Source organism: Paraburkholderia sp. MPAMCS5, assembly GCF_036016995.1.
Lineage (GTDB): Bacteria > Pseudomonadota > Gammaproteobacteria > Burkholderiales > Burkholderiaceae > Paraburkholderia.
The window spans coordinates 735037-850379 of sequence record NZ_JAYXBK010000001.1; the positions used below are offsets into that span (position 1 = coordinate 735037).

At 63.6% G+C, this 115343-nt stretch carries 102 protein-coding genes and 1 pseudogene (1 of these 103 running past the window's edge); 55 read left to right on the forward strand and 48 right to left on the reverse strand.

The annotated features are described in order from the left end of the window. Positions 1–37: 37 nt before the first annotated feature. The 9 genes from VOM14_RS03435 (at position 38) to VOM14_RS03475 (ending at position 9760) form a co-directional block, all read left to right on the forward strand. Positions 38–340 carry a DUF4148 domain-containing protein gene (locus VOM14_RS03435; protein WP_327627256.1) on the forward strand — a complete coding sequence of 101 codons (303 nt, stop codon included), beginning with the start codon at positions 38–40 and terminating at the stop codon, positions 338–340. A 434-nt stretch (positions 341–774) separates the two neighbouring features. Beyond that, positions 775–1746, forward strand: a complete 972-nt coding sequence (locus VOM14_RS03440) for an ABC transporter substrate-binding protein (RefSeq protein ID WP_327627257.1) — start codon at positions 775–777, stop codon at positions 1744–1746. A 46-nt stretch (positions 1747–1792) separates the two neighbouring features. After that, positions 1793–2818 (forward strand): amidohydrolase family protein, encoded by a 1026-nt coding sequence (locus VOM14_RS03445; RefSeq protein WP_327627258.1) that lies wholly within the window; start codon positions 1793–1795, stop codon positions 2816–2818. A 21-nt stretch (positions 2819–2839) separates the two neighbouring features. After that, the gene (locus VOM14_RS03450) at positions 2840–3688 is read left to right on the forward strand and encodes an amidohydrolase family protein (protein ID WP_327627430.1); all 849 of its coding nucleotides are present in this window, start codon (positions 2840–2842) and stop codon (positions 3686–3688) included. 66 nt (positions 3689–3754) lie between these two features. After that, the gene (locus VOM14_RS03455; RefSeq protein ID WP_327627259.1) at positions 3755–4612 is read left to right on the forward strand and encodes an HpcH/HpaI aldolase family protein; all 858 of its coding nucleotides are present in this window, start codon (positions 3755–3757) and stop codon (positions 4610–4612) included. Beyond that, on the forward strand, positions 4612–6162 hold the full coding sequence (locus VOM14_RS03460) for an acetolactate synthase large subunit (RefSeq protein WP_327627260.1): 1551 nt from the start codon (positions 4612–4614) through the stop codon (positions 6160–6162). Before VOM14_RS03455 ends, VOM14_RS03460 begins: the two co-directional genes overlap by 1 nt. 37 nt (positions 6163–6199) lie before the next feature. After that, positions 6200–7093, forward strand: coding sequence for a phosphate ABC transporter substrate-binding protein (locus VOM14_RS03465; protein ID WP_327627261.1), 894 nt, complete (start codon positions 6200–6202; stop codon positions 7091–7093). 51 nt (positions 7094–7144) lie between these two features. After that, positions 7145–8467 carry an MFS transporter gene (locus VOM14_RS03470; RefSeq protein WP_327627262.1) on the forward strand — a complete coding sequence of 441 codons (1323 nt, stop codon included), beginning with the start codon at positions 7145–7147 and terminating at the stop codon, positions 8465–8467. Between the two features lie 57 nt (positions 8468–8524). After that, positions 8525–9760 (forward strand): MFS transporter, encoded by a 1236-nt coding sequence (locus VOM14_RS03475; RefSeq protein ID WP_327627264.1) that lies wholly within the window; start codon positions 8525–8527, stop codon positions 9758–9760. A gap of 45 nt (positions 9761–9805) precedes the next feature. Here VOM14_RS03475 and VOM14_RS03480 read toward each other — a convergent pair whose 3' ends face one another. After that, positions 9806–10156, reverse strand: a complete 351-nt coding sequence (locus tag VOM14_RS03480) for a hypothetical protein (protein WP_327627266.1) — start codon at positions 10154–10156, stop codon at positions 9806–9808. 25 nt (positions 10157–10181) lie between these two features. Here VOM14_RS03480 and VOM14_RS03485 point away from each other — a divergent pair, with 25 nt between their 5' ends. From VOM14_RS03485 to VOM14_RS03495, 3 genes are all read left to right on the forward strand, one after another. Next, positions 10182–11792, forward strand: a complete 1611-nt coding sequence (locus VOM14_RS03485; protein WP_327627267.1) for an aldehyde dehydrogenase (NADP(+)) — start codon at positions 10182–10184, stop codon at positions 11790–11792. Between the two features lie 166 nt (positions 11793–11958). Beyond that, on the forward strand, positions 11959–12228 hold the full coding sequence (locus VOM14_RS03490) for a DUF4148 domain-containing protein (protein WP_327627268.1): 270 nt from the start codon (positions 11959–11961) through the stop codon (positions 12226–12228). A gap of 177 nt (positions 12229–12405) precedes the next feature. Then, a complete protein-coding gene (locus VOM14_RS03495) occupies positions 12406–13938 on the forward strand; it encodes a methyl-accepting chemotaxis protein (RefSeq protein ID WP_327627269.1) in 1533 nt (510 codons plus the stop codon). Positions 13939–13942: 4 nt separating this feature from the next. Here the strand turns inward: VOM14_RS03495 and VOM14_RS03500 are convergent, their stop codons facing one another. Next, a complete protein-coding gene (locus tag VOM14_RS03500; protein ID WP_327627270.1) occupies positions 13943–15196 on the reverse strand; it encodes a serine hydrolase domain-containing protein in 1254 nt (417 codons plus the stop codon). Between the two features lie 431 nt (positions 15197–15627). Here VOM14_RS03500 and VOM14_RS03505 point away from each other — a divergent pair, with 431 nt between their 5' ends. Then, positions 15628–18015 carry a glucose/quinate/shikimate family membrane-bound PQQ-dependent dehydrogenase gene (locus VOM14_RS03505; protein ID WP_327627271.1) on the forward strand — a complete coding sequence of 796 codons (2388 nt, stop codon included), beginning with the start codon at positions 15628–15630 and terminating at the stop codon, positions 18013–18015. 57 nt (positions 18016–18072) lie between these two features. Then, complete coding sequence (locus tag VOM14_RS03510; protein WP_327627272.1) at positions 18073–19464, forward strand: DUF2252 domain-containing protein; 1392 nt, start codon at positions 18073–18075, stop codon at positions 19462–19464. Between the two features lie 66 nt (positions 19465–19530). Here the strand turns inward: VOM14_RS03510 and VOM14_RS03515 are convergent, their stop codons facing one another. From VOM14_RS03515 to VOM14_RS03525, 3 genes are all read right to left on the reverse strand, one after another. Next, positions 19531–20589: a serine hydrolase domain-containing protein gene (locus VOM14_RS03515; RefSeq protein ID WP_327627432.1), complete on the reverse strand. Its 1059-nt coding sequence runs from the start codon at positions 20587–20589 to the stop codon at positions 19531–19533. 108 nt (positions 20590–20697) lie between these two features. Further along, positions 20698–21990: an MFS transporter gene (locus VOM14_RS03520; RefSeq protein ID WP_327627273.1), complete on the reverse strand. Its 1293-nt coding sequence runs from the start codon at positions 21988–21990 to the stop codon at positions 20698–20700. Beyond that, positions 21987–23420, reverse strand: a complete 1434-nt coding sequence (locus tag VOM14_RS03525) for a M20 family metallopeptidase (RefSeq protein ID WP_327627434.1) — start codon at positions 23418–23420, stop codon at positions 21987–21989. The genes VOM14_RS03520 and VOM14_RS03525 overlap by 4 nt, the downstream gene beginning before the upstream one ends. A 141-nt stretch (positions 23421–23561) precedes the next feature. On the opposite strand from VOM14_RS03525, the gene VOM14_RS03530 reads away from it, so the two are divergent. Continuing rightward, positions 23562–24467: a LysR family transcriptional regulator gene (locus tag VOM14_RS03530; protein WP_327627274.1), complete on the forward strand. Its 906-nt coding sequence runs from the start codon at positions 23562–23564 to the stop codon at positions 24465–24467. On the opposite strand, the gene VOM14_RS03535 is transcribed toward VOM14_RS03530, so the two are convergent. Continuing rightward, positions 24464–25351: an SDR family oxidoreductase gene (locus tag VOM14_RS03535; protein WP_327627275.1), complete on the reverse strand. Its 888-nt coding sequence runs from the start codon at positions 25349–25351 to the stop codon at positions 24464–24466. The genes VOM14_RS03530 and VOM14_RS03535 overlap by 4 nt on opposite strands. A 96-nt stretch (positions 25352–25447) precedes the next feature. On the opposite strand from VOM14_RS03535, the gene VOM14_RS03540 reads away from it, so the two are divergent. Further along, on the forward strand, positions 25448–26284 hold the full coding sequence (locus tag VOM14_RS03540; protein WP_327627276.1) for a helix-turn-helix transcriptional regulator: 837 nt from the start codon (positions 25448–25450) through the stop codon (positions 26282–26284). 26 nt (positions 26285–26310) lie between these two features. Then, positions 26311–26769 (forward strand): YaiI/YqxD family protein, encoded by a 459-nt coding sequence (locus VOM14_RS03545; protein ID WP_327627436.1) that lies wholly within the window; start codon positions 26311–26313, stop codon positions 26767–26769. 51 nt (positions 26770–26820) lie between these two features. Here VOM14_RS03545 and VOM14_RS03550 read toward each other — a convergent pair whose 3' ends face one another. Together VOM14_RS03550 and VOM14_RS03555 are read right to left on the reverse strand one after the other, a co-directional pair. Beyond that, entirely contained in the window at positions 26821–27795 is a 975-nt protein-coding gene (locus VOM14_RS03550) for a 2-hydroxyacid dehydrogenase (protein WP_327627277.1), read from the reverse strand. Between the two features lie 79 nt (positions 27796–27874). Then, positions 27875–29230, reverse strand: coding sequence for an MFS transporter (locus VOM14_RS03555; RefSeq protein ID WP_327627278.1), 1356 nt, complete (start codon positions 29228–29230; stop codon positions 27875–27877). A 121-nt stretch (positions 29231–29351) separates the two neighbouring features. On the opposite strand from VOM14_RS03555, the gene VOM14_RS03560 reads away from it, so the two are divergent. Then, positions 29352–30533, forward strand: coding sequence for a citrate synthase family protein (locus VOM14_RS03560; protein ID WP_327627279.1), 1182 nt, complete (start codon positions 29352–29354; stop codon positions 30531–30533). Between the two features lie 93 nt (positions 30534–30626). On the opposite strand, the gene VOM14_RS03565 is transcribed toward VOM14_RS03560, so the two are convergent. Both VOM14_RS03565 and VOM14_RS03570 read right to left on the reverse strand, forming a co-directional pair. Further along, entirely contained in the window at positions 30627–31598 is a 972-nt protein-coding gene (locus VOM14_RS03565) for a dipeptidase (protein WP_327627280.1), read from the reverse strand. Positions 31599–31644: 46 nt separating this feature from the next. Further along, positions 31645–33009, reverse strand: a complete 1365-nt coding sequence (locus tag VOM14_RS03570) for an MFS transporter (protein ID WP_327627281.1) — start codon at positions 33007–33009, stop codon at positions 31645–31647. A gap of 195 nt (positions 33010–33204) precedes the next feature. Between VOM14_RS03570 and VOM14_RS03575 the strand changes: the two genes are divergently transcribed. Next, on the forward strand, positions 33205–33768 hold the full coding sequence (locus VOM14_RS03575; RefSeq protein ID WP_327627282.1) for a PAS and helix-turn-helix domain-containing protein: 564 nt from the start codon (positions 33205–33207) through the stop codon (positions 33766–33768). A 22-nt stretch (positions 33769–33790) separates the two neighbouring features. Here the strand turns inward: VOM14_RS03575 and VOM14_RS03580 are convergent, their stop codons facing one another. The 8 genes from VOM14_RS03580 to VOM14_RS03615 all read right to left on the reverse strand — a co-directional run bounded on the left by VOM14_RS03580 (position 33791) and on the right by VOM14_RS03615 (position 43667). Then, on the reverse strand, positions 33791–34471 hold the full coding sequence (locus VOM14_RS03580) for an SDR family NAD(P)-dependent oxidoreductase (protein ID WP_327627283.1): 681 nt from the start codon (positions 34469–34471) through the stop codon (positions 33791–33793). Between the two features lie 35 nt (positions 34472–34506). Continuing rightward, positions 34507–35298: a DeoR/GlpR family DNA-binding transcription regulator gene (locus VOM14_RS03585; protein ID WP_327627284.1), complete on the reverse strand. Its 792-nt coding sequence runs from the start codon at positions 35296–35298 to the stop codon at positions 34507–34509. A 137-nt stretch (positions 35299–35435) separates the two neighbouring features. Then, positions 35436–36602 (reverse strand): sialidase family protein, encoded by a 1167-nt coding sequence (locus VOM14_RS03590; protein WP_442955516.1) that lies wholly within the window; start codon positions 36600–36602, stop codon positions 35436–35438. Positions 36603–36688: 86 nt separating this feature from the next. Next, positions 36689–38113, reverse strand: a complete 1425-nt coding sequence (locus tag VOM14_RS03595) for a sodium:solute symporter family protein (RefSeq protein WP_327627286.1) — start codon at positions 38111–38113, stop codon at positions 36689–36691. A 59-nt stretch (positions 38114–38172) separates the two neighbouring features. Continuing rightward, positions 38173–40509 carry a 4-hydroxythreonine-4-phosphate dehydrogenase PdxA gene (gene pdxA, locus VOM14_RS03600; protein ID WP_327627287.1) on the reverse strand — a complete coding sequence of 779 codons (2337 nt, stop codon included), beginning with the start codon at positions 40507–40509 and terminating at the stop codon, positions 38173–38175. Beyond that, complete coding sequence (locus tag VOM14_RS03605) at positions 40506–41675, reverse strand: iron-containing alcohol dehydrogenase (RefSeq protein ID WP_327627289.1); 1170 nt, start codon at positions 41673–41675, stop codon at positions 40506–40508. Before VOM14_RS03605 ends, pdxA begins: the two co-directional genes overlap by 4 nt. 41 nt (positions 41676–41716) lie before the next feature. Then, positions 41717–42604, reverse strand: a complete 888-nt coding sequence (gene dapA, locus VOM14_RS03610) for a 4-hydroxy-tetrahydrodipicolinate synthase (protein WP_327627290.1) — start codon at positions 42602–42604, stop codon at positions 41717–41719. Positions 42605–42845: 241 nt separating this feature from the next. Beyond that, on the reverse strand, positions 42846–43667 hold the full coding sequence (locus VOM14_RS03615; RefSeq protein WP_327627291.1) for a gamma-glutamylcyclotransferase family protein: 822 nt from the start codon (positions 43665–43667) through the stop codon (positions 42846–42848). A 214-nt stretch (positions 43668–43881) separates the two neighbouring features. On the opposite strand from VOM14_RS03615, the gene VOM14_RS03620 reads away from it, so the two are divergent. From VOM14_RS03620 to VOM14_RS03630, 3 genes are all read left to right on the forward strand, one after another. Next, positions 43882–45153 (forward strand): MFS transporter, encoded by a 1272-nt coding sequence (locus VOM14_RS03620; protein ID WP_327627292.1) that lies wholly within the window; start codon positions 43882–43884, stop codon positions 45151–45153. 287 nt (positions 45154–45440) lie between these two features. Next, positions 45441–45731, forward strand: a complete 291-nt coding sequence (locus VOM14_RS03625; protein WP_327627437.1) for a hypothetical protein — start codon at positions 45441–45443, stop codon at positions 45729–45731. A gap of 192 nt (positions 45732–45923) precedes the next feature. Continuing rightward, the gene (locus VOM14_RS03630; protein WP_327627293.1) at positions 45924–46469 is read left to right on the forward strand and encodes an SRPBCC family protein; all 546 of its coding nucleotides are present in this window, start codon (positions 45924–45926) and stop codon (positions 46467–46469) included. A gap of 24 nt (positions 46470–46493) precedes the next feature. On the opposite strand, the gene VOM14_RS03635 is transcribed toward VOM14_RS03630, so the two are convergent. Further along, on the reverse strand, positions 46494–47546 hold the full coding sequence (locus VOM14_RS03635; protein WP_327627294.1) for a LacI family DNA-binding transcriptional regulator: 1053 nt from the start codon (positions 47544–47546) through the stop codon (positions 46494–46496). Positions 47547–47751: 205 nt separating this feature from the next. On the opposite strand from VOM14_RS03635, the gene VOM14_RS03640 reads away from it, so the two are divergent. The 3 genes from VOM14_RS03640 (at position 47752) to hpaI (ending at position 51471) form a co-directional block, all read left to right on the forward strand. Further along, positions 47752–49302: a UxaA family hydrolase gene (locus tag VOM14_RS03640; protein WP_327627295.1), complete on the forward strand. Its 1551-nt coding sequence runs from the start codon at positions 47752–47754 to the stop codon at positions 49300–49302. 68 nt (positions 49303–49370) lie between these two features. After that, positions 49371–50702 (forward strand): MFS transporter, encoded by a 1332-nt coding sequence (locus VOM14_RS03645; RefSeq protein ID WP_327627296.1) that lies wholly within the window; start codon positions 49371–49373, stop codon positions 50700–50702. Next, positions 50689–51471, forward strand: a complete 783-nt coding sequence (gene hpaI, locus VOM14_RS03650; RefSeq protein WP_327627438.1) for a 4-hydroxy-2-oxoheptanedioate aldolase — start codon at positions 50689–50691, stop codon at positions 51469–51471. Before VOM14_RS03645 ends, hpaI begins: the two co-directional genes overlap by 14 nt. A 47-nt stretch (positions 51472–51518) precedes the next feature. Here the strand turns inward: hpaI and VOM14_RS03655 are convergent, their stop codons facing one another. The 5 genes from VOM14_RS03655 to VOM14_RS03675 all read right to left on the reverse strand — a co-directional run bounded on the left by VOM14_RS03655 (position 51519) and on the right by VOM14_RS03675 (position 56425). Then, on the reverse strand, positions 51519–52448 hold the full coding sequence (locus VOM14_RS03655) for a flagellar brake protein (protein ID WP_327627297.1): 930 nt from the start codon (positions 52446–52448) through the stop codon (positions 51519–51521). A gap of 134 nt (positions 52449–52582) precedes the next feature. Beyond that, a complete protein-coding gene (locus tag VOM14_RS03660; protein ID WP_327627440.1) occupies positions 52583–53344 on the reverse strand; it encodes a CDP-diacylglycerol diphosphatase in 762 nt (253 codons plus the stop codon). Positions 53345–53457: 113 nt separating this feature from the next. After that, complete coding sequence (gene iaaH, locus VOM14_RS03665) at positions 53458–54912, reverse strand: indoleacetamide hydrolase (RefSeq protein WP_327627298.1); 1455 nt, start codon at positions 54910–54912, stop codon at positions 53458–53460. A gap of 308 nt (positions 54913–55220) precedes the next feature. Then, on the reverse strand, positions 55221–55436 hold the full coding sequence (locus VOM14_RS03670; RefSeq protein WP_327627299.1) for a transcriptional regulator: 216 nt from the start codon (positions 55434–55436) through the stop codon (positions 55221–55223). A 326-nt stretch (positions 55437–55762) separates the two neighbouring features. Then, positions 55763–56425, reverse strand: a complete 663-nt coding sequence (locus VOM14_RS03675) for an NADPH-dependent FMN reductase (protein WP_327627300.1) — start codon at positions 56423–56425, stop codon at positions 55763–55765. A gap of 414 nt (positions 56426–56839) precedes the next feature. Between VOM14_RS03675 and VOM14_RS03680 the strand changes: the two genes are divergently transcribed. Together VOM14_RS03680 and VOM14_RS03685 are read left to right on the forward strand one after the other, a co-directional pair. After that, the gene (locus VOM14_RS03680) at positions 56840–57538 is read left to right on the forward strand and encodes a J domain-containing protein (protein WP_327627301.1); all 699 of its coding nucleotides are present in this window, start codon (positions 56840–56842) and stop codon (positions 57536–57538) included. A gap of 254 nt (positions 57539–57792) precedes the next feature. Continuing rightward, a complete protein-coding gene (locus VOM14_RS03685) occupies positions 57793–58245 on the forward strand; it encodes an arsenate-mycothiol transferase ArsC (RefSeq protein ID WP_327627303.1) in 453 nt (150 codons plus the stop codon). Between the two features lie 30 nt (positions 58246–58275). On the opposite strand, the gene VOM14_RS03690 is transcribed toward VOM14_RS03685, so the two are convergent. Then, positions 58276–58602 carry an H-NS histone family protein gene (locus tag VOM14_RS03690; RefSeq protein ID WP_327627304.1) on the reverse strand — a complete coding sequence of 109 codons (327 nt, stop codon included), beginning with the start codon at positions 58600–58602 and terminating at the stop codon, positions 58276–58278. Positions 58603–59220: 618 nt separating this feature from the next. Here VOM14_RS03690 and VOM14_RS03695 point away from each other — a divergent pair. Beyond that, positions 59221–59529, forward strand: a complete 309-nt coding sequence (locus tag VOM14_RS03695) for a hypothetical protein (RefSeq protein WP_327627305.1) — start codon at positions 59221–59223, stop codon at positions 59527–59529. A gap of 55 nt (positions 59530–59584) precedes the next feature. Here the strand turns inward: VOM14_RS03695 and VOM14_RS03700 are convergent, their stop codons facing one another. Continuing rightward, positions 59585–59857 carry a hypothetical protein gene (locus VOM14_RS03700; protein WP_327627307.1) on the reverse strand — a complete coding sequence of 91 codons (273 nt, stop codon included), beginning with the start codon at positions 59855–59857 and terminating at the stop codon, positions 59585–59587. 101 nt (positions 59858–59958) lie between these two features. Next, the gene (locus tag VOM14_RS03705) at positions 59959–60675 is read right to left on the reverse strand and encodes a transposase (protein WP_327627308.1); all 717 of its coding nucleotides are present in this window, start codon (positions 60673–60675) and stop codon (positions 59959–59961) included. Positions 60676–61035: 360 nt separating this feature from the next. On the opposite strand from VOM14_RS03705, the gene VOM14_RS03710 reads away from it, so the two are divergent. Beyond that, positions 61036–62163: an alanine--glyoxylate aminotransferase family protein gene (locus VOM14_RS03710; RefSeq protein WP_327627442.1), complete on the forward strand. Its 1128-nt coding sequence runs from the start codon at positions 61036–61038 to the stop codon at positions 62161–62163. Between the two features lie 610 nt (positions 62164–62773). Here the strand turns inward: VOM14_RS03710 and VOM14_RS03715 are convergent. Beyond that, entirely contained in the window at positions 62774–64183 is a 1410-nt protein-coding gene (locus VOM14_RS03715) for a flavin monoamine oxidase family protein (protein ID WP_327627309.1), read from the reverse strand. A 527-nt stretch (positions 64184–64710) separates the two neighbouring features. Between VOM14_RS03715 and VOM14_RS03720 the strand changes: the two genes are divergently transcribed. After that, positions 64711–66780, forward strand: coding sequence for a PGDYG domain-containing protein (locus VOM14_RS03720; RefSeq protein ID WP_327627310.1), 2070 nt, complete (start codon positions 64711–64713; stop codon positions 66778–66780). Between the two features lie 27 nt (positions 66781–66807). Next, the gene (locus VOM14_RS03725) at positions 66808–69567 is read left to right on the forward strand and encodes an NB-ARC domain-containing protein (protein WP_327627311.1); all 2760 of its coding nucleotides are present in this window, start codon (positions 66808–66810) and stop codon (positions 69565–69567) included. Between the two features lie 84 nt (positions 69568–69651). On the opposite strand, the gene VOM14_RS03730 is transcribed toward VOM14_RS03725, so the two are convergent. Beyond that, on the reverse strand, positions 69652–70137 hold the full coding sequence (locus VOM14_RS03730; RefSeq protein WP_327627312.1) for a universal stress protein: 486 nt from the start codon (positions 70135–70137) through the stop codon (positions 69652–69654). 510 nt (positions 70138–70647) lie between these two features. Between VOM14_RS03730 and VOM14_RS03735 the strand changes: the two genes are divergently transcribed. From VOM14_RS03735 to VOM14_RS03755, 5 genes are all read left to right on the forward strand, one after another. Beyond that, the gene (locus VOM14_RS03735) at positions 70648–71007 is read left to right on the forward strand and encodes a hypothetical protein (RefSeq protein ID WP_327627314.1); all 360 of its coding nucleotides are present in this window, start codon (positions 70648–70650) and stop codon (positions 71005–71007) included. A gap of 253 nt (positions 71008–71260) precedes the next feature. Continuing rightward, positions 71261–72013 carry an SDR family NAD(P)-dependent oxidoreductase gene (locus tag VOM14_RS03740; protein ID WP_327627315.1) on the forward strand — a complete coding sequence of 251 codons (753 nt, stop codon included), beginning with the start codon at positions 71261–71263 and terminating at the stop codon, positions 72011–72013. Positions 72014–72147: 134 nt separating this feature from the next. After that, positions 72148–73476: an MFS transporter gene (locus VOM14_RS03745; RefSeq protein WP_327627316.1), complete on the forward strand. Its 1329-nt coding sequence runs from the start codon at positions 72148–72150 to the stop codon at positions 73474–73476. Between the two features lie 48 nt (positions 73477–73524). Continuing rightward, positions 73525–74703: an L-rhamnonate dehydratase gene (rhmD, locus tag VOM14_RS03750; RefSeq protein ID WP_327627317.1), complete on the forward strand. Its 1179-nt coding sequence runs from the start codon at positions 73525–73527 to the stop codon at positions 74701–74703. A gap of 39 nt (positions 74704–74742) precedes the next feature. After that, complete coding sequence (locus VOM14_RS03755) at positions 74743–75525, forward strand: SDR family NAD(P)-dependent oxidoreductase (protein WP_327627318.1); 783 nt, start codon at positions 74743–74745, stop codon at positions 75523–75525. 15 nt (positions 75526–75540) lie between these two features. On the opposite strand, the gene VOM14_RS03760 is transcribed toward VOM14_RS03755, so the two are convergent. Then, positions 75541–76536, reverse strand: coding sequence for a LysR family transcriptional regulator (locus VOM14_RS03760; RefSeq protein ID WP_327627320.1), 996 nt, complete (start codon positions 76534–76536; stop codon positions 75541–75543). 160 nt (positions 76537–76696) lie between these two features. Between VOM14_RS03760 and VOM14_RS03765 the strand changes: the two genes are divergently transcribed. The 6 genes from VOM14_RS03765 to rhaS all read left to right on the forward strand — a co-directional run bounded on the left by VOM14_RS03765 (position 76697) and on the right by rhaS (position 82700). Then, positions 76697–77020 carry an L-rhamnose mutarotase gene (locus VOM14_RS03765; protein ID WP_327627321.1) on the forward strand — a complete coding sequence of 108 codons (324 nt, stop codon included), beginning with the start codon at positions 76697–76699 and terminating at the stop codon, positions 77018–77020. A gap of 40 nt (positions 77021–77060) precedes the next feature. Continuing rightward, on the forward strand, positions 77061–77954 hold the full coding sequence (locus VOM14_RS03770) for an amidohydrolase family protein (RefSeq protein ID WP_327627322.1): 894 nt from the start codon (positions 77061–77063) through the stop codon (positions 77952–77954). Between the two features lie 81 nt (positions 77955–78035). Beyond that, positions 78036–79565 (forward strand): sugar ABC transporter ATP-binding protein, encoded by a 1530-nt coding sequence (locus VOM14_RS03775; RefSeq protein ID WP_327627324.1) that lies wholly within the window; start codon positions 78036–78038, stop codon positions 79563–79565. Beyond that, on the forward strand, positions 79562–80629 hold the full coding sequence (locus tag VOM14_RS03780) for an ABC transporter permease (RefSeq protein ID WP_327627326.1): 1068 nt from the start codon (positions 79562–79564) through the stop codon (positions 80627–80629). The genes VOM14_RS03775 and VOM14_RS03780 overlap by 4 nt, the downstream gene beginning before the upstream one ends. Then, on the forward strand, positions 80622–81638 hold the full coding sequence (locus VOM14_RS03785; protein ID WP_327627327.1) for an ABC transporter permease: 1017 nt from the start codon (positions 80622–80624) through the stop codon (positions 81636–81638). The genes VOM14_RS03780 and VOM14_RS03785 overlap by 8 nt, the downstream gene beginning before the upstream one ends. A gap of 54 nt (positions 81639–81692) precedes the next feature. Further along, positions 81693–82700 (forward strand): rhamnose ABC transporter substrate-binding protein, encoded by a 1008-nt coding sequence (rhaS, locus tag VOM14_RS03790; RefSeq protein WP_327627328.1) that lies wholly within the window; start codon positions 81693–81695, stop codon positions 82698–82700. A gap of 51 nt (positions 82701–82751) precedes the next feature. On the opposite strand, the gene VOM14_RS03795 is transcribed toward rhaS, so the two are convergent. The 5 genes from VOM14_RS03795 to VOM14_RS03815 form a co-directional block, all read right to left on the reverse strand. Next, complete coding sequence (locus VOM14_RS03795) at positions 82752–83918, reverse strand: CmpA/NrtA family ABC transporter substrate-binding protein (RefSeq protein WP_327627329.1); 1167 nt, start codon at positions 83916–83918, stop codon at positions 82752–82754. Positions 83919–83927: 9 nt separating this feature from the next. Next, positions 83928–84503 carry an ANTAR domain-containing response regulator gene (locus VOM14_RS03800; protein WP_327627330.1) on the reverse strand — a complete coding sequence of 192 codons (576 nt, stop codon included), beginning with the start codon at positions 84501–84503 and terminating at the stop codon, positions 83928–83930. Positions 84504–84879: 376 nt separating this feature from the next. Beyond that, the gene (gene infA / locus VOM14_RS03805; RefSeq protein WP_327627331.1) at positions 84880–85155 is read right to left on the reverse strand and encodes a translation initiation factor IF-1; all 276 of its coding nucleotides are present in this window, start codon (positions 85153–85155) and stop codon (positions 84880–84882) included. Between the two features lie 151 nt (positions 85156–85306). Next, positions 85307–85588 (reverse strand): hypothetical protein, encoded by a 282-nt coding sequence (locus VOM14_RS03810; RefSeq protein WP_327627332.1) that lies wholly within the window; start codon positions 85586–85588, stop codon positions 85307–85309. A 502-nt stretch (positions 85589–86090) separates the two neighbouring features. Further along, complete coding sequence (locus VOM14_RS03815) at positions 86091–86309, reverse strand: hypothetical protein (protein ID WP_327627333.1); 219 nt, start codon at positions 86307–86309, stop codon at positions 86091–86093. A 202-nt stretch (positions 86310–86511) separates the two neighbouring features. On the opposite strand from VOM14_RS03815, the gene VOM14_RS03820 reads away from it, so the two are divergent. Then, on the forward strand, positions 86512–87156 hold the full coding sequence (locus VOM14_RS03820; RefSeq protein WP_327627335.1) for a helix-turn-helix transcriptional regulator: 645 nt from the start codon (positions 86512–86514) through the stop codon (positions 87154–87156). A 39-nt stretch (positions 87157–87195) separates the two neighbouring features. After that, on the forward strand, positions 87196–87399 hold the full coding sequence (locus VOM14_RS03825) for a DUF1653 domain-containing protein (RefSeq protein ID WP_327627337.1): 204 nt from the start codon (positions 87196–87198) through the stop codon (positions 87397–87399). 83 nt (positions 87400–87482) lie between these two features. On the opposite strand, the gene VOM14_RS03830 is transcribed toward VOM14_RS03825, so the two are convergent. Next, positions 87483–87791, reverse strand: a complete 309-nt coding sequence (locus tag VOM14_RS03830; RefSeq protein WP_327627338.1) for a 2Fe-2S iron-sulfur cluster-binding protein — start codon at positions 87789–87791, stop codon at positions 87483–87485. Between the two features lie 46 nt (positions 87792–87837). Continuing rightward, positions 87838–89835 carry a sigma-54-dependent Fis family transcriptional regulator gene (locus tag VOM14_RS03835; RefSeq protein WP_327627339.1) on the reverse strand — a complete coding sequence of 666 codons (1998 nt, stop codon included), beginning with the start codon at positions 89833–89835 and terminating at the stop codon, positions 87838–87840. 385 nt (positions 89836–90220) lie between these two features. Here VOM14_RS03835 and VOM14_RS03840 point away from each other — a divergent pair, with 385 nt between their 5' ends. Then, positions 90221–90511, forward strand: coding sequence for a DUF1488 domain-containing protein (locus VOM14_RS03840; RefSeq protein WP_327627340.1), 291 nt, complete (start codon positions 90221–90223; stop codon positions 90509–90511). Positions 90512–90539: 28 nt separating this feature from the next. Here the strand turns inward: VOM14_RS03840 and VOM14_RS03845 are convergent, their stop codons facing one another. The 5 genes from VOM14_RS03845 to VOM14_RS03865 form a co-directional block, all read right to left on the reverse strand. Beyond that, a complete protein-coding gene (locus VOM14_RS03845) occupies positions 90540–91841 on the reverse strand; it encodes an NCS2 family permease (protein WP_327627341.1) in 1302 nt (433 codons plus the stop codon). Between the two features lie 281 nt (positions 91842–92122). Beyond that, entirely contained in the window at positions 92123–92383 is a 261-nt protein-coding gene (locus VOM14_RS03850) for a DUF4148 domain-containing protein (protein ID WP_327627342.1), read from the reverse strand. 132 nt (positions 92384–92515) lie between these two features. After that, positions 92516–93289: a slipin family protein gene (locus VOM14_RS03855; protein ID WP_327627343.1), complete on the reverse strand. Its 774-nt coding sequence runs from the start codon at positions 93287–93289 to the stop codon at positions 92516–92518. Next, positions 93286–94959 (reverse strand): NfeD family protein, encoded by a 1674-nt coding sequence (locus VOM14_RS03860; RefSeq protein ID WP_327627344.1) that lies wholly within the window; start codon positions 94957–94959, stop codon positions 93286–93288. The genes VOM14_RS03855 and VOM14_RS03860 overlap by 4 nt, the downstream gene beginning before the upstream one ends. Positions 94960–95042: 83 nt before the next feature. After that, positions 95043–96083, reverse strand: coding sequence for an AraC family transcriptional regulator (locus VOM14_RS03865; protein ID WP_327627346.1), 1041 nt, complete (start codon positions 96081–96083; stop codon positions 95043–95045). A gap of 211 nt (positions 96084–96294) precedes the next feature. Between VOM14_RS03865 and VOM14_RS03870 the strand changes: the two genes are divergently transcribed. From VOM14_RS03870 to VOM14_RS03895, 6 genes and pseudogenes are all read left to right on the forward strand, one after another. Then, positions 96295–97428 (forward strand): acyl-CoA dehydrogenase, encoded by a 1134-nt coding sequence (locus tag VOM14_RS03870; RefSeq protein WP_327627348.1) that lies wholly within the window; start codon positions 96295–96297, stop codon positions 97426–97428. A gap of 132 nt (positions 97429–97560) precedes the next feature. Next, positions 97561–99276, forward strand: coding sequence for an AMP-binding protein (locus VOM14_RS03875; RefSeq protein WP_327627349.1), 1716 nt, complete (start codon positions 97561–97563; stop codon positions 99274–99276). Positions 99277–99354: 78 nt separating this feature from the next. Further along, positions 99355–100893 (forward strand): annotated as a pseudogene (locus tag VOM14_RS03880) (CoA-acylating methylmalonate-semialdehyde dehydrogenase); the annotation flags it as partial. A gap of 31 nt (positions 100894–100924) precedes the next feature. Continuing rightward, a complete protein-coding gene (gene mmsB / locus VOM14_RS03885) occupies positions 100925–101842 on the forward strand; it encodes a 3-hydroxyisobutyrate dehydrogenase (RefSeq protein WP_327627350.1) in 918 nt (305 codons plus the stop codon). Further along, complete coding sequence (locus tag VOM14_RS03890) at positions 101839–102648, forward strand: enoyl-CoA hydratase (RefSeq protein ID WP_327627351.1); 810 nt, start codon at positions 101839–101841, stop codon at positions 102646–102648. The genes mmsB and VOM14_RS03890 overlap by 4 nt, the downstream gene beginning before the upstream one ends. Further along, positions 102645–103787 carry an enoyl-CoA hydratase/isomerase family protein gene (locus VOM14_RS03895; protein WP_327627352.1) on the forward strand — a complete coding sequence of 381 codons (1143 nt, stop codon included), beginning with the start codon at positions 102645–102647 and terminating at the stop codon, positions 103785–103787. The genes VOM14_RS03890 and VOM14_RS03895 overlap by 4 nt, the downstream gene beginning before the upstream one ends. Positions 103788–103848: 61 nt before the next feature. On the opposite strand, the gene VOM14_RS03900 is transcribed toward VOM14_RS03895, so the two are convergent. Beyond that, complete coding sequence (locus VOM14_RS03900) at positions 103849–104238, reverse strand: hypothetical protein (protein WP_327627444.1); 390 nt, start codon at positions 104236–104238, stop codon at positions 103849–103851. 345 nt (positions 104239–104583) lie between these two features. Here VOM14_RS03900 and VOM14_RS03905 point away from each other — a divergent pair, with 345 nt between their 5' ends. Then, the gene (locus VOM14_RS03905; protein WP_327627353.1) at positions 104584–106860 is read left to right on the forward strand and encodes a multicopper oxidase family protein; all 2277 of its coding nucleotides are present in this window, start codon (positions 104584–104586) and stop codon (positions 106858–106860) included. Positions 106861–106985: 125 nt separating this feature from the next. On the opposite strand, the gene VOM14_RS03910 is transcribed toward VOM14_RS03905, so the two are convergent. Both VOM14_RS03910 and VOM14_RS03915 read right to left on the reverse strand, forming a co-directional pair. After that, positions 106986–107810, reverse strand: a complete 825-nt coding sequence (locus VOM14_RS03910) for a siderophore-interacting protein (RefSeq protein WP_327627354.1) — start codon at positions 107808–107810, stop codon at positions 106986–106988. Positions 107811–107880: 70 nt separating this feature from the next. Next, a complete protein-coding gene (locus VOM14_RS03915; RefSeq protein ID WP_327627355.1) occupies positions 107881–108684 on the reverse strand; it encodes a PadR family transcriptional regulator in 804 nt (267 codons plus the stop codon). A 363-nt stretch (positions 108685–109047) separates the two neighbouring features. Here VOM14_RS03915 and VOM14_RS03920 point away from each other — a divergent pair, with 363 nt between their 5' ends. Continuing rightward, positions 109048–110502, forward strand: coding sequence for an FG-GAP repeat domain-containing protein (locus VOM14_RS03920; protein WP_327627356.1), 1455 nt, complete (start codon positions 109048–109050; stop codon positions 110500–110502). Between the two features lie 125 nt (positions 110503–110627). Here the strand turns inward: VOM14_RS03920 and VOM14_RS03925 are convergent, their stop codons facing one another. Beyond that, positions 110628–111257 carry a hypothetical protein gene (locus VOM14_RS03925; RefSeq protein ID WP_327627446.1) on the reverse strand — a complete coding sequence of 210 codons (630 nt, stop codon included), beginning with the start codon at positions 111255–111257 and terminating at the stop codon, positions 110628–110630. A gap of 708 nt (positions 111258–111965) precedes the next feature. After that, the gene (locus tag VOM14_RS03930) at positions 111966–112907 is read right to left on the reverse strand and encodes an NAD-dependent epimerase/dehydratase family protein (protein WP_327627357.1); all 942 of its coding nucleotides are present in this window, start codon (positions 112905–112907) and stop codon (positions 111966–111968) included. Between the two features lie 213 nt (positions 112908–113120). On the opposite strand from VOM14_RS03930, the gene VOM14_RS03935 reads away from it, so the two are divergent. After that, positions 113121–114017, forward strand: a complete 897-nt coding sequence (locus VOM14_RS03935; protein WP_327627358.1) for a LysR family transcriptional regulator — start codon at positions 113121–113123, stop codon at positions 114015–114017. Between the two features lie 94 nt (positions 114018–114111). Here the strand turns inward: VOM14_RS03935 and VOM14_RS03940 are convergent, their stop codons facing one another. After that, positions 114112–114270: a hypothetical protein gene (locus VOM14_RS03940; protein WP_327627359.1), complete on the reverse strand. Its 159-nt coding sequence runs from the start codon at positions 114268–114270 to the stop codon at positions 114112–114114. A gap of 337 nt (positions 114271–114607) precedes the next feature. Between VOM14_RS03940 and VOM14_RS03945 the strand changes: the two genes are divergently transcribed. Then, positions 114608–115343 carry the 5' portion of an MFS transporter gene (locus tag VOM14_RS03945; protein WP_327627360.1) on the forward strand. It continues 452 nt past the right edge of the window, so only the first 736 of its 1188 coding nucleotides appear in the window; its start codon is at positions 114608–114610; its stop codon lies beyond the right edge, outside the window.

Below are 115343 nucleotides of genomic sequence, written 5' to 3' on the forward strand. Positions count from 1 at the left end.
CATCGTGATGTTCCCGGTTTTCTCGAAAGTGGAGACCATGATGAAGATCATTCTTGCGTGGCTGGCGCTTCCTGCATTACTGGCGGCTTGCGCCGCGCCGCCCGCCGACACCGTGTCGAGCACACGCGTCATGCCCCGTCATATCACCCCTCACGAGTGTCAGGATCTTGCCGCGCTCCGGCAGGGTGCCGCACCTACACACGCGCTTTTGACGAGCGAAGTGTCGGTGCTGCTGACGGCCGGATACAACGAGGTGACGGACGCGGACATCTATCCCGGTGCACTGCACCACGCGCAGCGACGCGTCAACTACTGGTACAGCAAAGACTGCACGATGTGAGGCCGGATTGACTTTGTCGCGAGCGGCGCGTGGCCGTTTTGCGGTTAGCTATCGGCTCAACATCGCCGTGCACTCAAGCGCCGCAGCGCCCGCATTTCTCCGACAACGCCGCCCTCGAAACGGCCGCCAGGCGCCTTCCGGTCATCGACGGCGACCCTTCATTCTTCAATAATCTGCAACAGCAAACCGCATGGCAACCGCGTCGCGCAAGGCCTCGCGCCCCGGTCCGCGCGCCTCGGCGTGCGCTTGTCCGGCCACGCCTTTACCAAACGGTTAACGCTCGCGCGGCTTAATTCAATAGACTGAAAACGGGCGCCGAAACATCATTCGGTCAACGAGATCGCCCTGATGAGCCTTTGCAACGTGCCCGCAACCGGCATGAAGCAGCGGTCAGAGGCAGGCTGATCCGATTGTCCAAGTCAAAGGAGACTAAGTTGACCCAGAAAGTCCATCTCAAGCTCGCGATTGCCGAGCATCCGCATACCGCTGCGATCCGCGACGGTTCCATTCCCATCGAAGGCGTGGATGCCGAGTTCATCACCGTCCACCCGCAAATCGGCGCGTTTCGCCGCATGGTCCGCGACGTCGAGTTCGACGTTTGCGAGCTGGCGCCGACGACCTACATCATCGCCCGGGCCTATGGCGCGCCGTTCGTCGCGCTGCCTATTTTCGTGGTGCGGCGCTTCCACCATTCGGGGTTGCTGGTGCGCCCGGACGCGGGTATCAGGACGCCCAAGGATCTGGAAGGCAAGAAGGTCGGCGTGCGCGCCTATTCGGTGACGACCGGCGCCTGGACGCGTCAGGTGCTGATGGACGAATTCGGACTGGATTCGTCGAAGGTAACCTGGGTCGTCGACGACGAGGAACACGTCACGCAACTGAAGCTGCCGCCGAATGTGATTCACGCGCCCGCCGGCACTTCGCTGGCGGAAATGATGGAGAAGGGCGAACTGGTGGCGGGCTTTCACGGCAACGCCGGCATTGGCCGCACGGGCGACCCGACGGGCGGCTGGAAGGAAGTGGAGGCCGACTATCCCGACCTCTTCCCGAATGCGGAAGAACTGGAGGCCGAGTATTACGCGCGCACCGGCGTCTACCCGATGCACGGCACGATCGTCGTGAAGGACTCAGTGCTGGCCGAGCATCCGTGGGTGGCAAAGTCCATCTACGACGCGTTCGACAAAGCCAAGAAGGACTGGCTCGCGAAGCTCGACGCGGGTCAACTCACCGACAAGAAGAACAAAAAGTATCTGGAGCTGCGCAAGATCGTCGGTCACGATCCGCTGCCCTATGGCATCGAGGAAAACCGCAAGACGATCGAGGCGCTCGAAGCCACCGCGTTCAAGCAGGGCCTGACGCCGCGGCGCATGTCGATGAGCGAGCTGTTCGTCGATCCCCGCGCGTGACGTCCGCATCGCACTGTGCCTTGAACTCCAGACGGAACACACACACATGATCATCGATTGCCACGGTCATTTCACGACCGTCCCCGCCTCCTTTCGCGACTGGCGCGCAAAGCAGATCGACTCGGCCAACGATCCGGCCAATGCGCCGCCGCTCTCGGGCGCGCGCGTCAGCGACGACGAAATCCGCGAAGGCGTGGGCAACGGCCAGTTGCGCCTGCAAAAGGAGCGCGGCGGCGACCTCACGCTGTTCTCGCCGATCGCGGGCCTGATGAGCCACCACCTCGGCAACGAACGCACGAGCCTCGAATGGGCCGAGGTGTCGAACAACCTCGTGCGCCGCGTTTGCGATCTGTACCCGGAGAACTTCGTGCCCGTGTGCCAGTTGCCGCAGTCGCCGCTCGCGCCGCCGAAGAACTCGGTTGCCGAACTGCGCCGCTGCGTCGAGGAGATGGGCTTCATCGGCTGCAATCTGAATCCCGACCCGAGCGGCGGCTACTGGACCGGTAAGCCGATGACGGACCGCGAGTGGTATCCGCTCTACGAGGCGCTGTGCGATCTGGACGTGCCCGCGATGATCCACGTCGCCGCTTCGTGCAACCCGTGCCACCACGGCACCGGCGCGCATTATCTGAACGCCGACACGTCGGTCTTCATGCAACTGCTGCAAGGCGATCTGTTCAAGGACTTCCCGACGCTGCGCCTCGTGATTCCGCACGGCGGCGGCGCGGTGCCTTACCACTGGGGCCGCTATCGCGGCATGTCGCTGGAGATGGCGAAGCGACCGCTCGAAGGGCTGTTGAACAACGTCTTCTTCGACACCTGCGTGTATCACCACCCAGGCGTGGAACTGCTGACCAAGGTCGTGCCGACGAGCAACGTGCTGTTCGGATCGGAAATGATCGGCGCGGTGCGCGGCCGCGATCCGGACACCGGCGAGTACTTCGACGACACGAAGCGCTACGTCGACGCCTGCTCGGCTTTGAGCGACGCCGACCGGCACGCGATCTTCGAAGGCAATGCACGCCGCGTCTATCCGCGTCTGGACGCGCACCTCAAATCCAAGGGACTGTAACGGAGCGATAGCTGGACGGACATCATGAACATCATCGACATTCATCCCCACATCATTTCGGACGATGAGACGCGCTACCCGCCCGCGCCGCTCTTCGGCAAGCGCTCGGAGTGGTCGCAGGAGCGGCCCAACACCGTCGAGGCGCTGATCGAGGCCATGGACGAAGCCGGCGTGGCGAAGGCCGCCGTCGTGCACTCGTCGACAACTTACGGCTTCGACAACAGCTACGTCGTGGACGGCTGCAACCAGTACAAGGACCGGCTCGCGGCCGTGGGCTCCGTGGATATGCTGGCCGACGACGTGCAGGCGGTGATCGTAAGCTGGGCCGCGCGCGGCCTTGCCGGCCTGCGCATCTTTACCGGCGGCTCGACCAAAGACTTCGACCCGAGCGAACTCGATAACCCGAAGTCGTTCAGGGCATGGGAGATGCTCGCCGAACTGAAGTTGCCGATGTGCATCCAGACCGGACCGGTCGGCTTGCCTCAGGTGCGCATGCTGGCCGAGAAGTTTCCGGGCGTGAACATCATCCTCGATCACCTCGGGCGTCCCGACGTGCTCGACGGCCCGCCGTATGCGAACGCAGCGAGCCTGTTCGCGCTGGCCGACCTGCCCAACATTTATCTGAAGCTCACGCCACGCATTTTCGGCGACGTGAAGAAGGACAAGGCGAGCGCGGAGACCTTCTTCCCGCGCGTCGTCGAGGCTTTCGGCGCAGAGCGCCTCGCGTGGGGCTCGAACTTTCCGACCTCGCCGGGCACGCTCAAGGAGATTCTCGCGAACGCTGAAGAAGGGCTCGCCTGTCTCAGCGAGAAAGACCGCGGCTGGATCTTCAGCAAGACCGCGCAGAAGCTGTATCCGGACCTGAGCTAACCGACCATTGCCCAACGCGCTCCGGCGGCATGAAGTGACGCCGCCGGGCGAGACAGAGAGATCAACATGTCCACTATCCGCCTGAACAGCATCATTCGCGCGTTCGAATCGGGCAAGACCGCACACGCGGCCTTCTCCAAACTCGACAAGCAGACCGCCATCGAGATGAGCGATTCGCCGTATGACGGCATCGTCTTCGAGATGGAGCACAACCCGTATGACGTGAGCGCGCTCGGCGATGCGCTGCAGTACATGCTGAGCCGCAAGCAGATCGTCGAGTCCGCGTCGGTGGCGACGAAGGTCACGCCGATTGCGCGCATCCCGGCTAACGGCGTCGAGATGAATCAGAGCTTTGCCAAGCAGGTGCTCGATCGCGGCGCGTACGGCGTGATCTGGCCGCACGTCGCGACCGTCGAGCAGGCCTACAACGCAGTCGCATCCTGTCGTTATGCGCGGCCCAAGAGCGCGCCGCTGTACGAGCCGAAGGGCGTGCGCGGCGACGGTCCCGCCAATGCCGCGCGCTACTGGGGCCTTTCGATGCAGGAGTATTACGAAAAGGCCGACGTATGGCCGCTCGCGCCGCAGGGCGAGATTCTTGTCGGGCTGATGTGCGAGAGCACGCAGGCGATCGGCAACCTCAACGACATGCTTGCCAACGTGCCGGGCATCGGCTTCATCCTGATCGGCGAGGGCGACCTCAGCCAGGAGTTGGGCCTGCCGCGCCAGTACGAGCATCCCGAAGTTGTCGATGCAATGCGCCAGATCGTCGAGACCTGCAAGAAGCACAACGTCGTGGTCGGCCATCCGCACGTCACGGCCAAGAACCATCGACGCCTGAGCGAAGAGGGCTACCGCTTCCTGATGTCGGCGCCGCAGCGCACCTACGGCGTGGTCGGTCTCGCACGCGACATGGCAGGCTATTGATGAACGGCGCCGAAAGTCTCGTCGCGACCCTGGTCGGCCAGGACGTCGATATCTGTTTCGCCAACCCCGGCACGTCGGAGATGCATTTCCTCGCCGCGCTCGGCGACAACCCGAAGATGCGCAGCGTGCTGTGCCTGTTCGAGGGCGTGGCCACGGGGGCCGCGGACGGCTGGTACCGGATGAAGGACAAGCCGGCATCGACGCTGCTTCACCTCGGGCCGGGACTCGCGAACGGCCTCGCGAATATCCACAACGCGAAGCGCGCGTCGTCGGGCATGGTGAACGTCGTCGGCGAGCATTCGGTGTCGCACCTCAGGTATGACCCGCCGCTCACCTCGGACATCGAAGGCCTCGCGCGGCCGCTCAGTCACTGGGTGCGCCGCGCGGAATCGGCGGACACCGTGGCCTGGGACACTGCTCAGGCCGTGGCGAAAGCCAGCGAACATCCGGGGCAGATCGCCACCCTGATCCTGCCTGGCGACACCTCGTGGCAGCAAACGGGCGCGGCGGCCGCGCTGCCGCCGCCTGTCGTGGCGCGTCGCAAGACGCCGAGCGCCGCGCGCGTCGAACACATCGCGCAGGTGCTGCGCTCGGGCGAGCCGACGCTGGTCATTCTGGCCAACAAGGCGACGCGCGGCGCGGCGCTCGAAAAGGCCGGCCGCGTGGCCGCCGCCACTGGAGCACGGCTGGGATCGCAGTTTTTCAGCGCACGCATCGAGCGCGGCGCGGGCCGCGTGCCGATCGCGCGCATTCCCTACGCGGTCCCGCAGGCCATGGCGTTTCTCAAGGACTACAAGCACATCGTCACAGTCGAGACCACCGAGCCCGTGGCGTTCTTCGCCTATCCCGACAAGCCCAGTCTGCTCAAGGCCGAGGGCACGCTGGTCCATGCGTTCGTCGAAGCCGACGAGGACAGCGAACTCGCCTTCGACATGCTGCTGCAAGCGCTCGGCGCCGCCGGCACAGCGCCTGTCGTGCAGCCGCGCATCGAGACGCCCGCGCCGACGGGCGCGCTCAATCCCACCAGCATCGCGCACGCGCTGGCGGCCGCTTTGCCGGAGCACTGCATCGTCGTCGACGAATCGCTTACCACTGGCCGCGAATCCATGAGTCTGACCATGGGCGCGCGGCCGCACGACCTCATCAACAACATGGGCGGCTCGATTGGTTATTCGACGCCCGTGGCCACGGGCGCGGCGCTCGCCTGCCCGGAGCGGCGCGTGTTCTGCATGGTCGGCGACGGCAGCGCGATGTACACGATCCAGTCGCTGTGGACCCAGGCGCGCGAAGGCCTGAATGTCACGACGATCGTCTTCGCCAACAACAGCTACGCGATTCTCAAGGCCGAGTACGCGAACATGGGCGCGGGCACGCCGGGCGAACGCGCGCTTTCGATGATCGACATCGACAAGCCGCGCATCGACTGGCTGGCGATGGCAACGAGCATGGGCGTGCCGGGCGTCGCCGTGGAGACGGCGGAGGCGTTTCACGAGGCGCTGGTCAATTCGACACGCGAGCCGGGCCCGTGCCTCATCGAGGTCCGGCTGTAATTTGATTCTCAAGATACAAGCATCAGGAGAGACATTTATGACAACGACGCTGACCGGCGTGCCGACGCTGCGCACCAATCTCGCCGAATACGCCGTGACGAAGGCGATGCGCGACAATCGCGTGAGTTCCGATCTCGTGAACCTGGACTTCTGCGGGCCGACTCCGGCGCATAACGGTTTCAAGGCGATGGTCCGCGAAAGCAGATTCGACGCGGGCGAACTCGCGATCGTCACGTTCTTGCAGGCCAAGGCGTACGGCAAGCCCTACGTGCTGCTGCCGACGCCGATTTCCGGGCGCTTCCAGCATCACTGCGCCGGGTACAACATCGACTTCGGGCACCTCGATCCGAAGGACATCGAAGGCAGGAAAGTCGGCGTGCGCACCTATACGCAAACCACGGCGCTGTGGATTCGCGGCATCTTGCGCCACGAATATGGCGTTGACCTCGACAAGGTCACGTGGATGACACTCGGCGACGGACACCTCGCCGAGTACAGCGATCCGTCGAATTGCGAGCGGCTGCCGGCAGGCGCGTCGATTCCCGAAATGATGCTCAAGGGCGAGCTGGCCGCCGCGCTGCTCGGCGAAGACATGCCGAAAGACGAGCGCGTGCGCACGCTGGTTCCGGATGCGCATGCCGCGGCGAAAGACTGGTTCACGCGCTCGGGCGTCGTCCCGATCAATCACATGTTCGTGGTGCACGAGAACGTGTCGAAGCAACGGCCGGACGTGGTGCGCGAGCTATACCGTATGATCGTCGAGAGCCGCTCGCTCGCCGAAGGCGTGCCGGCCATCTTCCCGCCGATCGGGCTCGAGGCGAACCGCAAGGGGCTGCAACTGGCGGTTGACTGGGCACTCGATCAGAAGATCATTCCGCGCCGCCTGTCCGTGGATGAACTGTTCGACGATGTAACGGGCAGCCTCGGCTGAGCGATGAAAGCCGGGGCGCATAAAAGCAGATAAAGCATCGGGGACGAACAGGTGGAGATCACTCGACAGACAGCGCCGCGGCCCGAAAATCGCTGGGCCATTCTCGTGCTGCTCGCGTTCGGTCTGATGATCTCCTTCGTCGACCGGACGAGTATGTCCACTGCGCTCGCGGATCGCCACTTCGTGCAGGAATTCGCGTTGACGCACGTCGAGCGCGGCTGGCTCGGCTCCGCGATGTTCTGGTCATACGGGCTGCTGCAAATGCCCATGGGCTGGCTGTTGGACCGCTATGGCGTGAAGTGGCCGTACTCCATCTGCTTCCTGCTGTGGTGTCTCGCGGCGGCGGCGACCGGTCTCGTGACCACGCTGTCCGCGCTGATCCTCGTACGGCTTCTGATCGGCGTCGCTGAAGCGGTGGTGGTGCCTGCCACCTACCGGTATCTCGCCGATCACTTCGACGAAACCCGCAAGGGTACGGCGCTCGGCATTTATTCGATCGGCGGCAAGATGGGACCGGCGCTCGGCGCGCCGATCGCCGCGTGGCTGATCGCCGCCGGTTCGTGGAAAACCATGTTCATCATCACGGGTCTCGCGGGACTCGTCTGGTTGCTGCCGTGGCAACTGCTGCTCAACAACGACTTTCCTTCGCGGGCCGAGCTTGCGGTGGCGAAGCGCCGCGCGGCCTCGGTGCCGCTCGGCAATCTGTTGTCGAGTCCGGTTGTATGGGGCGGATTGATCACCAACTTTTGCTACAGCTATTTCGCGTTCTACTGCATGACGTGGATGCCCGCCTATCTGGTCGAGCAACGGGGTCTTACGCTGCGGCAGTCAGGGCTCTACACGTTCTTCAGCTTCGCCGGCATCGCGATCGTGGCCGCGTTCGCCGGATGGGCGGCGGACCGGCTGATCGCGCGTGGCCATGATGCAGTCGTGGTGCGCAAATCGTCCATCGTGGCCGGGTTTATCGGCGGCACGACGGTTCTGATCGGCGCCTTTACACGGTCGCCGCAAATGGCGTTGTTCTGGAATGTCGTGTCGCTTTCCCTTTTGGGCCTCGTCACCGCGAACAATCTGGCGCTGGTGAAACTCACGCTGATTCCCAGGCAGGCGGTGGGTTTGAATACCGGTTTGCAGCAAGTCGCGACCAGTCTCGCGGGCGGCGTATCGGCGAGTCTCTCGGGTTGGCTGCTTCACGTGGGACACAGCTACATGCTGCCCATGGCGGCCATTTTCGTATTCCTGTTGCTTGGCGCGTCAAGCACCGTGGTGTTGCTGCGGCGCAAGTGGGCGCCGAAGATCAACGAAAGCGGCGCCGAGGGGCAGTACAACCACGATGCGGCGCCGCAGACCCATGCCGGCAAGCATTTTCAATAATCACTCGCATCCCTCGCGTCACTCCCGTGTTCGCGACGTGGAAGGCAGGCAGTCGTCATGACGCAGGTGAACGAGACGTCGTCAACGGCACCCGAGGCGCCCTTGCTGCGGCATTCGTCGCTGACGCGCTTTCTGATTGCTCGCGCGGGTTCCATCACGGCGCAGCAGATGCTCATGCTCGCGCTCAGCTGGCACATGTACGACCTGACGTCGAGCGCGTGGTATCTCGGCCTCGTCGGACTGTTCCAGTTCATGCCAGGGCTCGCGACGACCTTCGTCGCCGGTCATTGCGCCGATCGCATGCATCGCGGCCAGATCGTCGCCGTCTGTCTCGCGGCGCAGGCCGTCACGGCCGCGTTGCTTGCCGCAGCGACCGTCACGCATGTCGTGACGCGCGACTTGCTGCTCGGGCTTTCGCTCGTGTTGGGCGCGATCCGGCCGTTTCAGATGTCGGGGCAACAGGCGCTCTTGCCGATGCTCGTTCCGCAGCGTTTGCTCGCACGGTCGATGGCGCTCAGCACCGTGGTTCAACAGGTGTGCGTGACCGCCGGGCCGGCGTTGGGCGGCTTGCTGTTCGCGACGGGCGTCAACGCGCTTTACCTGACCTGCGCCGCGATATTCTGCGTGAGCGCCGTGATGTATGCGCTGATCCGCTACGACTACGTGGCGCCGCCGCGCGAGCCGGTCACGGCCGCGACGGTACTCGCCGGCTTGCGCTTCGTGGGAAGCAATCCGCTGCTGCTCGGCGGCATCTCGCTCGACCTGTTCGCCGTGCTGTTCGGCGGCGCGACTGCGCTGCTGCCGGTCTACGCGAAGGAGATTCTGCATGTCGGGCCGCAAGGGCTCGGCTTGCTGCGCTCCGCGCCTGCCGCCGGTGCGTTGTGTGTCGGGCTCATGCTGTCCCGCCGTGCGATCGGCAGCGGCGTCGGCAAGAAACTGTTCGTTGCGGTTGCCATCTATGGCATCTCGATTGCCGCGTTCGGGCTGTCCCGATCGTTTCCGCTGTCGCTATTGCTGCTCGCGATCTCCGGCGCCGCGGACACCATCAGCGTGATCGTGCGGCAGACGCTTATTCAGCTGGAAACGCCGGATCGCATGCGCGGACGGGTCGCCGCCGTGAACACGCTTTTCATCGGCGCGAGTAATCAGTTGGGTGAATTCGAATCCGGGGTGACAGCCACGGCATTTGGCGCGATGGGCTCGGTTGTGCTGGGCGGATGCGCGACGATCCTCGTCAGCCTCGCATGGAGCCGGCTGTTCAAGCCGCTGGCCCGACGCGACACGTTGCATTGACAGAGCAACGCATTAACGTTCCGGTTAAGTCTCCGGCGCCTAACTTCAATGGACGGTGCACGCGCTGCGTTCGATCATGGCCATCCCTTCTCGGCTTCCCTCGATTGAAGCGAGAAAGGTGTGGCGATTCGAAGTACGGAGATGCATATGAGTGGGCATTGTCATTCGCTGCGCGTCCTGATCACTGACTGGTTTGGAAGCGGCGAACATTTCAGGGTCACGCGAGCCGATCGCTCGAGAAGTATGCCGTGGCGCGTCGTGCAGGTCGAAGTGGCGCGTTCGTCCGGAACGTTCGCTATTGCGTTCTTTCGACACGGCGATGGTTCGTGGTGCGTCTATCCGCCGCCAGTCGTTCAGCCAACCATGAACTGGCCGGGAAACAAACTGGCCGGTCATTCATAACTCGTTGCAGGAATCCAGCATGACTATCAATGGCGAAATGCTCATCGGCTTTTGTGAAGTCCGAGGCAACCAGGGAGCGCAGCGGGCGTTCAATCCCGCGATGCACTCGGAAATCGCGGAGCCGGTATTCGGCATGGGCGGTGCCGGGGAAGTCGAGCGCGCGGCTTCGCTCGCGTCCACGGCGTTCGACGTTTATCGCAACGTCCCGCTTGCCAGGCGCGCGGCTTTTCTCGATGCCATCGCGGACAATATTCTGGACCTCGGCGACGAACTCATCGAGCGCGCGCATGCGGAGACGGGATTGCCCGTGCCGCGTCTGCAAGGAGAACGTGCGCGCACGGTCGGGCAGTTGCGTCTTTTCGCCAAAGTCGTGCGGGACGGACACTTGCTCGGTTCCACTATCGATCACGCGCAGCCCGAGCGTCAGCCTTTGCCCCGCGCGGATCTTCGTCTTGCCAAAGTGCCCGTGGGGCCCGTCGCCGTATTCGGTGCGAGCAATTTCCCGCTCGCGTTCTCGGTTGCGGGTGGCGACACGGCATCGGCGCTCGCGGCGGGCGCGCCTGTCATCGTGAAGGCGCACAGCGCGCATCTGGGGACGTCGAAGCTGGTTGGGTGTGCCATCCAGAAGGCTGTCAAGGAGCAGGGCTTGCCGGAGGGCACGTTCTCGCTGTTGTTCGGCGCGGGCCGCACGCTCGGCGAAGCGCTCGTCTCACATCCGGCCATCAAGGCGGTCGGCTTCACGGGGTCGCGGCAGGGCGGCATCGCACTGATGCGAATCGCCAATGCGCGCCCCGAGCCGATTCCGGTGTATGCCGAGATGAGCAGCATCAATCCGGTCTTCCTGTTTCCCGGCGCGCTCGCGAACAGGGCCGATGCCATCGCTCGGGCGTTTGCCGATTCGCTGACGATGGGCGCAGGTCAGTTCTGCACGAACCCCGGTCTCGTGATTGCCATCGACGGTCCGGACCTCGACCGGTTCGTCGAGGCGACCGCGGATGCGCTGGCTTCGAAAGACGCGCAAACGATGTTGACACCGGGCATCTTCGACGCCTATTGCACCGGGACGAGAAAGCTTGGCGCGATCGAGGGCGTGACGAAAGTGGCGGAGGGCGAGCCGGCAGGCGAGCGCCCCAATGCCGCGCGCGCGGCGCTGTTTGTGGCCGACGCGGCGCGGTTCTTCGCCTCGCGAGAACTCGAGTCGGAGATGTTCGGGCCGGCCTCTGTCGTGATTCGAGCCCGCGATGTCGATGAACTGATTCGGATTGCAGAGCATATCGAAGGGCAGCTCACCGTTACACTTCAGATCGATGCGGCCGATTTCTGCGACGCACAGCGCCTTCTGCCCGTTCTCGAACGCAAGGCTGGCCGCGTGCTCGCGAACAGCTTCCCGACGGGTGTCGAGGTATGTCATGCGATGGTTCACGGCGGGCCATTCCCATCGACTTCGAACTCGATGTTCACCTCGGTGGGCGCGACGGCGATCCAGCGTTTCCTTCGTCCGGTCTGCTATCAGGATCTGCCTGATGCCTTGCTTCCGGATGCGCTGAAGGACGCGAATCCATTGGGCGTGTGGCGTTTTGTCGACGGCGCGGTGGTTGAACCCGCGCACTCGGCCACGCGATTCCTTTGATAGCTTGACGCTCCGTGCAGCTAACGCCCGGCCACTCGCGGCTTAACCGAACACTCAAGCCCTCGGCGGCTTAATTCAATAGTTTAAGTATTTACCCTAGTGTCAAATACTAACTTCGTTGCCGCGGAAAATTGGCGGCTCTCTCGATGTTAGAAAGGGAAGAAAAATGAACTTGTTGATCAAAGCCGTGTTCGTCACCACCGTCGTCCTGGTTCCGGCACTCGCATTCGCCCAGTCGAACGGCCCTCTCACGCGCGCGCAAGTTCGCGCGCAACTCGTGCAGCTCGAACGGGCCGGCTACAACCCGATCGCGGATTGCGCGGGGAATTGCCCGGACAGCCTGCGGCGTGCTCAGGCCGTCGTAGACCTGCAACAGGCCAACGCAAATGCCGCATACGGTCCGGCTTTGAATGGCACGGTGCAATCCGGCAAATGAGTCAGTTGCATTCCGGTCGTTGTTCTCATGCAGTCCGAAGTGGTGGCGCCCTTGCTTAACCATTTGCTCACACGCAAGGCAGTTTTTCTCAATGAGCTGGCCACGACTCACTGGCAAAATCTGGACTTTTGCAGCGGAGATGACCCGCAGTAGACGGGGCACTTCATAAGGTGACGCATGAAACTGGTACATCAAATTCCCTTTGCGCTGGGCGTCGCATTGCTGGTTGCGTCGGGCGCGGGCCTGTTCGGCGTGTTCCAGATGAACGACGCCGCGAACGCTTACGAGAAGCTGATCGAAGTCGACGACGCACAAGCACGCGCGATCGACGACGCCCTCGTTGCGTTCAAGAACCAGGTGCAGAACGGCAAGGACATTCTGGTGCGTGGCAGGGACCCGCAACTGTTCGCCAAATATTGGCGCGCGTACCAGAAGTTCGAGAAAGTGGCACAGTCCACCACGGAAAAGCTCGCGGGCGAATTGCCGCCCGGTGAATCCCGCGCGAAAATCGAGCAGTTCAATCTGCTTCACCAGGCGATGGGCGAGTCGTTTCGAAAGGGTCTTAAGCAGTTCGAAGCGTCGGGTTTCGATGTCGTCGCCGGAGACCGCGCGACCGATGGCATTGACCGCGACTCCGCGATTGTTCTGCGCGAATCGGGCAGCGCGCTTGTCGCGCACACGGCCGCTGCCATTGCGCTTGCCAAGGTCAAGCAGCGGCGCGCGGTCATCGCGAGCATCGGCGTCATGACGATCATTCTGGTTGCGGGCCTCGCGGTGGCTCTGAGCTTTTCGCGCGCGATCACCCGCAAGCTCGGCGGCGAACCGGACGATGCCCGCGAGGCCGCGCGCCTGATCGCGCAGGGCAATCTCGACGTCGATCTGCATTTGCGGCCTGGCGACTCCGACAGCCTGATGGCCGCCATGAAGGACATGGCGGTGTCGCTCGCGCGGATCGTCAAAGACGTGCGCGCGAGCAGTCACGCTATCGCGACGGGGGCCGCGCAGATTGCGTCCGGCAACGGGTACTTGAGCGAGCGAACGGAGGAGCAGGCGAGCGTGCTCCAGCAAACGGCATCGTCGATGGAGCAGCTCAGCGCCACCGTGAAGCAGAACGCCGCGCATGCGTGCGAAGCGAGCGAACTGGCGATCGGCGCGTCGTCGATTGCGGCACAGGGCGGCAGCGTCGTGGGCGCGGTCGTCGAGACCATGAAGGATATCAACGGCAGCTCACGAAAGATTGGCGAGATCATCGGCATCATCGACGACATCGCCGCGCAGACCAACATACTCGCGCTGAACGCGGCGGTCGAAGCCGCGCGCGCCGGCGAGCAGGGCCGGGGATTCGCTGTCGTCGCGACCGAGGTGCGCTCGCTTGCGAAACGCAGCGCGCAGGCGGCCCACGAAATTCGCGGGTTGATTACCGCAAGCGTGGAGCGCGTCGATCGGGGCAGCGTGCTCGTCGACGAGGCGGGCGCGACGATGACGCAGGTCGTGGGCGCGATTGAGCGCCTGAGCATTCTCGTCGCGGAAATCAGCAATGCCAGTGCCGAGCAGAGCACGGGTGTCGGGCAAGTCGGCGAGGCGGTTAATCAGATGGATCAAACCACTCAGCAAAATGCGGCGCTCGTGGAAGAGAGCGCCGCCGCAGCCGAAAGCCTGAAGCAGCAGGCGGCGAACCTCGTCGAGTGCGTCGCGCAGTTCAGGATTTGAGGAGCTAAGGCCGTCCCTCGCTCGGCACTTCCGATGCCTTGCTGAGTTCTCTCATCAGAATTCGCGCGATGCCATTCGCGGGCGCGGTGCCGTCGGGCGCCGCGGCCGTCGTCGCCCAGGTGACGATCGTCGTTTTCGTCGCGGGATCGTAGCCCATGAACGTGTTGAATCCGGGTATCTCGCCGGTGTGTCCGTAAAACGTGCCGAATTCCGCCAGACCGAGGCAGTAGCTCGCGGCCATCGGGTCCGACGGATTGACCGACCTGCAACTCGCGAGCCGTTGCGCCTGAAGATCGGCATTCAGATAGCCGCCGCCCACCATCCGCTGGACATACGCGGCGAGTTCCTTGACGGTCGAAATGCCCGAGCCGGCGGTCCAGGCCCACGACGTGTTGACGGACGTTACGTCGGTGGGTTGCAGCGTCCCGTTCTTCGCGGCTGCCTGACGTTCGGGCGAGAGCGCGTCGCTATCGGTCGTCTCGGCATTGGTGCCCCACTGATAGCCATGCGGCGCCGGCGCGATCAGCGATGTATCGCCCTGCGGCGGAAGAAACGTATCGGTCAAACCTGCTGGGGTGAAGAGACGCGCCTTCATGGCGTCCGCGGCGCTCATGCCGGTGACCTGCTCGATGACGAGCCCCAGCAACACCGTGTTCGTATTCGAGTAGCGAAAGTCGGCGCCAGGCGCGAAATACACAGGCTGGCTAAACGCGATGTCGAAAAGTTCTCCAGTGGTCCACACTTTGTTCGGCGCGGCGTCGAGCGTCTGATTGAACGCGAGGCTGGTCGAGTAGTTGTAGAGGCCGCTGCGCATCGTCAGCAATTGCTCGATCGTGATGTTCCCGCCGTTAGGCACATTTGCAACGTACTTGCTGACGGGGTCGGCGAGCGCGAGCTTGCCTTCCTGCACGAGTTGCAGAATCACCGTGCCAGTCCAGGTCTTCGTCACGCTGCCGACGCGAAAGTGCGCGTTCGTCGGCAGGGGTGTGTTCGTGCCTCTCACTGCCGTTCCGAACGATTCGAGCCAGTCGCCCTTGGGCGATTGCACATACACGACAGCGCCTGGCGTCATGGTGTCCGCGAGGAATGCGTTGATCTGGGGGCGCGCCTCAGTGGCGAATGCCGGCTCGCTCGATGACACCGAGTCGCCGCTGCCGCAACCGGCCAAGCTCGCGCCGATACCGACGATCAGTGCAAGGGCCGACGTCCGGCGACAGAAAACGTGTGCAATGTGCATGACAAAGCGAGAAGTTGCCATGTGCGTGTCCCTCCCTGATCGTGAGGCCAACGTGTCGATGGTCAATCGGGAGGCGGGTACGGCATGGCGGGAACCGGGCCTCACCGGCGTGCTCGCGTTGAGCGGGCAACGTCAGAAGATTCCGCTGTACCGAGGTTGTCGGCACTCTCGTCTCTCGATCCTCTTTGCAACCGTGCCGATCAACTATAGGACGTGGAACGCGCGTCCGGCGGCCGATTTACGTCAGCGGAAAGCGACAGGCGCCTTGTCTGCTGGCGATGGTCAGGCCGAGGTGATAGCCAGGCGCGGTACTTTAAACATGCTCTTTTTCCTTGGTTTCGTCCGAGCTTATACATAACCTACCGGAAGGCGAAATCTTTGGGGGAACCCCGATCGCCTGCACGACGCGGCTTGGGCGCGCCTTGCCTGTCGCACTGCACGGAGGAGATGTCATGAGCCGGAATGCGAGAAACCTGCCAATCGCGATGTGGATAACCGTGCTATTCGCCGGGCTGTCCGGCGTCTATTTGCTGGCTGGCGGCGTGTGGCTGCTCGCTATCGGCGGATCGCTCTATTACGTGATCGCGGGCGTGCTTCTGCTGGTCACGGCGGCGCTTGCTTACCGTCGCAATACGCTGTCGCTCGTGCTGTATGCATTGCTGCTGGCAGGCACGCTCGCGTGGGCATTCGCTGAGTCCGGTCCTGACTTCTGGGCGCTCGCTCCACGCACCGACGTGCTGGTGCTCTTCGGCATCTGGTTGCTCGTGCTGTGCGCTTTGCGCTTCTATGGCGCGGCCTCGCGCGGGCCGGCAATCTTGCTGCTGGCCGTCATCATCGTCACCGGCGGGGCGTATGGGTACGCTGTACTGAACGATCCGCAACAGCTCGACGGCGTGGTGCAGGCCTCGGCCGCGACGGCCGCCTCGGCAGCCGGGCCGCATGCGGGCGACTGGGCCGCTTATGGGCGCGACCAGGCCGGTACGCGCTATTCGCCTTTATCGCAGATCAACCAGGACAACGTAAAAGGGCTTCAGGTCGCGTGGACCTTTCAGACCGGTGACAAGAAAGGCCCAAACGACCCGGTCGAGATCACGAATGAAGTGACGCCGCTCAAAGTCGGCGACATGCTGTATCTCTGCTCGCCGCATCAGATTCTTTTCGCACTGGACGCGGCCACGGGCAAGGAAAGATGGCGATTCGATCCGAAGCTCAAGCCCGACCCGAGCTTCCAGCACGTCACCTGCCGGGGCGTGTCCTATTACGAATCGAGCAATGCGGCGGCCGCTCCCGCAAGCGATACGGAAGGCACGGCGTGTGCCCGGCGCGTGATTCTGCCGGTCAACAACGGTCATCTCTACGAGGTCGATGCGGCAAGCGGGAAGCCGTGCGCCGCGTTCGCCAACGGCGGCGATCTCGATCTGCAGCATCTTCAGCCGGTGACCACGCCGGGACAATATGAGCCGACGTCGCCACCTGTCGTGACGAATCACGTGATCGTCGTGGCCGGCGCGGTCACGGACAACTACTCGACTCATGAACCGTCCGGCGTGATCCGGGGCTTCGATGTCGAAACGGGCAAGCTGCTTTGGGTATTCGATTCGGGTGCAGCCGACCCGAACGCCATTCCGGACGATCAGCATTCCTTCACGCAGAATTCGCCGAACTCATGGGCGCCGGCGGCTTACGATCCGCAGCTCGACCTGGTCTATCTGCCGATGGGCGTGAAGACGCCGGACATCTGGGGCGGCGACCGGACGCCGCTCTACGAGCGCTATGCCACCGGCTTGCTGGCGCTCAATGCTTCGACGGGCAAGCTGGCCTGGTTTCATCAAACGGTTCATCACGATCTCTGGGACATGGACGTGCCCGCGCAGCCAACGCTTGTCGATATCGCGGACGCTAACGGCAGTACGACGCCGGTCGTCCTCGTGCCGACCAAGACAGGGGATATCGTCGTGCTCGACCGCCGCAACGGGACGCCGGTCGTGCCGGACGATGAACGGCCGGTGCCGCAGGGCGCGGCCAGGGGCGACCACGTGTCGCCCACGCAACCTTTCTCGCAGCTGACGTTCCGCCCGAGCAAACTCCTGACCGACGCGGACATGTGGGGCGCGACAATGTACGATCAGCTCGCCTGTCGCATCCTGTTTCACCGGCTGCGTTACGAGGGGACCTTCACGCCGCCGTCCGAACAGGGGACACTGGTGTTTCCAGGCAATCTCGGCATGTTCGAATGGGGCGGCCTCGCCGTCGATCCGGGCAGGCAGATTGCCATTGCCAATCCCATCGCGCTGCCGTTTGTCTCCAGGCTGATACCGCGTGGTCCTGGCAATCCGATGGAACCGCCGCAGGCAGGGCAGAGCGGAACCGGAACCGAGGTCGGAGTGCAGCCGCAATATGGCGTGCCTTTCGGCGTGACGCTCAATCCGTTCATGTCGCCGATCGGCCTTCCGTGCAAGCAACCGGCGTGGGGCTACGTCGCCGCGCTCGATCTGAAAACACGGGCGGTCGTATGGAAAAAGCGCATTGGCACGACGAGAGACAGCAGCCCGGTGCCGTTGCCTCTGAAGATGGGCATGCCGATGCTCGGCGGCCCGATGGTCACCGCCGGTCACGTGTTTTTCATCGGCGCCACGGCGGACAACTATATTCGCGCGCTGAGCACGGATACGGGCAAGGAACTGTGGAGCGCGCGCTTGCCCGCGGGCGGACAGGCGACGCCGATGACCTATGAAGCGAACGGCCGGCAAATGGTGGTCATCGCCGCGGGCGGACATGGTTCGTTCGGCACCACGCTGGGCGACTATGTGATTGCCTATGCGTTGCCCAAAGGCGATTGACGCGAGGCAAAGCGCCGGGAGCAACACGACATGGACATACCTATCGACTCACGAACAATGACGACACAAAAGGATCCCTCCAACCTGTTTGCGGGCCGCGGCTCGCTCGCCTCGCGAATCCAGCTCGGCAAGGAAGCGCGCAGAAAGGTGTCCCGAGGCCAGCTTGCGATCTGCAAGATAGACAAGCGCGACCCGATGTCACTGCTCGAAGCATCCAATGTGGGCCGCGTGCCGGAGCTGATACCCATTCGTTTCGGGCGCATGCTGGCCGATCCGTTCTCCTTCTATCGCGGTGCCGCGCCGCTGATGGCCTTCGATCTGTCCACGCTCCCGCGCACGGATGTCATCGTGCAACTTGGCGGTGACGCGCATCTGGCCAATTTCGGGCTGTTCGCGAGCCCCGAGCGGCGGGTTCTGTTCGGGCCCAACGATTTCGACGAAACGCTGCCGGGACCGTTCGACTGGGATCTGCGCAGACTCGCCGCGTCATTCGTGATCGCCGCGCGCGAGCGCGGCTTTGCGGCGAGCGACCAGGGGAACATCGTTCTTCGGCTGTGCGAAACATTCCGCCAGCGCATCGCGGAGTTCAGTGCAATGGACACGCTCGACGTCTGGTACTACCAGTTCAAGTCGGCCAGCATGCTGGCCATTGCGGATTCGGCCGAGGAGCGGAAAAAAGAGCTGGCAGTTATCGACAAGGCACGCTTGCAGTCGTCGCGATCCGTGGCGAGCCATGCGACGGAACTGGTCAACGGCAAGCTGCGTATCCGCGAATTGCCGCCGCTCGTGTATCACATCCCGCTTCAGAACAAACGCGAGCGCAAGCAGTACGACGACATGATCCGGCGTTTTTTCGCGGACTACAGACTGACGCTGCCCGACGACCGGCGTGCGCTGTTCGACCGTTATGAACTGGTCGATGTCGCGATCCGGGTTGTCGGCATTGGTTCGGTGGGAACACGTTGCTATGAAGCGCTATTCATCGCCGACGGAGAGTGCCCGCTGTTCCTGCAACTGAAAGAGGCGCGCGCTTCCGTGCTGGAGGGCTACCTTCCCGTCAGCGAATATCCCAACCATGGCCAGCGCGTGGTGAATGGCCAGCGTCTGTTGCAGTCGGCGAGCGACATCTTTCTGGGCTGGTCCAAGATGCATCACACGGGCAACGACTTCTATGTGCGGCAGTTGCGCGACATGAAAGGCGCATTCGACTTCACCACGTTCGACGTCGCGGATCTCGCCGAGTATGCGGTGTCGTGCGGCACGGCGCTGGCGCAATCGATGGCGAAAGCGGGCGACCCCGCGCTGATCGGCGGATACGTGGGCAAGTCGGCCGCGTTCGACGAGGCCATCATACGGTTTGCGCTTGCCTACGCGGAGCAGAACGAGGCGGACTGGACCGTGCTCAAGGCAGCCGTCAAATCCGGGCGCGTTCAGGCGACGCGGGAGTAGGGATCGGTTAGCGCCGGTTTATCCGCGATGCGCCCGTCCAGCTCGCGGCGTTCGGCGCGCGTCTTTTCACGCGGCGTGAAGCGCATCCACGGCATGCAGAATGCGCCCGAAAAGCTCGTCAGCGGCCGCGGGGTTCAACCAGCGGACCACGACGGTCATCCGGCGCTCGGGCTCGATCCATGTAAATGAACTGCCCGCGCCGACGCCGAAATAGCTCGACGCCGGCACGCTCGGGAAAATCTTGCGGTCCGTGTTCAGCCAGATCAGGTAGCCATAGAACCGCGCGATCTCACACGGCGTGCGCATCCGGGCGATCCACTCGCGCGAGAGAATTTGCCGGCCCGCCACGGCGCCTTCGTCAAGCAGCATCTGCGCCACTTTCAGCTGATCGTTCGCGCTCACCGACATGCCGCCGCCCCAGTGCGTGCCGCCCGGCACGGATTGCATGCGCCGCCCGTCTATCTCGACCCATGCATGGTCGTAGCCGACCCATTGCCAATTCTCGCTGGCGCCGGCCGGTCGCATGATGGCTTCGCGGAACACCTCGGGCAACGGCTGCCTGAACAGATGCAGCAGCGCGAGCGACAACTGGTTGATCCGCACATCGTTGTATTCCCAGTAGCTGCCGGGGCGTTGTAACGGACGCGGATCGCCCTTCCTGCCATCCGGCGGCGCGGCGAAATTGACGGCGCGATAGTGGTCCGCCTGATCGGACAGACCGAAATACGTTCCTTGCCACTCGCTCGTTTGCTGAAGCAGTTGCGCCCACGTGACGGCGGCGTTGCGCGCATCGTCGAAACCGATGCCGGGCACGCGCACGCGCACCGGCTCGTCCACATCCGGCAGCAAGCCGCGGTCATGCGCGACTCCGGCGAGCAGCGCGAGATACATCTTAGCGACGCTGAAAGTGAGGTCGGCCCGGTCGGGCTCGCCCCATGCGGCGAGTACGCGGCCATCGACGGCGATCGTGCCCGACGCCGGGCCGCGGTCATGCACGGGACCGAGCAGGCGGTTCCACGGCGGCGGATCGTTCACATGCACGCCCCACGCGCCATCGACGTGGCGATCCCACAGCGACTCGTGATCCACGGCGAACTGCACGGCTTGTTGCAAATCGTCTTGCATGCTGGATGTCCCGACCTTCAACGGATTCAACGGATTCAACGGATTCAACGGATTCAACGGATTCAACGGATTCAACGGATTCAACGGATTCAACGAACTGGGCGCGGCCTAGCTCACGTCCAGGCGCGCGCGCGCCCACACCAGCGTGCCAAGACTGACGATGGCCGCGAGCATCAGATAAAGCCCAGGCGCCAGGTTATTGCCGGTCGCCGCGATCAACGCCGCCACGGCGAGCGGCGTGAAGCCGCCGAACACGGTCGTGCCGATGTTGTAGCCGAGCGCCATGCCGGTCGTGCGCGTGCGGGTCGGGAACAGCTCCGACATCAACGCGGGGATCGGCGCGAAGTAGGTGGCCTTCAGCAGCGCGACCCAGATCACGGCGGCGAGCAGAGTCGCGAGCGACGGGTGCGCATTCATCAGCACGAACGCGGGATAGACTGTGAGGAAGAACAGCACGCCCGCGCCCAGCATGATGCGCGTGCGGCCCACCTTGTCGGACCAGTGACCGACCATCGGCGTGAGCACCATCATGATGAACCCGGCCATCAAGGTCGCGACGAAGCCGGCCCACGGCGCGAGACCCAGTTGCCGCGACGCATACGTCGGCATGTACAGCAGCATGTAGTTGGCCGTCGTGGTCAGCACGAGCGAGCCGATCGACACGAGCACGCGCGACTTTTGCGTCGCCAGCACCTCGCGCACCGGCGACGCGGCTTTTTCCGTGCGCTCGAACTCAGGCGTTTCGTCGATGCGGCTGCGGATATACAGGCCGACCGGACCGATCAGCATGCCGAACAGAAACGGAATGCGCCATCCCCAATCGGTCAGTTGAGGCTGGGTCAGCGCGCCGGTCAGCACGGCCCCGAACGCGGATGCAAGCAGCGTGCTGGCGCCCTGGCTCGAGAACTGCCAGCTCGCCATGAAGCCTTTGCGCTGCGGCGCGTGCTCGATCAGAAACGCGGTCGAACTGCCGAATTCGCCGCCGGCGGAAAAGCCTTGCAACAGCCGCGACGCGAAAATGCCGATCGGCGCGAGCAGACCGATCGACGCATACGGCGGCATTAGCGCGACCATGCCGGTGCCGAGCGTCATCAATCCGATCGAGAGCGTCAACGACGCCTTGCGGCCCCTGCGGTCGCTGAACGAGCCGAGCACCAGCGCGCCGAGCGGCCGCGCCAGATACGACAACGCGAAGGTGCCGAGCGTCAGCAGCAGCGACATCGTGCGGTCGTGGACTGGAAAGAACAGACGCGACAGCACCGTGGCGAAGTAGCCGTAGACGACCAGGTCGTAAAACTCGAGTGCGTTGCCGATCGAGGTCGCGATGATCAGACGCGACAGGCGCGGATGCGTCGCGCGAGTATCAATCGCGTGAGCCGTGGTGACGGAGTCGATGCTCATGTGGATGTCCTTTTGCCGGCGGTTCGTGGAAGTCGCGCTGCACTGCTGGGCGCATCGGCGTTCTGCTCGCCGAGGTCCCAGAAAAGTCCTGCCATGATGCCGAGCCCGTCGCGAATGACCGGGCCGAGCAGGTGCTCGTTCGGCGCATGTTGCGAGCAGCCCGGGTACGAATGCGGAACCCATAGCGTGGGCATGCCGAGCACGTCGGCGAACGCGTCGTTCGGCAAGGTGCCCCCGAGGTTCGGCAGCAGCACGGGCTCGACGCCCGTGGTTTGCCGCAAGGAGCGCAACGCCCACTGCACCCACGGATCGAGCGGATCGACACGCGTGGCCGGCATGCCGCGTTCCACGTCGATGTCCACCATCTCGAAGCCGTGCTCGTCGAGATGCCGGCGCACGATCGCTTCGAGGTTCTCCCAATCCGTGCCGACCACGAAGCGGATCTGCATGTGCGCGAACGCATGCGGCGGAATCGCGTTGACCGGCTTCTCGGGATTGCCCGTGCGAAACGCGAGCACTTCCAGGTTGTTCCAGCCGAACACGCGTTCTGTCGGCGTGAGGCCAGGCTCGCCGTAGTCGGCATCCACGTCGGGTTCGCCCGGATTGCCGCCGACGACGATATCGGCCAGCGCGCGGCGCACCGCGTCGGGCACGGGCGGCGGGCGCAAACCTTCGACGAGAATGCGGCCGTTCGCGTCGACCATCGACGCAATCGCATTGGCCAGCACGACGGCGGGATTGCGCAGCAAGCCGCCCCAGTTGCCGGAATGATGGCCGCCGTCGCGCAGCCTCACGTCGAGGCGGAAATTCACGAGACCGCGTGAGCCGAGAAAAACAGTGGGACGTCGCGCGGCGAGGCGCGGGCCGTCCGAGGCGATCAGCACATCGGCGGCGAGTTCGTCGCGCAACTGGGCGCACACCGCATGAAGGCCGGGCGAGCCGACTTCCTCGCCGGTTTCGAAGAGCAGCTTCAGATTGAAGCCGAGCTTGCCGCCGCGCGCGTCCAGCACCGCTTTCAGCGCCGCCAGGTTGATGCTGTGCTGGCCTTTATTGTCCGCGGTGCCGCGTCCGAACCAGCGCTCGCCCTCGACGGTGACGCGCCACGGCGCGAGTCCCGCGCGCCACTGGGCGTCGTAGCCGCGCACCACGTCGCCGTGGCCGTACGTGAGCACGGTCGGCAGCGCGTCGCCCTCATGCCGGTGGGCGACGAGGAATGGACCCGCGCCCGCCGGGTTGTCCACGATGCGGCACGTGAAGCCCCATTCGCTCAGCGTCGGCGTGATTTCATCGGTGAGATAGGCGCGCAGGTCCGCGCCGCTGCCGGCTTCCTGGCTTTCCGTGCGAAGCCCGACGCGGCGCTGGAGATCTTCGAGAAAGCGGCCGGAGTCGTACTGGTCCGTCGCATACTGGATGGCGGTGTCGCGAGTCAACATGGTCCCCCGGATAGCGCGCCGCGGCGCGAGCGGTTAATGACGAAGCCTGTGCGCAATCCTGACGTGGACGATATTTGTGGACAATTACAATATTGCGCACATATCGTTGCCGAAACGGCAAAGGACAGCCCGACGGACATGGATAACACCGCACTGCGTTATTTTCTGGAAGTGGCCCGCAGCGGGTCGCTGAGCCAGGCATCCACGCGCTTGTATGTGGCGGTGTCGGCGCTCAGCAGGCAGATCGCGAAACTCGAGGAAGAAGTGGGCGCGGCGCTGTTCGAAAGGCGTCCGCGCGGCATGGTGCTAAGCGATGCCGGGCGTCTGCTCGCCGAACATGCGCAGCGCAGTTTGCTGGACGCCGAGCGCGTCACCGAGGAAATTCGCGGCTTGACCAACGGCGGCCGCGCGACGATTCGGGTGGCGAGTTCCGAAGGCGTGGCGGCGCATTTCTTGCCGCAGGTGTTCACGCGTTTCCAGAAGAGTCATCCGGCCGCGCATTATCAGCTCGACGTGTCGGCGCCCTCTGTGGCAACGCAGCGCGTGCGCGAGGGCACGTCCGACATCGCCGTGTGTTTCAGTATCGCGCCGGAGAAGGACATCAACGTGCTGTATTCGCAGCGCGCGCCGATCTTCGCGCTGGTCAGGCGCGGCCACCCGCTGTGCGAGTGCGAGTCCGTATCGCTCGCCGATCTGCTGCCGTGGCCGTTCGCGATCAACAACACGGGCGTGACGATACGGCAGCTATTCGACATTGCGTGCAGTCTGGAAGGCCTGGTGTTCGATCCCGTGTTCGTGAGCAACTATCATCCGGCGCTACAGAACTTCGTGCGGCAAACCGATGCGGTCACGCTGACAGGACTCCTGACCGTGCGCGGCCGCCTCGACGCGGACGGCCTCGCCGCGTTGCCGATCCGCAATCCCGCGCTGCATCAGCGCACCTTGCAGATCCAGACGATGGCGGGCCGAACGCTGCCCACCGCGGTGCAGGTGTTCCTGGAACTGTTGACGGGCGCGATCGACGATCCGGGTCTGCTCGACTAGACGTAACGCGCTTCGTCGAGATCGGCGAGCAGCGTCGGACCCGTCGGCTTCCAGCCGAGCCGTGCCTGCGTCAACGCGCTGGAAGCCGGCATGTCGAGGCCGGCGAACATCGCCATCCATCCGAAATGCGCGGCCGCTTCTTCCGGCGCGATCGACACGGCTTGCAGATTCAAACCGCGTCCCAGCGACTCGGCGATCGCGCGGCTGCTGACGCCCTCTTCGCCGACAGCGTGATAGCGGGCGCCCGGTTCGCGCTTTTCTATCGCGAGCCGATACAGACGCACGACATCGGAAAGATGACCGGCGGGCCAGCGATTCAGTCCGTCGCCCACATAGGCCGCCACGCCTTTCTCCCGCGCGATGGCGACGAGCGGCGACATCAGGCCCTGCCTGAAGGGATTGTGAACTTGCGGCAGCCGCATCACCGACACATTGATCCCGGCCTCGAGCAGCGCATGGCCGGCCAGTTCCGAGCCGATACGCGGATTAGGATGGCGGGTGTTGAAGACGTCCTCGCTCGCCGGTTCGCCGTGCTCGCCGCTGCCCATGCCGGTCCCCGACGTAATGAGGAGCGGACGATCCGAGCCGCTGAGCGCGGAGCCGAGCGCGGCGATGGCGCGCTTGTCCTTTTCGCAGTTCTCGACGAAGTTCGAGAAGTCGTGATCGAAGGCCGCGTGGATCACGGCATCCGCTTTCGCGGCGCCGTCGCGCAAGCTCGCGGTGTCCTCCAGAGTGCCGCGATGCACGTCGGCGCCCGCGTCGGCCAGCGCCTGAGCGCCGGCGTCCGAACGCGTCATGCCGATCACGCGATGGCCTGCCGCGATAAGCTCGGGAACGAGCGCCGAGCCGATAAAACCCGTCGCGCCCGTCAGAAAGATACGCATGTGAACTCTCCTTGTTGGTCACGCGTTCACTATCCGATCATTTCTTATCCCGTTAAAGTAGTGATCTCATCCTGGTAAAACGACTAACAGGTTCTCATGTCCGTCAATTCGGCCCGATCGCTCGGCGATTTTCTGCGCAGCCGCCGCGCGCGTCTCGATCCCGCGAGCTTCGGATTTTCCGGACGCAGACGAACGCCTGGACTGCGCAGGGAAGAGGTCGCGCAGCGCGCGCATATCAGTCCGACCTGGTACACCTGGCTCGAACAGGGACGAGGCGGCGCGCCGTCGCCGGACGTGCTGGAGCGCATCTCCGGCGCCCTGATGCTGACGGATACGGAGCGCGAGCACCTCTTCATGCTGGGTCTGGGAAGGCCGCCGGAAGTGCGCTACAAGTCGGTGGACGCGGTCAATCCACGGTTGCAGCGTCTGCTCGATTCGCTGGAGACGAGCCCGGCCATCATCAAGACCGCCACGTGGGATGTCGTGGCCTGGAATCGTGCCGCCGCCGTCGTGCTGACCGACTATGCCGCGCTTGCGCCCGGTCAGCGCAACATCCTGCAATTCCTGTTTCGCGATCCCGCCGTCCACGCGCGGCAGCACGACTGGGATAGCGTCGCGCGTTTCGTGGTGGGCGCGTTCAGAGCGGATGTGGCGCGCGCGGGGCTGGCGTCGGAAGTGGGCGCGCTGGTGGATGAATTGATCGGCGTCAGCCCCGAGTTCGAATCGTTATGGCGCGACAACGAAGTGCTCGGTCACGGCGACGCAGGCGGCGTAAAGCGCCTGATGCATCCCGAACTGGGACCGGTCGAGCTGGAATATTCGGCATTTTCCGTCGATGGCCGCCCGGACCTCGGCATGATCGTCTACACGCCGCTCGACGGCGAGATGGCCGGGCGCATCAAACTGCTCGCCTCGCGAGGCCAATCAACATGACTGCTTCCTCTATCGACAATACGCCAATGCAAGTGCTGGTTGACGCGGACGCCTGCCCGGTGGTCGTCAAGGAAATCCTGTTTCGGGCCGCGCGGCGCGTCGAAGTATGCGTCACGCTGGTCGCGAATCAGTATTTGCGAACGCCGCCTTCCCGCTTTATCAAGGCGCTGCAAGTGCCGGCCGGCTTTGACGCCGCCGATGACCGCATCGTCGAACTGGTCCGGGACGGCGACCTCGTGATTACCGCGGACATCCCGCTTGCCGCCGCCGCCCTCGACAAGGGCGCGCATGTGCTCGATCCGCGCGGCACCTGGTTTAGCCGCGACAACATCCGCGAGCGTCTGACGATGCGCGACGTGATGGACCAGTTGCGCAGTTCGGGTATCGAGACGGGCGGTCCGGCGCCTTACTCGGCCAGCGACAGCAAGGTGTTCGCGGGTCAATTGGACCGCTTCCTTGCGCGTCGCCGCACCGCGCCGCGTTGAGTTGCATTGAGTTGCATTGAGTTCAGTCGCGCCGCGCGGCAGCGCGGCGCTTCACGCAACGTCAACCGCATGGGCCGCGTGAGCGGCTTCACCGCGAGGGCTCGCAACCGCAAAATGCCGCGCCAGCGTATCGACAACGTTTTCCGCCATGCGGCGGCGCGTCTCCTGCGTCCCCGAACCGAGGTGCGGCGTGAGCACGACCCTGCGATCCGCGATGAGCGCTTCAGGCACCTGTGGCTCATGCTCGAACACATCGAGCGCCGCGCCCGCGATCCGGTTCGCGGCTAGTGCCGCGATCAGCGCGGTCTCGTCCACCACCGGACCGCGCGCGATATTCACGACGAAGCCGTCCGGCCCCAGCGCATCCAGAACTGTCGCGTCGATGAGATGACGCGTCGCCGGCGTCAGCGGGCAGGTCAGAATCAGCATATCGCAGGCCCGCGCGAGTTCGGCGACGTTCTCGAAGTACGGCATGTCCACGGCCTTGCGGTTCGGCCCGAAATACGCGAGGCCGCAGCCAAACGCCTTCAGCCGATGCGCGATCGCCGAGCCGATCGTCCCCAGGCCGACGATGCCCACCTTCATGCTGGAAATCGAGCGCGCGAGCGGGTAGTGCTTCTCGCGCACCCAGCGTCCGGCGCGCACGAACGCGTCCGCGTTGATCAAGTCCCGCGTGAGCGTGAGCGCCAGTCCGAGCGCCGCGTTGGCCACATCGTCGGCGAGAATGTGCGAGGTGTTGGCGAGGGCAATGCGCCGCGCCTTCACCGCTTCGACGTCCACGTTGTCGAGCCCCGCGCTATAGCTCGAAATGATGTCGAGGTTCGGCACCGCGTCGAGAAACGCGGCGTCGATCCGGGTCTTACGCAACGCGATGCCGCGCACTTCGTGGCCGCGCCGTTTCAGGAAATCGGCGTGATCGGCGGGATGCTTTGGAAGATCGAGCACCGTGAAGAGCGCATGGAGTTCCGCGTTGGCCCACTCGGGCAATTCGGCGGCGTTGAGAATGATCGGCTTGGCAGTCGCCATGTGAAGAGAGTGATGTCGATGAAGGAAAACGCCCAACCACGCGCTGAGCCGCTGGCCGGGCCTGAAGCAATGCGCCGGGTCAATTCACCTTGACGCGTTCGATCTTGCCCATGACGAACAGGTAGACGAGCGCCGCAACCAGGCAATGCGCGGCCACGAAATACAGGCCGACGGTATAGCCGCCGGTCGCCTGAACGATGTAGCCGAAGACGATCGGCGTGACGATGCCGCCGATGTTGCCCACGCAATTGAACACCGCGCCCGCGAGACCCACGGCTTCGCGCGGCGCCGTGTCGCTGACGACCGCCCACGTGCCCGCGCCCGCCGCCGCGCCCTTGCCGAAAAACGCGAGTGTCATCAGCAGCACGATCAGCACGTTGCTCTCGGTGAAGGCCGAGAACACGAGGCAGCAACCCACCGTCATGCCGACGATATAAGGCGTCTTGCGCGCCCACGAGACGCTCCAGCCGCGCCGGATCAGCGCGTCGGAAATCGCGCCTCCGGCAATGCCGCCCAGAAAGCCCGCGACGGCGGGAACCATGGTCGCGAAGCCCGCTTGCATCACGTTCATGCCGCGCGCCTGCACGAGATAGATCGGAAACCACGTGATGAAGAAATAGCTCAGCGCGATCGTGCAGTACTGGCCGATGTACGCGCACCACAGCATGCGGTTCGTCAGGAGCGTGCGCGCGACGGACCACGTCATGGTCGGGCGCGACTGCAATTCGTGTTTCGCGTCGATGTCGACCATCGCGCCGCCGCCGACGATGTGGTCCAGTTCGGCTGCCGACATGCGCGGATGCTTGCGCGGCTCATGCATGACGACGGCCCACAGTCCCGCCGACGCGATCCCGATCAGCCCGAGCGCGAAGAAGGGCGCGGGCCAGCCATACTTCGCGGTGAGCCAGCCCGCGAACGGCGAGAAGATCGCCACCGCGAAATACGATGCCGATGCAAACAGTGAGGTGGCGAGCCCGCGCTCTTCCTTCGGGAACCACATGACCGCGACGCGGCCGTTGGCGGGAAAACTCGGCGCTTCGATGAGCCCGAGCGCGAAGCGCAGCGCGAACAGCAGTCCGAGCGCGATCGACAAATCCGAGGTCACGTTGCCGACAAAGCCGACCAGCATCGTCGCGATGGACCACAGGATCAGCGTCGCGCCATACATCGCCTTGGTGCCGAGCCGGTCGAGCAGCAGGCCGCCGGGAATCTGGCCGGCCACATACGCCCAGCTGAAGGCGGACAGCACATAGCCGAGCTGCACGTGATTCAGGCCGAATTCCTTCGAGATGCCGGGGCCCGCGATCGACAGGATCGCGCGGTCGGCGTACGCGACGGTGGCGAGCAGCAGAATCACGGCAAGCACGCCGTAGCGCGTGCGGGTCATTCGTTCCGATGCGGTCGATATATACTGGGTCGTTCTTTCCGAAGCCATTCGATGTCTCCTCCTGGGTGTCCCTGAAGCGGCGTTGCGCCGGGCGCATGGCCCGGTCTTGTGAGGCCGCCTTACCTTTGTGTGGTTGCATTAAACCGATGCCATTGCAGGGCCGTCAATCTTGATCGACTCAATCAACGTCAAAAGCTGGATGACCCAGGAAGAGGCCTGCGAGGCGCTCGGCGTGCGCAAGCAGACCTTGTACGCGTATGTGAGCCGGGGGCAGATCGAAGTGCGCGGCGACCCCGAGCATGTGAATCGCAACCTGTATCGCGGCTCCGACATCGCCGAGCTGATGAAAAGGCGCAGTCTCGGCCGCGCGCGAAAGAACATCGCGGCAAGCACGATGGCTTGGGGCGTGCCGATCTTCAATACGCGCATCTCGACCATCGCGCGGGGGCGGCTCTTCTATCGCGGCAAGGATGCGGTGCAGTTCGCCGCCACGGCCACGCTCGAAAACGCCGCGCAACTACTCTGGGAATTCGCGCGCGAGCCGCGCTTTCCGAGCGTCGCGCCCATGACGCTGGGCGACTCCGTCAGGGCGCGCGTGTTTGCGGCGATGGGTGTGGCGGCCGCCGGATGCGGCATCGGCGAGACGCTTTCATTCGACGCGTTGTGCGACGAAGGCGCGGCGCTGATCGGCCGGCTGGCCAGCCATCTGGTCGCTCTGCCCGCGAACGACGATCCGCTGCACGCGCGCATCGCCGCGGCCTGGGGCGTGGAAGATCACGCGGACCTGCTGCGCCGCGTGCTCGTCATGCTCGCCGATCAGGAACTCAGCAGCTCCGCGTTCGCGGCGCGCGTCACGGCGTCCACGGGCGCGTCGCTCGGAGCGAGCGTGCTGGCTGGACTCGCCGCTTTTTCCGGGCCGATGCACGGCAATGCGATCGTGCGCGTGCGCGAATTGCTCGATGAAACGAGGCAGGCAGGAACGGAAGCCGGCGTGCGTCAATGGATGTCGCGTCACGAGAGCTTGCCCGGCTTCGGGCACGAGTTGTATCCGCAGGGCGATCCGCGCGCGGCGGACCTGCTTTCCCGGTTCGAGCCGCCCGAGGGTGTGCGAAGTCTGATCGAATGCGTGGAGCGCGTGGCCGCTAAGAAGCCGACCATCGACGTGGCGCTCGTCGCGCTCGAGAGGCGCTGCGCGCTGCCCGAGGGCGCAGCGTTTGCGCTCTTCTGCATCGCGCGCAGCGTGGGCTGGATCGCGCATTCGATCGAGCAGAAGACGAGCGGTAGTCTGCTCAGACCGCGCGCGCATTATGTCGGCCCGGCGATTGCCGATGAAGACGAAGCAGTGGATTAAAGCAGTGGATTAAAGCAGTGGATTAAAGCAGAGGATTAAAGCGGCAGCGCGCCGCGCCTGCCGCATCCAGGCGCGCCTCCTGATCGCAATGCGTCAGACGTTCCAGACTTCGCCGAACACGCGCAGCCAGTTCTCGCCCATGACCTTCCGGATGCGGCTTTCGCTCCAGCCCGCACGTTCCATTGCCGCAGTGAGATTGGGAAACTCGCCGATGGTTCGGATGCCTTCCGGATTCACGACCTTGCCGAAATCCGTGAGACGGCGATAGCGGCCTTTGTCGTGTGTGATCCAGTCGAAGAACTCGGTCGAATAGCCTTGCGTGTAGTCGGTGCCGATGCCCACGCAGTCTTCCCCGATGACATCGATCACGTATTCGATCGCTTCGAGATAGTCTTCGACGGTTGCATCCGGACCGCGCTTCAGAAACGGCGAGAACATCGTCACGCCGACGAAACCGTTGGCCTCTGCGATCTCCCTGAGTTGATCGTCCGTCTTGTTGCGCGGATGTTCCTTCAAGCCGGACGGACAGCAGTGCGAATACGTGACGGGCTTCTTCGAGCACGCGATCGCATCCGAAGACGTCTTCGCGCCGACGTGCGACAGGTCCACCAGCATGCCGACGCGATTCATCTCCTGAATGACTTCGCGCCCGTAGCCGGACAGGCCGCCGTCCGGCTCATAACTGCCCGTGCCCACGAGATTCTGCGTGTTGTAGCACAGCTGAACGACGTTCACGCCGAGTTCCTTGAACACTTCGATATAGCCGAGGTTGTCCTCGAACGCGTACGAATTCTGGAAGCCGAGAATGATGCCGGTCTTGTTCTCGCTTTTCGCGCGCAGGATGTCGCCGGGTGTGCGCACGAGCGTGAGAATCTCGCTGTATTCGCGGATCTGGCTTTTCATCTCCGCGATATTGTCGATGGTTTTCTGGAAGCCTTCCCACACCGACACGGTGCAGTTCACGGCGCTCAGGCCGCCTTTGCGCATGTCCTCGAACACGGAGCGCTCGAACTTCGAGATGTTGAGGCCGTCGACGATGATGCTGTCGCGATGCAGGTTCGTCATGGTGAGTCTCCGCTTGATGGCGTCGTAATGTGTGTGGGCCCTGGTTTCAGGATGCCGCGCTATTCATGCGAGCCTTGCGGCCGGCAAGCTGCGCCGATTCGTCGTGACCGCCTTTCACTTCCTCCAGCGAAACCGATGAGCTCTCGCGCAACAGCAGTCCGCCGATCATCGCGAGGATCGCGATGGCGATCAGATAGAACGCTGGCGCGAGCGTGTTGCCGGTCGACGAAATCAGCCATGTCGCGACGAGCGGCGCCGTGCCGCCGAACACCGTGTAGGCGAGGTTGTAGGTGATGGCCGAAGCCGTATAGCGAGTCCTCGTCGCAAACGCTTCGGAGAGAAGCGGCGCCGTGACCACGCCCGACAGCACCGCGCCGATGGCCAGCATCGCGACGCCGAGCAGCGACTTGCCCAGTTCGCCGGAGCCGCCCAGGGCAAACGACGGATAGACCGACAGCATCAGAAACACACAGGTGACGAACACGGTCACGCGGCGGCCGACCAGATCGGAGAACCATCCGGCGAGAGGGCACAGTGCGGCGGCAAAAACCAGCGCGAGCACCGTCACGAGCAGCGAGGTTTCGCGCGGCAAATGGCCCGCAACCTGCAAATAGGTCGCGAAATAGGTGGTGAACGTATAGAACGACAGCGCCGTCACGGAGATGAACGCGCCCAGCTTCAGAATATTGCCGGACTGCGAACGAAGCGTATCCATGAGCGGCGCATGCGCGACTTCCTTGCGTCCTTCGAGCGCCGCGAACGCCGGCGTTTCCTGCAGGCTCAATCGCAGGTATACCCCGACGAGGCCCACGGGCGCGGCGACCAGAAACGGAATGCGCCATCCCCAGTTGACCATGACATCCGACGACAAGGTGGCTTCGAGCGCGTATGCCACGGTCGCCGCACAGGCGAAAGAGGTGAACGTGGACACCGGAACGAAGCTGCCGAAAAACGCGCGACGCCGCCTCGGAGCGTGTTCCATCACATACGCGCAGGCGCCCGCATACTCGCCGCCTGCGGAAAAACCCTGAATACACCGGACAATGGTGAGCAGAAGCGGGGCCCAATAGCCGACGCGCGCATACGTCGGCAGGAGGCCGATGAGCGTGGTTGCGCCGGCCATCAGCAGAATGGTGAAGGCGAGGGTTCGCTTGCGCCCGATGCGGTCGCCGACCACGCCGAAAAACAGGCCGCCCAGCGGCCGGAACGCAAACGCAACCGCGAATACCGCGAAGGTTTTCAGCAGCCCGATAGTCGGATCGCCGCTCGGAAAGAACTCGCGCGTGATGATCGTCGCGAGAAATCCGTACGCCGCGAAATCGAACCATTCGACGAAGTTACCAATCGATGCAGCGGCGATTACGCGTTTGAGCGTGCCTGCATCGACCTCATGCGTTACCTGGGCAGTCATGAGCATCTCCCGGACATTCAGGTTCACCAACGAACGCTCGCGGTATGCGGAGCAGTTCAATAGAATGTAGGTGCTTCAATTACCTAGGTCGATAGGTACCAAATACCTAGGTAATCGCCGGGTATAAGGCTCATGCACGCGACGTGCCCAGCCGAAACCGTTCCTTAAACCGCCCCTCAATACGCGAATGAGCGAATGAGCGAACTATCCAGTCGCCTTGATTACGAGGAAGTGTTTCTGCGGCTTCCCACGGCGGTGATCGTCGCGCGCGAGCGGGTCATGGTGGCGTGCAACGACCGGGCGCTCGACCTTTTTCGCGCTGAGCGCGCCGATCTGATCGGTCAGTCGTTCGAGGTGCTTTACCCGGCGCGGCAGGATTTCGTGAGCACGGGGCACCGGGTCGGTCCGCTTATCGCGCGCCGGGCCACGTTCAGCGACGACCGCATCATGCGGCGCGCCGACGGCAGTCATTTCTGGGTCACGGTGCGCGGCTTCGCCTTCAATCCGAAGCGCCCCTACGAGCTGGCGATGTGGACGTTCACCGATGTATCGCAGCCGGAAAAACAGGCCAACATCGCGAGCGCGCTGACCGAACGCGAGCGCGACATCGCGGCGCTCGTCGTGCATGGCATGACGAGCAAGGAAATCGGCAAGGAACTGGCAATCAGCCCGCGCACAGTCGACATTCACCGCGCGAGCCTGCTTCGCAAATATGGCGTGAGATCCACGGCGGATCTGATCAAGAAGCTGCTTGCCTAGCGCAAAGGCCGTGCGTGAATGTTCAGCCGAGCGAACTGCCGCCGCACACCATGATCTGCTGACCGGTGATCGCGCCGGCGTCCTCGCCGACCAGAAACGCGACGAGCGACGCGACTTCGTCGACCTTCACATATCGGCCGATAGGCGGCATGACGGGCGCGCTGGAACTGCGCTGCGGATCGCGCAGCATCGGCGTTTCCGTGGCGGCCGGCGAGACCACATTCACGGTGATGCCGCGCGGCGCGAGTTCGATGGCCCACGAGCGCGCCATCGCCACCATCGCGGCTTTCGCTGCCGCGTACTGGCTGCGGCCCGCGGCGCCCGCCGACACGCGGCTGCCGATCAGCACGATGCGCCCGCCGCCGGGCATCGAAGGCACGAGCGCATCGGCGAGCGCGGCCGCCGCCGCGACGTGAAGCCGCCACATGGCCTCGCCGCTCGCGAGATCGAGTTCGCCGACGCGCGCCGTCTTCATGAAACCGGCCGCATGAACGAGACCGTCGATGGGTCCGAGTTCACGCGCGAGCACCGCAATCGCGTCGATGTCCGCGAGATCCGCCTGAACGTGCCGAAAGCGCTCGTCTGCAATATCCGGCGCGCTGCGGCTCAGTCCGATGATTTCATAACCTTCTTCGAGCAACCGGCCGGCAACGGCGCGGCCAATGCCTGAACTCGCGCCTGTCACCACTATTCGCTTTGCCATGTTCGTTCCACTTGCCGCTTGCATGAAGCCGGCGTTCAGTTCCTGATCTCGCCAGCCAGCGGCACCGATTCGATGGTGACGCCGCCGAGGGTCTGGAACGCCTGCCATCCCGCATCGGCGGAATTGGCGTTCGTGATGAGCGTCCAGGGCTTTTCGATCGGCGCCCAGTGCTGCTGGCTGTCGCGTTCGAGTTTGTCCGACGTGGCGAGCACGTAGATGGCCGCCGCCTGGCGCATCAGGCATTCCTTCAGATACGCCTGGTCCGCCGTCGCTTCGCACAGTCCGCGGCCCGCCACCACACCATCTGCGCCGAGAAATGCCTTGTCGACGGTAATGCGCGTGAGCGCCAGCAGCGCAATCGCGCCGAGCGTGCTCATGCTCGACTCGCGCACGTCGCCGCCGATCAGCGTCAGATGCACTTTGCTCGTGGCGAGAATCTGCACGGCGAGCAGGTTGTTGGTCACCACCTGAATGTCCGCGCCGTCCTCGCGATTCGCGAGCACGCGCGCGAGCGCCGCTGTCGTCGTGCCGCTGTCGAGAAAGATGGTGTCGCCCGCTGAGACGTGCGCGGCGGCCGCGAGACCGATCGCGTCTTTCTCCGCCTGGAAGCTATGGCTGCGCTGTTCGAGCGGCTCCTCCGGCGCATGCGTGCTGACCGACGCCGCGCCGCCATAGGTGCGCAGGATCAGGCGGTCGTCGGCGAGCGCGCGCAGATCGCGGCGCACCGTTGCTTCCGACATGCCGAAGTGTTCGCAGAGTTCGGCGACTTCCGTCATTCCTGACAGGACTGCCTTGAGCATGGCGTCCCGGCGGCGGGCTACTTTCATGTGGTGGTGAGTATCGGGTTCAAGGCGCCGCCTGCATGGACGGCGGGCGGCGGCGCGGACGGTCCGGCGCGAGGGTAGTTTATCCATTTCCCGATAGCGCCGTCGCGGCTATGCGCCGGCGCGTGCGCGAAACACGTTCACGCCGCCGCGCGCTGGCCGGCCGACGCCCAGTCTTCCGACACGCTCACATATTTGATGCGCTGGCGGAAGTACGTATAGGCGATGTGCAGGCGTCCGTCCTCGGATTGCACGATGGACGGATACGAAAACTCGCGGTTCAGCTTGTCCGTGGAGTTGTTCGTCATGCAGTAGCCGTCGCCGGTTTCGAGGTTGCGCACGATCGGCCACGAGCGGCCGCCGTCCATGGAAATGGCGAGCGTCATCGGCGCGCGCGGGGCGCCCCAGAATGCCGTGCCGCGCGCGGATGCGGCTTGCGTCGCGAGCGTGCCGCTGTCTTCCGAATCTTCGATGTCGTCATAGAGCGACGCCCGGCGGCCCGTGCTCTGCGCGGCGCTGCTGTTGTTGAACACGAGCCCGAGATGACCGTTGGCGAGCGTGACGAACTGAATCGACGAATTGTTGTTCGGCAGATCGAGCGGCTCGGGTTCGCTCCACGTGAGGCCGTCCGCGGAACGGCTTGCATGAATGTGATCGGCCCAGCGGCTGCGAAAGAGCGCGACGAGCGAGCCGTCGTGCAGCGGCTGGATGTTCATGTGCACGCAGCCGATGCTGCCCGGCACCTCGTGCGCGGTCCAGGTCGCGCCGTGGTCGGTGGAGCGCATGACGACGCTGACGTCGTCGTTGCCTGACCATCGCTCGCCGGGCGCGACGCGGCACATGAACACAGGGCACAGCCATGCGCCGTCGCGCGCGAGCACAACCGGTTGCCGCACGAAAGTGCCCGGCGTGTCGAACAGCGTGTCGATCGGCCCCCACGTGTGGCCGTTGTCGTCGGACACGCGGCGGCGCACGATCGACGTGTTCTGATGCCCGGACAATTGCGCCGTATAGATCAGCCAGAGCTTGCCGTCGGGCGTGGCGAAGAGCACCGGGTTCTGCTCTGAGCGCGACGCGTCCTCGGAAAGACGCACCGGCTGGGTCCACGTCGAACTGCCTTTGGCGAGCCGCGACAGATAGATCGAGATGTCCGGCACGCCTTCCTGCGTGCCGCCGAACCACGCGCACAGCAGGTCGCCGTTCGCGAGCGCGATCAGGTTCGCCGCGTGATTCTGCACCGTCGCGGCGGGCAGATACGCGTCGATGCGCGCGTCGTCGCCATGAGCGTGGTGCAGTTGGCCCGGCATCGTCGAGGCCTCGTCGGGCATGATGGAATGGCTGGTCATGATGAAATCCTGATACGTTGAATCATGGTAACGATAGGGCGCGCGGTTCACGAATCCGTGTGCGCGATGCGTCCGTGTTCGACCTGCGAGCCGTTGCCGCTGGCCGGATGAAACAGCAGCTTGTCGATGAACATGACCACGGCGGGCGTCAGCAGCGCGATATACATGTTGTCGATACCGAACGGATTGCCGAGCAGATACCAGATCGTCGTGGCGACGGTGGCGAGCACGAGCGCCCAGATCGCGCCGCGATTGCTGTTGAAGAAGGGCAGATAGATGCCCATCAACGCGACCACCGTCACGGTCAGACGCAGTGCGCGGGTGAAGAACGACAGCGCGAGAATCTGCGGCACGAACAGCACGAAGATGAGCGGCAGGAAGCCGACCACGAAGGAAATCATGCGCGTGGCGCGCAGCTCGCGTTCCGGCGAAGGACGAAAGCGCGGCACATAGAAATCCTTGACGATCAGCGACGCAATCGCGAGCGCGACCGTGCTCACGCTGACGAAGATCGACGCGACGAGCGACACCGTCACCACGCCCGAGAGCAGCGGGTGCATGTGCTGAAGGAAAATCGGCAGCGCATAGAGGCTCTTGATGTTCGGGAACAGAAACTTCGCCGCGACGCCGAGAAAGCCCAATGCGATGGCGATCGGCACGCACAGCGCGCCTGCGATCAGCGTGGCGTTGCGTGCCTCGTTGGCCGACTTCGCGCCGGAAATCGCCTGAATGATGAACTGCGTCGAGAAGATCGCGCCCGCCGTGCCGAGGATCCACGCGCCGATCGTGCCGCCGCCGAGCGCGCCTTTCCACGTGAAGTATTGCGTCGGCATCTGTTGCATCATCGGCGCGACGCCGCCTGACATGGACCACGCGACCCACACGAGAATGCCGATGCCGAGCAGCTTGACGGCGCTGTGCAGAATCGTCACGTAAGCCACGCTTTTCAGGCCGCCCCACGCGAAGTAGATCGTGCTGACGATCGCGGTGATGAACGCGGCTGTCGGCAGATTGATGCGCATGACCGTCGAGATCGCGGCCGCGCCGCTCACGTAGTTGCCCACGTTCACGATAAAGAGCGCGTAGATCATGATCGCCGACACGACGAGCTTCGCGGTCTTGCCGTACTTCTGCGCGATGAAGCCCGAGATCGTATATTCGCCCGAGCGATAGAGCCGCCGCGCCATGAACAGGCCGAAAAGCACGAAGCCGATCGACGCCGAAATGACCGACCACGAAGCCGCGATGCCGACATTGAAGGCTTCCTGCGACGTGCCGATGGTGGACTTCGCGCCGATGTACTCGGACATCAGCAGAATGGCGATGACCACGGCGGGCGTCGAGCGGCCCGCCACCATGAACTGCTCGGTGGTCTTGCTGCGCAGCCGGATGCTGATCCAGGCCGTGACCACGATATACACGACGACCATCGCAATGATGATGGCCGTGTCCCATGCGGTGAAGTGATTCATTCCTGTCTCCGATTGTTGTACGCCGCGGACCCGCGCGCTGCGCGCGGCCGCAAATGACGTCAGGCGGTTTGCACCGCGCGGCGCGTGGCCAGGTCTTGTGCCTGTTTCAGCGCTTCCAGCATGCTGCGTTCGTCCGCAATGCCCTTGCCGGCGATGTCGAATGCCGTGCCGTGATCGACCGAGGTGCGAATCACCGGCAAGCCGACCGTCACGTTCACGCCGGCTTCGAGTCCCATCACCTTGACGGGGCCGTGGCCCTGATCGTGATACATGGCCACGACCACGTCGAAGTCGCCGCGTCCCGCGCGGAAGAAGAGCGTGTCGGCGGGAAGCGGTCCTTCGACATCCCAGCCGCGTTCGCGCAGCACGGCGACGGCGGGCACGATCTTCTCTTCTTCCTCGCCGTAGCCGAACAGGCCGTTTTCGCCGGCGTGCGGATTGATCCCGCACACGCCGATGCGCGGCTCGTCGATGCCCGCGCGCACCAGGGTTTCGTGCGCGCGTTCGATCGTGCGCTGCACGAGTCCCGGTTCGATCCGGCGAATCGCGTCGAGAAGACCGATATGCGTCGTGACGTGAATCACCCGCAGCTTCGGTGCGACGAGCATCATCGACACTTCGGGGATGCCGGTCAGATGCGCGAGCATTTCCGTGTGTCCGGGGAAGATATGGCCGCCCGCGTGCAGCGCTTCCTTGTTCAGCGGCGCGGTGCAGATGGCGTCGAGTTCGCCGGCCGAGGTCAGTTGAACCGTGCGCGCGATGTACTGATACGCGGCGTCGCCGGCAACAGCCGAGAGCTTGCCGTAGGGCAGATCGGCCGGGATCAGTTCGAGATCGATGCAGTCCACTTCGCCGTACTGAAAGCGCGCGTCGGCGGGCGACGCGATCGGGCGCACGCTCAACGTGACGCCGGCGCGCCGGCCTGCATCGATCAGGCGCTTCGAGTCGCCGATCACGAGCGGACGGCAGCCGTCGTACACGGACTCATGCGCAAGACTTTTCATGATGATTTCCGGGCCCACGCCGGCGGCATCGCCCATCGTGATGCCGATTACGGGACGATATGTCATAGCTTCCTCTTCGCTGGGTTGACGCGGAGCTTGCGCGACCGCTTGCTGCATGACGGCGAGCCGTTGCCATGCGCGATACAGTGTGTCGGGCTGGCCGAAGCCGCCCGCCTTGGTGACGACGGGCAACGTGCGGCCCGCATGCGCGGCGGTGAGCAGGGGCACGCCGCTTTCGATCTCTTCAATAACTTTCAACGCCGTGACGTTCATCGCCGACAGCAACGCGCGCGCCGTTTCGCCGCCCGTTGCGATGAGCGCGCCCGCGTGAGCGGCGGCGGGTGCGAGCCGGTCGGCGAACTGCCGCGCGAGCAGCGCGCCGTCGCCGGCCTGCACGCGCTGCGTCTGACTCAACGCGACGATCATATGACGGCCGCGCATCAGCGAGTTCGTCACGCGCGTGGTCAGCATCAGCGTGGCGGGGCTCACGGGGTCGAGCAGGTCGGCGGCGTCCACGTCGAAAAGATCGAGTGAATCGCCTGCTTCATCGCGCAACCGCGCGATCTGGCGATGCGACACGCTCGACATGCTGCCGACCACGGCCATCACGCCGCGCGGATGAGCCGTGCCGCCGTGCGGCGCGAAGGCCGATGCTGCTGTTGCCGCCGATGCCGCGTGCCCGGCTTCGCGAGCGGCGAGCACCCGGATCAGCGGCGCGGCGAGTCCGGCGGAGCCGACCCAGAACACGCCGTCGAGCGTCGCGGATGCCGCCGCGATGCACGCGAGGTCTGCATCGGTTTCGCTGTCGCACACCACGGCTTGCCATTGGGCCGCCTGGCAGGCGGCAAGGCGCGCGTGCAGCGACGGCACGCCTTCGCGCACCGCGTCCAGGCCGACGGTCGCGACGCGCAGACCGGCGGCGCCGAGCATCGCCTGCAAGTCGGCCTTGCCCGCGATGCCTTCGTTGCGCCACACCTCGGATTCCTCGACCGGCTTGCCGAAGATGAATTGCCGCGCGCCGATTGTCGTGCGTCCCGCCTGGGCAAACGCGGGCGCGACAATAGCCATGCCCGCGACGCCCGCGAGCGCCGCGACTTCCACCGCCACGTTGCCGCGCAGCGTGGAGTCGATTTTCTTGTAGACGCGCCGGCCCGGCGCATGCGCGCGCCATGCCGCCTCGTTCGCTCGCGCGGCGTCGGCGGGCGCATGACGGCGCGTGTCGGTGTCGATGGCGAGGACGTCGACTTGCGCGGCATCCGCGGCCCGCGCGAGGTCGAGACTCACGACGCTTTGCAGGCCATGGCGGGTGCAGGTCACGGCGCAGTCGGCGGTACCCGACAGATCGTCGCCAATGATCAGCAACCGCGCGTTCGCGATGGATGGCGAGTTCATGGCAGCAGACGGCGATAGATCGCCTTGATGTCGTCGAGACTCAGCGGCTTCGGATTATTGCCGAGCAGCCGCTTCACTTTCGACGCCGCCACGGCGAGCGCGTCCAGATGTTCTTCCGCCACGCCGAATTTGCGCAGGTCTTGCGGAATCGCGAGCGCGGCGGTCCATTCACGAAGACGCGCGACCAGTTTGTTCGCGGCGGCTTCGTCGCTGTCGTCGTGCCGCGCGAGATCGAGCGCGTGCGCGACGTTGGCAAGACGGCCGACGATCGCGTCGAGATTGAACTCCATCACGTGCGGCAGCAGCATCGAGTTCGCGACGCCGTGCGTGATGTTGAACATGCCGCCGAGCGGATAGGCGAGCGCATGCACGGCGGCGGTGCCGGCCGCCGTCAGCGCGAGGCCGCCGTACATCGAGCCGAGCAGCATGGCTTCGCGCGCCTTCAACGAATGGCCGTTTTCGTAGGCTTCGATCAGGTTCGCGCCGATCAGCCGCATCGACTCCATCGCGTACATGTCGCTGACCGGATTGGCCTTGGTCGAGATGTATGACTCCAGCGCGTGAATGAACGCGTCCATGCCGGTTGCCGCGGTGATCGGTTTCGGCAGATCGAGCGTCAGGGTGGCGTCGAGAATCACGAGTTGCGGCAGCAGATGGCGGCTCACGATGCCCACTTTGAGTTCTTCGTCGGGCAACGTGACGATTGCGTTCGGCGTGACTTCCGAGCCCGTGCCGGAGGTGGTGGGCACCAGAATCAGCGGCACGCCCGGCGACGCGATCAGGTCGATGCCGAGCCAGTCGCGCAGCGGCTGATGATTCGTCAGGCGCACGGCAAAGAGCTTCGCCGCGTCGAGCACGCTGCCGCCGCCAATCGATAGCACCGCGTCGGGCGCGAACGGCGCGATCTGTTCGCGATAGACCGTCTCCACGTTTTCGATAGTCGGCTCCGGCTGCACATCGCGCACCGTCAATACCTCGATATCCTTCTTCGCCAGGGTCTCGACGACGCGCGCCGCCACGCCGTTTTCTTCCATCGCCGGCTGGGTGATGAAGGCGATGCGGCGAATCGGCCGGTCGAGCAGCGCGAGTTTTTCCGGCAACTGATCGAGGCTGTTCGGCCCATGCACGATGTGGTTGACGGTCTGGAAATGGAAAACGGAAGTCATGTCGTGAGTCCTGATGCTGTCGGTTCGGTCGTGCGGTCGGTTCAGCCGACGCGCGGGTAGTTCGCGAGCGCTTTCACAAGACGCTCGCGCGCGGCGTCGTCGAGCGGTTGCGCGGGCGCGCGAGCCGGGCCGGCGGGCATGCCGAGCAGCGTCGCGGCGGTCTTCAGCACGACCGGCATCGTGCCGAGCGCGAACGCGTCGCGCAGCGCGCGCAGCGATTCCTGCGCGCGGCGGGCAGCCGCGATGTCGCCGGCCTGGAAGTTGTTCCAGATCGACATCACGACACCCGGCACGGCGTTGGTCGTGGCCGCCACCGCGCCGTCGCCGCCGGCGATGAGCGTCCAGAGAATCATCGAGTCGGTGCCGGTGAACACGGCAAAATCGTCGCGGCGCAAGTTGATCAGTTGCAGCAGGCGGTCGAAATCGCCGCCGCTGTCCTTGATGCCGCGAATGTTCGGAATCTCCGCGAGACGCCGCACGGTGTCCACGTTCAGCGTGATGCCGGCCTTGGCCGGAATCGTGTAGAGCATGACGGGCAGCGACGTGCCCTTCGCGATGCGCTCGTAATGCGTGAAGAGTTCCTGCTGCGTCGCGCCGTTGAAGTACGGCGTGATGACCGAAACGGCGTCCACGCCCGCGTCCTGCATCTTGTGATTCAGCGCGATCACGTCGCGCGTGGCGTAGGCGCCCGTGCCGGCGATCACCGGGACGCGCCCGCGAGCCTGATCGACCGCGATGCGCGCGATGCGCAATTTTTCGTCCTCGGACAACGCGATGAATTCGCCGTTCGTGCCGAGCACGAAGAGGCCGTGCACGCCCGCATCGATCAGACGATCGACGAGCGTGCGCAGACCTGCTTCGTCGACTTCTTCGTCGGCGGTCATCGGGGTGATCAGGGCGGGAACGATTCCCTTGAATGTGATGGACATGCCGGAACTCAGTTGTTGGGGTTGCGCGTGAACGAATCGATCATTTGACTCGATTCGCCGGGATCGCGGCTCACATCAATGTGATCGATGTAGTCATTCTAAGCGATGATTTTGATCGATCCAAGCAAGTGTTAACCCTGTTTTTGATCGAGTCGATCGTTCTGCAGGGCGCTTGTTTGCGTCTGCGGATTGGGAAAAGCCCCGTGGCGGCCGGCTCAAGGCTGGAGCCGAAAGCGCGCGGCTAGCGGCCGTGCGCCTCGCGAAGACACACATCGCCCCGGCGTTTGGCGATGGCGGCGATGGCCGCGCTCGCTGCGGCGTAGTCCTCGGAGAACGCGCGCCGCGCGTAGCAGGGCGCCGATGCCGCGAGCAGTGCATCGACCTGCGCGTACTGCTTGTCGAATACCCACGGCCGGCGGGGCAGCGTGCGGTCGTTGAGCCAGTACGGACTCCAGTCGCGCGTGGTCTCGATGATCTCGCGGGCGAATTCCGGTCCGTATTCGAGCCCGCCTTCGATCACGACGTCGATATACGACTCGACGAGCGGATAGCGGGCGTCCGGCGGCGGCAACCCTTCGCCCGGCGCTTTCCCTTCGGCCTTCGGCACATAGACCCAGACCGTTCCCTGCGACGGCAGCGGTTGCCATGACACGGGCTCGATCAGCGCGCGCGGCACCTCGACGCGCACATAGCTCTTCTCGCGCGCGTCGAACGCGGACATGTCGTTGCCGGCCACGGGATAGATCACACCGTTGATGGTCATCGGCGACTCGCCCTCGAAGGGACGCCGCAGCCCGAGCGCGGTGAACCCCGAGTGCGCGCGGTCGCTCCAGCTGCGCACATAGCCGAACGCCGCCGCGACGCGCACCGGAATGGCCGCGACTGGTTTGCCGGCCGTGCCATTACGCGATGGCGTGTTGATGAGCGAACCGTAGCCGAAGATGAACTGCGTCGGCTGATCGGGAAGACGCGTGCCCCAGAAGTCGGCGGTCTGCGCGGGCGCGGCGTGGCCAACGAGCGCCAGTGTCATCAGGAGAATGCGAATTTTTGCCGTCGCTGACATCGTGGGGCTACCTCCAGTGTGAATGCCGCAGATGATCGCCTCTGGCGCACCGGACGGCAACTGCGCGAGGGCGTCCGGGCGGTCGATCGCGGCGCATCCGTCCGATGTGTCCCCGGGCACGTCTCATGCGATGCGGGCATACGCACTCATTCTTTTGCGCGACTTGCCAACGGACGCCTGATCGGTAGAAGTCCATTGAACGCGCCCGTCAACAATGGAAAAACATAATACGAAGCCCACCGCCCCCTTGCTGGCAGTCAGCTTTTTCGCAGCGGACGTGCAGGCAGGCGCCGGGCCGTTTCTCGGCATCTATCTGCAACAGCACGGCTGGAGCGCGGGCATGATCGGCACCGTGCTGACGCTGGGCGCCATCGTCAGCGTGCTCGTCACGGCGCCGGCCGGCGCACTGGTCGATGCCATTTCCCAACGGCGCGCGGTGGTTGTCGGCGCCAGCGCGTTGACGGTCGCCGCCGCGTTCGTCATCTGGCTCTCGCGCGGCTTCTGGCCGATCGCGTTGTCGCAGATTGCGACGGCGGTGGCGGGTTCCGTCATGGGCACCGCGCTCACGGGACTGACGCTCGGCATGACCGGCCAGAAGAATTTCGACCGGCTCTATGGCCGAACCCAGGTGGCGAACCATGCCGGAAACATCGTGGCGGCGGCGTTGTCCGGCGCGGTCGGCTGGTGGCTCGGGATCGTCTGGGTTTTCATGCTGGGGGCGGCATTCGGCGTCGCGTGTATCGTCTCCGTGCTGCTGATTCCCGCGCGTGCGGTGCACCGGAACTACGCGCGCGGCCTCGCGCACGAGGACGACAAGGACAGATCGCAGGTGCGCGCGGACAGCCGGCGCGTGCTGCTGCGCAGCCGTCCGCTGCTGCTGCTTGCGATCGTGCTCGCGGCCTTCAGCCTCGGCAATTCCGTGATGCTGCCGCTTTACAGCATGGCAGAAGCGGCGGCTCATCACGGCAGTGCAAGCCAGATCACGGCGGCCAACATCATTATTTCCCAGATCGTGATGCTGATCGCGGCTGTCTATGCCAGCCGCCTGATTCGCCGCTGGGGTTTCTGGTGGGTCATTCTCGTGACGCTGGTGACGCTGCCGCTGCGCGCAGTGACGGCGGCGTGGCTGACGGCGACGTGGGGAATCGTGCCCGTGCAGATCTTCGACGGTCTCGGCTCGGGGCTGCAAAGCGTTGCGATCCCGGCGATGGTCGTGCATCTGTTGCATGGCAGCGGGCGCGTGAATCTCGGGCAGGGCGCGGTCAAAAGCGTGGAAGCGGCGGGCGGTTGCCTGAGCCCCTTGCTTGGCGGATGGCTCGCCAGCCGCTTCGGCTACCCGATCGCCTTCATGGCGCTCGGCAGCCTCGCGTTTATCTCGCTGGCGGTGTGGATCGCGCAAGGCGCGACCATCAGGCGAGCTTGCGATACCCGCCGCGACGAGTTGGACAAAATGACGGACATCGACGCGTCGGCGCTGTTTTCGTAGGCTTTGCCGCATTCTGTCGCGAAGGAAACGCAGGCGAGGCAATGGCGGCCCCGGCGCGGGTTGCAGGATGCCCGCCCGTTGGTTAGTCCATTGTTGAGTCCGTTGGTTATCCGAACTGTCGTGATCGACGCGAACCCGGCACGTCTGCGCTGTCATTTGTCGCATTTGGACCCTACGTCCGATTTTCCGCGACGCCACGGCAACTACACTAGGTAAGGGCGCGGCTACCCGATGCGCACCCTGTGCGCGGCTCGTCCCGTTGGTCCATCAACATGGAGGATCAAATTATGCAAACTGTTATAAGGACGTATTCCGGAAAGGGCGCAAAAGAGCTATTCGACGTGCTGGAAAAACGAGCGAGCGACGTCGGAGAAATGCTGCGCTCGATCAAGGGCCTGGTCAGCTATACGCTCGCGCGCAGCGGCGATGGCGGGTTCTCCGTGACGGTCTGCGAGGACAAGGCCGGCATTGACGAAAGCGTGCAGAAGGCGAAGGAGTGGATCGCGAAAAACGCTGGAAACACGGGCGCGGGCGCGCCGCAAATATCGGCGGGATCAGTCCTCGTTCATGTGAAGTAAGTTCGCCTTGCTGCCGGCCGTTCGTGGGTGCGGCGGGCGGAACAACGAGAACCACGCCGCTCGCCGTCTGGCCGAGTTCGCGAGGCAAACCGGCGTTGCCGGTCATGGGCGGCGTCCGCCTGTTGCGGACGCGCTGCGCTAAAAAGCAATGCATTTGTGAGGCAACGAGGCGCATGAGGTGCACGAGGCGCTATGAAAACGCGTACACGGTTGGTCGTTGCTGTAGCGGCGCTGCTGATCGCGATTGCGGTGCTCGTCGTCCCGTTGCCGCCGCGCATCCGCCTCGACACCCACATTCTTACCGTTGCGTTGATCCAGCGTCCTCCCACAGCGGTCTTCGACTATGTGACCACGCCCGCGCACTGGCCGGCCTGGCATCCGTCATCGCTCGCGGTGAGCGGCGCGGTGGATCATTCGCTCGATACAGGCGAGCAGGTGACAGAGGAGTTCAGCGTAGCGGGCAGGCGAGGCCGGGTCGTGTGGACAGTCGCCGCGCGCGAGCGTCCGGACAAGTGGGCGATTGCGGGCGACATCGACGGCAGAGCGGCCGGCACGGTCACGTATTCGCTGACATCGACCGTGAACGGAACCCGCTTCCAACGCGAATTCACCTATCGCGCGCCTTCGCTGTGGTTTGCGATCCTGAACTGGGCCGTGCTGCGCGCGCGAATTCAATCGGAGTCCGATACAGCTGTGTTGCGCCTCAAGTCGCGAATGGAAGCGTCACCGCAGCCCTGACAATCCTGCCGGCATGCAAAGCCTTCAGGCCGACCCGCGCTCGATCAACGTGAACCCCACGTCGACCTTCGCCCGCTTGCTCGCGCCAGTCTCGATCTTTTCAATCAGCATCGACGCCGCGAGCTTGCCGATCTTCGTGCCGTCGATGCGGATCGTCGTGAGCGGCGGGTCCATATCGGCGGCGAAATTCTGATCGCCATAGCCGATCACCTTGAGTTGCCCGGGCACCTCCAGCTTGCGCGCATGCGCCTCCATGATCACGCCTAGCGCCATGATGTCGGCGCCGCAGAAAATCGCGTCGATATCCGGATGTTCGTCGAGCAGCTTCGCCAGCGCGCGTCGGCCGTCGCCAAGATGCGCCGGCGACGCCACCGCGGCCAACGGAATCTCGCGCTCGCCGCCGAATGCGCGCCTGAACGCGTCCGCGCGCAGCATCGCGCGCCGGTCGCCCGGCGTGACGATGGCCGGACGGCGCGCGCCGCGCTCTTGCAAATAGCGCGCGGCCGTTTCGCCCACGCGCGGATGGGAGAAGCCGATCAGCATGTCGAGCGGCGAACGCGTGATGTCCCACGTTTCCACCACGGGAATGGCGGCGGCGCGCAGCTTCTGGCGCGACGCCTCCGAATGGATCACGCCCGTGAGCACGATGCCCGCCGGACGCCGGCCAACGATCGCGTCGAGCAGCGCTTCTTCGTGCGATTCGTCGTAGCCGCTCTGGCCGAGCAGCAATTGATAGTCTGCCGCCGCAAGCTCGGCGGTGAGGGCGGCGACGGTTTCCTGGAACACGCTGCCCGCCATCGCCGGGATCAGCGCGACGACGAGCCGGCTGCGATTGGACGCGAGCGAGCCCGCAATCAGGTCCGGCGTGTAGCCGGTCTGCCGCACAGCTTCGCGCACGCGTTCGAGCGTCTCGGCGGAAACGAGTTCGGGACTGTTCAGCGCACGCGATACCGTGACCTTCGTGACGCCGGTCAGCCGCGCCAGATCGCTGAGCGTGACCCGGCCGGTGCTTCTGCGGGCGCGCCGCGAGGCGGTCTCGGCGGCAGCCGGGGCGAATTCTGTCGAGATCTTGGTCACAGGCGCGCGCGCTCCCTGGCAGCAAAAAGATGTTGGCGATTATCCCAAAACTGTACTAGCATGGCAGCAATGTTACCGGTTACATTAACCGGTAACGCATTACGATGAAAAAAGACTGCGCGATCCCCGGCGCAGCCAGCCACAAGTTGCACGAGACCGGAGCAGGAAGCAAAGCCCTCGCTGCGGCCGACACGGAGACAGGCGAATGCACCAGCAGTCCAGCAAGAACGGTGACGGGCCGTTGATCCGGCTCAATCACCACGACAACGTCCTGATCGCGCGCGAGGCGCTCGGCATTGGGCAGCAGGTGTCCATCGACGGCGAAGCGGTGCGCATGCGCGCGCAGGTCGCGGCGGGTCACAAGGTCGCGGCGCGGCGCATTCCGGCGGGCGTTCCGATCCGCAAATACGACACGGTGATCGGCGTGGCGGCGCGCGACATCGAGGCGGGCGAACATGTGCACACGCACAACATCGAGCTGATCGAGTTCGATCGCGATCCGGGCTTCGGCCTCGACGTCAAACCGGTGGACTATGTCGAGGCGGCAAAGCGCGCGACGTTTCTCGGCATCGTGCGGCCCGATGGCCGCGTCGCCACGCGCAACTTCATCGGTATCCTTGCGTCCGTCAACTGCTCGGCCACGGTGATCCGCCATATCGCCGACTGGTTCACGCCGGAGCGGCTGCGCGAGTATCCGAATGTCGACGGCGTCGTCGCGTTTGCGCAGACGAGCGGTTGCGGCATGTCGTCTCCGAGCGAGCACTTCGACGTCCTGCGGCGCACGCTCGCTGGCTACGCGCGGCACCCGAATCTCGCGGGCGTGCTGATCGTCGGTCTTGGTTGCGAGCGCAATCAGGTCGGCGATCTGCTCGACTCGCAAGGACTCAGAACCGGCAAAGCCATGCGCGCGCTCGTGATGCAGGACACAGGCGGCACGCGCGCGACGATCGAGGCGGGCATCGAGGCTGTCCGGCAGATGCTGCCCGCCGCGAACGACGTGACGCGCACGCCGGTGCCGGTCAGCCATCTGAAGATCGGCCTCGAATGCGGCGGCTCCGACGGCTTTTCCGGCATCACCGCGAACCCGGCGCTCGGCGCCGCGATGGATCTGCTCGTGCGCCACGGCGGCACCGCGATTCTGAGTGAGACGCCGGAGATTCACGGCGTCGAGTACATGCTCACGCGTCGCGCCGTCACGCCCGAAGTCGGCCGGAAATTGCTCGACCGGCTCGCGTGGTGGGAGCGTTATACGCGCGGCCAGAACGGCCAGTTCAACGGCGTGGTGGGGCCGGGCAATCAGCAGGGCGGTCTCGCGAACATCTTCGAAAAGTCGCTGGGTTCCGCGATGAAAGGCGGCACCACGCCGCTGCAAGCCGTGTACGAATACGCCGAGCCGATCGACCGGGCGGGCTTTGTTTTCATGGACTCGCCGGGCTATGACCCGGTCGCGGTCACGGGCCAGATTGCGAGCGGCGCGAATCTCATCTGCTTCACGACGGGGCGCGGCTCGATGTTCGGCTCCAAGCCCGCGCCGACGCTCAAGCTCGCGAGCAATACGCCGATGTTTGCGCGGCTCGAGGAAGACATGGACATCAACTGCGGTCGCGTGCTCGACGGCGAACGCTCGATCGAGGAGATGGGCGAGGACATCTTCGATCTCATTGTGCGCGCGGCGTCGGGCCAGCGCACGAAGAGCGAACTGCTGGGTCTCGGCGACAACGAATTCGTGCCCTGGCACATGGGCATCGTGAGTTGAGCACGCGAGGCACGAGGCAAGCGCGACGCGTTGCGATTGAATCAAAATAAACGAAAAGGAGACGACAGATGCTGGAGGCTACACAGCGGCAGAGCCGCTCGACAATGCGCTGGTGGGTCGCGGGCCTGATGTGGGCCGCCATCGCGATCAACTATATCGACCGCACGGTGCTGTCGGCCGCTGCGCCGCGCATTCAGTCGGAGTTTCATCTCGATGCGATCCAGATGGGCATTGTGTTGTCCGCGTTCTTCTGGTCGTATGCGCTGTTGCAATTGCCCGCGGGTCTGCTCGCCGATCGCTTCGGCCAGAAAAAGGTGCTCGGTCTCGCGGTGCTGTGGTGGTCGCTCGCGACGGCGTTGACCGGCATGGCCAGCGGCTTGCGCTCGCTCGTCGGTTTGCGGATCGCGCTGGGCGTGGGCGAGGCGGGCGCCTATCCGAGCAATGCCGGCATCGCGACGCGCTGGTTCCCGCGCCGCGAACGCGCGACGGTGGCGGGCATCTTCGACAGCGGCTCGAAGCTCGGCGGCGCGATTGCGTTGCCGCTCATCGCTTGGATGCTGGCCGCCTTCGACTGGAAGATGACCTTCGCGCTCACGGGCGCGCTCGGCCTCGTGTGGTTCGTCGCATGGCAGTTGAGCTTTACGGATTCGCCTGTCGATCATCCGCGTGTCAACGCCGCCGAGCTTGCGCATATCGAAAGCGACAAGGTGGCGGCGAGCGCGGCGCCCGCGCGTCCGCAATGGCGGCGGCTCTTTGCGCATCGGAACATCTGGGCGATGTGCATCGGCTTCTTCATGATCAACTACAACTCGTACTTCTTCATCACGTGGCTGCCCACTTATCTGATGAAGGAGCGCGGCCTCAGCGTGTTGCAGATGGGGTGGGTGGCCTCGCTGCCGCTGCTCCTGTCCATCGCCGTGGAGATTTTCGCGGGCTGGGCATCCGATCGCGTCTTCGCGAGCGGCAAGCTTTCGCTCACGGCCACGCGCAAGCTCTTTCTCGTGATCGGGCTCGTGATGGCGTCGAGCATCGGGCTCGCAGCATTCGCTCATTCGGCGTGGCTGGCCGTGCTGCTGCTTTGCATCGCGAAGTCGGGCACCACGGTCGCGGCTTCGCAAGTGTGGGCGCTGCCGGGCGATGTCGCGCCGTCCAATGCGGTGTCGATGGTCGCCGGCCTGCAGAACACGGTGTCGAACCTGGGCGGCGTGATCGGTCCGATCGTCACGGGCGCGATTGTCGGCGCGACCGGTTCGTTCGTGCCCGCGCTGGTGTTCTCGTCGGTGCTGATCGGCATCGCGATCGTCAACTATCTGTTCCTCCTCGGCAAGGTGGAACCCATTCAATTTAGCGACCCTGCACAGGAGACACGCATTCATGAACAAGCCGATGCCCGCGCATAATCCGTTCAAGGCCGCGCTCGCTGCGCGCCGCAAGCAGATCGGTTTCTGGCTTTCGATGGCCGACCCTTATCTCGCGGAAGTGAGCGCGACGGCGGGCTTCGACTGGCTGCTCGTCGACAGCGAGCACGCGCCCAACGACTTGCGCAGCATTCTCGCGCAGTTGCAGGCTGTCGCTGCGTATCCGGGCGAGCCCGTGGTGCGGCCGGCGAACGGCGACCCGGCGCTGCTGAAGCGTCTGCTGGATATCGGCGCGCGCAACCTGCTCGTGCCGATGGTCGATACCGCGGAACAGGCGCGCGCACTGGTGGCGGCGGTGCGTTATCCGCCGCATGGAATTCGCGGCGTGGGCAGCGCGGTAGGGCGCGCGTCGCGCTGGAGTGCGCGCACGGACTATCTGGATATTTCGGATGACGAAATATGTCTGCTCGTTCAGGCGGAAACCGCGACCGCGCTGGAGAATCTCGAAGCGATCTGCGATGTGGAGGGCGTGGACGGCGTGTTCATCGGACCAGCCGATCTCGCCGCATCGATGGGGCATCGCGGCAAGCCCACGCATCCCGAGGTACAACAGGCGATTGACGATGCAATCCGCAAGATCGTCGCTTCGGGCAAGGCGGCGGGCACGCTCACATCGGACCCGACGCTGGCGCGGCATTACCTCGAACTGGGCTGCACGTTCGTGGCGACCGGGGTCGATATCCTGTTGTTCGCGCATGCGGCGCGCAAGCTCGCACGCGATTTCTCGGACGTGCGAGCGACGGACCAATAAGACCGCGTTGCTGTCTCGCGGCAGACTCGGTTGCGAAGCTTGAAACGCTAGGCCGCTTGTGCGGCCCAGTGCGAGACCGCGTCCTGCTTGTCGAAAACGAAGGCTTTCAGTGCGACCTGCTGATCCGAACTCATGCCCTCGAATTCGAGGCCGTGCGTGCAGAGCGCGCCCGCAGTCGCTGCCATCTGCACGTTGCGGATCACCGCTACAGCCTGAAATTCGGTGTCGACACTGCGCGTGGTGAGCTGAAGCGCCACGCGCACGCGCTCGCCGATTCGCCCGACCGGCGCGGTCGTTGCAAGCGACATGCCGAACACGCTCAGATCGCAGCCGACGCCCATTCCGTCCAGCGCGGGGCCGGTCAACTCCTTTCCGTGACGAACGGCGAGGCGCGTGCGTACGCGCACCGCCTTACGCTCTCGCAATTGCCGGATGTTGCCCGGCGCCGACAGGACAAGGTAGTCGAACGGATGCGTGCACACCGCCTCGACGGTACAGACAAACCAGAATACCGCCTGCGTGGCGACTGCAACGATCTCGACGTTTTCGCCTGGCATCAGCATCAGCGGTTGACCGCCGACCATGGGAGGCGTGACGAAAAGCGTGTGACTGGGACTGAAACCGATGACCCGGCTCGCATGCATCGCCCGGCCCATGCCGATCTGGCTGCGCATGCCGAGCAGCGCGCCGATGGTCAGGTGCATGTCTTCGAGCGTGACGGGATGAGAAGCGGTGTTCTGCGACTTCTCCCTGGGATCGGTCGCGTCGCCGCGCCGGGGATGGAAGTGCGAAAGGAGAAAATTGCGTTGCGCTTCACGGCACAAGATAGTGCCCGCGCGGAGCAGCACGCTGCCGTCCTGGTCTTCTACGCGCCACGGCAGTGGCTCCCCGATTGGTAATTCTTCGCTGGCTAACGGTGCAGCCGGTGCCACCGTTTTCCCGCGACTCGGCCCCTCGATATGCTTGCTCTCAGGCATGGCTTGTCCGTTTTTCTAGTCAATGCTTTTGTTTTTAACCGTTATATTTTTTATATCTATTTTACCACCGGAAATATGTGCCGTCAAAGAACGTTTTCGGAAATTTCGACTCCTGAGCCTGGCGTTTAACGCGCCTACGAAGCGTCGGCGACGTGGCACGCGTGGTCGAGCAAGCCTTCGGCCGAGCCGCTGCCGTTTGTCGCGTCGAGGCTGCTGTTCACCACGAGCCAGCCGTCTTTTTCAGCCGACGACCCCGCGCTCGTCACGAGGATGGTCTGCATTGCCATCGCGTCGGAGGTCGGGTTGTCGCGCGAAACGACGCGAAACGGATCGCTCGTGTGGGTCAATGCGGTGACGCGCATGATGCGGTAACGGCTGCCGTCGAGCGTGTCCCAATGCCACGCGCCGGGGGCGTCTTTCGCGTGACGCGCGAGCGCCTCGCTGATATCGCTGCGCATGCAATCGATATGAATATGCAACTGGTTCTGCGAGCGACGAAACTGCGAATTGATTTCGATTCCCAACTGATTATCGGGCAGCGTGCGCTTGACCGATTGATTCACATAGCTGCGCGCGGTCCACGCGTCGGCCCAATAGCTTTGCGCGTGCGGCGCCAGCACGAGCGGGCTTTCGATTCCGCTGATGCGGTCCGTCGGAATCAGCAGATACTGCGAGCGGCCGATAATATCCTTCAGGATGGCGAAATGTTTGTCGAGATCAACAGCCGTGCATTGGCCCGGCGTGCCGTTCGCCTGCTGCGACGGCACGCAGCGGACATCGACGATCTTCCACAACGCGTTCGAATCGACGGCGGCAAGGCGCGCGCATCCGACGGCGGTCAGCGCAACGGCGAGTGCCGCGGCGGCTCGTTTTGTGTAGCGCGCGACGCCGCGCAGCGGAGCGCGATCACACGGTTCAGCATTTGAGGCCTTATTTAAAGGGCTTTTTATCGGCGCGAGGCCCACGGTATTTTTTAACGGCATGTCCTGTCGAATTCAGAGCAGCGGATTCAGAGCACGGGCGGCGGCAATGCGCCGAGCAACTGTTCGAACGCAACGCCGATTGCAAGCACGCGCCGGTCGCTGCCGAGCGGGCCGTCCAGTTCGAGACCGACGGGCAAACCCTGTGCGCTGATGCCCGCGGGCAAGGACAGCCCCGGTATGCCCGAGTTGCTGGCCGGATCGGTATTGCGCAGAAAGGCGTCCATGGTGTCGATGGGCGGCGAGCCGTCGATCGTGACACTTGACGAACCGTTGATGTCGTCGATCGGCACAGCGGCGAGCCGGGTGGTGGGAAACAGCAGCGCATCGAGACGTTCGTCGGCGAAAGTGGCGGCGATATAGGCTTGCAAAAGCGGCCGCCAGTGGTTGAGCGCCGCCTCGTAACGCGAGTCGAACGCGCCCGCGAGCACCTCGTCGTAGATCGCGCGCACGTCGGGACTCGCAATGCGAGCCGCGAGTTCGGCGACAGTCTGCACCGGCGCGCGATTGGCGACGAGCCACGCGTGCACGTCGTCGCGCGCTTCGCGAATCGCAATCGGGCCGCCCACCATGCCGTTGAGATCTTCAAGATCGCGCATGGCCACCGGCACGAATATCACGCCCGCTGCTTCGAGCCGTTTCAACGCGGCGCGCGCGACGTCTTCGACCTGCCGTTCGAGGCCTTCCCATAGCGGTGCGGGCAAGCCGATTCGCAAGCCGTTCAGCGCGACCGTGGGCAACGGACCGTCGCCGGTGATCACGCCGTCGAGCAGCGCGAGGTCGGCGGTAGTGCGCGCCATGGGGCCGACCGTATCGCGCGTGTGGCTGATCGGCACGACGGCGTCGGGGTCGTGATAGCGCCGCTCGGCGCCGCCATTGCCCACCGACGGACGAAAGCCCGCCGTGCCCGTCAGCGCGGCGGGAATGCGCGTGGAGCCACCGGTGTCGGTGCCGAGGCCGGCCGGCGCAATGCGCGCCGCAATCGCCACTGCCGTGCCGCCCGACGAGCCGCCCGGAATCAGCGTGGGACCGTAGGGATTGCGCACGGGGCCGGCATGCGTGGCGAGATTCGTGCTCGTGATGCCGAACGCCAGTTCGTGCATGTTCGCCTTGCCGAGAATGATCGCGCCCGCGTCGATGAGCCGTTGCACCGACCGCGCATGCGAGGCGGGCACGAAACCTTCCAGAGCCGGCGTGCCCGCCGAGGTCTGCAAGCCCGCGGTATTGATGTTGTCCTTCACGACGATCGGCAAGCCGGCGAGCGGCAGTTGTGCTTTTTGCGCGGCGGGGAGTGCGTCGATGCGCCGGGCGGCGGCGAGCGCGCCGTCGAGGTCGATCACGGTCAGCGCATTGAGCGTGGACAGCGCCGCCGCGCGTGCAAGCAAGGTCGCGACGTAGTCCGTTGCGTTGAGCCGGCCCGACTGGATCGCGGCAACGGCTTCGGTTGCGCTCAACGCGAGCTGTTCATCGACGGTCCATGTCATGGCCGCGTCTCCTTTTCGTTCGGGGGACGGCCGGTGCAAGCGTCGATCGGCGCGCGGCCTTCGGTTCGCAGCGAGCGAGGCAGCAGGACAGATAGCGAAACAGCGAGCGAAATATCCCGGCTACGCAGCGAACAGCGCCGCTCGTGCGCGCCGGGGCCGCGCTTCACGCGGACCGGGCCGGCGCAGTTCCGGCGGCGCGGGCTGCGGTCTTCGGCTACATCTGTCAATGTGTCGGACATGGCAGGCGTACAGAGAGCGAACTTGACGTGTCGTCTATTCTGTCACAACGCCGCCGGCGCCTATCGACATCACTGATGATTGTCCACCCACATGCGTCCCCAGCGGAACGCATACGCGAGCGCGTGCTCTTCGTCGAAGAAGTAATCGAGCGCGTCGAAGCAGTAGGCCTGACGCCGGGTCGCGCTGGTTTTTTCAATCGTGAGGTTGGCGGCGAACAGCCCGTTGGGCAGAAGTTGCGCGGCCGGCGCGACTTCGTAGCCCTTGTAGCGGATATGTCTATTCATAATCGTGGCAGTCAGTATGCCCGCGTGTGTGCAAAAAGCCGGTGCATATAACGCCATGAATTTGCGTTTGAGATCAGGCGGCGGATGAGTCGGCGGGCAGGCTCAAGCGTAGGCCGCACTGAAGGGCTCGTGAACCAATCGTTCTTCGCAAGCAAATCAGCGATTATCAGAAACGCTCTTCACGAGAGCGCGTAACGGCGGATTTGAGGGTTCGGACACACTATCCCGCATGACACGCAATGGGTCTGTTATGTGCCGCACGGATCGAACGAGCGCGGACGCCATCGCCCGCGCGCATGCGGGGCGACGGCTTCGTCCGTGAGGGTTCAGACCGCGTGCAGCAGACGCGCGGGTGCTTGCGCCGGCTGAATGGAGCTGCCCGCCGCGTTCGGGCTTGCGGCGCGATGCGTGTTGAACGCGAGCGCGAATTGAGCGGCTTGCTGGCCGACGGTGGCGAGCTGCTCGACGACCTTTGCATCGGAGCACGTGTCGACGCTGTCGAAGCGCGTTTCGAGCGTATTGATGCCCGCGCCGAACGGCGTCGGCCAGCCGCGCAATGCGTGGACGATCGAGCGCAGCGAAGTCAGCACGGAACCCGCGGCCTGCCAGCCATAGGCGGTGACAATGCAGCCGACCGCGCGGCCATCCAGATACGGACGCGCGTCGGCACGCAATTCTTCCAGCGTATCGAGCGCATTTTTCACGAGGCCGGACACGCCGCCGTGATAGCCGGGCGTCGCGATAATCAGCGCGTCCGCGTGGCGCACGGCTTCGATCAGTTCGAGCTGTTCGCCGGTTCGCTCGCCGTGCTCGGGCGCATAGTGGGGCAGGCTATGCAGGAAAGTGCCGCCGAACAGCCGGGTGTTCGCGCCCGCAGCTTGCGCGCCGCGCAACGCAAAGCCAAGCGCGCGCTCGGTCGACGAGGCCGCGCGCGTCGTGCCGCCGATGCCGACCACGAGCGGCCGGCGGTGATGATCGAAACTGGTCAACGAAAGGCTCCTTCGGTAGCGGCTCACGCACACACCAGCGCGGGCCGCGCGGCAGGCGCGCCGGGACGAACCGGACTTTGAAATGTCATCTTACTGAGCGCGGCGTGCGGCACGAAGCGACTTTTTGTTCTAACGATATAACCGCAAGGCGTGAGCGCCTGAGACGCGCATCCCGCGCGCTTGCCGATAAGCATATGGCGAACCATTGGTTGGGCGGACGAAGGCGCGCCGCTATGATCGAAGCGTCTCCTCCATGACACTTCTCGACATGGGACTCGGCCTCGCCACGTGGGTGGCGGGGCCTTTTTTTGCTGGATTGCCCAGTGACACGCGCGCATGGCGCTTCATCATTAAGCCGTTTCTTGCGTGCTAGGATGCTCCCAGACACGATTTCCGACGAGGTCGGGCAGGCAAATGGCAACTCTCTATGACATGCTCGGCGTGCCCATGCACGCCACCGAAGAAGAAATCAAGCGCGCCTATCGCAAGGCCGCGATGAAATGGCATCCGGACCGCAACGCGGGCGCCGAAGAAGTTGCGCGCGCCACTTTCCAGGAAATCAAGGACGCGTACGCCATTCTTTCCGACGCCCAGCAACGCAAGGTGTACGACGCGGTCTACGCAGAGCAGATGAGCGAGTGGGAAGCGCAGCATACGCGCCATCGGGCGGCGGAAGCGCAGCGCGAGGCGGCGGCGCGCGCGGCTGACGAGGCCGTGTACGCCGACATGGTCTCGCTCGCCATGCGTTTCGCCGACGAAGGCCATCATCGCGATGTCCTCTTCGGCGTGCTGTTAGGGCGTCAATGCGAGCCCGCCCGCGCCGCGCAGATTGCGGACAGCGTGGCGGCATTGCAGGCGTCGCGGCGCGAGCCCGCCGTGAAAGCGGCGGCCGGCGCGGCGGCGAGTGCGGCGGCGAGTGCAAGTGCCGATGCGCCGTCAGGCTCCGCATCGTCGGGTGCCGACACGGAAGAAACCGCCCGTCACGACGCGCATGCGGCCCGCGCGAACCACGGCAAGCGTGAGGAAGCGGCAAGCGGGGCGGCCAGCGAGGCGAGCGCGGCGGGTGGTCTCGGCGGCTTGTGGTTCCAGTTTCTCAACGGCTTGAAATTCTGACTTGTCTGTCCGCGCTCATGCGGACCATTCGAATTGCCGTGATCGACAGCCCAATGAAAGTTTTCCCGACGCTGCCGACGCTCCAGGTACAAATTCCCCTAGCGCGCCGATTAAAGACGTCGTAGTGTCACGAGCGCGCAAGACTGAGCGGGCAGAATCGCATACACAAGAAACGAAAAACAGAATACGGGGTACGCGTGATAGAAAAATATAAAGTGCTGTTTCTCTGCCGTGAGAATTCAGTACGCAGCATCATGGCCGAAGCATTGCTGCGCGAACTGGCTGGACACCGGTTCGACGCCTACAGCGCGGGGCCCGAGCCGGCCTTGCGGCTGCATCCGTTGACGGTCGCTCAATTGCGGCCCGGCGTTTCCGATCTCGGCGTGCTTTGCCCGAAAAGCTGGCTTGAATTTACCGGCGAATGGGCGCCGCGCATGGATCTCGTCGTCGCGTTCGACCAGAGCATTGCCGCGCTCCATGCGCCTGTGTTTCCGGGGAATCCCGCGCTGCTTACCTGGCATTTCGCGGATCCGCTCGCCGGCGGCGTGGCCGAACCGGAACGCGCGCGCCTTTTTGAAAAGGCCTTCTGGCAAATCGTGCGTCAGTTGAGCGCTTTTATTGAATTGCCGGAATATGCAGTGCCGGCACGCGCGACGCCGCTACACGGTGCATGCAATCGTGCGCCGGCCAATGTGTCCAACCTGTGATGTACCGCGACAGCGCATGGCGCCAGCGGTCTAGTGGTCGTTCGAGCGCGCGAGCGGGCTTCCTGCAAACGGATCGTTCTTCCAGTCCACACGTTTTTTAGGCAGCGGCGTGGGTGCGGGCGGGGCCGATAATTCAAAGTGGTCTATTGATTGACCTGCGCTGATTGCCTGCTTGAGCCATTGGGGCATGTCGCCCTGACCGTCCCAGCTATCTCCCGTGGCGCTGCGGTAGCGCGCGTTCTTTTGCAAGGCCGGTTCGGCCGCCAATACCGCGGCAAGGTCTTCCGGTTTGATGCCAAACTCTTCCATGCGATGGCGGAGATACGCAATCATGCTATCTCGCTTCCTTTCGTCCATAAGATATTCGTCCTTCTAAAGCGTCCAGCGTTCTGTCAAATGCAGATTGCGAGGAAAACCCGCGAAAGCTTCGAGTCCATTTAAATGGCGCCGGCCTGCGGTGAGGTTATTGATCGAAATTGGAAAAAAACGATGATGACGATGCACTGAATTTGGGCGGCTGGTCTCACGTCCCCGCTTCGTCTCGCCGGAGCTTTGCGTGAAGCCCCTTCTTCTGGTTATGTGAGCATCATAACGCACTGCGCGCGCAATGCACGCACCGTTTCCACTGATTTTCTCGCGTTTTTACGCCAACCGGAGATTGCCGGCTCCGCTCGCAGTATGGTTCGCGAGTTCCGGGTGCACGAGTTTGAATTCCTCCACGCCCGAACTATAAAAGAAATAGCGGAGAGAACAATCCGTGTTTTCCAGCTTGTGGCGTCTGATTCCGGATTGCGGTGAGACCGTCGGCAGCGTCACAGCGCGGGCGACTCGTTGCAGTTCGCATTCGATGAGTCGATGCAGCAGGCTCGCGTCACGTTTGGCTCTTCCGCCGGCCCGTTCTGGGCCCTCTGTTTTTACGCGGATCGATTCTTCAGGAGGGACGAAACTGCTGCGCCGGATTCAAGGAGTCTGGACATGAAACTACGTTTTTGGATGGCGGCGGCGAGCGCGGTTCTTCTCCTCGTGCCGCGAGCAGCGAGTGCCGACGACACAATGGCTCAGCCGGACCCGGGCACGTCCGCCAGCTGGAGGCTGATGCAGCATGCCAACGAATCGGCGCAGGCCACGACCGATATGTCGCTGAGCGAGCCAACGGGGCAGTCCGCGCAAGCAGTGCGCAACACGTCGTATGGCGGAGCGGCGGCGGGGCACTCCGAATCGGAAGGCCTGCAAGAGATGCGTTGCGCCACGAGGTCGCAATGCAGAATTTACTTCGGCCGATAGCCCGATGATGCATGCCGGGGCGGTACCACGAACGCGTATCGCCTCGCCGTTTTCGTCACGCCAGGGCCGCTTGCCAGGTCAGGTCATCTGTATTTTCAACAATGCCGCTGACCATGGCTTCGACTCCCGGCCCTTGCATTGCCGCGCGCTGACCGAAGCGGCGGAACTCATGCATCAAGCTGCGCCACGACGCATTCCAGCGCGTTTCCTTGATACACGTGCCGGACGAATCCGCAATACGCAGCACGCCGTTGTCCGGATAGAAGGTGAGCGTGACCGGCATGCCGTCGATGATGCACGTTGCAGTGCAAGGGCGGGAGCTAACCATATTTGAGTTCCTTTTATTCGAGCGATAGGTGCATTGGAAGCGCCGGCGTTCCAGCAAGCGCTATGCCCAATGTTTTTTCGCCGCTCTCGCGGAAGTTGTAGTTAGCCCGCGTGTGCAAGGCCGCGTGTCATGCGAACCTTCGGCGGACGGTCGCGCAGCAGCAGGGGCATCAAACGCCGGTTGGCTGTCTGCGCCGCCCACTCGCAATACGCGGCGCTGCCGAGCACCCAGCCTTTGAGCGTCGATTGCATCAGGTTGTCGACTTCGCGTTCGTCAAGCGGCTGTGCGCCCAGATCGCGATACGCCTGGTGGCGCTCGCCCGGCGTATTGCCGAGCGTCCGGTAGAGGGGGTGGTCCTTGATGAAGCTATCGACACGCAGCCCAATGTGATGCGTGTAGCTCGACCACGGATAGTTTTCCGGCTCGGTTACAAGGCGCTTGCGCACTGGCGCATGGTCGATGACCTGACTCGCGAGCAGGAAATACCGGTCCGGCTCGATCACCGTTGCCCGGTATCCACCACGCCACACCGTGCCGCGGCGTGCGTGGCGGCGGTTGAAGCTCTCAATATAGCGACGGCTGACTGCCTGCATCGCCATGGCCACGCTCGACTCGTATGAAGGCGTGACGAGGAGCTGCACCGAGTCTGGCATGAGTACCCACGCGTGGACTGCCAGATCGGCGACGCGCGCTGCGTCTGCCAGGCAGGCGAGGAAGTACAGGTAGTCTCCTTCGTCGAGGAATGCGGGCCCTGTGAGCCCCTGCAAGATAACGTGCTGCGGTTGATCTGGGACGTAGTGCCGTGCAAGCCGTGTCATGCTGAATTAACCGGAAATCCGATGTGAGAACGCGATCCGACACCTATCGGACGCGTGGCTGTGTGTAACGCGTGTAGGACGAAATTCTATCGACCCGATGTGTACGTTTGCATGACGAACAGGCCTCATTTATGGACTCTTTTCGTCGATTTGCCGATCGCGGCGAGCGCCTTTTTTATGCCGCCGCTGAATAGCAGAACCGCGCCGCGCACATCCAGCGCCCTGGTCTCTATTCGGGGCGCACCTGAACCGGTCAAAGCCGGGCGCAAACCCATCGGCGTGACGCGACGATGCCGTTGCAGGTGGCTTTCGTTAGAATCTGTTTTCGATTCCATCATTCGTCGATTAACGGAGGCGAACGTGCCAGGATTACTTCCCGATGTGGACCGCGAGGGACTCCTCGAATATTCAGTCGTTTACACCGACCGATCCATCAATCATATGTCGGAGCTTTTTCAAGGCGTCGTACGCGATATTTCCGGCTCCCTGAAAAAGGTTTACAACGCGCAGTCGGCCGTGATCGTGCCGGGCAGCGGGACTTTCGGCATGGAAGCCGTCGCCCGGCAGTTTGCGACGAACAGAAAGTGCCTTGTCATCCGCAATGGCTGGTTCAGTTTCCGCTGGTCGCAGATTTTCGACATGGGCGGCATTCCGTCCGAATCGATGGTGTTAAAGGCGCGTCCGGTCGAACAGGGAAGGCAGGCCGCCTATGCACCGCCTCCGATCGAAGAAGTGGTCGCCGCGATCAGGGAAAACAAGCCGGATCTGGTTTTTGCGCCGCATGTCGAAACCGCATCCGGGATGATTCTGCCCGATGCCTATTTGCGCGCCGTGTCCGACGCTGTTCATGCTGTCGGCGGCATGTTCGTACTGGATTGCATCGCCTCCGGCACGATCTGGGTGGACATGCAGACCAGTGGTGTCGATGTCCTGATCAGTGCGCCGCAAAAGGGATGGAGCGCGCCACCATGCTGCGCGCTGGTGATGCTCAGCCCTCTCGCCCGGGAAAAAATCGACGCAACCACCAGCACCAGTTTCGCGTGCGATCTTCGCAAGTGGTTGCAGATCATGGAGGCGTACGAGGGCGGCGGATTCGCGTACCACGCCACGATGCCCACGGACAGTCTCGCGACGCTGCGCGACGTCATGAAGGAAACCGAGGCTTATGGCTTCGACAAGGTGAGAGCGGAGCAACTCGAACTCGGCACGCGCGTTCGCTCGATCATGGTTGCCAAAGGGTTCAGAAGCGTGGCGGCAGAAGGTTTTCAGGCTCCGGGCGTCGTAGTCAGCTATACGGACGATGAGGGGATACGATCCGGCAAGAAATTCGCCGATGCCGGTTTGCAGATCGCGCCCGGTGTCCCGCTTCAGGTCGGCGAGCCTGAAGACTTCAAGACCTTCCGCATTGGATTATTTGGCCTGGATAAACTGCATGACGTCGAAGGCGCGGTCGCGAGACTTGCTAAGGCGGTGAACTCTATTGTTTAGGGTACTTTTTCGGGGCATGCGTGTGCACATGGCTCGCGCTGGTCATGGTATCGGCAGGGGTATTTTGGAACCTGCCGAATAGCTGTATGCATGCTTGGGCATTTGCAGACGTTCGGTGATAAGAGGTTGTGAGGCGGATGTGGGTTGCCCGGCGTCGCTACCTCTTACAGGCGAAATCTATTTCTTCTGGACGCATCGAAATGATAGAAGTTCCGAATTTACCAGTGCGGAATTCAAACGATGCGCTCTGCTTATCCAATTTCAATAGCATTCTGAATCTGTGACTCGAGTCATTTGTCAGGTTATAGCTGCCGACGATGCCCAATGACTCTTGCGGTATGACACTCACTTGCTGGCCACAAGGACTTGGGCGTCTGCCTCTTATTGAACAGTATCGAATTTTATAGCTGACAGATGCAATTCCCATTTGACTTTCAGAGAAGCGCGCGTTGTACTGCGCCACAAGCGGGGCAGAAGTACTTACTGAAGTCATGTAGGCTGGTATCGTTCTGAGCCTGTAATTGTCAACAATTCCAGCATGGATGTCGATCTGCGGCTATTGGCCGCAAGCACTCAGTCACCCGAAACGCCTTCCTCAATTCGCTCCCACTTACCCCCCACCCACCCTGGCGAGAATCGCGCGCGCCGCCTTGAACCCAGTCTCGACCGCGCCATTCATGTAACCCTGATGCTCCGCGCTGCAATGCTCGCCGGCGAAATACAGCTTGCCGACCGGCGCGGCTTCCCAGCCGCCGATGCGAGTCCATTGCCCAGGCCTGTAGCACGCATACGAGCCGCGCGAGAAGGGATTGACGAGCCATTGCGTTGACACGCTAGCCTGCGTGTAGGCGTCCAGCATGCCGCCAAACACGCGGTCCGCTTCGCGGGCGAAGCGGCTGGCCGTTGCAACCGCATCGCTCTGCGCGAGGTGCACGCCGACACTTCCGCCCACGAAGCAGGTATAGGCACTGCCGCGGCCCTGTTGACGACCTGAATCCCAGCCCGTCTGAAACGCCAGGTCGGAAAAGGCATTGCCGTCACGGCCTTGTTGACGCCAGACCGCGACGTTCATCCCAAGCACGATCTTTTCGCCGCGGCCGTAACCCAGGGTGTCGATGGCTTCGCGCTTCTGCGGCGGAAGATCGAGCGCAAGGTCCACCTCGCGCAACGTGCTGAAAGGAATTGCCAGTACGACGAAGTCAGCCGCCACGCGCTTGCCGCCGCCATTGCACTCGAAATCAAGCTGCACCTGTGAGCCCTGCTCACGCACCGCAACGAGCCTGTGCTGCATCCGGACGCGATCGTCCAGTTCAGCCGCAAGCGCGCGCGGCACCTGTTCATTGCCGCCAAGCACCTTATAGCGCTCGTCGCTCGCGCCAAAGAGGCTGAAGCCCTGTGTCGTGTCCAGCGACAGTAGCGTCAGCATGTTCAGACAGGATTGCTGGTCGACATCCAGGCCGAATTCGGTCAAGTAAGCAACTTCGAGTAGATCTCGCAGCCATCCGCTTGCGCCGGCCTGGTCCAGGTATTCGGCGATGGACAACTGGTCGAGGCGCGAATCGGCGGGAGAATGAGACCCGGCGCAAATGACCGGCGACAACGCGGCGACGTCCTCGCGCATGCGCGCGGCGAGCGGCTCGAATGCGTCGATGATCTGCGCTTCGGAGTAGTGCATGCCGTTGAAGTAATAGCTTGGCGCGAGCGCAAGTTCATCGGGCGCGGCGGTGTCGATGAGCGGCAGATTTAACTCGCGCACCAACTCGAGCAGGTCCGTGTGGCCACTGTCAATGAACTCGCCGCCCAGCTCCGTGACGAGACCGGGACCGAGCACGTCCACAACGGACTGCACGCGCCCACCGATCCGATCCGCGGCTTCATAGACGGTCACATCGACTCCGGCGCGCTTGAGCATGCGCGCGGCGCCAAGTCCGGCCAGCCCGCCTCCCACAACCGCCACCGAAGCATTGCCGTGCTGAAAACGCGCAGCATGCGCTTCGCCTCGCTGATGTTCGTTCGTCATGGGAGCGCTCCTCAAGCGGCGCGGGCTGCTCAATGCGGAGTAACGGCTCGGGTGCGTCGTGCAGATTCGCTCGCACATTCCATGGCTGACGTGCACCGTCGATGGCTCATCCTCATTGCACGTTATAGCAGCCGAAAGCGGTTCGCGCGCGCATGCCGCTACCGTGGATGAATTGTCGAGTCCGACCGTAGTAGTCAGCACTGCACGCAGCAGCAAAGTGATCTTCACTACGATCACATTAAAGCATACTTACGGTCCGCTATCGGGGCGCTACGCGAATGTGCGGCGCGCCGCTTAAGTTGGCTCACCGGCTTGCCCTTTTTCGACGCGTGAATTAACAATGTCTGTTGGACCCAGCGTTTCGACGTGCGGCTCGCTGCAACCGCAAACGCAATGAAGGCGCGCAATGAAGGCGGTCCACCTACGCTGACTCCGTCCCGCCTGGGGACGACCGCAGCGTTCCGCTATGTCCGGTCCACACCGCCTGTTTGTCATGAACACGGAACGGTAATGGGAGGAGCCACACGGTGGAAACCTCAGAACGCCTCGCTCTCCACACGGGTCAAACACGAGCCGATGCGCCGGTTGCCCGTCCGTATTTATACGTCAGTATTCCTAAGGTGAAATCGGTCCGCTTTGCAACCGAGGCAGGCACGGTATCGACCCTCGAAGGGGAGGTGCGATGCGCGGCGGGCGACGCGATCATGACGGGCACCCGTGGCGAGCACTGGCCCATTCAACCCGGTGTGTTCAAACAGAAATACCGGCCCTACGGCGATACGGTAAGTGGGCAGGCGGGAGACTACATCAACGTGTCTGGCGTGGTGAGGGCGCGCCGTCTCGCGGCAGACACCACGCTCACCCTTGGCGATGGCAGAGGCACGTTGCGCGGACACAGCGGAGACTGGGTGATTGAATATCCTGAAGCGGACCGCGCGATCGTCGCGGACGACATCTTTCAGGAGACTTACCATCTGATCGGCGTGCCGGTGACCATTGGTGTGTCGGCGGCGGTCTCGGGAGCCGTCAAGGCGATGGAACCGGTCGTGGACGCACTCCGGGCAATGCTGCAACACACGACCTTCGATATCCGGATTGTCGAGAGTCGCGCCGCCAATGCCAACGAGGTCCGACACTCCCTCTGGTGTCTGGTCCAGGAAGAGCCGGAGCCTCTCGACGGGCCTTATTCCGACGTGCTGACGCTATCGGCGGCGGCCTTCGTCGGCAAATACGAGGACCGTCATTCGATCATTGGTGTTCTGCATCAGCTCAGAAGGAACGCGGATCAACCGAAGAGAGCCTATCTCCGTGAACTGATTCATCAGCTTGGCGACGCCTTTTTTCCGAAAAGCGACTATCAGCGGCAACGCTTCGAGCGGGAATTAATCAGCGTGCACGTGCTCGCGGAGCAGCTCTTCGCGCTCGACGAATTCAACCAACAACTCATCACGTTTTATCTGGGCGACGAGCCCACCAACGTCGGCAGGTACATGGTGCAGCTGGAGGAGACCGTCACGCAGGTCGCTGAGCGGACGTTGTGGAAAGCCGGCGCGGTCGCCGACGCCGTGGCGAGCGACCAGCAGATTCTCTGGCAACGCTCGGTGCTCGGCGTGACGGGCGCTCTCTTGCGACACGAGACGTTCAGCGCAATCTTTTTGCGCAATATCGGCGGATTGGTTCAATTGGGTTTGATCGCCGCGTTTGCGCTGGCTTGCTTTACGGAGTTGCACGACGGCTGCACCGCCGAAGATCTTCTTGTTTTTACGCGCTGCGACGCGGAAAACTGGAGAGAAGTGGCGGGGCCGGTCCTGCTGATCGGCTACGTCGCCGCTCTTGCCGTTGCATGGGTCCAGTACCTTATTCTCAAAGCCAATAAGGTCGAAACAAAACATCAGGATTACAGATTATTAGCCGAGTACTTGCGAATTCAATACTTGTGGGAGGTACTCGGAATTGACCGCTATGTCGCCGACGACGAGCCGCCCACAGCACCGAGTGAATCCGGTTGGGTCGCATCGGCGGTACGCGCGCTCTCACGGCAAAAGCGCGCGGATCGGGACGCCGCCGCGCCTCTGTCGGAAGGGCGCAAGCATTGGGCGCGATACGCGTTCCTGAATAAACAGATCGAATATCACAAGAAGACGCTGATCGATGAGCGGGAACAAGCCGTCGAACGCATCAGAGCCTGTGGCAGGCGGGCATTAGTGTGGTCGCTGATCTTTTTCGCGCTGCTGTTGGCAGGCGTGATCGGCTTTCCTTTTCTAAGGATGCTGTTTCCGTCGCTGCATCTGACGCATCGCTCGCTGGATCTGACGACGCACATCATCATCATCGTCATGGTCATGTCGCTGGCCGTGTGGGCGGCTCTGCACAAGACCATTGAATTGTATTGCTGGGAAGCGGAAAGACTGCGCGGCAAGCTGGTGCTCAGCAACCTGGAAACGGCGCACGATCGCCTCATGCAGCTGGATGGCTCCGCTGCCGACGATAACCGCTTGCGCGCCATCTACATCGAATGCGGCCATTTCTTCGCGAGGGACCAGGCGAGATGGCATGCGCTGCGCAGGGCCAGGCCGATCGAAGCGCCCGGCGCCTGAAGCGTTGCGAACGTCGCGAGGACAATCATGGTCAGCCCGATTTTTATCAGCTATCGGCACAGCAACCTTGCCGAAGTCGCGGACCTCGTGCACATCATGGCGAGCCGCCTTGGGAGAGAAAACATCTTCTTCGACCAAATGTCGATCCGCTGCGGGGATATCTGGAAAGCGCGGCTCGGCGAGGTCGAGCAGGCGAAAGTCGTGGTCGCATTCATTGGCGATGGATGGGAGAACTCGTTCGGGCGATCGGTCGCCAATAACGACATGGACTACGTTCTGCTGGAACTCAGGACTGCGATTGAAAAGCATGTGAACATCATTCCAGTGCAGGTCGGTCGGGAAAAACTCGGGATCGATTTCGCAGGCGTTCCTGATCCGCTGCGACCGCTGTCGGACATCCAGTTCGTCTGGATATCGCATGCGAATTTCAGCCTGGACGAAGCCCAGATCAATCAACTCGTCGAGCGTGCGTCGGAGAAAGCCGGCGTGGTCAGCGTGGGTTTCCCGGTGCGCTACCCCAGTCTGGTGCGGCGAGAGGCGCTCGAACTCGAACATCTGCGGGACATCGAGCAGCGGATCTGGGATTGGCTTGGTGGCGAAGGGGACGATGACGCGTCGTCGAATTGCGTCGCGGTTTGGGGCTTGCCAGGAATCGGCAAGTCGACCCTCGCCGATCTCGTCGCCTCGGATGCGCGCGTGAAAGACATGTTTCCCGATGGCGTGCTGGTCGCGCGCTTCGGCAAGGGCGCGGGAGACGAGCAGGCGGCCGCGGTGCTGCAAAACTGGGCGGTGCGGGTCAACATGCCCCCTGAAATGCGCGCGGCGTGCTCCAGGTCCGATCAATGGCGTGCGGCATTGCAGGAATTCGTCAGGAATCGCAGGCTGCTGGTGGTGATCGACGACGTCTGGAGTGCCGGGGTCGCGCGCAGCTTGTTGCTCGGGGGGCACTGCGCGCATCTCGTCACCACACGTCAACAGGCTATCGCGAACGACCTGGCGGGAGGGCAAGTGTTGCGCCTGCCCAAGCTCGCGGAGCGCCAAAGTCTGCGGCTTCTCAAACGGAGCGCACCAAATGCGTTCTTTGAAGGCCCTGGCGGTGAGGCCATTCTCAAGCAGGTCAAGCGCGTGGCGAGCGAGCTGGATGGCTTGCCGCTCGCGCTGGTGCTGATCGGTTCGAGCCTGAGGTCGATCGGAACCGAAGACCGTGTGGCGGAAATCGGCAACCGGCTGAAGTACCTTGAAGATGTCGAGCATCGTCTGAGCCTCGGGAGTTCGGGCAATCGGGCCGACGACCAGAGTCTGGCCGCGGTCATCGGGTCGAGCTACGACGCGTTGCTGAGCAAGGAACCCGAAGGCGAGAGTCTGCAACGCGCGATGCGCCGTTTGTGCGCGCTGCGTCCCGATCCGAAGCGATTCAGTCTCGCGCTCGCCAGGCAGGTCACTGGCGAGCAGGACCACACGATCGACATCCTCAAACAGTTCGGGTTGCTCGAAAGGGTGTCGAGTCCCACCGATAAGACGTCGGATGAAGATCGCTACTTCGTGATCCATCGCACGATTACCGATTGCGTGCGGCGCAAGCTGCACGACGGCGAAGCACATCAGGTGTATCAGCGGGCCGTGCTCTACTACGAGAACCAGCTTACCGAACTGGAAGAAGGGTTTCAGAGCATGAGCGGGCAATGGACCAGCCAGTTGCGATATGAAAGGCCCGCGTGGCAGCGAGCGATGGAAAGCTGGCGGTATTACCTGACACGCCTCGGCCGATATGACGAACTGGCGCTCAAGGTCATGAAGATCTGGTTTGCCGCGTTCTGGTGGTGGGGATGCTTTACGGATTTCCAGTTTTGCGACCAATTGATCGCTGATTGGGACGTTGAGAAAGATCACCAATCGACGGCCGACGCGGACGTGGCCGATCTGCGCGGCTTCCAGACAGCGTATCCGAAAGAAACGGAAGAGCGAGTGGAAGGCGAGCGGGAAAACTGGCGCATCGCGAGACAACACCTGGAGGCGATCGGCGCGCGGCGCAAGCTCGACGGCGACGTCAACGCGTTCGATCAGGACCAGTGCGAACTGCGCGGCTTGATGAGCATCTTTATAGCCGAGTCATATCGATTCGGCGAGAGAAATCTTGCTGCGGCCGAGGAGTTCTATCGCGATGCCGTGGTCATGTTCGACCGGCCGTTCGCCGAATGCTCGGAAAACTGGAACCAGCCGTGGGCGCGTTATCACCTGGCTGACTGTCTGTATGACGACGGCCGCCTCGACGAGGCCGAGGCTTTCGCGCAGGAAGGCTTCGAGATGTCCACCGACGGGCGGGACCTCGATCTGGAAATTCAGGCCCTGTGTTCGCGCTTGCGAGCGGACATCGCGTTGGCCGAAAACAGATTCGACGAGGCGATGCGCCATCTTCATTGTGCCGTGCTCGCCGCATACCGCTTCCAGATCGAACCGCTTGATCCGGACTCCTATACAGTCGATTTTTATCGAGTGATCGCCTCGCGCGTGATCGCAAGCCTGCTGAATCTGCACGAGCGGAACCCGGCGTCCGCGTTGACGGTCGCAGCGGGATTGGACAGCATCTGGAACAAGGAGCGCGCCGCATCGCAAGAACTGCGCGAGGCGTTGGACCGACGCGACGCTGTACAGCTCAAACGAATTCTCTTTCCGCCCGCATTGGCGAGTCTGGAACTCCTGAAGGACGACGGCGCGCGGGAAAGCTTCAAGGCCGAAGTCATGGATCATATCGACCGGTTGCGGCCAGAGGACCGATGCACGCTGTAGCAGGCGAGCGTCAGCGCGGCCTCAAGACGTGGTTCTCTCCGGGCAGCATAAGGATGGAATCCGTGCTGCTGCCGGTCGCGTCGTTCATACAAATGGAATGTGGTCTGCCGGTTTGTGCTCGGCTTTCGCGCGGTGTTTTCTGACTACTGTCGGATCGCGCACGATCGTGACAGCGCAGGGTGCATACGCGAGTACCTGTCTCGCGACCGAGCCGATCAGCCAGCGATCGAACGGCGTGTGACCGCGATGCCCGACGACAAGATGATCGATCTCATGCTGCTCTGCGTAGAGGACGATTTCCTTCGCGGGCTGTCCGACGATGAGATCGAATTCGGGATGTTCGCCGTCCGAGGCGAGTGTCGCCTTGATGTCGTCGAGAACCTCGTTGGCATGGCGCAACTCGTGATCGACAAGCTCGCGCTTTTCCAGCTCTATCGCGCCCCAATCCGGCGCGCGCGCCACGACGAGCACATGCAGGCGCGCGTCGAAACGCTTCGCGAGATCGATTGCGAAAGCCACCGCCTGTCGTGCGGATGGCGACCCGTCATAACCGACCAGCACGTTCTGCATGATCTGTCTCCCGTCCGGTTTCAACCGGAATAGGCGTTGATTGAACCGCAACCGTTCCTCGACTTCGCGGCGTCGGCGGGGGTATGCCAATCGTGATGCCAGTCAGTTGTCGTCGCTTCGGACCGGAAGATGCTGATGAGGGACAGGCTCCGCGGAGTCCGCATCAGTCACGCCGCTTCCGGCAGGTTTTGCGGGCTTCTGTGCGCCGGTTCTGCGGTCTCTGCTGGACGGGGAATGTGCCGGGCCGGAAGGCGGCCTGTCGGTCGGCTTGGTGGAAGGATCGGAGGGCACGATCTTCTCCTGCGCATAGTGTGTTTACCATGATAGATCCCAATCCGGACAGCGCCATTCAAAGACGGGGTCAACTAGCGCCGAACGAAGGTTCACGCGCGGCTCGATCCGGTCCTGTTTATTTCTGAACATACCAGGGGTGGCCGCGATGAGTTGATTTTTGCGCGGACGCCCGCAGTTTCATAAGCTGACTATGAACTTGCCCGGTGAGTCTTACAGATGAAAAGGAAGCAGGTAAAAATGGCGCAATCGACGCAATCCACGGCCACCCGCGCGGAATTGCTGTGCTTTCTCGTGGCGATTGCTGCGGCCTCGTATGCGCTGAGTGCGGAGTGGCGAGTGGATCACGTCGTCCAATGCTGCCGCCAATGGCTCGTCAAGAACGGCATGACGATGCGCTGGCTCGAACGCGTGAAGATCGGCCAGCTCGCGTTGAAGATTGCGAGTCAGGATCTGAAGGATGCGGGCGTGGCCGTTCGGCTCTCGAACGTGCAGGCGCTGTTCACGAGTGAACTCGAACTGAACGAAGCGAGCACGATGGTGCAGCGAATGATGGCGCTTTGCCAGGACGCGCTTTGATGCAGCCTTCCCTGTAGCGCGCGATGAGCCCTCGCTCATCGACCATCGCGGCACCACGCTTTCATTCGCCTTGCCAGGAAGTCCTTTCGCCAATGCCGGCCGCGCCGGCCGCATTGCGCCTCTGATTCGCTTTTGTTATCGACCTTTCCAATTCTCGAATTGTTGCCGCATCGCACTGCTCGTATATTGGCGTGAACCGCAACTCGGTCGCCGCGGACTACAACAATGCGAAGGCACGCCACAGGAGGCATAGATGAATCAAATCGACTTGCAGGGGCGCGTTGTCGCCATTACCGGCGGCGCGCGTGGCATCGGCTACGCGGTGGCGCAACGCGCGCTGAACTCGGGCGCGTCGGTCGCGCTATGGGACGTGGACGCCGAGCGTCTCGCGCGCAGCCAGCGCGAACTGGGCGAGCTTGGCAAGGTCACCGCCGTGACCGTCGAACTCACGCAGGAAGCGGCTGTCGCTCACGCTGTCTCGCAGACCGTGCTCGATCACGGCGCCATCGACGTGCTGATCAATTGCGCCGGCATCACCGGCGGCAATGGCACGACATGGGAACTGGAGCCGGACGTTTGGCGCCGCGTCATCGACGTCAATCTGATCGGCCCGTATCTGACCTGCCGCGCGGTCGTTCCGCAAATGCTGAAGCAGGGCTACGGGCGGATCGTCAATATCGCGTCCGTTGCGGGCAAGGAGGGCAACCCGAACGCATCGCACTACAGCGCGTCGAAGGCGGGACTCATCGGCCTCACGAAATCGCTCGGCAAGGAACTCGCGACGAAAAACATTCTCGTCAATGCGGTCACGCCCGCTGCGGCCAAAACCGAAATTTTCGATTCGATGTCGCAGCAGCACATCGACTACATGCTCTCCAAAATTCCGATGAACCGCTTCCTGCTGCCGGAAGAAGCGGCATCGCTGATCCTGTGGCTTTCTTCCGAAGACTGCGCGTTCAGCACCGCTTCGGTGTTCGACCTGTCGGGCGGCCGCGCGACTTACTGAGTCTCTGCGCCACGCTGCACCACGTCGCATCACGTCGCATCACGTCGCATCACGCCGCGTCACACCAACGCGCAGGCAGTACACCAAAAAAACCGCGAGGCCGCGCATGGCGCGAGCTTCGTCAAGGAGACGACATGAACCCGCATGCGAGCGCTTCTCTCGAAGCGATCAATAGCAAGGTGATGCGCCGGCTGTTGCCGTTCCTGCTGTTGATGTATGTGCTGGCGTTTCTCGATCGCGCGAACATCGGCTTCGCGCAGAAAGCGCTGCAACACGACACGGGTCTGTCGAGCGCGGCGTTTGCGTTTGGCGCGGGCGTGTTTTTTGTCGGCTATGCATTGTTCGAAGTACCAAGTAATCTGCTGATGCACAAGGTCGGTGCGCGTGCCTGGATGTGCCGCATCATGGTGACGTGGGGCCTTGTCTCGGCGGCGATGTGTGTTGCGCATTCCGCCACGACGTTCTACACGCTGCGCTTTCTATTGGGTGTGGCCGAAGCCGGCTTCTTTCCCGGCGTGATCTACTACCTTACGCAATGGTTTCCGCAACGAGCGCGTGCTCGCGCCGTCGGGCTGTTTTATTTCGGCGCGCCGCTGGCGTTTATTTTCGGCAGTCCGTTGTCGGGCTCGCTGCTCGACATGAACGGCGCGTTCGGCCTCGCAGGCTGGCAGTGGCTCTTTCTTGTCGAAGGCGTGCTGGCTTCGGCAGTCGGCGTGTGGGCGTTCTGGTATCTCGACAATCGCCCCGAAAACGCGGGCTGGCTCAGCGCCGAGGAGCGCGCGAGCCTGCAATCCGCTCTCGACGAAGACACGCGTGCAGCTTCCGCGCAGGGACCGCATCGCATTCTGGCTGCGCTGGTGGATCGGCGCGTGTTGCTGCTCTCGCTGATTTATCTGCTGGTCCAGATGAGCGTGTACGGCGTGATCTTCTATCTGCCGCAACAGGTGGCCGCGTTACTCGGAACGACGGTGGGCTTTCACGTCGGCCTCGTCGCCGCGGTGCCGTGGCTGTGCGCGCTGGCGGTGACGTGGTACGTGCCGCGCCGGGCCGATCGAACCGGCGGGCATCGTCGCTGGGCGTGCGCGTTGCTGATCGTCGCCGGTCTCGGCATCGACGTGTCGGGACTCGCGCCTAACCCGTCGATCGGACTGATCGCGCTCTGTTGCGCGGCAAGCGGCTTTATCGCGGCGCAGCCGCTTTTCTGGACCTTTCCCACGCGTCTGCTCACGGGCGCGGCCGCCGCGGGCGGCATCGCGTTGATCAACTCGATCGGCAGCCTGGGCGGCTTCATTGCGCCGAGCTTGCGCACGGCCTCGGAACACGCATTTTCTTCGGCGTCGGCGGGATTGCTCGTGCTCGGTGCATCGAGCCTGCTTGCCGCCCTGCTGATCGGCACGCTCCTGCGCCGCGACGGCGCGAGCGCGCCTGACGCTTTCCACGACTTGCTGCATCGCGCCCGCTAGGCGCATTTCCGGCGACACCTTCGACGCCCATCACGGAGCTTCTCTCTCATGGCCATGCCCACTATCCGGCACGTGCGTGCCTTCATCGTTCGCGGCGGCGGAGCGGACTATCACGATCAACCCGGCGGACACTGGATCGACGATCACATTGCGACGCCGATGGCGCGCTATCCCGAGTATCGCCAGAGCCGTCAGTCGTTCGGTATCAATGTGCTGGGCACACTCGTGGTCGAAATAGAAGCGAGCGACGGCACAGTCGGCTTTGCGGTGACGACGGGCGGCGAAATCGGCGCGTTCATCGTGGAGAAGCATCTGGCGCGCTTTCTCGAAGGCCGGCTCGTGACCGACATCGAGAAGATGTGGGATCAGATGTATAACGCCACGCTTTACTATGGGCGCAAAGGCATCGTGCTCAATACGATCTCCGGCGTCGATCTCGCGTTGTGGGATCTGCTCGCGAAAGTGCGCAAGGAGCCGGTCTATCAGCTATTGGGCGGTCCCGTGCGCGACGAGCTTGTGTTCTATGCAACCGGCGCGCGCCCCGATCTCGCAAAGGAGATGGGTTTTATCGGCGGCAAAATGCCCTTGCAGCATGGTCCCGCCGAAGGCGAAGCGGGTCTGAAGCTCAACCTCGACAAGCTTGCCGATATGCGAAGCCGCGTCGGCGACGATTTCTGGCTGATGTTCGACTGCTGGATGAGCCTCGACGTACCGTATGCAACGCGGCTCGCGCAAGCCGCGCACGATTACGGACTGAAATGGATCGAAGAATGTTTGCCGCCCGACGACTACTGGGGTTACGCCGAACTGCGCCGCAACGTGCCGCGCGGCATGATGGTGTCCACCGGCGAACACGAGGCGACGCGCTGGGGTTTTCGCATGCTGCTCGACATGCAGTGCTGCGATCTGATCCAGCCGGACGTGGGCTGGTGCGGCGGCATCACCGAGCTGATCAAGATCTCCGCACTCGCGGACGCGCATAACGTGATGGTGGTGCCGCATGGGTCGTCGGTGTATAGCTATCATTTCGTGGTCACGCGTCACAACTCGCCGTTCTCCGAGTTCCTGATGATGGCGCCCCAGGCCGACGAAGTCGTGCCCATGTTCACGCCGCTTCTGCTCGACGAACCAGTGCCCGTGAATGGTCGAATGAAGGTGCCCGACACGCCGGGCTTCGGCGTGCGGCTCAATCCGGAATGCGCGTTGGTGCGGCCTTATCCGCGCTGACCGGCCGCATTCCAGTTGCATCCAACGAGGGAGAATGACGTGCTGCTCAAGGACAAGGTCGTGATCGTCACCGGCGGTTCGCGGGGCATTGGCCGCGCGATAGCCGTTGCGTGCGCAACCGAAGGCGCGGACGTGGCGATCAACTACTGGGGCGATAACGACGCATCGTATGGACGCCGTTCCGCCGTCGCCGAAGTGGTCGCGCAAATCGAGGCGCTCGGGCGGCGCGCAATCGCAATTGAAGGCAACGTGGCGGCGCCGGAGACGGGGCGGCAACTGGTGCGCGAGACGGTCGAAACATTCGGTAAGGTCGATGTGCTCGCGAGCAACGCCGGCATCTGTCCATTCCATGCGTTTCTCGATATGCCGGCGCAAGTGCTGGAGTCGACGGTCGCGGTCAATCTGAACGGCGCCTTCTATGTCACGCAAGCCGCCGCGCAGCAGATGAAAGCGCAAGGCACGGGTGGCGCGATTGTCGCGACGAGTTCGATCAGCGCGCTGGTAGGCGGCGGCATGCAGACGCATTACACGCCGACCAAGGCGGGCGTTCATTCGCTGATGCAGTCGTGCGCGGTCGCGTTGGGACCGTACGGCATTCGCTGCAATTCGGTCATGCCCGGCACGATCGCGACCGACCTGAATGCCGAAGATCTCGCCGACGAAGCGAAGAAAGCCTACTTCGAAAAGCGCATTCCGCTGGGCCGCCTCGGCCGCCCCGAAGACGTGGCCGAGTGCGTGGTATTCCTCGCATCCGACCGCGCGCGCTATGTGACCGGCGCCGCGTTGCTTGTCGACGGCGGTTTGTTCGTCAATCTGCAATAACGCGCGATGCGCATCTCAACCGGCCGCTGTCGAAGCAATCGCGGATTGCAAGGACGCGGCCGCGTCCTCACGTGCGAGACGGCGCGAGAAACCGCGCAGCAGTTCGATGAAGCGCAGCGCCGGCTCCGCGAGCGGTTCTTCCTTGCGCGTGAGAATGCCGAAGCCCGAAAGGCTCTTGCCGATTTCGAGCGGCAACGCCACGAGCAGTTTGCCGCGCAAATGATCGCGCACGACCGACTCCGGCAGCATCGCAACCGCATCGTAGTTTTCGAGCAGTTGCAGCGTGGCGAAAATCGACGCGCATTCGGTGAGATTGACCGGCGTGGCGAGCCCCGCACGCGCGAGTTCTTCTTCGAAGAGCACACGCGCCGGACTTGTGACGGGCTGCGCGACCCAGGGCCAGTCGGTCAGTTCGCGCAACGTGATGCGCGCGCGGCTTGCCAGCGGATGCACCGAGCGCACGACGAGCATCAACGTCTCGCGCGCCAGCGGTTCGAAACTGAAATCGTTGTGTTGCAAGGGACTTGTCAGGCGTCCCAGCGCAAGATCGACTTCGCGGCGATGCAGCAGTTGCACGACCTGGTCGCTGGTTTCGCCGAGAATGCGCACGTTCAGCAGCGGACTTTCGGTTTTCAGCGCAGCGACGGCCATGGCCATCAGATCGGGCGCGGCGCCCATGATCGCGCCGACGGTCAATTGCCCGTGGCCGCCACGCCGCTTCACGTCGAGGTCTTCCGCGAAACGCGTGAGTTCCGCAAGCGCGCGCCGCGCATAAGCCAGCGTGACGACGCCGAGCGGCGTGGGCGTCATGCCGCGCGCGTTGCGCTCGAAGAGCAGAAAGCCGAACGCTTCTTCGATATCGCCGAGCATGCGGCTCGCGCTCGGCTGCGCGACGTTGACCGCTTCGGCAGCCTGATGGAGATTGCGCGCGTCGTCGAGCGCGACGAGCAGCGCGAGGTGCTTGAACTTGAGCCGATTGACGAGTGCGACGGTAGCTGAGAGTTGGCTCATGGTTCCGGTGCGATTCGGTTTATGGATCGACCAATCCCAACTACGGATTGAGTTGCTATCGACGCAGGAATTATAGTCTTTGAAGACGCCGCCACGCTTCGCGCGACAGACGTGCAGCATCACGTCCGGCAAGACGTCCAACGAGAGAGAGAAGGCTGCCATGGAGACAATCGCTTTCCGGATGGTGCTCAACCCCGGCATGCGCGAGGAATACGAACGGCGTCATGCAGAAATCTGGCCGGAACTGGTTGATGCATTGCACAACGCGGGCGTGCGCGAGTACCGCATTTTCTTCGATCCCGGCACCGACCATCTTTTCGCCGTGCTCACGCGCACCACGCCTCACGGGATGGACGCGCTGCCTCAACTCGAGGTCATGCGCAAATGGTGGGACTACATGGCTGACATCATGCATACGGCTTCGGACCACACGCCGCTTCAGCAACCGCTCGAACCGGTGTTTCGTTTGAGTTCGCTCGGCTGACGCTCATGCTTTTTCACCCCTGAAACGATGGAGGCATTGCATGCAGGTTGTCGATTCGCATATCCATCTGTGGGATCTGAAGACGCACCGCTATCCGTGGCTGGAGAATCCGGGCGTGTCGTTTGTCGGCGATGCGCGCGATCTGAAGCACGACTATCTGCTTGGCGATCTTCTCGGCGAGGCGGGCGGCGTCGATGTGAAGAAACTCGTGCACGTGGAAGCCAATCACGATCCCGCTGATCCCGTCGAGGAAACGCGCTGGTTGCAATCCATTGCGGATCGCGCGGAATCGCGCGGCATGCCGAATGCGATTGTGGCCGCCGTGGATCTTTCCACGGCGAACGCCCACGCGCACATCGAAGCGCATGCGTCGTTCGCGAATACACGCGGCATCCGCCAGATTCTCAATGTGCACGAGAACAAGCTGTTCGATTACGTGGGCCGCCATTACATGCGCGAGCCGCAATGGCGCGAGAACTTCGCGCTGCTGCGCCTCTATGACATGTCGTTCGATCTGCAACTTTATCCGGCGCAAATGGAAGAGGCCGCCGCGTTGGCGCGCGCGCATGGCGAGACGCTTTTCGCCGTCAATCACGCGGGCATGTTCGTGGAGCGCAACAGCGTCGCCGGTTATCGCGCGTGGCGCGACGGCATGCGCGCGCTCGCGGGATGCAGGAATGTCCACGTGAAAATCAGCGGGCTTGCGATGTTCGATCATCAATGGACCGTGGAAAGCATGCGGCCCTATGTGCTCGAAACCATCGACACGTTCGGCGTGGAGCGCGCGATGTTCGCGTCGAACTTTCCCGTGGACCGTTTGTTCGGCTCTTACGCGGATTTATGGCATGCGTATGCATCGATCGTGGAAGGCGCGAGCGTCGCAGAGAAAGAAGCGCTCTTTTGCAGTAACGCGGAACGCTTCTATCGCATCTGACGCAGCTCGCGCGAAAGCACGAGAAACCACGAGAAACCACGCGCAAACACGCGGTTAAAACGCAAGAGAAGGAGACACGCAGTGCAGCATTCCTCATCCGCTGTGCCGAGGCTCGAACTGCGGCATGCGAGCAAATCATTTGGCCGCGTGCGCGCGCTATCCGACGGCGATCTCGCGCTGTGGCCGGGTGAAGTGCATGCGTTGCTCGGCGAAAACGGCGCGGGCAAATCGACGCTCGTGAAAATTCTCGCGGGCGTGCATCAGCCAGATAGCGGCGAATTGCTCGTCGACGGCGCGCCGCGCCGCTTCGCGACACCCGCCGAAGCGCGCGATGCCGGGCTCGCGGTGATCTATCAGGAACCGACGCTGTTCTTCGATCTCTCGATTGCCGAGAACATTTTCATGGGACGGCAGCCGGTGGATCGCATCGGCCGCATTCAATACGACGCGATGCGCCGCGAGGTGGACGGCCTGCTCGCGTCGCTCGGCGTCGACCTGCGCGCGGATCAACTGGTGCGCGGCTTGTCGATTGCGGACCAGCAGGTGATTGAAATTGCCAAGGCGTTGTCGCTGAACGCCAACGTGCTGATCATGGACGAGCCGACCGCCGCGTTGTCGCTGCCCGAGGTCGAACGGCTCTTTGCGATTGTGAGCAAGCTGCGCGAGCGCAACGTGGCGATCCTCTTCATCACGCACCGGCTCGACGAAGTCTTCGCGCTGACGCAGCGCGTCACGATCATGCGCGACGGCGCCAAGGTGTTCGACGGCTTGACGGCCGATCTCACCACCGACGCCATCGTGGCAAAAATGGTCGGCCGCGATCTGGAGACGTTCTATCCGAAGGCCGAGCGCCCGCCCGGCGAAGTGCGCCTCGCGGTGCGCGGGCTCACGCGCATAGGCGTTTTCAAGGACATTTCCTTCGACGTCCGCGCCGGCGAGATCGTCGCGCTCGCGGGTCTCGTCGGCGCGGGGCGCAGCGAAGTGGCCCGCGCGATCTTCGGCATCGACCCGCTCGATTCCGGCGAAATTCTGATCGGCGGTCAACGTCTCGCTGCGGGCAATCCCGCGACGGCGGTGCGCGCGGGCCTCGCGCTCGTGCCGGAAGACCGCCGGCAACAAGGACTCGCGCTGGAGCTGAGCATCGCGCGCAATGCGTCGATGACGGTGCTTGGCCGCCTCGTTCGGCATGGCCTCATCACAACACGTAGCGAGACGCAACTCGCGAACCAATGGGGCGCGCGGCTGCGTCTGAAAGCGGGCGATCCGAACGCGCCGGTCGGCACGCTGTCGGGCGGCAACCAGCAAAAGGTCGTGCTCGGAAAATGGCTGGCAACCGGCCCGAAAGTGTTGATCATCGACGAACCCACGCGCGGTATCGACGTGGGCGCGAAAGCCGAGGTGTATGGCGCGCTCGCCGAACTCGTGCGCGAAGGCATGGCCGTGCTGATGATTTCGAGCGAATTGCCGGAAGTGCTCGGCATGGCCGACCGCGTGCTCGTCATGCACGAGGGACGTATCAGCGCGGACATTGCGCGCGCCGAAGCGGACGAAGAGCGCATCATGGCCGCGGCGCTCGGACAACCGGTTCCACCGCTGGGGCGGGCAGCATGATGCGCCATTCTTCGACTCATCCCGCGCCGGTGCAGGCGCCGCCGCCCTTGCCGTCGAAGCGGCCCGCGGCCACACCGGGCGGCGTGGCCGCGAGCCTCGCGAAGAGCCGCGAGACGACGCTCTGCGTCGTGCTGATTCTGCTGGTCGCGGGCACCGCGCTCGCGAAGCCGCAGTTCCTGAATCTGCAAAATCTGCGTGACGTCTTGCTCAATGTGTCGATCATCAGTCTGCTCACGGCGGGCATGACGGTGGTGATCCTGATGCGTCATATCGATCTGTCGGTAGGCTCGACAGTCGGCGTCAGCGCCTACGCAGTGGGCAGCCTGTACGTCGCGTTTCCGCACATGCCGGTGATCGTCGCGCTCGCGGCGGGGCTCGCCATCGGTCTGGTGGCGGGCGGCATCAACGCGCTGCTCGTGGCGGTGGGGCGCGTGCCCTCGCTCGTCGCGACGCTTTCCACGCTCTACATCTTTCGCGGCGCGGATTACGCGTGGGTGCACGGCGGCCAGATCAACGCGACCAGTTTGCCCGACGCGTTCTCGCGTCTTGCGACCGGCACGTTGCTCGGCATACCGACGCTCGCGCTGATCGCGGTCGTCGTGCTGCTCGCACTCGCCATCTACCTGAAGCAGTTTCGCGGCGGCCGCGAGCACTACGCGATCGGCTCGAACCCGGAGGCCGCGCGTCTTGCGGGCGTCAATGTCGAGCGGCGCGTGACGGCGGGATTTCTGCTGTCCGGCGCGATTGCGGGCTTCGCTGGGGCATTGTGGCTCGCGCGTTTCGGCACCGTCGACGCCAGCACCGCGAAGGGCATCGAACTGCAAGTCGTGGCGGCCGCCGTGGTGGGCAGCGTCGCGATCACCGGCGGCGTCGGCACGATACTCGGCGCCACGCTCGGCGCGCTGGTGCTCGGCGTGATCAGCATCGCGCTCGTCGTGCTGCACGTGTCGCCGTTCTGGGAACAGGCGATTGAAGGCGCGTTGATTGTCGCCGCGATTGCCGCCGATACCTTGCTCGCCCGCTCCGTCGCCAAACGCATGATGAGAAAACGCGACCATGGCTAAACCCGATTCCGCGCTGCTCACGCGCAAACGCGAAACGCCGCTGCAATGGGAAGTGCTGCTGGTGATCGTGCTGATCCTCTCGCTCGCGCTCGGACGCGTGCTGTCGCCGGTGTTTCTGACGGGCGCGAATCTGAGCAACGTATTGGCCGATCTCACCGAAATCGCATTGATGGCGCTGCCGATGACGCTCATCGTCGTCGCGGCGGAAATCGATCTCTCGGTGGCGTCGGTGCTCGGCGCATCGAGCGCGTTGATGGGTGTGCTTTGGCACATGGGCTTGCCGATGCCGCTCGTGATCGTGCTCGTGCTGATCGCGGGCGCGCTTGCGGGGCTGCTCAACGGACTCGTGATCGTGAAGCTGAACCTGCCTTCGCTGGCGGTCACGATCGGCACGCTCGCGCTATTTCGCGGCCTCGCTTACGTGTTGCTCGGCGACCAGGCCGTGGCCGATTTTCCGGCGGCTTATACGGCCTTCGGCATGGACACGCTCGGCTCGACTTTCATCCCGCTGCCGTTCGCGATTGTGATTGTCGGCGCGGTGCTGTTCACGGTGCTGCTGCAATCCACCGCATTTGGCCGCAGCCTCTATGCGATCGGCGCGAATCCGACCGCCGCTGCGTTCTCCGGCATCGCGGTCGCGAAGATCAGGCTGCGTCTGTTCGTGTTGTCCGGCTTGATGAGCGCGCTCGCGGGCATCGTCTATACGCTGCGTTTTACCAGCGCGCGCGGCGATAACGGCGAAGGTTTCGAGTTGTCGGTGATCGCGGCGGTGCTGTTCGGCGGCGTGAGCATTTTCGGCGGACGCGGGTCGATGATCGGCGTGCTGCTGTCGCTGCTGATTATCGGCGTGCTGAAAAACGCGTTGACGCTCGACGACGTCTCCAGCGAAACGCTCACCATCGTCACGGGCGTGTTGCTGCTCGCCTCGGTGCTGATACCGAATCTGGTCGCGCGCTGGCGTGCGGCGCGCGACCGGCGTTTCATCGCGAAGTCCGCTTCTTCTTCATGACGTGATCATCAAACCCGGACACCACAACGTCCAACAACAAGCAGGAGACGCTTCATGTTCAAACCTCTACGTCACACCGGCGCGGCGGCGCTCTGCATTGCGTTGCTCGCGATCAGTTGCGCCGCGTCCGCCGCGAGCGTCAAAAGCGGCTTGAAAATCGCCTTCGTGCCGAAGCAGATCAACAACCCGTACGAAGTGATCGCCGACGACGGCGGCATGGCCGCGATCAAGGAATTCAAGGGCGTGGGCAAAGTGGTGGGGCCGTCGGATGCGGGCGCGTCGTCGCAGGTGCAGTACATCAACACGCTGATCACGCAGCGGCAGGACGCCATTGTGATCGCCGCCAACGACGCCAACGCGGTCGTGCCTTATCTGAAGAAGGCGATGTCGCAAGGCATCAAGGTCGTCACGTTCGATTCCGACACGGCGCCCGAAGGCCGGCAGTTGTTCGTCAATCAGGCGAACGCGGAAGGCATCGGACGCGGCCAGATTCAACTCGTGTCGAAGCTGATGGGCGGCGAGGGCGAGTTCGCGGTGCTGTCGGCCACGCCGAACGCGACCAATCAGAACACGTGGATCAAGTGGATGCAGGAGGAGCTGAAGAAGCCCGAGTATTCGAAGATCAAGCTCGTGAAAATCGCCTACGGCAACGACGACGATCAGAAGTCCTTCGTCGAAACGCAAGGTTTGTTGCAGGCCTATCCGAACCTGAAGGCGATTGTCGCGCCGACCACGGTGGGCATCGCGGCGGCGGCGCGTTATATCTCGTCGTCGTCGAGCAAGGGCAAGGTCGCCGTGACCGGCCTCGGCACGCCGAACCAGATGCGCGCGTTCGTGAAGAACGGCACCGTGAAGGCATTCCAGTTGTGGGACCCGAACCAGTTGGGCTATCTCGCCGGCTACGCGGCGGCGGCGCTCGCGTCGGGCACGATCAGCGGCAAGGAAGGCGAATCGTTCGATGCCGGCAAGCTCGGCAAGCGCACCATCGGGCCGCAAGGCGAGATCATTCTCGGGCCGCCGACCACCTTCGACGCGAGCAATATCGACAACTTCAATTTTTGACGGAACGGCGGCGTGCTTCGAGCCGCTGCTTCGGGGGCGGCTTTGAACCACTTACCGGCGGACTGGAAAGCCTCGCGCGAAAGCGGTGGCGCGCGTGGCGCTGTCCCACACCTTGCCGTCCATGAAGGTCGCCCCGATTTCCTCGGCGGGCAGCGGCACGTTCAGCCGCGCGGCGGCCTCGCGATACAGCTGCGTCTGGTTGATGCGCGCCGCGATTTGCGCGTAGTCGGCGCGCGCGTCGATCATGCCCCAGCGCTCGAATTGCGTCAGAAACCACGCGCCCTCGGAGGGTCGCGGATAGTTCACCGCGCCATGCTCGAAAAAGCGCACCGGCAAAGCGCGCGGCACGGAAGCGGGAAGCGCGTCGTCAAGGCGCGCGGCAATCAGTGCCTCGTCGATGCCGATATAGTCGGGCCGCGCCAGCCAGCGTGCGATCTCGCTGCGATGCCCGGCGCCGTCGAGCCAACGGCACGCTTCGAGCATCGTCTGCACGAGCGCGCGCGCGGCATGCGGATTCGCGCCGGCAAAATCGCGCCGGCACGCCAGCACTTTCTCGGGATGATCGGGCCACACTTCGCTCGTATAAGCGACGGTCCTGCCGACGCCGCGCGCTTCGGCCATCGCGTTCCATGGCTCGCCGACGCATAGGCCGTCGAGCTGGTCGCCGGCCAGCGCGGCGACCATTTGCGGCGGCGGAATCACCGCGCTCTCCATATCGCGCAATGGATGCACGCCTTGCGCGGCAAGCCAGTAATACAGCCACATCGCGTGCGTGCCGGTCGGGAAGGTTTGCGCGAACACCGGCTTGCGGCCGAGCGTGGCGAGCGCCTTCGGCAAGGTGCCGTGTTCGGCGAGCGCATCCGCGAGACGGTTCGAGAGCGTGACCGCCTGGCCGTTGCGGTTGAGCACCATCAGCACGGCCATGTCCGTTTGCGGACCGCCCAGGCCGAGCTGGACGCCGTAGACGAGGCCGTAAAGCGTATGGGCCGCGTCGAGATCGCCCGAGAGCAGCTTGTCGCGCACGGCGGCCCACGAAGGCTGGCGGCACAGTTCGAGCGTGAGGCCGTGCGCGTGGCCGAACTCGAGCAGCTTGGCGGCGACGAGCGGCGCGGCGTCGGCGAGGGCGACAAAACCGAGCCGCAAGTGGGTCTTCTCAAGCGTGCCGGCAAGCGATGGCGAAGCGAGCGATGACGAAGCGAGTGGACTGGCAGAGTTCATGGACATGCTTCACTTGAGCGATTCGGCGGCCGCGACCACTGCGCGCGCGACCTCGGCGAGCTTCACGCCCTGATTCATCGCGCGTTTGCGCAGCGTGGCGTAGGCGGCGTGCTCGGTCATTTTCTGCTGATCCATCAGCAGGCGTTTGGCGCGGTCGATCAGCTTGCGCTCGGCGAGTTCGTTCTCGACTTGCGCGAGCCGTTCGCGCAGTTGCGATTCCTGCGCGAAACGCGCGAGCGCGACTTCGAGAATGGGCGCGAGCCGTTCGGTGGCGAGGCCTTCGACGAGATAGGCGGTGACACCCGCGCCCACGGCGTCGCGAATCAACTGCTGGTTGGCGTCGTGGCTGAACATGAGCACCGGGCGCGGCGCGGTCGCGTTCATCACCGCGAGCTGTTCGAGGGTGTCGCGCGACGGCGAATCCGTATCGATGATGATCACGTCCGGCCGCTCGCTCTGCACGACGCTGTGCAGCGCGTGCGGCGTCGTGGTGCTGGCCAGCATCTCGTAGCCGAGCCGCGCGAGCGCATCACGCAGTTCGCCAATGGGCTTATCGGTATCGGTGACGAGCAGAACACGCAGCATGGAGTAGTGGCAATCGACGGCTGAACACCGTAAAAGCAACTGTCATGCCATTTGCCGCAAAGGCACTGTCTGCAAAGGAATCCGCTACTAACGACGAGTTCTCGCGATGCATCGCGCACCGCAAACGGGCATGCGAGGCCGATGCACCGAAGCGGCGCACGATCGGAGAACTAAACTGGGAGGAACGCGAACAGAACGAGAATGCGCGAGAGCGCGCGACAGACATCGCAACGAACGTCGCGACGGGACTTCTTCTTCAATCAGGCGCCGCCGCTGCGCGCCGCTCGGGTTCGACATGAGGCGAACCGGAGAAGCGCGCGAAAGGCTTCGCGAACAACGTTACTGCAAGGGGCAGCGCGTCAGACTTGTAGCGCGCTTAACGACGACGCATTTGCGAATTGGGGCGAGCTGCGCCGCCACCGCCTGCGCGTTCGTCTTTATGACGGAAATTGATCCGCCCTTTGGTCAGGTCGTAGACCGACAGTTCCAGCGTCACGCGGTCGCCCGCGAGAATACGAATGTGGTTCTTGCGCATGCGCCCGGACGCGTAGGCGCCAACCACGACGCCGTTGTCGAGCGTCACGCGGTAACGGCTGTCCGGAAGTACTTCGTCGACGATACCGTCAAGTTCAAGCAGTTCTTCTTTCGCCATGCATAACTCCTGGTCGATGGGATAAGGGGTGCGCGACGCCTTGCGGGCGGCGCTGCATCAGATACGGTTGCCGGCGGATTTCACGCCCGCTGTTTTGCGGCGCCGGCGGCTACGCCGGTTAGGCCGCTTAAAGACTGTGAGGCTTTGCAGCTTAAAGATCGGCGACCGACTGGCCGTCCACGCGGCCGTCGATCAGTTGTTCGGCGTGAGCCATGCACGCGATGCGCGCCTTGCCCGTGCCGTCGAACGGAAACAGATACTGCAGGCGAAACACCCGGCCCTCGGCCGCCGCATTGGCGCCCACGCGGCAGATACGCACCGACGCGTCGTAACCGGCGTCCGCGTTGCGGGTCGTCTGGCCGTTCGTGGGGCGGCGCGGATAGACGAGCGGGTGAATCTCATAACCTTTGTACGTCTTGACTGCTGAGTTCATCAACATGTGTCCTGTATTACGTGGCCGGCGTGTCACGCGTGTTACGCGCGCCACGACAGGCCGGCAGCGCAGCACCTAAGGCGCGCCGCCATGGAAAAAAGTTGGCACAGACCCCATGAAAAGGGCTTGAGCGCGCCGCGCAAAGTCGCGGATTCGATGGAGAAGAAACACGCGGATGTCGCGCAGACACCGGACGCGTAAAGCTGAATTAATTCAGCGGCACAACTCGCGACGGCAAATGCTGGCGGCGCATTGCCGGAGTGGTGGGATCGCCGGCGGGCGGCGGTCGAACAGCCGGAGGTGTTGCGGAGAGGCCGGTTTGAGACTGCCAGTGCTGCAAATGCGGAATACGACTATTTCAATATGATGCACTAAATACGGCTAATTGGATAGCAAAAAGTTCCATGCGCGGGCAAATCGTCCAGCCGGCGGGGCTTCGAGCAAAGCGCGAAAGAGCAGGACGGCGCGTGCAAAGAGTGCGAAAAGCGCGCGCGAAAGCGATTTAACCCGGGATCTCGGCGACGCGCTTGTGCAATTCGCGCGAAGCCGCCAGCGCAATGCGCGCGTCGTCCCACGCGGCGAGCCATTCGATTTCCTTCGACGTAAAAATCTGTCCGTGATTGCGCAGCGCATAGTGCAGCGAATCGACGATGTGATTGCGGATGATGTCCGGCGTTCTTTCGTTGTCGAGCGCGGCGCGACATGCTTCGAGCGTGGCCATCGGTTGCTCCGTGAAATGGAGGGCCTTTTATCGCGCGAGAAAATTGGCGCTCGCCACGCGGACAAAAATCGCGGCGGTCGCCGCCGCCGGGCCGGGTAGCTACAATGGCGAGTTGTCGCGCGGGGCCGCGCGCATCCCTGCGCGGCCGGTCCATCCAACACTGCGCCTCGAACCACGCGCCCTCGACCACTGCGATTCTCCCATGCGCCAGACAACCGTGCCTCCTGTGAAAGACCTGCTGCTGGAGCGCTACGCTCCCATCGCCGACGGCATCGCGGCGCTCTTCTATCCGTGTGCCGAAGTGGTGATTCACGACCTGCGCGATCAGACCATTGCGTACCTCGTGAACAATCTGTCGAAGCTCGAAGTCGGCGGTCCCTCGGTGCTCGACGAAGTGCACTATGCGGCGCGCGGCCGGACCATCGGCCCCTACGAAAAGCTCAATTGGGACGGCCGGCGCATGCGTTGCGTGAGCAATATTCTGTTCGACGACAACGGCAAGCCCGCGGGCATGCTGTGCATCAACTTCAATATCGCCGTGTTCGAAGACGTGCGTTCCACGCTCGATCTTTTCATCAAGGGCGGCAACCTGACCGAAGCGCCCGCCGAAGACCTCTTTCGCGACGACTGGCAGGACCGCATCAACACGTATTTGCACACGTGGCTGCGCGAGCGGCAGATCGGCATCAACGCGCTCACACGCGAGCACAAGCGCGAAATCGTCGAGGCGCTGCATGCGCAGGGCGCATTTCGCGGCCGCAGTTCGGCGAACTACGTCGCCGCCGTGCTGACAATGGGACGCGCGACCGTCTACAAGATTCTCAAGCAGATGAAAGAGGGCGGCTGAGTTTCGCGGCCGGGATTTCGCTTTTCAACGGAGTATTCGATGGTGCCGAACACACGCTACCGCCATTTCAAGGGCGGCATTTATGAACTCGTTTGCGAGGCGACGCTGGAGTCCGATCCGGCCGTGACGATGATCGTCTACAAAGCGAGCAACGGCTCGATCTGGACGCGTCCGGCTTCGGTGTTTTTCGAAGTGATCGAGCACGAAGGCGTGAAGGTGCCGCGCTTTGCTGTGATCGAGTGAAATGCGGGTGAAACGCCCGCGAAGGGCGATTGAAGGGCGATTGAAGCGCGATTGAAGGAAGCCTGAAGCGCGGCCGGCATGCTTCAGCGTGACGGCAAGGCCGCTGCGTCGGGCGCTTCGATCACGACATCGGTTTCGGCAATCGCGACGCACGGCAAGATGTAGCCTTCCTGTTTTTCCTCGCGGCTCAGACCCGGCCATTCAATCGTGTAGCGCACGCGTCCCGCCGTCATTTTGCACAGACATGTGCGGCACGTGCCGTTGCGGCACGAGCGCGGCAGACGCAGGTTCGCAAATCCGGCGGCTTCGAGGATGGTGAGCGAGTCGGGCGCTTCGAAACTGTGGCCAAGCGGCTCGACGCGAACCAGAGGCGGGCGGGTTGAATCGGACATCGTGTCAAGGTGTGACTGGGCGGGTCACACTTTACACGAGCGCGCTTTAGTGAGTCGTGCCGCCACGCCGCAGATAACGGTAAACCGTATTGCGCGCGAGCCCCAATTCGCGCGCGGCGGCCGATACGTTGCCGTCGAGCCGCGCGAGCGTCTGCGCGATCAACGTGGCCTGCCAGTCTTCCATGCGCGACGGCGCGGGCGCGGGCTCGCACGCTGCGCCGCCTTGCGCGCCGCTGCCAGCGTTGTCCGGCTGCGCGTGCAGCGCGGGCGTTTCATCGTTTGCCGCGGCTTCGGCGCAATCGAGCAGAAAGTCTTCGGGCAAATCGTCGAGTTCGATCTGGTCCGTCCCTTCCGCCATGATGCTTGCGGTGCGCAGCACGTTAGCCAGTTGCCGCAGATTTCCAGGCCAGCGGCATTGCATGAAGCGCTCGAGCACTTGCGCCGACACCCGGCGCGGCAACGCGTCGTCCTCGCGCCGAAGTTCGAGCATGCGCGCGACCAGCGCCGCGAGATCCGTGCGCTCGCGCAGCGCGGGCAAGGTCACGAGCAGGCCGTTGATCCGGTAATACAGATCTTCGCGGAACATGCCTTCTTCGATCATCGCGCGCAGATTGCGGTGCGTCGCGCAGACGACGCGCAGGTCCACGGAAATCGCGCCCGTCCCGCCGAGCGGCACGACGGTGCGTTCCTGCAGCACGCGCATCAGACGCACTTGCTGCGCGAGCGGCATGTCGCCGATTTCATCGAGGAAAAGCGTGCCGCCATCGGCCTGCACGATCTTGCCCACGCTGCCGCGTTTTTTCGCGCCGGTGAACGCGCCGTCTTCATAGCCGAACAGCTCGGCTTCGATCAACGTGTCCGGCAGCGACGCGCAATTCAACGCGACGAACGGCGCCGCGCGCCGCGGCGAATCGTGATGGATGGCGCGCGCGAGCCACTCCTTGCCGGTGCCCGTTTTGCCGAGGATCAGAATCGGAATGTCGCGGCCGCGCACCTTGGCGACGCGCCGCAGGACGGCGGACATTTGCGCGTCGCCGGTGTCGAGTGTTTCGAGCGTTGCGAACGGAGCAACCTGCGCCGGGTCGGCAACGCGTTGAACCCGACGCGCCGGGTTTGACGCGGCCGCGCGCGAACGCTCCGGAAAACCCTCTGCCGGCGCGACATAGCGCTGCGCCGAATATTCGCCGCGGGCGACAACCCGCACGCCGCTTGGCAGCGTGAGCACGACGTTTTCGCCCGACGCGCGCGCGATTTGCTGCAACACGCCCGCGAACGCGACGCCGAACAGCGCCTCGAACGGTTGCCTTTGCAATGCGTCGAGCGGCTGGCCGAACTGGAACAGCGCACTGCGATTCGCCGAGAGGAAAGTGCCGTCGGCAGCGAATGCGGCGAGCCCTTCGAACAGCGTGCCGATGAATTCCGCGCGCGCGTGAAAGTGCACGCGAACGGCATCGGCGAACTGATTGGAGAACAGATGGTTTTCGATCATCTGCGCCGACATTCTGACAAGCGCGAGCGTGTGCTTATGAAAGCCGCGCGTGTCGCCGCTCACATCGAGCGCGCCGATTGTGCGGCCGAACGGGTCGGCAATCGGCGCGCAGGAACAGGTGAGAATGCGGTTCGCGCGCAGAAAGTGTTCGTCGGCATGAACCACGGTGGGCTGTCCGTCGACGAGCGCCGTGCCGATCGCGTTCGTGCCGCGATCCGCCTCCGCCCACGACACGCCCGGACACAACGCGACGCGATTCGCCTTTTCGACGAAGTCGCTGTCGCCGAGACTGTGCAGGATCACGCCGTGCGTGTCGGTCAGTAGCACCATGCTTTGCGTATCGACGATCTGCGCGTGCAGCGTTTCCATGACCGGCAGCGCATGCGTATAAAGCGACTGATTGCGATCCACCAGCTCGCGCAGCGCGGGCCGGCGCAGCGGATGAAAGTCCGGCATTTCCGACGCGCGCAGCCCGACTCCCAGCGAACGGGCGTGAGCTTGCGCGAGGACATCGGGCCGGCCGATGCTGGGCGGCGTGGCAGGGCGATCGGTCAAGGCATGTCTCCGGTTATCGGACGCGGCGGGTGCGTTGCCCGCCGTTCGATACCGCAGCGCAGCATGCACGCTCGCGGCCGAACTCCGATAGTACAGGACGCAAAGCCCTATGCGTCTCAGGGAAAAACACCGCGGCGCACGCCGCATTGCGCACGCCGCGCGAACGCAGCCAGACAGCAAGGAAAACTTGCGCCGCGCGCCAACTCGTCTAAAGTGAATCAAATCATCCTCGCGCGGCGCGAACCCTATCGGCGCGCGAGGCATGACGAGCCCGCGTCGTCAGCACTAAACGAGGAGGAAAGCGAGCTGCAACGCGAAACGGTGTAACCGGCGTGCGCATTACCCCAGCGAATCATGCGCGGCGCCCCACTTCCAGGTGACTCCCATGCAGATCCTTTTCCCGAACGAAACTCCTGAATATTCAGGTCGCGAACTCACGTTGGCGTTTCCCGCGATGGTCGATGGGCAGAGGGTGGAGTGCACGATCACCGCGGAAGCGCTGGAAGATCATTTCGGCGCCGCGTCGCCGCGTCTGGAAGATATGGTCGGCGCATTCGACACGCACCGGGCGCGCATCGAGGCGGCCACGCGCCGCCTGCTGTCGGAAACGCGCGCGCAGTGCGTGGTGCTGCGAAGCGGCTACGTCCGCTTTTACGAAGCGAACTGGCGAGCCTGAGAGGGCGGCTCGCCGGGCCTGCTGGCGTTTATTCGCTGCCGAGATAGAAGTAGCGGAACAGAAAAATCGCGGCGATGATCCACACCACCAGCTTTACCTGGCGCGCGCGGCCGGTAAGCAGCTTGAGTCCCGCATACGAGATGAAGCCGAACGCGACGCCATTGGCGATCGAGTAGGTGAACGGCATCAGGAGCGCGGTCAGCGCGGCGGGCACGACTTCGGTTGCATCGTCCCACGGCAGGTCGAGCATTTCGCGCAGCATCAGGCACGACACGTAGAGCAGCGCCGGCGCCGTGGCGTAACCCGGCACCACGCCCGCGAGCGGCGCGAAGAAGAGCGCGGCGAGAAACAGCACGGCGACGGTGATCGCCGTCACGCCGGTGCGGCCGCCTGCCTGCACGCCCGAGGCGCTCTCGATATACGCGGTGGTCGACGACGTACCCAGCATCGAACCCGCCAGGATCGCGGTGCTGTCCGCGAGCAGCGCGCGGTTGAGCCGGTGCATCTTGCCTTCCACCAGCAGACCCGCGCGATTGGCGACGCCCATCAGCGTGCCGGTCGCATCGAACAGTTCGACGAGGAAGAACACCAAAATCACGTTCAGCACGCCCGTGGAAAGTGCGCCGCGAATGTCGAGCTGAAAGAGCGTCGGCGAAATGGACGGCGGCGCCGAGACGATGCCGTGAAACTGGTTGCCGCCGAAGAAAAAGCTCAGCACGGTCACGCCCACGATGCCGATCAGGATCGCGCCGCGCACGCGCAGGTAATCGAGCGTGACAATCGCAAAGAAGCCGATGATCGCGAGCACCACATGCGGGTTATGCAGATCGCCGAGCGTAACGAGCGTGGCAGGATTTCCCACCACCACGCCCGCCGTCTTCAGGGAAATGATGGCGAGAAAGAGGCCGATGCCGCCGGTAATCGCAATGCGTATGGAATGCGGAATGCCCTTGACGATCACTTCGCGCACGCGAAACAGCGTGACGATGAGAAACAGGCACCCGGAGATGAACACCGCGCCGAGCGCCGCCTGCCACGTGAAGCCCATGCCCTTCACGACCGTGTACGCGAAATACGCGTTCAGCCCCATGCCGGGCGCGAGCGCGATCGGGTAGTTCGCGTAGAGACCCATGATCAGCGAGGCGAGCGCGGCCACGATGCAGGTCGCGACGAACACGGCCTCTTTCGGCATCCCCGCGTCGCCCAGAATCGCCGGGTTCACGAAGATGATGTAGGCCATCGTCAGGAATGTGGTCAGGCCGGCTAGCACTTCCGTGCGCACGTTGGTGCCGGCGGCGTCGAGGCCGAAGTAGCGTTTTATTGAATCCATATGGCGGGTCTCTCGTCGTAGGGGCGAGATGATACCTTGCCAGCGCCCGCGGCGCAGCCGCAAGCGAATTTGCGATGTCGCGGAAAAACAGCAGGAATAGGCGGGAATAAGCCGGTTTAGCGCCGCAAATGGCGCGCCAATAGCGCCGCAAATAGCGCCGCAAATAGCGCCGCAAATAGCGCCGCAAATAGCGCCGCAAATGGCGTCGCGTGGCCGGGTTGAGGAAGCCAGCGTCCGTTGCAACCGCGGGCAGCCCGGCCTGCCGTGCGTCGGCGGGACACTTATTGCGTGATGCTCGCGCCCGGCTGCCGCGCGCGCCGTTCGGCGACGATGCGCGCCACGCGTTGCGCGTTATACGGGTAGTCGAGCCAGTCGAGCGGGTCGTAGCCGGCGGCGCGCCAGTCGGCCAGATCGGCCCTCACTTCGGCGCGCGTTTTCGGCGTCGTAGGATCGTAGGGCCGCGCCGGCGACTGCGCGAACGCGGCGCTCGCGCTGACTGCGGCTAACAGCGCGCCGAGTCCCATTCTGGAAAGCAGTTTCATGGCGAACTCCTCGTGAGCGGTTGAACACGATTCTCGTAGCATGGGTTGTGCCCCTGTTTCCAAGCGGCCGACCGAAAAGCCATGCCGTCCATGTCCTCCATGCCCTGACCAGGGCGGAGGACCATTACCGGTTCACGGCGTCTTCTGCCGGGTCAGGCGCTCCACCACCGCGTTCAGCAGATCGACGGGCAGCGGGAAGACGATGGTCGAGTTCTTGTCGGCGGCAATCGTCGTGAGGGTTTGCAGATAACGCAACTGCATGGCCTGCGGCTCGTGCGCGAGCGTCTGCGCCGCTTGCAGCAACTGCTGCGAGGCCTGCAATTCGCCTTCCGCGTGAATCACCTTCGCGCGCCGCTCGCGCTCGGCTTCGGCCTGACGGGCAATCGCGCGGATCATCGTTTCGTTGATGTCCACATGCTTGATTTCGACGATGGCCACCTTGATGCCCCACGCATCCGTCTGCGCGTCGAGCACTTTCTGGATGTCGGCGTTCAGCTGCTCGCGCTCGGCGAGCAGTTCGTCGAGATCGTGCTTGCCGAGCACGGCGCGCAGCGTGGTCTGCGATAACTGGCTGGTCGCTTCGAAGTAGCGCGCCACCTGGATCACCGCTTTTTCCGGATCGACCACGCGAAAGTACACCACCGCGTTGACCTTCACGGAGACGTTGTCGCGCGTGATCACGTCTTGCGGCGGCACGTCGAATACGACGGTGCGCAAGTCGATGCGCACCACTTGCTGCACGATTGGAATGATGAGCACGAGCCCCGGCCCCTTGACCTTCCAGAAACGCCCGAGCATGAACACGACACCGCGTTCGTACTCACGAAAAATGCGGATGGACGAAGCAATCAGCGCGGCCGCCAGCAGAATCAGAATGCTGCTGAAGCCGAATGTGAAGCCGATCATGAGGGTTTTCCTCCGAAAGAGGGTTGCTGCCGGGTTGTCCCGACAGCCGCCTCGACGGCGGCGTCGGCAGCGGCGACCGGCACCACGCTGAGCGTCAATCCTTGCCGCGCGGTGACGCGCACCGCCGCGCCCGCCGCCAGCGGGACCGGGCTCGACACGCGCCAGCGCTCGCCGTTGACCTGCGCCCAGCCCGCGGGCGCGCTGTCCGCCATGGCGGCGTCGGCGAGCAAACCGGCGTCGAGCACCACGCCGACGCTGCCGATCATCCCTTCCGAGCCGGTCACCACCGGGCGGCGGCGCGCGCTCAGCGCGAGCCGCGACACGCCAAGCACGAACACCACGCTGAAGACGACGACGCCCGCGATCATCGGCAGCGGAATGCCGTAGCCGGGCACGTCGGTGTCGATCAGCATCAGCGCGCCGATCACGAACGCGACGATGCCGCCAAAGCCGAGCGAACCGAAGGTCGGCAAAAACGCCTCGCCGATCAGGAACGCGATGCCGAGAAAGATGAGGCCGAGGCCGACGTAGTTGATCGGCAGCATCTGCATTGCGAAGAGCGCGACCAGCAGACTGATCGCGCCGACGACGCCCGGCAGCACGAAGCCCGGATTGGCGAATTCGAAGAACAGGCCGTACATGCCGAGCATCAGCAGCATCAGCGCGACGTTCGGATCGGTGATCACCGCGAGGAAATGGCTGCGCCAGTCGGCTTCCAGCGTGACGACCGGCGCGTGGGCCGTCGCGAGCGTGACGGTGCCCGCGCTCGTCGTGAGCGTGCGGCCGTCGAGCTGGCGCAGCAGATCGGGCACGTCGCGCGCGTTCAGATCGACGACATGCTGCGCGAGCGCGTCGGCGGCCGTCAGGCTCACGGCCTCGCGCACCGCGCGTTCGGCCCAGTCGGCGTTGCGTCCGCGCATCTGCGCAAGGCCGCGGATGTAGGCGGCAGCGTCATGAACCTGCTTGCGCAGTTCCGTCGATTGCGTGTCGAGCGGCAGGGCGCCCGCCGCGCCGCTTGCCGTGCCGCTCGTTGCGCCGCTGGCCGCGCCTGCCGTGGCCGAAGCCGGCGCCGGCGCCGGCGCCGGCGGCGCCTGGCCGCCCGTGCCCGGCAAACCCGGCGTGCCGCCGCCCGGCGGTTCGGCGCCGCCGATGCCCATCTGGATCGGCGTGGCCGCGCCGAGATTGGTGCCGGGCGCCATCGCCGCGATATGGCTGGCGTAGACGATATACGTGCCGGCGCTCGCCGCCCGCGCGCCGCTCGGCGCGATGAACGTGGCGACCGGAACCGGCGACGCAAGAATCGCCTTGATGATCTGCCGCATCGACGTATCGAGCCCGCCGGGCGTATCGAGTTGCAGCACGGCGAGTTGCGCGTGATCGTCGGCGGCGCGCTGCAGGCTTCGCACGATGAAGTCCGCGCTCGCCGGGCCGATCGCGCCGTTCAGCGGAATCACCACGACGCCGTGGTTCGGCACGCGCGCCGTGGCAGCCTGCGCGGCTTCGGCCGGAAGTGGTGCAAAGGAAATGCAGTATTCGCACGACGCGAAGGCAAATGCCAAAAGCAGGCCGAACGCGGTCATGCCGCGCATCAACCGGCGCACCACGCCGCCGCGGATAGGCGGCCTGCGTGCGCCGGACTGCCGGAACGGGAGACGCGGATACGTGCTCATCGCTAACGGCCGCCGCGCGCTGCCGACGGGTATCGGCCGGCGCGGGCCGGCGCTCCAGGGAAGGCTGGCCTGCTGCTAACAGCTTAGTCCGATTCCGCGCGCCGCGTGAGGTCCGCGCGCGCGGCCGGGCGATAGTCGGTCGGACGCATGCCGGTCCATTTGCGAAACGCGCGATGAAACGCGCTTGGCTCCGCAAAGCCGACCGACGCGGCGATGTCCGCGATCGTGCGCCCGGATTGCTGCAATTCGCCGATGGCGATGTCGCGCCGCAAGTCGTCCTTGATCGACTGATAGGTATAGCCTTCCTGCTTCAGACGCCGCCGCATGGTCGCCTCCGCGACGTGCAGACGGGCGGCCATCTGATCGGCGGCGGGCCAGGTTGTCATCGGCAGCGCGCGCAGCGTCTTGCGCACGCGCGCGGCGAGCGAGCCTGGATTGCGGTATTTGACGATGAAGCTCGCCGGCGCGTCGCGCAGAAACGGGCGCGCCGAGTTCGCCGTCTGAATCACCGGCAGGTCGAGAAAGACCGAAGAGAGATCCACATACGACGCCGGCTGATCGAATGTCATGTCGTCGCAGAACATCAGCCGGTATTCGTGCGCGGCGGGCGGCTCGGCGCAGCGAAAGCGCGCCTCGATCAAGGGAATGCGCCGCCCGACCAGCCAGCACAGCAGCCCATACACGACGATGAAATACGTCGCGTACGCGAACATGGCGGGCGGCTTCGCGCCCTTGCGCTCGACGAAGTGTAGGCGCACGCGCTGCGCGTCCGTCTCAATGCTCGCGCCAAGGTCGTCCAGCACGAGCCGCATGAAGCCGACCGCGCGCGCGAGCGCCTGCGCGCCGTTGCGCGCGGTCAGCGCGGTCTGCGTCATCGCGATGAAGCTGCCGCATTTCATACGATGCGAGTCCTGGCCGAAGAATTCGTCGTCGAGCGTGCGGGCGATGCCCGCCCACAGCGCGCCGTATTGCGCCGACGACACGCGGCTTTTCGGCGACGCCAGAATCGGCGCGGCGATGCCGGCGGCTTCCGCGAGCGGCAGCGCATCGAAGCCGCGTGCCCTGGCGAGCGCGAGCGCTTCCTCGACGAGACTCACGGAAATCGTGCCTTTGTCGGTTTTCATGCAACTCCGTTGGAAAGAATGGCCGGGATGGCAATCGCGCTCAACATTTCGCGTGTGCCGATTCGCCGGGCCCTTCACGAAACCGGCTCGGTGCGCGTGCCATGGTATCAGTATGGCAAATGCGCTCATCCATGTTGATCGCGCTGAGCATCGAAGGCGGCGGGCGGCTTGCCTACACTTGGCCTCGAACGCAAGCACAGGATCCGAGCGCATGGACAGCCTTTATACCGACGAACAACGGATGATCCGCGACGCCGCGCGCGACTTCGCCACCGAGCGCCTCGCGCCGAACGCCGCGCAATGGGACCGCGACGCGCAACTGCCCGCCGGCGTGGTGCGGCAGATGGGCGAGCTTGGTTTTCTCGGCATGATCGTGCCGCCGGAATGGGGCGGCTCTTACACCGACTACGTGGCCTACGCGCTCGCGCTCGAAGAGATCGCCGCGGGCTGCGCCGCGTGCGCGACGATGATGAGCGTGCACAACTCAGTCGGCTGCGGGCCGATTCTCAATTTCGGCAGCGAGGCGCAAAAAGACCGCTATTTGCAGGATCTCGCGACGGGCCGGCGCATCGGCGCGTTTTGCCTGACCGAGCCGCAGGCGGGTTCGGAGGCGAACAATCTGCGCACGCGTGCCGTGCTGCGCGACGGCAAGTGGGTGCTCAACGGCAGCAAGCAGTTCGTGACCAACGGCGCGCGCGCCGACCTCGCGATCGTGTTCGCGGTCACCGACCCGGATCGCGGCAAGCGCGGCTTGTCCGCGTTCATCGTGCCGACGGATACGCCGGGCTTCAACGTCGGCAAGCCGGAACACAAGCTCGGCATTCGCGCGTCCGACACGTGCCCGATTTCGCTCGACGAATGCGCGATTCCTGACGCGAACCTGCTCGGCGAACCGGGCGAGGGCTTGCGCATCGCGCTGTCGAATCTCGAAGGCGGGCGTATCGGCATTGCCGCGCAAGCGGTGGGCATCGCGCGTGCCGCGTTCGACGCCGCGCGCCAGTACGCCGCCGCGCGCATGCAGTTCGGCAAGGCGCTGAAGGACCATCAGACCATCGCCAACATGCTCGCCGACATGGCCACACGCCTGAACGCCGCGCGCCTGCTCGTGCATCACGCGGCGCGGCTGCGCTCGGCGGGCGCGCCGTGTTTGTCGGAGGCGTCGCAGGCGAAGCTGTTCGCGTCGGAGACCGCCGAGCAGGTCTGCTCGAACGCGATCCAGATTCATGGCGGCTACGGCTATCTCCAGGACTACGCGGTGGAGCGCCACTATCGCGACGCCCGCATCACGCAGATTTACGAAGGAACCAGCGAAGTGCAGCGCATGGTGATCGCGCGTCATGTTTAAACGCGAGGCGACCGGCGTTTTGAGCGCAAAATAGCTTGCAGCAAAAAAAGCAGCGAAGCCAGGCCGAGTAAAAAGCCGAGTAAAAAGCCGAGTAAAAAAGCGGACAGATACCGCGCCCATCAGGAGACGACCATGACTGCAGCGAAAGCCTTTTTCGACGCGCGTGACCTGTTATTGCGCCATCGAACCGACTACGAACGCGCTTACCGGGAGTTCGCGTGGCCCGCGTTGGACGAGTTCAACTGGGCGCTCGACTACTTCGACGTGATCGCGCGCGGCAACGACAATCCCGCGTTGTGGATCGTGGACGACCCGGCGGCCGACGGCCTGCGTCTGTCGTTTGCGCAGATGTCGGAGCGCTCTGCACGCATGGCCAATTTTCTGCGCGGCGTGGGCGTGAAGCGCGGCGACCGTGTGCTGCTGATGCTGCCGAACCGCGTCGAACTGTGGGACGTGATGCTCGCCGCGATGAAGCTCGGCGCGATCGTGCTGCCCGCCACGACCCAGCTTTGCGCCGACGACGTACGCGACCGCGTGCAGATCGGCGGCGCGAACTTCGTGGTGGTGGATAGCGCGGAGCTGTCCAAATTCGATTCGCTCGATGTGCCGCTGACGCGTCTGTCAGCCGGCGCGCCGCGCGACGGCTGGATCGATCTTGCCGCCGCCTATGACGCCTCGCCGCAATTCACGCCCGACGGCGTGACGCGCGCCACCGATCCGCTGCTGCTTTACTTCACGTCCGGCACGACGTCCAAGCCGAAGCTCGTCGAGCATACGCATCAGAGCTATCCGGTCGGGCATCTGTCCACCATGTACTGGATCGGGCTGCAACCGAACGACATCCATTGGAATATCAGTTCGCCCGGCTGGGCCAAGCACGCGTGGAGCTGCTTCTTCGCGCCGTGGAATGCACAGGCTTGCGTGTTCGTTTTCAACTTCGCGCGCTTCGTGCCCAAAGACACGCTCGACGTGCTGGTGCGTTTCAACGTCACAACGCTGTGCGCGCCGCCCACGGTCTGGCGCATGCTCGTGCAGGAGCATCTCGCCGATTTTCCGGTGAAGCTGCGCGAGATCGTCGGGGCGGGCGAGCCGCTGAATCCGGAGATCATCGAGCGTGTGAAGCACGCGTGGGACATCACGATTCGCGATGGTTTCGGACAGACGGAAACCACCTGCCAGATCGGCAATTCGCCGGGACAACCGGTTGTGGCCGGGTCGATGGGACGGCCCTTGCCGGGCTATCGCATCGAGCTTCTCGACGCGGACGATCAGCCCGTCACGGAAGGCGAGATCGCGTTGCCGATCGGAACAAATGACGGGCAGGACGGATGGCAACGTCCGCTCGGCCTCATGACCGGCTACGCGAACAACGAGAAGGCGAGCGCGCAAGCCATGCGCAACGGTTTTTACCGCACGTCCGATGTCGCGCTGCGCCGCGACGACGGCTACTACGTGTATGTAGGCCGTGCCGACGACGTTTTCAAATCGTCCGATTACCGGCTGAGCCCTTTCGAACTCGAAAGCGTGCTGATCGAACACGAAGCGATAGGCGAAGCGGCCGTCGTGCCGAGCGCCGACGCGCTGCGGCTCTCCGTGCCCAAGGCGTTCGTCACCGTGCGCCAGGGCTACGAAGCCGGGCCCGAACTCGCGCGCGCCGTGTTCGCGTTCTCGCGCGAAAAACTCGCACCGTATAAGCGGATTCGCCGTCTGCAATTCAGCGAGTTGCCGAAAACCATCTCCGGCAAGATTCGCCGCGTCGAATTGCGGCGCCGCGAACTTGAACGCGAAGCCGAACCCGCGCGCTTGCCGGGCGAGTTCTGGGAAGAAGATTTCCCGGATCTGCGGTGAACGCGGCCGAACCCGGTTCAGTTTTTTATTTTCAGTCACTGTCCGGCCGCCGCGCGGCCACTGCACAGGAGTTTCAGCATGAGCGCACTTGCTTCGAACCACGCCGCGTCCGATGCCGCCAAGGCGGTTCCCACCGTCAAGCTGCTGATCAACGGCGAGTTCGTCGAATCGAAAAGCGCTGAATGGCGCGACATCGTCAACCCCGCGACGCAACAGGTGCTGGCGCGCGTGCCGTTCGCGACCGCCGACGAAGTCAACGAAGCGATCCGCTCGGCGCATGCCGCGTTCAGCACGTGGAAGGACACGCCGATCGGCGCGCGCATGCGCATCATGCTGAAGTATCAGGCGCTGATTCGCGAGCATATGCCGCGCATCGCGAAGATCTTGAGCGCGGAGCAGGGCAAGACGCTGCCCGACGCCGAAGGCGACATCTTCCGCGGGCTCGAAGTGGTCGAGCATGCCTGCTCGATCGGCACCTTGCAGCAGGGCGAATTCGCGGAGAACGTGGCGGGCGGCGTCGACACATACACGCTGCGGCAGCCGCTCGGCGTGTGCGCGGGCATCACGCCGTTCAACTTCCCCGCGATGATCCCGCTATGGATGTTCCCGATGGCGATCGTCTGCGGCAATACCTTCGTGCTGAAGCCTTCCGAGCAGGACCCGATGTCGACCATGCAACTGGTCGAACTCGCGCTCGAAGCGGGCGTGCCGAAAGGCGTGCTGAATGTGGTGCACGGCGGCAAGGATGTGGTGGACACGCTCTGCACGCATGAACTCGTGAAGGCGGTTTCGTTCGTCGGCTCGACGGCGGTCGGCACGCACGTGTATCGCCTCGGCAGCGAACACGGCAAGCGCGTGCAATCCATGATGGGCGCGAAAAACCACGCCGTCGTGTTGCCCGACGCGAACCGCGAGCAGACCTTGAACGCGCTTGCGGGCGCGGGTTTCGGCGCGGCCGGGCAGCGCTGCATGGCGACATCGGTGGTGGTGCTGGTGGGCGCCGCGCAGCAATGGCTGCCGGAGATCGTCGCGAAAGCGAAGACGCTGAAGGTCAACGCAGGCAACGAGCCGAACACCGATATCGGCCCGGTGGTCTCGCGTGCCGCGAAGGCGCGCATTCTCGGGCTGATCGAGGCGGGCGTGAAGGAAGGCGCGACGCTCGCGCTCGACGGCCGCGACGTGAAGGTGCCCGGCTACGAGCACGGCAATTTCATCGGCCCGACGATTTTCACGGACGTCGGCACGGAGATGGACATCTATCGCACGGAAATTTTCGGACCGGTGCTGCTCGTGCTGAATGCGGCCACGCTCGACGAGGCCATCGCGTTGGTGAACCGCAATCCGTACGGCAACGGCGTCGGCCTGTTCACGCAAAGCGGCGCGGCGGCGCGCAAGTTCCAGAGCGAAATAGATATTGGCCAGGTGGGCATCAACATTCCGATTCCGGTGCCTGTGCCGTTTTTCAGCTTCACCGGTTCGCGCGGTTCGAAACTCGGCGATCTCGGCCCGTATGGCAAACAGGTCGTGCAGTTCTACACGCAGACCAAGACCGTCACCGCGCGCTGGTTCGACGACGACACCGTGAACGACGGCGTGAACACGACCATCAGCCTGCGCCGAACGATTTCGCGGGAATGGAGAAAACATCATGAAAACAGGCTTTATCGGGCTCGGCAACATGGGCGCGCCGATGGCGCACAACCTGCTGAAAGCGGGCCACGCAGTGAACGTCTTCGACCTCGATGCGCGAGCCGTGCAGGCGCTCGTCGATGCCGGCGCGAAGGCCGCCGCGTCACCGAAAGCGGCGGCAAGCGACGTCGAATGCGTGATCACGATGCTGCCCGCCGCGGCGCATGTGCGCAGCGTGCTGACGGCGCAGGACGGCGTGCTCGCGGGCATCGCGAAAGGCGTGACGATCGTCGATTCGAGCACGATCGATCCCGCGAGCGTGAAGGCATTCGCCGAACTCGCGCAGCAGAACGGCAACACGTTTGTCGACGCGCCGGTCTCGGGCGGCACAGGCGGCGCGGCGGCGGGCACGCTGACATTCATGGTGGGCGGCAGCGTGAGCGCGTATGAGCAGCTCAAGCCCGTGTTGTCGGCCATGGGTAAGAACATCGTGCATTGCGGCGAGACGGGCACGGGCCAGATCGCGAAGATCTGCAACAACCTCGTGCTCGGCATCACGATGGCGGGCGTGGCGGAGGCAATGTCGCTCGGCGAAGCGCTCGGCATCGACATGAAAGTGCTGGGCGGCATCATCAATACGTCGACGGGACGCTGCTGGAGTTCGGATACATATAATCCGATGCCCGGCGTGATCGACAGCGCGCCGTCCTCGCGCGGTTACACGGGCGGCTTCGGCACGGACCTGATGCTGAAGGATCTCGGCCTCGCCACCGACGCCGCGAAGTTCGCGCGCCAACCCGTCTATCTCGGCGCGCTTGCTCAGCAGCTTTATCAAGCGATGAGCGCGAAAGGCGCGGGACGTCTCGACTTTTCCGCGGTCATCAAGCTTTATCGCAACGATGCCGATCCCGACACGCGCCACGGAGACGCGTCATGATCGAACTCGACTACGCGCACGACGGCGCTGTCGCGCAACTCACGCTGAAACGGCCGCCCGCGAATGCATTCACGCCGGAAGGCCTGCTGCAATTGCAGCGCACGATCGAGCGTCTGAACGGCGAGGCGCGCGTGCGCGCCATCGTGATTACCGGCGACGGCCCGAAGTTTTTTAGCGCGGGCGCCGATCTGAATACTTTCGCCGACGGCAATCGCGAAGTCGCGCGCGTCGCGGCGGCGCGCTTCGGCGCGGCCTTCGAAGCCTTGCAGAACGCGCGGCCCGTGGTGATTGCGGCGATCAACGGCTATGCGATGGGCGGCGGACTCGAATGCGCGCTCGCGTGCGATATCCGCATTGCCGAACAGCACGCCGCGATGGCCTTACCCGAGACCGCAGTGGGCCTGTTGCCATGCGGTTGCGGCACGCAGACGCTGCCGTGGCTGGTCGGCGAAGGCTGGGCGAAACGCATGATTCTCACCGGCGAGCGCGTGGACGCGGCGACTGCATTGCGCATTGGTCTCGTGGAAGAGGTCGTGGAAAAGGGCGCCGCGCGCGAGGCCGCGCTGACCATGGCGGCGCGCGTCGCAACGCTCAGTCCGCAGGCGGTCGGCTTCAGCAAGACGCTGATTCATCACGCGCGCGATGGCGTGCCGCGTTCGGCCGCGCTCGCACTGGAACGCGAGCGCTTCGTCGATCTGTTCGACGGCGCGGATCAACGCGAGGGCGTGAACGCGTTCCTCGAAAAACGCGCGCCGCGCTGGCAGATCGCGCAGACCGCACGGGCGAAAGAGGAGACGCAACGATGAGCGCCTTGCAAAGCGCCGTAGCCGATACGAGCATGGAAGCGGAACGCGAGGTGCTGTTTCGCGTGGTCAATCGCGTCGGCATCATTACGCTGAACAGGCCGGCTGCGCTGAATGCGCTGTCTCACGCGATGATTCGCGAGATCGCGGTGCTCGTCGAGCATTGCCGCAACGACGACGGCATCGTCGCGCTCGTGCTCAAGGGCGCGGGACGCAAGGCCTTTTGCGCGGGCGGCGACGTGCGCGAGGTGCATCGGCTCGCGAAGCAGGGCGATAGCCGCTGGCTTGCGTTTTTCATCGACGAATACCGGCTCGATTACGCGCTGCACACGTTTCCGAAGCCCGTGATCTCGGTGCTCGACGGCATTACGATGGGCGGCGGCATGGGACTCGGGCAGGCGGCGCGGCTGCGCATCGTCACCGAGCGCAGCAAGCTCGCGATGCCGGAAACGCGCATCGGCTTTCTGCCGGATGTCGGCGCAACGCGTTTTCTGAGCGTGATGCCCGCGGAACTCGAACTATTTGTCGGGCTGACCGGCGCGACACTGTCCGGCGCCGATGCGTTGCGGCTGCAACTCGCCGATGTCTGCGTGTCCGCGGATTGGCTTGCTTCTTCCGAGGAGCGTTTGCAGTACATGTCGCATGCGGGCGATCTCATGAGCGCGATACGCGGCGTGGTCGAGCCGCCGTGCAACATCGTTCCGCATGCCGCGCTGGGGTCGTTCACGCAACTGATTCTGCGGCACTTCGACCGGCGTTCGGGCGTCGACAGAATGTTCGCCACGTTGCGGCAGGACTTGGAGCGCGAGCCGCCGCGCGAAATCAGGCAATGGTTGCAGGCGACGTACGACGCGCTTTGCGCGCATTCGCCCACCATGCTGTATGTCACGCGCGAGGCGCTGCTGCGCGGCCGGCAGATGACGCTCGCCGAATGCTTCCGCATGGAACTGGGCATCGTCAAGCGCGCGATCGAGGAGGGCGATTTCTGCGAGGGTGTGAGAGCGCAACTGATCGATAAAGACCACAAGGGGCGCTGGGCGCCTGCCACGCTCGCCGAAGTGCGGCCCGAGCGCGTCAGGCACTTTCTCACTTCGCCGTGGAAGCGGGAGGCGCATCCGTTAGCGGATCTGGGCGTCGAATAGCGCCGGGCGCCACGGGTATCGCCTCCTGCGAGCGGGCGCATGCGCGCGCCCGCAGCCGAACTCAGCCGAGCCGCTCCTTAAGAAACGCCACCACATAAGGCGTGGCGGCAGCGGCAACAGTCGACGCCGTGGCGGGATCGAGGCCCATTCTTGCGGCCAGAGATTCGGCCACGCGACCGGTCAGAACGCCTTCGCCGCCCTCTTCGAGCGATTTGAAGACGCCGTCTCCCTTAACCAGCCCGGCCGCGAAAGCCGCAAAAAAGCTCTTGCCGGGATGCTCGCCCAACAGCCCGGAGCCTTGCTCTTCGACATGAGCGTGTGCCGTTTGCGCTACCTGTCCCAGCATCTGCTGGGCGTCATCGGGGTTGATGCCCTGATCGGCGAGCGCCTGCGTTGCCTGACTTCCATGTTCGGACGCGAGAAATTCAGAGACCAGTTGCTGGACTTCCATGACAAACGCTCCAGTAATCGTGAGGTTCAAAAGACCGGCTGAAGAAAGGCTATTGCATGCCCTCCGCGAGACGTACGGGATCGCCACGCACGATCAGACTAGCCGATTTCAGTGTAATCGCGGCAGGATTTGAGCGGCCGCATCCCTGGCAGTTCCGTGTTCTCGCACGACGGCCAAGACAACCACCCGACGCCTCTACGTCTTTTTTGCCGATAACGCTCTTTTAAAAGAAAAGTTCTCCCGTGCGCTACCGCACGGAAGACCAAACGTTAGCCCGACACGAAGAATTCGAATCCGATAACTTCTCTGTCGGCGAACTGACGCTGGCCTGTGACCGAGGACACCATGAAGAAAAATATCGGCATGCTGATGAGAAAAATGTTGCCAGCGCTGGGCGTTCTCGCCCTTGCTCCCGCGTTCGCTTTTGCGCAGACAACGCTGGATGCGCGCTCATTCGGCGACTTGAGCGATACATCCGGGGCGTCGGCCGAGAATGCCGCCGTCGATACGTCGGGCGGTTTGGGGTCGAAGGCCGAGCGGCTGCAATGTCTGAACGGCCTGAATCCCTCGGGCAATTCCGGCGCGGTCAAACTGAAGGTGCAGATGGGCACCTATCGCATCTACAACCCGTCGACCGATACGTTCGATACCGTGTGGATGCGTTCCTACAACGGCTGCCCCACGGGACCGACGATCAGCGTCAAGCCGAACGCGAAGCTGAAGGTGACGCTCGACAACCAGCTCGACGCGAACAATCCGCCCGCGAACTGTCCGCCCAATCCCGACCACTCGACGCCGCACTGCTTCAACGACACGAACCTGCACACGCACGGCTTGCATATCTCGCCGTCGGGCGACCAGGACAATGTGCTCGTCGCGGTGCATCCAGGCGATAAACCGCGCGTGTACAACTTCCAGATTCCGGCGAACCACCCGTCGGGCACGTTCTGGTATCACGCGCATTTGCACGGCGCCACTGCGATCGACGTATCGAGCGGCATGGCCGGCGTGCTGATCGTGCGCGGATCGAGGCCGGCGCGGCCCGGCGTGGCCGACGGCAGCGCGGATATCGACACGATCCTGCATCGCAAGCAGCCCTCGCAGCCGCTGCGCGAGCATGTGATGCTGTTCCAGCAGATCGAATATGGCTGCTTTAACGGCGCGACGTCCGTCACGCCCCTCGCCGACGCGACGACGTTCGAATGGCTTTGCCCCGCCGGCAGCAAGGGTGAGATCCGCGGTTATGACAACCAGCTCTCGTTCGTTGCGGACCCGCGGCTGGGGCATGCCCACCAGTTCAACTCGACGTGGGCCATTTCCGGGCGCTACACGCAGATCAACGGCGTTGTGCAGCCGGTGTTTCCGAGCACGAAGTCCTTCGTGCCGGCTGGCGAAATCCGTCGTCTGCGGATGGTGCATGGCGGCAATCGCGACACGATCAACGTCAAGCTCGTGCGCGCGACTCTCTCCACGCTGGGTCTCGCGGATTCGCAGTCGCTGTCGGCGGCGCAAGTCGATGCGGCGACCAACTCGGCCGCCTTGAAACTTGCCGGCAATCGCACCAAGCCGGCGCAGGAAATCGTGCTCGACGCGCTGTGCAACGGCGAGACCGTCAAGCAACTGGAGTTCGCCGAGGACGGCTTGACGATGCCGGCGATGGTCGAGAAGGACGTCAACTCGATGAACCCCGGCTATCGCAGCGACGTCCTAGTGGCGTTTCCGTCGCCGGGGCTCTATTGCATGCTCGACGAAGCCGCCGACGCGTCGGCCACCATCAATTTCCGCACCGATTCGATGAAGGCGAAGAACCGCCGTCTGCTGGCGCTCGTGCGAGTGGGCCCCGGCGTGAACATTCCGAATACGACGGTGGGCAATCATTCGAAGTACTGGCAGTACATTCGCGATCAGCTCGTCGCGGGGAACGCGGATTTGCCGGAGCCGGCGAAGTCCGATCTGGCCTCGCTGGAGCTGCGCGCCTTTGCGCCGACGATCCCCGTTGACGGCCCCGTCGCGAACGTCGTGCCCGTGCGGTTCGACATCCAGCCTCCGAGTCCGTCGGGCCCGAATTCGGGGCTGCGCTTCGTCATTAACGGCGAAACGTATGATCCGGCGAAGGTCGCCTATACGGGCGTGCTCGGCAACATTGATCAATGGAATGTTTCGACGTCGTTCCTGGCCTCGCACGTGTTCCACATTCACACGAATCCGTTCAAGATCATGGACATCAAGAATGCAGCGGGCCATTCGGTCTTTAACGGCTCGGGCGGATGCAGCGCCGAGGAAGCCGCGACGGGCGATCACGAGTATTGCAACCTGCAAGGCATCCTGCGCGACACGCTCTTTCTGAAGGCGGGCTATACGTTGTCGATGCGCACCGTCTATCAGGACTACACCGGCGAGTTCGTGATGCACTGTCACATCCTCGATCACGAGGATCACGGCATGATGGAAAACGTGAGCGTCATTTCGCCGACTACAGCATATTTGCGCCGCGTCACGTCGCCCGTGACCGCGATGACGAAGGGGGCGACGCGATGGCTCTCGCAGCTGCGCGGCAAGGATGAGACGCAGTTGGCGCTCGCCAGCGCGCTTTGCACGGCGCGGGACTATAGGCGAGAGTGAGGTTCGCTGGCGGCGCGAGCGCTTCGCGCGATACCGGCGCACGCACATCGGGAATGGCGTCGAGCGGGTCATGCAAGCGCTTGAGCACGCGGATTGCCGACGCATTCAACGTCGTCATCGAGCTGTCAGTCGTCGAGCGTTTCGTGCACGGCCGCCGCGCCCTGTTTCCAGTAGCTCGCCGCGCGAATGCGCGACTTCTCGACGCCGCGTTCCGTGCACAGGTGGTAGCGCACCGCGCGCATCGTCGCGGACTCGCCGGCGGCCCAGACATAGCCTTCGCCGTCTTCGGGCAGCCAGGTTGCGCGGACCGCTTGCAGCAAAGCGTCGCCGCGGCAGCCGTGTTCGCTGCGATAGCACCAGACCAGATGCAATTCGGCCTGCGTGCCGAACTCGATTCGGGCAGACGGATCGGCCACTTCGATCACCGCGGCGACGCGTTTGCCGGGCGGCAGTTCTTCGAGGCGGCGTGCGATGGCGGGCAACGCGGTGTCGTCGCCGATCATCAAGTGCCAGTCGAAAGCCGTCGGAATCACGAGCGAGCCACGCGGCCCGCCGACGCCCAGATACTGGCCGATTTTCGCTTGCGCCGCCCACGTTGCGGCGGGGCCGGCCTCGTGCATCGCGAATTCGATGTCGAGTTCGCGCGCCTCGCGATCGAAGCGGCGCGGCGTGAAATCGCGCGCGATGGGACGGCGTCCCTCGGCAAACACGGGACCGTTCGGGCCGGCTTCCGGCAGTTCCGGCTTGTCCGCGCCGGGCTCGGGGAAGAACACCTTGATGTGATCGTCGAACGAGGCGGACACGAAGTCGTGCAGGTCTTCGCCGGTGAAGGTCACGCGGATCAGGTGCGGCGACAGCGCCGCCACCTTCGTGACTTGCAGCAGACGAAACTTCAGTGGATGCCGCACGCGCTGCACGGCGAGATCGGATCGGTTTTCATGAGTCGGCATTGAGGCGCTACTCCCATTCGATAAATTGGCCCGCGCGAGGCAAGCGGCGCTCGGGCGCGTGCGATGAATTTCACTCGACGGCTGCGTCGTCGCGAGGGCCGCGCGGTTCGCTGTCGCCTTCGATTTCCTTCGCCGCGCGCAGCAGGATCGCGGCGATGCGGCGCTGTTCGGCGGCCGGCGCATTGTCACGGCGCAGCAGCGCGTTTTTCAGCGTGCGGCGCGCTTCGTTCAGCTCGGGCGTCCAGCCGCCTTCGCTGATATCGGCGGGCGCTTCGCCGGCGAATGCGCGGCGCACCGAATCCATCTTGCGGGCTATGTGGCTCAGTTTCGCGAGCATCAATTCGACGCGTTCGCGATTGGCCGCCAGATACTCGCGGCCCGCGTCGGAGAGCGCATAGCGCTTGCGATTGCCTTCGAGTTGCACCGTGACGTAACCGAGTTCTTCCAGATACGTGAGCGCCGGGTACACCATGCCGGGGCTTGGGCTATAGAAGCCGTTCGAGCGCGTTTCGAGTGCCTTGATGAGTTCGTAGCCGTGGCTCGGTTGCGCGTCGATCAGAGAGAGCAGCAGCAGTTGCAGATCGTCGGAACTGAATTTGCGTCCGCGCGGCAAGCCGTCGCCTTCGCCGCCGAAGCCGCCAGGGCCGCCGCCGAACGAGCCGCGCCCGCCGCGTCCGCCGCCATGCTCGTGATGACGCCCGATTGCATGCCACAGCGCATGCGCCGAGAAGCGGCGGTGGACTTCATGACCTTCGTGGCGCGCGTGATGCCGCGCCAATGCATGCCAGAGCGCGTGAAGCGACGAGCGTTCGACGCCCTCGCCGAAAGCGTGCTCCGCGCATTGCGAACGACCAGAACGATGATGATGACGCATCTTGCCGGTTCCATTTATGTCTTAAGATGTGTCGTAAGATATATATCTAAAGATAGGTTGTCAAATTTTTGTTTGGGTGAGATCAGGCGTCGGGCGGCCATGATTGTTCGCGTCGGCGGCGATTTAATGGCTCGTTCAGGAAGTAATGGTGTGCCCCGAAGACGGCAGGTCTTCAGCCGGCTTATCCCGCTGAGCTGGGTATTCAAATATTTTCATCTAGCCCTAAAGTTCGCTGCGGGACGGTCGTTAATGCCTAAACGAAAGTCGCTCTTTTCACCCATATCGTTATAGTTTTTATAGCACTTTAGAAATGCCCGCCTTTGCGACGTCGCTCTGCGCGGACCTACAGAAAGGAAAGAGGGAATGAAGTCAACAGGCAAGCGCTTCTTGCAGGCGGTGATCGCTACATCAGTAGTGGTCCTGCTTTCAGCTTGTGGCGGTGGCGGTGGCGGTGGCGGCGGTGGCAGCAACGATGGTGGCAGTTCAACGCCGGCGCCGTCGGTCACCCTGTCGTTCAGCCAACCGAAGATCGCCGCCGGTCAAAGCTCAACGCTCACCTGGACCTCCACGAACGCGGCTTCCTGCACGGCATCGGGTGCATGGTCAGGCGCGCAGGGTACTTCGGGAACAGCAACCGAAACGCCGACTTCTGGCGGTGCCCAAACATTTACGCTGACCTGTTCCGGCGCAGGTGGACAAACTACCCAGTCAGCGACGTTGGTCGTCCCGATCCCGGTTCAGGCGTCTTCCTACCTGAACAAGATCGTCGCCGCCAATGCGATTGGCCCGCAACCGCTGCCAGCCGAAGTCACGGCAGGCAACGCTGTTGCATTCGGAGACTTCTTCCAGGACGGAACGTATTCGATGGTCACCCATACTTGTGGCGATACGAATTGCGGTGCTGACGGAAGCAATGGAACGATCCACTTCTACAAGATGATCAATGGACAGTGGCTCGATCATACGTCCGACATCCTCTCGAACAACGTTGGCTGTTTGCATCCGCGCAAAGCAATCGTTGCCGACTTCAACGGCGACGGCAAGCCTGATGTGCTGTTCGCCTGTCACGGCCTTGATCAGTCGCCTTTCCCCGGCGAAGCGATGCATATGCTGTTGAGCCAGTCGAACGGCACATACAGGAATGTTCAGGTAACCGATTCTTCCGGCACGCCGTTCACGGGTTTCTTCCATAGCGCATCGGCGGCGGATTTCAACGGCAAGGGCTTCGACGACGTCGTCGTAGTCGATAACGTGACCGCTGGGACGCCGTACTTTCTCAAGAACAACGGCGATGGCACGTTCGCGAAAGACACTCGTCTTCCGGCTGTCGTTCCCTACAGCACAACCGGTACGCCGCCGGTTCTGCCCTGTACGTCGAATTGTCTTGGCGCAGGGATCTTCACTGCAGAGTTGATCGATTTCAACAATACCGGCAAGTTCGACTTATTCCTTGGCGGAAACACGCCCGACACGACCATGAGCGGGAACTGGGTGCCGACAATCTTCAGGAATAACGGAGATAACACCTATAGTCAGTCGAACGTGACCGAGTTGCCGTACGACACGACGCATCCAACGGTGACCCTTGATGTTCTCAGTATTAACGGTGTGGTCTACACGACAAGCACTTCTTTGAACGCATCCGGTTCGTATTATGGCTTCAGCGAAATCCAGAAAATTGTCGGCTCGAATTTGTCGCCAATCTGGGTCGGCAACAAAAGCTTCTCCAACGGCTCGACATGGCTCAACTGGATCATCCCGTATCAGGGAAAAATCGACAGTTTGAATTCAGCTTACGGTGTGTCGGTAGCTGAATAAACGGTACAGATGGGCGTGAAGAGTGGCTGTTAGGGCCACTCTTCTCTTGCACAGCGAATCGGAGCATGGCTTTTCGATAAAGTCATTCGTTGCCTCGTTCTTGCTGCTATTCGAAAGCGACTCGATCAGGTGGGCTTCGTTGCTAACTGATTGGTGTATGCACTGTTTAACGCCAGCTGAATGCTGAACATGCGATTCGACATGCGAGAATTGCCCGGCTGTTTCGGCAACAAGGCCAACAGTCCCTTCATCGTATACAGCACGATCAGCGTGCCCGTCAGGTCGCCGACGAACATGCTGAAGAAGCTCTCGAACCAGTTCTTTGTCGAATCGGTTAGTGCGAACCAGAGGTGATGAAATAGCGGATTCGCCACGGAATAGGCGACGGCCAGAACAAGAAGCCGTTTCGGCGTCAGGTTCGTCAACGATGCGCGCAGAGCGTAGTACTCAAGCGCGAGCCGGTAGACCAGATACGGCGCCAAAGCCCCGAGGAACGCGCCTGCGATCGCACGCACCGGGTCGTGCGGAAACCAGTAAAGGAAGTCGGTAATCAGACCGGCAAGCAGCAGGCCGATTGCACCGTCGAACCCAAGCAGCAAAGTACCGAGAAGCCGAACCCCGGACGGCAGGAATATCCAGTTGATGCCCTGCACGAAAGACGTGTGTGAAAACACCTCCTGGTTGATCCACAGCGAAACCAGAAACGCGAACACCGTGGCAGTGATCGACCAGAAATGCAAACGTAAGCTAGACATTGCGAAAAACGACCGTCCATGGTTGGTATCGCGCGAATCATAACGCACGTGTATGCCGTTTCGCGAGCGCCTCTCTTTAACGGTGTACAAGCAATGACACGTCCTGCTGATATCTACCTCCGATGGAGCAACCGGTTAACCGGGACCGCCATTCTCGGAAGAAGGTAAGGAGAGATCTTGAGCCACTTTTCCTGCCGCACTGCGTTCACATGTCAGACGCCTGCGAGGCGAACCCTTAGCGCCTCAGCCTGTATCCGACCCGGCCATCGACGAATCGATGAAAGTGAAGGTTACCAATCGCACTTGCCCAGGCGATCACCCAGCAGGTAGCGCGGGCCTTTTCAACAGACGACTCAGCGCGCATAAGACGGGCCGTTGCGACACGCAGGCGAGCACGCGCATATTCCCTGCGCGCACATTCGCGAAGCTCGAATGTGTTTTCACGCATAGCTGACACGTAAAAGGTAGCTACAGAAAAGTACTGGGGTAGAACGCGATTGATGCTAGATGAAGCCGCAGAAGTAGTTTAGCGATAGCGCGCGCGTGCGGGTGAGGTTTTCGCGAAGGCGATAATGGTCTGACTACGCTCGTTTGGTTTCGAGCACGCCGGAAGTCTGCCAGGGTCGACCACGGCCTTCCGCGTCGGATAGCCATCGGCCAGGAACGATCATCGGACGAAGTCGCCCAGATTGACGGCATTATTTCGGGTCAAGCGCTCACCGAAGCAATCGTCTGCCGGATGCCTTCCACATAGGACGTTTTGCGGATCGGCCCGATCAGTTGCTGGAGTGCCGAATCGTCCATGATCAGCGGGTCGGTCATCAGGTAGTTCATCTCGACCATCTCGCGCATGAAAGGGTTGAACAGGCCGATCAGTCGCAGCATCGTCTTGCCCGCCACGCGCAACCTGAGCTTGTTGCCCGTCTGGCGTTCCATCTCCGACACCAGTTCGCGCTGCGTCGTGACACCTGCGCCCGCGAGGTTCCAGATCTTCCCGAACCCGGCGGAGGTATCGATCAGCCGCGCAACCACCGGACCCACGTCGGGTACGAAGACGAACTCGTGCGGGCGGTCGATCGGCCCGAGCATGTCCGCGATGCCGCCGTTCACCGCAGCCTGCGCCGCGCGGTGCAGCAGACTGGCTTCCACGCCAGGGCCATAGAAGTCCGGCAAGCGCAGGACCGTTGCGTTGACGCGGCCGTCGCCATGCGCTTGCATCAGCAGATCCTCCTGCGCCTTGCGCATGCGGCCCTTGAACGTGTGCGGCTCACGCGGGTGGTCCTCGCGCACCGGGTTGGGTTCTGTCATGCCGTACGGGTACACGGTGCCGATCAGGATGATGTTCTTGACCCCGGCGGCAACCGCGCCATCAATCGTCTTGCGCATCAGCTCGGGATGCAGTTCGAACTGCCAGTAGTTCACGCCGACCATATAGATCAGCGTCTCGATTCCCTTTGCTGCGGCCAGCACGGAAGCGGGCGAGTCCGGGTTCCAGGTGACGATTTGCGCGAGCGGATCAGCGCCGAATGCCTTGCGCAGGCTGGTTTCGGTCCGGCCCACGACGCGGTAGGGACAGCCTTTGCTGCTGAGAGCAGAGGCAATGCTTTGGCCGATGACGCCGGCGGCGCCGAACAGGGCTACGTTGGACATGATGATTCTCCTTTCAGTGAGCGTTCAGAACGGTCCGTACGGCGGTAACGCGGGCGCCCGGGTGGCGCGATGTCCGGGCGTCGAGGGCTGCAATGTTCGTTATTGACTCCGTGAACGTCGATCGATGTTGCTGCTGAAGTCCGTAGTGTGCTCATTAGACGACCAAACGAAAATTGCCTAGAGTTGCATTGGGTCTATAAAAAAATGCATACCATGAATCAACGCGAACCGAACTGGGAGTGGTACCGAACTTTTTTGGCGGTCCTGGAGACAGGTTCACTGTCGGCGGCCGGCCGCGCATTGGGTATGACTCAACCGACGATCGGCCGCCACATCGACGGTCTTGAATCGGCACTGGCATTAAAGCTCTTCACGCGCTCGTTCGATGGCTTCGCGCCTACCGACGCGGCGCTCGAACTGAAGCCGTATGCGGCCGGCGTGGCCGCGACCTCCGCTGCACTGCTTCGGGTGGCCAGCAGCCATGGCGCAGGCGTTCGCGGCACGGTGCGATTGACCGCAAGCGAGGTGATCGGCGTCGAGGTGCTTCCGCCTATTCTCGCTGCATTGCGCAACGAGCACCCGGAACTGATCATCGAACTAGTGTTGTCGAACAAGGTGGATGATTTGCTGCATCGCGAAGCGGACATCGCGGTGCGCATGCTTCGGCCCACGCAGGAAGCATTGGTGGCCAAACGCGTGGGCAGCATCGAAGTGGGTTTGTATGCTCACAAACGCTATCTGGCAGCGCACGGCACACCGAAATCGATCAATGAGTTGTCCCGCCATGCGATCGTCGGCTTTGATCACGAGAACGCGTTCATCCGCCAGTTCCAGGATCGATTCCCGATGTTCTCACGCGCTGCCCTGGCGTTTCGTGCCGACAGCGACCTGGCCCAGCTCGGCGCGATCCGCGCGGGCTTTGGCATTGGAGCATGCCAATTGGCGTTGGCCGCGCAGGACAAGACGCTTGTACGAGTGCTACCGGCCAGTTTTTCGTTGGCGATGGACACCTGGGTCGCCATGCACGAGGATCTGCGCGAGAGCGCGCGTTGCGCGGTGACGTTCGCGGCGCTCGCCGCGGGGTTAAAGGCCTACATACGGCGATCGTAGGTTGCTTCGCACCCGGCTTTTTGTCATCCGTCCAGATCCCCAGTGTTGAAGTCTCTTCGCGCTTCGCGAATTTCTTTGAGGCGGCCAACGAGGCTTAATGACCGGAGACCATGCGCAGATGCCCGCCGGGAAGGTAGATGCGCGGCGCGACGAAGACTGCGGCAGGCCGGATGCGCTCACCGCTTGCAGATCTTGCCGATGAACAGGCGGGTGAACCCAGTGCAATGGGAATGCTCTTCAAAGTGATGAACATGATCGTTAGCACTGCTTCTATCAGCCAAAGCATTTTTTCCAGCCGGTCGATGAACTTGCATCGTGGAGGCTTGTTTCTGCTTGCTAATACGGCACATTTCTTCTTAACTGGTTCAATGCCCGCGCAGGATGCAAATCGAAAGGTCTTAGGATTTTTAAGCGGGGAGCTTGGCCCCTGCAAAGGGAAAGCTACAACTGCTCTGTCAGTCGATAAAGAAAGCCGAAGATGCGTTACAGCAGATCAACACGCTTGCGCCTGCATGATCTGCTCGCCCGGAATGGATCGCTCCTCCATGGGCTTCTTCATTTCGCCGTAGATCGCACTGAGGGGGTACTTCATGGACTTCCGCGTCTATCTACTCGCTGCTACCGCCTTTCTGGCCGGCGTCGCCGAGACCATCTGCGTGGGCATCTTGCCCGAGATCGCCTCGGGGCTACAGGTCTCCACGGCCGCAGCGGGCCAGCTCACCACCATTTTTTCCGCCGTCTTCGCACTGGCCGCGCTTGCAGCGGTGCCGTTCGTCGCGCGCACCGGATTTCGCCTCGCGCTCTTTGCATCGCTCATGACGTTCGCGGTCGCTAACCTGATTGCGGCGGCGAGCCCGGGGTACGCGAGCCTCTTCGGTGCACGCATCCTGATGGCGGGGAGCTGCGCGACACTCATTCTGGTTGCGACCCGGCTAGCCGCCTCGCTCACCGAGCCCGCGCGGCGCGGCCGCGCGATCGGTATCGTCTTCATGGGGATCAGTGGCTCGCTCGTCCTGGGTGTGCCCATCGGCATGCAGATCGCGCAGTGGTGGGGCTGGCGCGCGGTGTTCGTCGCAATTGCGCTGCCGGCACTGCCGCTGGGAATCTGGCTCGGCCGCCACGTGCCGCACAACGTCACGCCGGGGGGCGCCGCGCCCGACGCGCCCATCGCCTGGCGCGCCATGCTCGGTCAGCGCCGGCTGATGGCCGCGCAATGTGTGACGATTGCAATGATCGGCGGACATTTCACGCTCTTTGCCTACCTGGCGCCTTATCTGCAAGCGCTGCGCGCACCCGATGCCACGACGCTTGCTGCACTGTTTGTCG

Coding starts and splice junctions, on each gene's coding strand:
- VOM14_RS03700 (WP_327627307.1), bottom strand. CDS start 59,857: ATGGTTAGCTCCCGCCCTTGCACTGCAACGTGCATCATCGACGGCATG.
- VOM14_RS03475 (WP_327627264.1), top strand. CDS start 8,525: ATGACGCAGGTGAACGAGACGTCGTCAACGGCACCCGAGGCGCCCTTG.
- infA (WP_327627331.1), bottom strand. CDS start 85,155: ATGGCGAAAGAAGAACTGCTTGAACTTGACGGTATCGTCGACGAAGTA.
- VOM14_RS03745 (WP_327627316.1), top strand. CDS start 72,148: ATGAACCCGCATGCGAGCGCTTCTCTCGAAGCGATCAATAGCAAGGTG.
- VOM14_RS03530 (WP_327627274.1), top strand. CDS start 23,562: ATGGATAACACCGCACTGCGTTATTTTCTGGAAGTGGCCCGCAGCGGG.
- pdxA (WP_327627287.1), bottom strand. CDS start 40,509: ATGAACTCGCCATCCATCGCGAACGCGCGGTTGCTGATCATTGGCGAC.
- VOM14_RS03935 (WP_327627358.1), top strand. CDS start 113,121: ATGAATCAACGCGAACCGAACTGGGAGTGGTACCGAACTTTTTTGGCG.
- VOM14_RS03785 (WP_327627327.1), top strand. CDS start 80,622: ATGGCTAAACCCGATTCCGCGCTGCTCACGCGCAAACGCGAAACGCCG.
- VOM14_RS03480 (WP_327627266.1), bottom strand. CDS start 10,156: ATGACCGGCCAGTTTGTTTCCCGGCCAGTTCATGGTTGGCTGAACGAC.
- VOM14_RS03820 (WP_327627335.1), top strand. CDS start 86,512: ATGCGCCAGACAACCGTGCCTCCTGTGAAAGACCTGCTGCTGGAGCGC.
- VOM14_RS03890 (WP_327627351.1), top strand. CDS start 101,839: ATGATCGAACTCGACTACGCGCACGACGGCGCTGTCGCGCAACTCACG.
- VOM14_RS03595 (WP_327627286.1), bottom strand. CDS start 38,113: ATGAATCACTTCACCGCATGGGACACGGCCATCATCATTGCGATGGTC.
- VOM14_RS03550 (WP_327627277.1), bottom strand. CDS start 27,795: ATGGCGACTGCCAAGCCGATCATTCTCAACGCCGCCGAATTGCCCGAG.
- VOM14_RS03670 (WP_327627299.1), bottom strand. CDS start 55,436: ATGAATAGACATATCCGCTACAAGGGCTACGAAGTCGCGCCGGCCGCG.
- VOM14_RS03625 (WP_327627437.1), top strand. CDS start 45,441: ATGCAAACTGTTATAAGGACGTATTCCGGAAAGGGCGCAAAAGAGCTA.
- VOM14_RS03730 (WP_327627312.1), bottom strand. CDS start 70,137: ATGCAGAACGTGCTGGTCGGTTATGACGGGTCGCCATCCGCACGACAG.
- VOM14_RS03615 (WP_327627291.1), bottom strand. CDS start 43,667: ATGTCAGCGACGGCAAAAATTCGCATTCTCCTGATGACACTGGCGCTC.
- VOM14_RS03520 (WP_327627273.1), bottom strand. CDS start 21,990: ATGAGCATCGACTCCGTCACCACGGCTCACGCGATTGATACTCGCGCG.
- VOM14_RS03510 (WP_327627272.1), top strand. CDS start 18,073: ATGACGACACAAAAGGATCCCTCCAACCTGTTTGCGGGCCGCGGCTCG.
- VOM14_RS03905 (WP_327627353.1), top strand. CDS start 104,584: ATGAAGAAAAATATCGGCATGCTGATGAGAAAAATGTTGCCAGCGCTG.
- VOM14_RS03680 (WP_327627301.1), top strand. CDS start 56,840: ATGGCAACTCTCTATGACATGCTCGGCGTGCCCATGCACGCCACCGAA.
- VOM14_RS03585 (WP_327627284.1), bottom strand. CDS start 35,298: ATGAAAGTAGCCCGCCGCCGGGACGCCATGCTCAAGGCAGTCCTGTCA.
- VOM14_RS03870 (WP_327627348.1), top strand. CDS start 96,295: ATGGACAGCCTTTATACCGACGAACAACGGATGATCCGCGACGCCGCG.
- VOM14_RS03490 (WP_327627268.1), top strand. CDS start 11,959: ATGAACTTGTTGATCAAAGCCGTGTTCGTCACCACCGTCGTCCTGGTT.
- VOM14_RS03855 (WP_327627343.1), bottom strand. CDS start 93,289: ATGATCGGCTTCACATTCGGCTTCAGCAGCATTCTGATTCTGCTGGCG.
- VOM14_RS03535 (WP_327627275.1), bottom strand. CDS start 25,351: ATGCGTATCTTTCTGACGGGCGCGACGGGTTTTATCGGCTCGGCGCTC.
- VOM14_RS03940 (WP_327627359.1), bottom strand. CDS start 114,270: ATGTTCATCACTTTGAAGAGCATTCCCATTGCACTGGGTTCACCCGCC.
- VOM14_RS03810 (WP_327627332.1), bottom strand. CDS start 85,588: ATGAACTCAGCAGTCAAGACGTACAAAGGTTATGAGATTCACCCGCTC.
- VOM14_RS03715 (WP_327627309.1), bottom strand. CDS start 64,183: ATGACGAACGAACATCAGCGAGGCGAAGCGCATGCTGCGCGTTTTCAG.
- VOM14_RS03735 (WP_327627314.1), top strand. CDS start 70,648: ATGAAAAGGAAGCAGGTAAAAATGGCGCAATCGACGCAATCCACGGCC.
- VOM14_RS03495 (WP_327627269.1), top strand. CDS start 12,406: ATGAAACTGGTACATCAAATTCCCTTTGCGCTGGGCGTCGCATTGCTG.
- VOM14_RS03830 (WP_327627338.1), bottom strand. CDS start 87,791: ATGTCCGATTCAACCCGCCCGCCTCTGGTTCGCGTCGAGCCGCTTGGC.
- VOM14_RS03825 (WP_327627337.1), top strand. CDS start 87,196: ATGGTGCCGAACACACGCTACCGCCATTTCAAGGGCGGCATTTATGAA.
- VOM14_RS03640 (WP_327627295.1), top strand. CDS start 47,752: ATGCACCAGCAGTCCAGCAAGAACGGTGACGGGCCGTTGATCCGGCTC.
- VOM14_RS03695 (WP_327627305.1), top strand. CDS start 59,221: ATGAAACTACGTTTTTGGATGGCGGCGGCGAGCGCGGTTCTTCTCCTC.
- VOM14_RS03605 (WP_327627289.1), bottom strand. CDS start 41,675: ATGACTTCCGTTTTCCATTTCCAGACCGTCAACCACATCGTGCATGGG.
- VOM14_RS03505 (WP_327627271.1), top strand. CDS start 15,628: ATGAGCCGGAATGCGAGAAACCTGCCAATCGCGATGTGGATAACCGTG.
- VOM14_RS03845 (WP_327627341.1), bottom strand. CDS start 91,841: ATGGATTCAATAAAACGCTACTTCGGCCTCGACGCCGCCGGCACCAAC.
- VOM14_RS03460 (WP_327627260.1), top strand. CDS start 4,612: ATGAACGGCGCCGAAAGTCTCGTCGCGACCCTGGTCGGCCAGGACGTC.
- VOM14_RS03445 (WP_327627258.1), top strand. CDS start 1,793: ATGATCATCGATTGCCACGGTCATTTCACGACCGTCCCCGCCTCCTTT.
- VOM14_RS03865 (WP_327627346.1), bottom strand. CDS start 96,083: ATGAAAACCGACAAAGGCACGATTTCCGTGAGTCTCGTCGAGGAAGCG.
- VOM14_RS03545 (WP_327627436.1), top strand. CDS start 26,311: ATGCAAGTGCTGGTTGACGCGGACGCCTGCCCGGTGGTCGTCAAGGAA.
- VOM14_RS03515 (WP_327627432.1), bottom strand. CDS start 20,589: ATGCAAGACGATTTGCAACAAGCCGTGCAGTTCGCCGTGGATCACGAG.
- VOM14_RS03555 (WP_327627278.1), bottom strand. CDS start 29,230: ATGGCTTCGGAAAGAACGACCCAGTATATATCGACCGCATCGGAACGA.
- VOM14_RS03795 (WP_327627329.1), bottom strand. CDS start 83,918: ATGAACTCTGCCAGTCCACTCGCTTCGTCATCGCTCGCTTCGCCATCG.
- VOM14_RS03860 (WP_327627344.1), bottom strand. CDS start 94,959: ATGAGCACGTATCCGCGTCTCCCGTTCCGGCAGTCCGGCGCACGCAGG.
- VOM14_RS03645 (WP_327627296.1), top strand. CDS start 49,371: ATGCTGGAGGCTACACAGCGGCAGAGCCGCTCGACAATGCGCTGGTGG.
- VOM14_RS03620 (WP_327627292.1), top strand. CDS start 43,882: ATGGAAAAACATAATACGAAGCCCACCGCCCCCTTGCTGGCAGTCAGC.
- VOM14_RS03630 (WP_327627293.1), top strand. CDS start 45,924: ATGAAAACGCGTACACGGTTGGTCGTTGCTGTAGCGGCGCTGCTGATC.
- dapA (WP_327627290.1), bottom strand. CDS start 42,604: ATGTCCATCACATTCAAGGGAATCGTTCCCGCCCTGATCACCCCGATG.
- VOM14_RS03455 (WP_327627259.1), top strand. CDS start 3,755: ATGTCCACTATCCGCCTGAACAGCATCATTCGCGCGTTCGAATCGGGC.
- VOM14_RS03765 (WP_327627321.1), top strand. CDS start 76,697: ATGGAGACAATCGCTTTCCGGATGGTGCTCAACCCCGGCATGCGCGAG.
- VOM14_RS03800 (WP_327627330.1), bottom strand. CDS start 84,503: ATGCTGCGTGTTCTGCTCGTCACCGATACCGATAAGCCCATTGGCGAA.
- VOM14_RS03910 (WP_327627354.1), bottom strand. CDS start 107,810: ATGCCGACTCATGAAAACCGATCCGATCTCGCCGTGCAGCGCGTGCGG.
- VOM14_RS03540 (WP_327627276.1), top strand. CDS start 25,448: ATGTCCGTCAATTCGGCCCGATCGCTCGGCGATTTTCTGCGCAGCCGC.
- VOM14_RS03740 (WP_327627315.1), top strand. CDS start 71,261: ATGAATCAAATCGACTTGCAGGGGCGCGTTGTCGCCATTACCGGCGGC.
- VOM14_RS03920 (WP_327627356.1), top strand. CDS start 109,048: ATGAAGTCAACAGGCAAGCGCTTCTTGCAGGCGGTGATCGCTACATCA.
- VOM14_RS03435 (WP_327627256.1), top strand. CDS start 38: ATGATGAAGATCATTCTTGCGTGGCTGGCGCTTCCTGCATTACTGGCG.
- rhaS (WP_327627328.1), top strand. CDS start 81,693: ATGTTCAAACCTCTACGTCACACCGGCGCGGCGGCGCTCTGCATTGCG.
- VOM14_RS03915 (WP_327627355.1), bottom strand. CDS start 108,684: ATGCGTCATCATCATCGTTCTGGTCGTTCGCAATGCGCGGAGCACGCT.
- VOM14_RS03465 (WP_327627261.1), top strand. CDS start 6,200: ATGACAACGACGCTGACCGGCGTGCCGACGCTGCGCACCAATCTCGCC.
- VOM14_RS03685 (WP_327627303.1), top strand. CDS start 57,793: ATGGCCGAAGCATTGCTGCGCGAACTGGCTGGACACCGGTTCGACGCC.
- VOM14_RS03850 (WP_327627342.1), bottom strand. CDS start 92,383: ATGAAACTGCTTTCCAGAATGGGACTCGGCGCGCTGTTAGCCGCAGTC.
- VOM14_RS03930 (WP_327627357.1), bottom strand. CDS start 112,907: ATGTCCAACGTAGCCCTGTTCGGCGCCGCCGGCGTCATCGGCCAAAGC.
- VOM14_RS03840 (WP_327627340.1), top strand. CDS start 90,221: ATGCAGATCCTTTTCCCGAACGAAACTCCTGAATATTCAGGTCGCGAA.
- VOM14_RS03760 (WP_327627320.1), bottom strand. CDS start 76,536: ATGAGCCAACTCTCAGCTACCGTCGCACTCGTCAATCGGCTCAAGTTC.
- iaaH (WP_327627298.1), bottom strand. CDS start 54,912: ATGACATGGACCGTCGATGAACAGCTCGCGTTGAGCGCAACCGAAGCC.
- VOM14_RS03925 (WP_327627446.1), bottom strand. CDS start 111,257: ATGTCTAGCTTACGTTTGCATTTCTGGTCGATCACTGCCACGGTGTTC.
- VOM14_RS03725 (WP_327627311.1), top strand. CDS start 66,808: ATGGTCAGCCCGATTTTTATCAGCTATCGGCACAGCAACCTTGCCGAA.
- VOM14_RS03575 (WP_327627282.1), top strand. CDS start 33,205: ATGAGCGAACTATCCAGTCGCCTTGATTACGAGGAAGTGTTTCTGCGG.
- VOM14_RS03900 (WP_327627444.1), bottom strand. CDS start 104,238: ATGGAAGTCCAGCAACTGGTCTCTGAATTTCTCGCGTCCGAACATGGA.
- VOM14_RS03570 (WP_327627281.1), bottom strand. CDS start 33,009: ATGACTGCCCAGGTAACGCATGAGGTCGATGCAGGCACGCTCAAACGC.
- VOM14_RS03590 (WP_442955516.1), bottom strand. CDS start 36,602: ATGCCGGGCCAACTGCACCACGCTCATGGCGACGACGCGCGCATCGAC.
- VOM14_RS03565 (WP_327627280.1), bottom strand. CDS start 31,598: ATGACGAACCTGCATCGCGACAGCATCATCGTCGACGGCCTCAACATC.
- VOM14_RS03895 (WP_327627352.1), top strand. CDS start 102,645: ATGAGCGCCTTGCAAAGCGCCGTAGCCGATACGAGCATGGAAGCGGAA.
- VOM14_RS03770 (WP_327627322.1), top strand. CDS start 77,061: ATGCAGGTTGTCGATTCGCATATCCATCTGTGGGATCTGAAGACGCAC.
- VOM14_RS03580 (WP_327627283.1), bottom strand. CDS start 34,471: ATGGCAAAGCGAATAGTGGTGACAGGCGCGAGTTCAGGCATTGGCCGC.
- VOM14_RS03780 (WP_327627326.1), top strand. CDS start 79,562: ATGATGCGCCATTCTTCGACTCATCCCGCGCCGGTGCAGGCGCCGCCG.
- mmsB (WP_327627350.1), top strand. CDS start 100,925: ATGAAAACAGGCTTTATCGGGCTCGGCAACATGGGCGCGCCGATGGCG.
- VOM14_RS03705 (WP_327627308.1), bottom strand. CDS start 60,675: ATGACACGGCTTGCACGGCACTACGTCCCAGATCAACCGCAGCACGTT.
- VOM14_RS03690 (WP_327627304.1), bottom strand. CDS start 58,602: ATGGACGAAAGGAAGCGAGATAGCATGATTGCGTATCTCCGCCATCGC.
- VOM14_RS03875 (WP_327627349.1), top strand. CDS start 97,561: ATGACTGCAGCGAAAGCCTTTTTCGACGCGCGTGACCTGTTATTGCGC.
- VOM14_RS03815 (WP_327627333.1), bottom strand. CDS start 86,309: ATGGCCACGCTCGAAGCATGTCGCGCCGCGCTCGACAACGAAAGAACG.
- VOM14_RS03655 (WP_327627297.1), bottom strand. CDS start 52,448: ATGCCTGAGAGCAAGCATATCGAGGGGCCGAGTCGCGGGAAAACGGTG.
- hpaI (WP_327627438.1), top strand. CDS start 50,689: ATGCCCGCGCATAATCCGTTCAAGGCCGCGCTCGCTGCGCGCCGCAAG.
- VOM14_RS03485 (WP_327627267.1), top strand. CDS start 10,182: ATGACTATCAATGGCGAAATGCTCATCGGCTTTTGTGAAGTCCGAGGC.
- rhmD (WP_327627317.1), top strand. CDS start 73,525: ATGGCCATGCCCACTATCCGGCACGTGCGTGCCTTCATCGTTCGCGGC.
- VOM14_RS03500 (WP_327627270.1), bottom strand. CDS start 15,196: ATGGCAACTTCTCGCTTTGTCATGCACATTGCACACGTTTTCTGTCGC.